This is a genomic window from Streptomyces sp. NPDC058401, assembly GCF_042722885.1.
In the GTDB taxonomy this organism is placed as follows: domain Bacteria; phylum Actinomycetota; class Actinomycetes; order Streptomycetales; family Streptomycetaceae; genus Streptomyces.
In genome coordinates this window covers 1-81156 of sequence record NZ_JBHXKA010000023.1, presented here as the reverse complement: position 1 = coordinate 81156, position 81156 = coordinate 1, and the positions used below count along the sequence as shown (strand labels likewise).

76 protein-coding genes, 1 tRNA gene and 1 pseudogene are annotated in these 81156 nt (G+C 71.5%); 33 read left to right on the top strand and 45 right to left on the bottom strand.

Annotated features, from left to right (window positions below):
* Positions 1–120: 120 nt before the first annotated feature.
* Positions 121–1716 carry a GAF domain-containing protein gene (locus tag ACFWNV_RS11770; RefSeq protein WP_383944253.1) on the bottom strand — a complete coding sequence of 532 codons (1596 nt, stop codon included), beginning with the start codon at positions 1714–1716 and terminating at the stop codon, positions 121–123.
* Positions 1713–2750 carry a rod shape-determining protein gene (locus tag ACFWNV_RS11765; RefSeq protein ID WP_383944250.1) on the bottom strand — a complete coding sequence of 346 codons (1038 nt, stop codon included), beginning with the start codon at positions 2748–2750 and terminating at the stop codon, positions 1713–1715. The genes ACFWNV_RS11770 and ACFWNV_RS11765 overlap by 4 nt, the downstream gene beginning before the upstream one ends.
* A gap of 242 nt (positions 2751–2992) precedes the next feature.
* Here ACFWNV_RS11765 and ACFWNV_RS11760 point away from each other — a divergent pair, with 242 nt between their 5' ends.
* Complete coding sequence (locus ACFWNV_RS11760; RefSeq protein ID WP_383944247.1) at positions 2993–3709, top strand: esterase/lipase family protein; 717 nt, start codon at positions 2993–2995, stop codon at positions 3707–3709.
* A 20-nt stretch (positions 3710–3729) separates the two neighbouring features.
* On the opposite strand, the gene ACFWNV_RS11755 is transcribed toward ACFWNV_RS11760, so the two are convergent.
* Positions 3730–4332, bottom strand: coding sequence for a hypothetical protein (locus ACFWNV_RS11755; protein WP_383944245.1), 603 nt, complete (start codon positions 4330–4332; stop codon positions 3730–3732).
* Positions 4333–4412: 80 nt separating this feature from the next.
* Between ACFWNV_RS11755 and ACFWNV_RS11750 the strand changes: the two genes are divergently transcribed.
* Entirely contained in the window at positions 4413–5192 is a 780-nt protein-coding gene (locus tag ACFWNV_RS11750; RefSeq protein ID WP_383944242.1) for a hypothetical protein, read from the top strand.
* Positions 5193–5222: 30 nt separating this feature from the next.
* On the opposite strand, the gene ACFWNV_RS11745 is transcribed toward ACFWNV_RS11750, so the two are convergent.
* Positions 5223–5645, bottom strand: a complete 423-nt coding sequence (locus tag ACFWNV_RS11745; protein ID WP_250745587.1) for a MarR family winged helix-turn-helix transcriptional regulator — start codon at positions 5643–5645, stop codon at positions 5223–5225.
* Positions 5646–5749: 104 nt separating this feature from the next.
* Between ACFWNV_RS11745 and ACFWNV_RS11740 the strand changes: the two genes are divergently transcribed.
* The 3 genes from ACFWNV_RS11740 (at position 5750) to ACFWNV_RS11730 (ending at position 8256) form a co-directional block, all read left to right on the top strand.
* Entirely contained in the window at positions 5750–6772 is a 1023-nt protein-coding gene (locus ACFWNV_RS11740) for an NADP-dependent oxidoreductase (protein ID WP_383944240.1), read from the top strand.
* Positions 6773–6837: 65 nt separating this feature from the next.
* Positions 6838–7260 (top strand): organic hydroperoxide resistance protein, encoded by a 423-nt coding sequence (locus ACFWNV_RS11735; RefSeq protein ID WP_383944237.1) that lies wholly within the window; start codon positions 6838–6840, stop codon positions 7258–7260.
* A gap of 135 nt (positions 7261–7395) precedes the next feature.
* Positions 7396–8256, top strand: coding sequence for an EI24 domain-containing protein (locus tag ACFWNV_RS11730; protein WP_383944234.1), 861 nt, complete (start codon positions 7396–7398; stop codon positions 8254–8256).
* Here ACFWNV_RS11730 and ACFWNV_RS11725 read toward each other — a convergent pair.
* A complete protein-coding gene (locus ACFWNV_RS11725) occupies positions 8243–9169 on the bottom strand; it encodes an NAD(P)-binding domain-containing protein (protein ID WP_383944231.1) in 927 nt (308 codons plus the stop codon). The two genes, ACFWNV_RS11730 and ACFWNV_RS11725, sit on opposite strands and share 14 nt — an antisense overlap.
* Before the next feature lie 97 nt (positions 9170–9266).
* On the opposite strand from ACFWNV_RS11725, the gene ACFWNV_RS11720 reads away from it, so the two are divergent.
* The gene (locus ACFWNV_RS11720) at positions 9267–9617 is read left to right on the top strand and encodes a winged helix-turn-helix transcriptional regulator (protein ID WP_383944228.1); all 351 of its coding nucleotides are present in this window, start codon (positions 9267–9269) and stop codon (positions 9615–9617) included.
* Between the two features lie 24 nt (positions 9618–9641).
* Here the strand turns inward: ACFWNV_RS11720 and ACFWNV_RS11715 are convergent, their stop codons facing one another.
* Complete coding sequence (locus ACFWNV_RS11715; RefSeq protein WP_383944225.1) at positions 9642–10376, bottom strand: class I SAM-dependent methyltransferase; 735 nt, start codon at positions 10374–10376, stop codon at positions 9642–9644.
* Positions 10377–10955: 579 nt separating this feature from the next.
* Between ACFWNV_RS11715 and ACFWNV_RS11710 the strand changes: the two genes are divergently transcribed.
* Together ACFWNV_RS11710 and ACFWNV_RS11705 are read left to right on the top strand one after the other, a co-directional pair.
* A complete protein-coding gene (locus ACFWNV_RS11710; RefSeq protein WP_383944222.1) occupies positions 10956–12533 on the top strand; it encodes a hypothetical protein in 1578 nt (525 codons plus the stop codon).
* A 13-nt stretch (positions 12534–12546) separates the two neighbouring features.
* On the top strand, positions 12547–14199 hold the full coding sequence (locus ACFWNV_RS11705) for a DUF2142 domain-containing protein (protein WP_383944220.1): 1653 nt from the start codon (positions 12547–12549) through the stop codon (positions 14197–14199).
* Between the two features lie 85 nt (positions 14200–14284).
* On the opposite strand, the gene ACFWNV_RS11700 is transcribed toward ACFWNV_RS11705, so the two are convergent.
* Positions 14285–15043, bottom strand: a complete 759-nt coding sequence (locus ACFWNV_RS11700) for a carbon-nitrogen hydrolase family protein (protein WP_383944217.1) — start codon at positions 15041–15043, stop codon at positions 14285–14287.
* A 69-nt stretch (positions 15044–15112) separates the two neighbouring features.
* Complete coding sequence (locus tag ACFWNV_RS11695; RefSeq protein WP_383944215.1) at positions 15113–15688, bottom strand: TetR/AcrR family transcriptional regulator; 576 nt, start codon at positions 15686–15688, stop codon at positions 15113–15115.
* A gap of 157 nt (positions 15689–15845) precedes the next feature.
* On the opposite strand from ACFWNV_RS11695, the gene ACFWNV_RS11690 reads away from it, so the two are divergent.
* Positions 15846–18305 (top strand): beta-glucosidase, encoded by a 2460-nt coding sequence (locus tag ACFWNV_RS11690; RefSeq protein ID WP_383944212.1) that lies wholly within the window; start codon positions 15846–15848, stop codon positions 18303–18305.
* A gap of 90 nt (positions 18306–18395) precedes the next feature.
* Here the strand turns inward: ACFWNV_RS11690 and ACFWNV_RS11685 are convergent, their stop codons facing one another.
* On the bottom strand, positions 18396–19301 hold the full coding sequence (locus ACFWNV_RS11685) for an SGNH/GDSL hydrolase family protein (RefSeq protein ID WP_383944209.1): 906 nt from the start codon (positions 19299–19301) through the stop codon (positions 18396–18398).
* A gap of 250 nt (positions 19302–19551) precedes the next feature.
* Here ACFWNV_RS11685 and ACFWNV_RS11680 point away from each other — a divergent pair, with 250 nt between their 5' ends.
* On the top strand, positions 19552–20046 hold the full coding sequence (locus tag ACFWNV_RS11680; RefSeq protein WP_382971455.1) for a DUF3145 domain-containing protein: 495 nt from the start codon (positions 19552–19554) through the stop codon (positions 20044–20046).
* 66 nt (positions 20047–20112) lie between these two features.
* Here ACFWNV_RS11680 and fabF read toward each other — a convergent pair whose 3' ends face one another.
* The 5 genes from fabF to ACFWNV_RS11655 all read right to left on the bottom strand — a co-directional run bounded on the left by fabF (position 20113) and on the right by ACFWNV_RS11655 (position 25023).
* Positions 20113–21378 (bottom strand): beta-ketoacyl-ACP synthase II, encoded by a 1266-nt coding sequence (gene fabF, locus ACFWNV_RS11675; RefSeq protein ID WP_383944206.1) that lies wholly within the window; start codon positions 21376–21378, stop codon positions 20113–20115.
* A gap of 76 nt (positions 21379–21454) precedes the next feature.
* On the bottom strand, positions 21455–21703 hold the full coding sequence (locus tag ACFWNV_RS11670) for an acyl carrier protein (RefSeq protein ID WP_243329395.1): 249 nt from the start codon (positions 21701–21703) through the stop codon (positions 21455–21457).
* A 62-nt stretch (positions 21704–21765) separates the two neighbouring features.
* Entirely contained in the window at positions 21766–22770 is a 1005-nt protein-coding gene (locus tag ACFWNV_RS11665) for a ketoacyl-ACP synthase III (protein WP_383944202.1), read from the bottom strand.
* Positions 22771–22789: 19 nt separating this feature from the next.
* Positions 22790–23716, bottom strand: a complete 927-nt coding sequence (locus ACFWNV_RS11660) for an ACP S-malonyltransferase (protein ID WP_383944200.1) — start codon at positions 23714–23716, stop codon at positions 22790–22792.
* A gap of 89 nt (positions 23717–23805) precedes the next feature.
* Positions 23806–25023: a PucR family transcriptional regulator gene (locus ACFWNV_RS11655; RefSeq protein WP_383944197.1), complete on the bottom strand. Its 1218-nt coding sequence runs from the start codon at positions 25021–25023 to the stop codon at positions 23806–23808.
* Positions 25024–25103: 80 nt separating this feature from the next.
* Here ACFWNV_RS11655 and ACFWNV_RS11650 point away from each other — a divergent pair, with 80 nt between their 5' ends.
* The gene (locus ACFWNV_RS11650) at positions 25104–25817 is read left to right on the top strand and encodes a pirin family protein (RefSeq protein ID WP_383944194.1); all 714 of its coding nucleotides are present in this window, start codon (positions 25104–25106) and stop codon (positions 25815–25817) included.
* A gap of 3 nt (positions 25818–25820) precedes the next feature.
* Here ACFWNV_RS11650 and ACFWNV_RS11645 read toward each other — a convergent pair whose 3' ends face one another.
* Positions 25821–26639 (bottom strand): serine hydrolase domain-containing protein, encoded by an 819-nt coding sequence (locus ACFWNV_RS11645; RefSeq protein WP_383944270.1) that lies wholly within the window; start codon positions 26637–26639, stop codon positions 25821–25823.
* 60 nt (positions 26640–26699) lie between these two features.
* On the opposite strand from ACFWNV_RS11645, the gene ACFWNV_RS11640 reads away from it, so the two are divergent.
* Both ACFWNV_RS11640 and ACFWNV_RS11635 read left to right on the top strand, forming a co-directional pair.
* Positions 26700–27116 carry a MerR family transcriptional regulator gene (locus ACFWNV_RS11640; protein WP_383944191.1) on the top strand — a complete coding sequence of 139 codons (417 nt, stop codon included), beginning with the start codon at positions 26700–26702 and terminating at the stop codon, positions 27114–27116.
* Entirely contained in the window at positions 27113–28171 is a 1059-nt protein-coding gene (locus tag ACFWNV_RS11635) for an aldo/keto reductase (RefSeq protein WP_383944188.1), read from the top strand. The genes ACFWNV_RS11640 and ACFWNV_RS11635 overlap by 4 nt, the downstream gene beginning before the upstream one ends.
* A 132-nt stretch (positions 28172–28303) precedes the next feature.
* Here ACFWNV_RS11635 and ACFWNV_RS11630 read toward each other — a convergent pair whose 3' ends face one another.
* From ACFWNV_RS11630 to ACFWNV_RS11620, 3 genes are all read right to left on the bottom strand, one after another.
* A complete protein-coding gene (locus ACFWNV_RS11630) occupies positions 28304–29149 on the bottom strand; it encodes a DUF4429 domain-containing protein (RefSeq protein WP_383944186.1) in 846 nt (281 codons plus the stop codon).
* Between the two features lie 97 nt (positions 29150–29246).
* A complete protein-coding gene (locus tag ACFWNV_RS11625; RefSeq protein ID WP_383944268.1) occupies positions 29247–30362 on the bottom strand; it encodes an alpha/beta hydrolase in 1116 nt (371 codons plus the stop codon).
* 281 nt (positions 30363–30643) lie between these two features.
* Complete coding sequence (locus ACFWNV_RS11620; protein ID WP_383944266.1) at positions 30644–31303, bottom strand: TetR/AcrR family transcriptional regulator; 660 nt, start codon at positions 31301–31303, stop codon at positions 30644–30646.
* 91 nt (positions 31304–31394) lie between these two features.
* Between ACFWNV_RS11620 and ACFWNV_RS11615 the strand changes: the two genes are divergently transcribed.
* The gene (locus ACFWNV_RS11615) at positions 31395–33011 is read left to right on the top strand and encodes an MFS transporter (RefSeq protein WP_383944183.1); all 1617 of its coding nucleotides are present in this window, start codon (positions 31395–31397) and stop codon (positions 33009–33011) included.
* Between the two features lie 326 nt (positions 33012–33337).
* Entirely contained in the window at positions 33338–33751 is a 414-nt protein-coding gene (locus ACFWNV_RS11610; protein ID WP_383944180.1) for a peptidase inhibitor family I36 protein, read from the top strand.
* On the opposite strand, the gene ACFWNV_RS11605 is transcribed toward ACFWNV_RS11610, so the two are convergent.
* The gene (locus tag ACFWNV_RS11605) at positions 33732–34571 is read right to left on the bottom strand and encodes a potassium channel family protein (RefSeq protein WP_383944177.1); all 840 of its coding nucleotides are present in this window, start codon (positions 34569–34571) and stop codon (positions 33732–33734) included. The two genes, ACFWNV_RS11610 and ACFWNV_RS11605, sit on opposite strands and share 20 nt — an antisense overlap.
* 72 nt (positions 34572–34643) lie before the next feature.
* Positions 34644–37376, bottom strand: a complete 2733-nt coding sequence (gene aceE, locus ACFWNV_RS11600; RefSeq protein WP_383944175.1) for a pyruvate dehydrogenase (acetyl-transferring), homodimeric type — start codon at positions 37374–37376, stop codon at positions 34644–34646.
* A 435-nt stretch (positions 37377–37811) separates the two neighbouring features.
* Between aceE and ACFWNV_RS11595 the strand changes: the two genes are divergently transcribed.
* From ACFWNV_RS11595 to ACFWNV_RS11570, 6 genes are all read left to right on the top strand, one after another.
* Positions 37812–38237 carry a DUF3052 domain-containing protein gene (locus ACFWNV_RS11595; RefSeq protein ID WP_383944172.1) on the top strand — a complete coding sequence of 142 codons (426 nt, stop codon included), beginning with the start codon at positions 37812–37814 and terminating at the stop codon, positions 38235–38237.
* A gap of 169 nt (positions 38238–38406) precedes the next feature.
* A complete protein-coding gene (locus ACFWNV_RS11590; protein ID WP_383944169.1) occupies positions 38407–38865 on the top strand; it encodes a peroxiredoxin in 459 nt (152 codons plus the stop codon).
* A gap of 160 nt (positions 38866–39025) precedes the next feature.
* The gene (locus tag ACFWNV_RS11585) at positions 39026–39601 is read left to right on the top strand and encodes a TerD family protein (RefSeq protein WP_112446263.1); all 576 of its coding nucleotides are present in this window, start codon (positions 39026–39028) and stop codon (positions 39599–39601) included.
* Between the two features lie 193 nt (positions 39602–39794).
* Positions 39795–40370, top strand: a complete 576-nt coding sequence (locus tag ACFWNV_RS11580) for a TerD family protein (RefSeq protein ID WP_383944165.1) — start codon at positions 39795–39797, stop codon at positions 40368–40370.
* A gap of 25 nt (positions 40371–40395) precedes the next feature.
* Positions 40396–41511: a DUF475 domain-containing protein gene (locus ACFWNV_RS11575; RefSeq protein ID WP_383944264.1), complete on the top strand. Its 1116-nt coding sequence runs from the start codon at positions 40396–40398 to the stop codon at positions 41509–41511.
* Positions 41512–41651: 140 nt separating this feature from the next.
* Positions 41652–42392 carry a Tellurium resistance gene (locus ACFWNV_RS11570; protein ID WP_250745558.1) on the top strand — a complete coding sequence of 247 codons (741 nt, stop codon included), beginning with the start codon at positions 41652–41654 and terminating at the stop codon, positions 42390–42392.
* 79 nt (positions 42393–42471) lie between these two features.
* Here the strand turns inward: ACFWNV_RS11570 and ACFWNV_RS11565 are convergent, their stop codons facing one another.
* The gene (locus tag ACFWNV_RS11565; RefSeq protein WP_383944261.1) at positions 42472–43245 is read right to left on the bottom strand and encodes a TerD family protein; all 774 of its coding nucleotides are present in this window, start codon (positions 43243–43245) and stop codon (positions 42472–42474) included.
* A 193-nt stretch (positions 43246–43438) separates the two neighbouring features.
* Here ACFWNV_RS11565 and ACFWNV_RS11560 point away from each other — a divergent pair, with 193 nt between their 5' ends.
* From ACFWNV_RS11560 to ACFWNV_RS11545, 4 genes are read left to right on the top strand one after another with little or no spacing between them, the layout of a single operon-like run.
* Positions 43439–44605 carry an HpcH/HpaI aldolase/citrate lyase family protein gene (locus tag ACFWNV_RS11560; RefSeq protein ID WP_383944162.1) on the top strand — a complete coding sequence of 389 codons (1167 nt, stop codon included), beginning with the start codon at positions 43439–43441 and terminating at the stop codon, positions 44603–44605.
* 32 nt (positions 44606–44637) lie between these two features.
* The gene (locus ACFWNV_RS11555; protein ID WP_383944258.1) at positions 44638–47157 is read left to right on the top strand and encodes a phosphoribosyltransferase; all 2520 of its coding nucleotides are present in this window, start codon (positions 44638–44640) and stop codon (positions 47155–47157) included.
* Positions 47154–47984, top strand: coding sequence for an HAD family hydrolase (locus ACFWNV_RS11550; protein ID WP_383944160.1), 831 nt, complete (start codon positions 47154–47156; stop codon positions 47982–47984). Before ACFWNV_RS11555 ends, ACFWNV_RS11550 begins: the two co-directional genes overlap by 4 nt.
* Positions 47985–48003: 19 nt before the next feature.
* Positions 48004–48663 (top strand): O-methyltransferase, encoded by a 660-nt coding sequence (locus ACFWNV_RS11545; protein ID WP_383944157.1) that lies wholly within the window; start codon positions 48004–48006, stop codon positions 48661–48663.
* Here the strand turns inward: ACFWNV_RS11545 and ACFWNV_RS11540 are convergent.
* The 5 genes from ACFWNV_RS11540 to ACFWNV_RS11520 all read right to left on the bottom strand — a co-directional run bounded on the left by ACFWNV_RS11540 (position 48660) and on the right by ACFWNV_RS11520 (position 52800).
* Positions 48660–48875 carry a zinc ribbon domain-containing protein gene (locus tag ACFWNV_RS11540; RefSeq protein WP_383944154.1) on the bottom strand — a complete coding sequence of 72 codons (216 nt, stop codon included), beginning with the start codon at positions 48873–48875 and terminating at the stop codon, positions 48660–48662. The genes ACFWNV_RS11545 and ACFWNV_RS11540 overlap by 4 nt on opposite strands.
* A gap of 237 nt (positions 48876–49112) precedes the next feature.
* Positions 49113–50090, bottom strand: coding sequence for a sugar kinase (locus ACFWNV_RS11535; RefSeq protein WP_383944151.1), 978 nt, complete (start codon positions 50088–50090; stop codon positions 49113–49115).
* The gene (locus tag ACFWNV_RS11530; protein WP_383944148.1) at positions 50087–50704 is read right to left on the bottom strand and encodes a bifunctional 4-hydroxy-2-oxoglutarate aldolase/2-dehydro-3-deoxy-phosphogluconate aldolase; all 618 of its coding nucleotides are present in this window, start codon (positions 50702–50704) and stop codon (positions 50087–50089) included. The genes ACFWNV_RS11535 and ACFWNV_RS11530 overlap by 4 nt, the downstream gene beginning before the upstream one ends.
* A gap of 77 nt (positions 50705–50781) precedes the next feature.
* Positions 50782–51927 carry a galactonate dehydratase gene (gene dgoD, locus ACFWNV_RS11525; RefSeq protein WP_383944145.1) on the bottom strand — a complete coding sequence of 382 codons (1146 nt, stop codon included), beginning with the start codon at positions 51925–51927 and terminating at the stop codon, positions 50782–50784.
* A 177-nt stretch (positions 51928–52104) separates the two neighbouring features.
* Positions 52105–52800 carry a FadR/GntR family transcriptional regulator gene (locus ACFWNV_RS11520; RefSeq protein ID WP_383944143.1) on the bottom strand — a complete coding sequence of 232 codons (696 nt, stop codon included), beginning with the start codon at positions 52798–52800 and terminating at the stop codon, positions 52105–52107.
* A gap of 253 nt (positions 52801–53053) precedes the next feature.
* Here ACFWNV_RS11520 and ACFWNV_RS11515 point away from each other — a divergent pair, with 253 nt between their 5' ends.
* Positions 53054–54406: an MFS transporter gene (locus ACFWNV_RS11515; protein ID WP_383944140.1), complete on the top strand. Its 1353-nt coding sequence runs from the start codon at positions 53054–53056 to the stop codon at positions 54404–54406.
* A gap of 78 nt (positions 54407–54484) precedes the next feature.
* Here the strand turns inward: ACFWNV_RS11515 and ACFWNV_RS11510 are convergent, their stop codons facing one another.
* Positions 54485–55033, bottom strand: coding sequence for a DUF4383 domain-containing protein (locus tag ACFWNV_RS11510; RefSeq protein WP_383944256.1), 549 nt, complete (start codon positions 55031–55033; stop codon positions 54485–54487).
* 281 nt (positions 55034–55314) lie between these two features.
* On the bottom strand, positions 55315–56562 hold the full coding sequence (locus ACFWNV_RS11505) for a hypothetical protein (protein ID WP_383944138.1): 1248 nt from the start codon (positions 56560–56562) through the stop codon (positions 55315–55317).
* A 112-nt stretch (positions 56563–56674) separates the two neighbouring features.
* On the opposite strand from ACFWNV_RS11505, the gene ACFWNV_RS11500 reads away from it, so the two are divergent.
* A tRNA-Val gene (locus tag ACFWNV_RS11500) sits at positions 56675–56749 on the top strand.
* Between the two features lie 55 nt (positions 56750–56804).
* Here the strand turns inward: ACFWNV_RS11500 and ACFWNV_RS11495 are convergent.
* From ACFWNV_RS11495 to ACFWNV_RS11470, 6 genes and pseudogenes are all read right to left on the bottom strand, one after another.
* A complete protein-coding gene (locus ACFWNV_RS11495; protein WP_383944135.1) occupies positions 56805–57971 on the bottom strand; it encodes a tyrosine-type recombinase/integrase in 1167 nt (388 codons plus the stop codon).
* On the bottom strand, positions 57971–58159 hold the full coding sequence (locus tag ACFWNV_RS11490) for a helix-turn-helix domain-containing protein (RefSeq protein ID WP_383944132.1): 189 nt from the start codon (positions 58157–58159) through the stop codon (positions 57971–57973). The genes ACFWNV_RS11495 and ACFWNV_RS11490 overlap by 1 nt, the downstream gene beginning before the upstream one ends.
* A pseudogene (locus ACFWNV_RS11485) lies at positions 58156–59035 on the bottom strand (replication initiator); the annotation flags it as partial. The pseudogene ACFWNV_RS11485 and the gene ACFWNV_RS11490, both read right to left, overlap by 4 nt.
* 799 nt (positions 59036–59834) lie before the next feature.
* A complete protein-coding gene (locus tag ACFWNV_RS11480; RefSeq protein ID WP_267090464.1) occupies positions 59835–60932 on the bottom strand; it encodes a DNA cytosine methyltransferase in 1098 nt (365 codons plus the stop codon).
* The gene (locus ACFWNV_RS11475; protein ID WP_383944128.1) at positions 60929–61681 is read right to left on the bottom strand and encodes an MAE_28990/MAE_18760 family HEPN-like nuclease; all 753 of its coding nucleotides are present in this window, start codon (positions 61679–61681) and stop codon (positions 60929–60931) included. Before ACFWNV_RS11475 ends, ACFWNV_RS11480 begins: the two co-directional genes overlap by 4 nt.
* Positions 61678–62796 (bottom strand): DUF262 domain-containing protein, encoded by a 1119-nt coding sequence (locus ACFWNV_RS11470; protein ID WP_383944125.1) that lies wholly within the window; start codon positions 62794–62796, stop codon positions 61678–61680. Before ACFWNV_RS11470 ends, ACFWNV_RS11475 begins: the two co-directional genes overlap by 4 nt.
* A 140-nt stretch (positions 62797–62936) precedes the next feature.
* Here ACFWNV_RS11470 and ACFWNV_RS11465 point away from each other — a divergent pair, with 140 nt between their 5' ends.
* On the top strand, positions 62937–63227 hold the full coding sequence (locus ACFWNV_RS11465; RefSeq protein WP_383944122.1) for a hypothetical protein: 291 nt from the start codon (positions 62937–62939) through the stop codon (positions 63225–63227).
* A 619-nt stretch (positions 63228–63846) separates the two neighbouring features.
* Entirely contained in the window at positions 63847–64077 is a 231-nt protein-coding gene (locus ACFWNV_RS11460) for a DUF2277 domain-containing protein (protein WP_383944119.1), read from the top strand.
* Between the two features lie 19 nt (positions 64078–64096).
* On the opposite strand, the gene ACFWNV_RS11455 is transcribed toward ACFWNV_RS11460, so the two are convergent.
* From ACFWNV_RS11455 to ACFWNV_RS11430, 6 genes are all read right to left on the bottom strand, one after another.
* On the bottom strand, positions 64097–64999 hold the full coding sequence (locus ACFWNV_RS11455) for a universal stress protein (RefSeq protein WP_383944116.1): 903 nt from the start codon (positions 64997–64999) through the stop codon (positions 64097–64099).
* Between the two features lie 152 nt (positions 65000–65151).
* Positions 65152–65667: a hypothetical protein gene (locus ACFWNV_RS11450; RefSeq protein WP_383944113.1), complete on the bottom strand. Its 516-nt coding sequence runs from the start codon at positions 65665–65667 to the stop codon at positions 65152–65154.
* 321 nt (positions 65668–65988) lie between these two features.
* Positions 65989–66612: a DedA family protein gene (locus tag ACFWNV_RS11445; protein ID WP_383944111.1), complete on the bottom strand. Its 624-nt coding sequence runs from the start codon at positions 66610–66612 to the stop codon at positions 65989–65991.
* A gap of 160 nt (positions 66613–66772) precedes the next feature.
* Positions 66773–68425, bottom strand: a complete 1653-nt coding sequence (locus ACFWNV_RS11440; RefSeq protein WP_383944108.1) for an alkaline phosphatase D family protein — start codon at positions 68423–68425, stop codon at positions 66773–66775.
* Between the two features lie 161 nt (positions 68426–68586).
* Complete coding sequence (locus tag ACFWNV_RS11435) at positions 68587–69258, bottom strand: HNH endonuclease family protein (RefSeq protein ID WP_383944105.1); 672 nt, start codon at positions 69256–69258, stop codon at positions 68587–68589.
* A 396-nt stretch (positions 69259–69654) separates the two neighbouring features.
* On the bottom strand, positions 69655–69861 hold the full coding sequence (locus tag ACFWNV_RS11430; protein ID WP_383944102.1) for a hypothetical protein: 207 nt from the start codon (positions 69859–69861) through the stop codon (positions 69655–69657).
* A gap of 105 nt (positions 69862–69966) precedes the next feature.
* Between ACFWNV_RS11430 and ACFWNV_RS11425 the strand changes: the two genes are divergently transcribed.
* Complete coding sequence (locus ACFWNV_RS11425; RefSeq protein WP_383944098.1) at positions 69967–70419, top strand: VOC family protein; 453 nt, start codon at positions 69967–69969, stop codon at positions 70417–70419.
* A 238-nt stretch (positions 70420–70657) separates the two neighbouring features.
* Here the strand turns inward: ACFWNV_RS11425 and ACFWNV_RS11420 are convergent, their stop codons facing one another.
* The 3 genes from ACFWNV_RS11420 to ACFWNV_RS11410 all read right to left on the bottom strand — a co-directional run bounded on the left by ACFWNV_RS11420 (position 70658) and on the right by ACFWNV_RS11410 (position 73580).
* Positions 70658–71206: a putative immunity protein gene (locus ACFWNV_RS11420; protein ID WP_383944095.1), complete on the bottom strand. Its 549-nt coding sequence runs from the start codon at positions 71204–71206 to the stop codon at positions 70658–70660.
* Positions 71207–72005: 799 nt separating this feature from the next.
* Positions 72006–72686: an HAD-IA family hydrolase gene (locus tag ACFWNV_RS11415; protein ID WP_383944092.1), complete on the bottom strand. Its 681-nt coding sequence runs from the start codon at positions 72684–72686 to the stop codon at positions 72006–72008.
* A 132-nt stretch (positions 72687–72818) separates the two neighbouring features.
* Positions 72819–73580, bottom strand: a complete 762-nt coding sequence (locus tag ACFWNV_RS11410; protein WP_383944089.1) for a peptidoglycan-binding protein — start codon at positions 73578–73580, stop codon at positions 72819–72821.
* 1769 nt (positions 73581–75349) lie between these two features.
* Here ACFWNV_RS11410 and ACFWNV_RS11405 point away from each other — a divergent pair.
* Entirely contained in the window at positions 75350–77410 is a 2061-nt protein-coding gene (locus tag ACFWNV_RS11405) for a DHA2 family efflux MFS transporter permease subunit (RefSeq protein ID WP_383944086.1), read from the top strand.
* A gap of 43 nt (positions 77411–77453) precedes the next feature.
* Here the strand turns inward: ACFWNV_RS11405 and ACFWNV_RS11400 are convergent, their stop codons facing one another.
* Positions 77454–77963: a GNAT family N-acetyltransferase gene (locus tag ACFWNV_RS11400; RefSeq protein ID WP_383944083.1), complete on the bottom strand. Its 510-nt coding sequence runs from the start codon at positions 77961–77963 to the stop codon at positions 77454–77456.
* Positions 77964–78080: 117 nt separating this feature from the next.
* On the opposite strand from ACFWNV_RS11400, the gene ACFWNV_RS11395 reads away from it, so the two are divergent.
* Positions 78081–78476, top strand: a complete 396-nt coding sequence (locus tag ACFWNV_RS11395; protein ID WP_383944080.1) for a nuclear transport factor 2 family protein — start codon at positions 78081–78083, stop codon at positions 78474–78476.
* A gap of 81 nt (positions 78477–78557) precedes the next feature.
* Here the strand turns inward: ACFWNV_RS11395 and ACFWNV_RS11390 are convergent, their stop codons facing one another.
* Complete coding sequence (locus ACFWNV_RS11390; RefSeq protein WP_383944077.1) at positions 78558–78932, bottom strand: antibiotic biosynthesis monooxygenase family protein; 375 nt, start codon at positions 78930–78932, stop codon at positions 78558–78560.
* A gap of 221 nt (positions 78933–79153) precedes the next feature.
* Here ACFWNV_RS11390 and ACFWNV_RS11385 point away from each other — a divergent pair, with 221 nt between their 5' ends.
* A complete protein-coding gene (locus tag ACFWNV_RS11385; RefSeq protein ID WP_383944074.1) occupies positions 79154–81103 on the top strand; it encodes a bifunctional glycosyltransferase 87/phosphatase PAP2 family protein in 1950 nt (649 codons plus the stop codon).
* The last annotated feature ends 53 nt before the right edge of the window (positions 81104–81156 follow it).

Genomic DNA, 81156 nt, shown 5'->3' with positions numbered 1-81156 from the left:
GGATTGCCCTGCGGGCAATCCAGCCCCGCCGGCGTTTGAGGCGCGGGGGTGCGGGGGCTGGCCCCCGGAACGGCGCCGCACACGGCAGCGGGTCCGGGCGGAGGCCGGGGCTGACCGGGGTCAGAGGGGGGCTTCCCAGGTCAGGGTGGTGCCCCGGGTGCCCGAGTCCGTGCGGCCGTCGTCGGAGACGGTGAGGCGGACCCGGGCGGGGACCGCGTCGACCTCGACGTCGATGCAGGTGACCTCCGCCCGGCGGTGCGCCGCAGCCAGGGCCCCGCGCAGCGCGGAGAGCAGATCTCCCGCCACCGCATCGGGAAGCAGCGCGTCCACCGTGCCCGCGAAGTGCACCGACGGCTGGAAGCCCAGCAGCACCGCCGCCCCGCCGGTCTCCCGCAGGACCCGCCCCCGGAAGGTGGTCGGGGCGTCCGTGGGGGGCTGTTGGAGGGCGAAGATGGCCGTGCGGACCTCCTGGATGGTGGAGTCGAGCTCGTCCACGGCCCGGCTGAGTTCCTCGCCGACGGTGTCTCCGGTGGGGGCTTTGGCGGAGCGCCGCCGGGTGCTCTCCAGCATCATCTCCGTGGCGAACAGCCGCTGGACCACCAGGTCGTGGAGGTCGCGGGCGATGCGGTCCCGGTCCTCGTAGACGGCCAGCTGCTCGCGGTCGTGCTGCGCGTCCGCCAGGACCAGGGCCAGTGCGGCCTGGGAGGCGAACTGCGAGGCCAGCAGCCGGTCGACCGCGTCGTAGGCGGGGCCGCCGCGTTCGCGGGGCAGGGCGAGCGTGCCGATGAGCTGCCCGCCGCTCTGGAGGGGCAGCATCATGCTGGGGCCGAAGCGCTCCCGTACGTGCGTGGTCATCCGGGGGTCCGTCGCCGAGTCGTCTATGAAGACCGGCTCCCCGCCCAGGAGCTGCTCCAGGACGGCGGAGCCCGGGGCGATGGCCGTGCCCACGAGGTCGCCGGGGTCCCCCTGCGTGGAGGCGGCCACGATCTCCATGCCGCCCTCGGGGGTGGGCTGGAGGACGACCCCGGCCGCGGCGTCGGCCAGCAGCCGGGCCCGTTCGGCCACGCACATCAGGGCGTCCGCCGCGGGCCGGCCCGCCAGCAGGGTGGTGGTCACGGCGGCGGCGCCCTCGATCCAGCGCTCCCGGCGGCGCGCGGTCTCGTACAGCCGGGCGTTGCCGATCGCTATCCCCGCCTGCGAGGCCAGGACGCGCAGCAGGGCGAGGTCCTCGTCCGTGAACGGGTCGCCGCCCTGCTTGTCGGTGAGGTAGAGGTTGCCGAAGACCTCGGTGTGGACCCGGATGGGGACCCCGAGGAAGCCCTTCATCGGCGGGTGTCCCGGCGGGAAGCCCGCCGCGCGGGGGTCCCGGCCCAGGTCCTCCAGCACGAGCGGGCGCGGATCGGTGATCAGGGCGCCGAGCAGGCCGGAGCGGCCGTCCGGCAGGTGGGGGATCGCGGCCTTCTCGGCCTCGGTCAGGCCGGTGGTGAACAGCTCGGTCAGCCGGACGCGCTCGGGGTCGACGACCCCGAGCGCTCCGTACCGTGCCGCGCACAGCTCGGTCGCCGAATCCACGATGTGCTGGAGGGTGGTCCGCAGTTCGAGTTCGGAACCGACGCTGAGGACCGCCTCCAGGAGGACGGGCAGGCTGGCGGCCTGACGGGCGGCGACGTCCCTCCCGTCCCCGGGGGCTGCCGGGGACGGCTCGGCGTCCGTCATTCGGCCAGGGGGTTCAGAACCATGGGGGCGATCTTCCCTTCGAGCATCATCCCGAGGCCCAGTACCGCGCAGATGTCCGGCCGTTCGGCGATGGCCACGGGCATCCCGGTGGCATCGCGGAGCATCTGGTCCAGGCCCGGCAGCAAGGCGCTGCCACCCACCATCATGATCCCTCGGTCGGTCAGGTCGGCCACCAGGTCCGGCGGGCACTCGCGCAGCACCTTGCCGATGCCGTCGAGCACGGCGGTCAGCGGGGTGTGGATGGCGTCCCGGACGGCCGCGGTGTCCACGTGGACGGAGCGGGCGAGGCCGGTGGCCACGTCGCGGCCGTGGATGAGGGTGGAGGTGGGTCCGCCGGCGGTGATGCCGTTGCCGTGCAGGGCCAGTTGGAGCGGTCGTACGGCCTGGCTGGGCAGCATCAGCTCGTGCGCGTGGCGCAGGTGCTGGACTACGGCGTGGTCGATGGCCTCGCCGCCGACCGGGATGCGTACGGCGGTGACGATCGAGCCGAGGGAGAGGACGGCGACCTGGGTGGCGGCGGCCCCGCACACCATGATCATCGTCGCGGTCGGCTGCTCCACGGGCAGGCCGCAGCCGACGGCCGCCGCGATCAGGGTGTCGACGAGTTCGACGCGCCGGGCTCCGAGCCCGACCATCGTCTCCACCGCCGCGCGCTGGGCGAGCGGGTCGGCGTCGTGCGGGGTGCAGGCGGCGGCCCGCAGCCGGGGCTTGCGGCGCAGGGCGCGCCGCAGCTTCTCGCCGAGGAGGTGGCGCAGCATGCGCTGGGCCATCTCGATGTCCACGACGGTGCCGCCGGAGACGGGGCGGACCACGCGGATGTAGTCGGGCGTGCGGCCGGTCATCCGTTCGGCGAAGGTGCCGACGGCGATGAGTGCACCGGTCCGCGTGTTGACGGCGGCGACGCTGGGCTCGTCCACGACCAGGCCGAGGCCCTTGACGTAGACGCGGGTCCTGGCCGCTCCGAGGTCGACGGCCACGTGGCAGCGGCGCAACTGCTCAAGACTGACGGTCACGGCAGATCCTCCCGAGAGCGCTGACGCAAGAAGACCGGCGGGTGCCGGTCACACTTCGTATCTTCTCGGGTGAATTACCCGTATTGCCCGATTTGATGCTCCGGGTGGGGGGTGTCTTGAGATACGGAAGGGCCACGAGGGGCGCCGGTGGGTGCTGCACGGGGGTGGAATTCTGCGACGCCAGGCGCGACCATGCCCGCACCGATCCTGCTACTCGTGCGTAACAAGGTAAAGGGGACTCGATGCTGACGGTCCGCCAGCGACTGCTCGCCCTCCTGACGCTCTGCCTGGTGCTGCTCGCGGCGCCCGCGCTCCCGGCCCAGGCCTCCGGCCGGGCTTCGGCCCCGGCCCCGGGCCAGGCCGCGGCGCGCAATCCGGTGGTCTTCGTACACGGCTACAACGCAGACCCCGGCGTCTGGGGCTCCCTGCGCGAGGACCTGCGCGCCGACGGGTACGCCGACTCCGAACTCTTCTCCTTCGGCTACGACACCCACCAGTCGGTCAACGAGGTCCTCTCCGGACGGCTCGCCGCCTACGTGGACGAGGTCCGCCGGCAGACCGGCGCCGCCCGGGTGGACCTGGTCGCCCACTCCTTCGGCTCGCTGGTCACCCGCTGGTACGTGAAGTTCGGCGGCGGCGCCCCGTACGTGGAGCGCTGGGTCTCCCTCGCCGGCCCCAACCGCGGCACCTCCACCGCCTGGGCCTGCGCCCTGTGGGACCAGGCGTGCCGGGACATGACCCCCGGCTCCTACGTGGTGAAGAACCTGAACTCCGGGGATGAGACCCCCGGCGCCGTGCGGTACGCCACCTTCTGGTCGAACTGCGACGAGGTCATCAACCCCGACGACAGCGTCCCCCTCACCGGGGCGGTGAACACCCCGGTCGGCTGCCTCAAGCACAACGACCTGCTCGGGGACGACCCCACCTCGGCGGGCGTACGGGCCTTCCTGCGCTCCTAGGAGGGAGCCGCCCGCCCCTCCTAGGGGAGAGCGGGCGGCTCCGCCACCACGACCTCCTGGAGCAGGCCGTACGTGAACTCCGCGACGCAGGCCCGCCCCGACGCGGTGAACGCCAGCCGCCACCGCGTCGGCGCGGTGCCCTCCATCGGACGGACGGGGGCGAAGGCCCGGGCCACCTCGTCGACCGTCGCCGACCAGGGCAGCAGGTCCTCCGGGGATTCCAGTACGGGACCGGGCGCGCCCGGGGCCCGGACCAGCCACTCGTTCCAGACGGCCCCGTCCGGCGCGGCGAGCACCTCGAAGCGCAGGTCCGGCCAGAGCGGCACCGGCCACAGCAGGGCCTCGCACGTCAGATCGCCGATCGCGCGGGCGGAGACCGCCTCGGGCGGGCCGAGCACGGAGCGGTAGCGGGCCAGGGCGCCCCGCGACCGCGGGGAGCGCACCATGGCCTGCCAGCGCTTGTTGGCCTCCCGCTGCTCGGCGAGGGAGGCGCCGAGCCGCCGGCGGGCCTCCTCCGCGAGACCCGGCTGGAAGTCCGTCATCCGGCGCAGCAGCACCAGTTGGAAGCCGGCGGGGCCGAAGGGGCCCGGGGTGAGGGGCGGTGTCCCCGGCGTCCTCGTCATGGAACCCCACCCTTCCACACAGGATCCTCACGATCCCGGTATACGGCCGTTGCGGGCGAACGCGTAGCCTGCGGGGCGCCATGGACTATTGCATCGCCTGCCGCAGGTACCTCAACGGTGCGCTGGCGTGCGCCGGATGCGGGACCCCGGCCGAACACCTGACATCGGCCGCACCCGCCGCACCCGCCGCGCCCGGCTCCGCCGCCGTGTTCGGGGACGACCCGGCCGCGCTCGCCGACGTGTACGCCGACTCGCTGGTCGTGCTGTCCGCGGAACGGGGACGGGACGGGGGCCGCGGGCGGGGCCGCGCCGCCGACCGCCGCCGCGCCGGGCACCGCCGACGCCGCCGGACCGCGCTCACCGTGGGCCTCGGGCTGATGCTCGCCGCCGGCGCCACCCTGGGCCTGGCCCGGCTGGCGGCCGACGGGGAGCGCACCGACCGGGCGGCGACGGTGATGCTGACCGACGACGCGGGTCCCGCGGAGCCGGCTCCGCTGCCGGGCCTGACGGGGGATCCGGCCGCGCCCTCGGGCACGGCTCCGGCGAAGGGACGGGCCACCGGCCCGGCCAAGACCGGGGGCACGAAGCAGGGCGCGACCGGCGCGGCCGCGGGAGCCTCCACCGCGGGGCCGTCCGCCTCCGCCTCCGTCTCCGGGCCGGCGGGGCCGTCGCGGAGCGCCTCCGGGGCGGGACCGGGCGTACGGCCCACGTCCGCGACGCCGACGGCATCGAACTCCGGGGGCTCGGCGACTCCGAGCGGGAGCGCGACGTCGAAGGGGCCGTCGAAGCCGAAGCCCCCGCCCTCCAAGAAGCCGACCCCGAAGCCCACCCCGCCGGACTGCTGGTGGTTCTTCTGCTGAGGGTTCCGCCGGCGGCCCGGCGGGACCTGCTCAGCCCAGCATCCGCCTGAGCAGGTCCCGCAGGACCGCGCGCTCGGCCGGGGAGAGCCCGGCCAGGGGCTCCCGGGCGAAGTCCAGGGACTCGCGGAGCCGGTCTGCGGTCTGCAGGCCCTCCTCGGTGGGCGCGGCCAGCTTGACCCGGCGGTCGGCCGGGTCGGGGCGGCGCTCGACGAGTCCGCGGGTCTCCAGGCGGTCCACGATGCCGGTGATGTTCGACGGCTCGCACCGCAGCTTCTGCGCGATCTTGCGCATCGGCATCGGTTCCAGGGAGAGCAGGTTCAGCACGCGGGCCTGGGCGCCGGTGAGCTGGTGGCTGGAGGCCGCGTGCTCGTACTCCTGGTGGTAGCGGGTCACGACGTCGCCGATGAGCTCGACGACTTCGAGGGTCAGGGGATCTGCGCGACGGCTGGGCATGCATCCAAGCGTACCCATTTACTTGACAACATGAAATATCCAGGCGCATGGTTGTTTCACGTCCTGAAGCATTTTGCACTCTTCCCCCATCCAGGAGTGACGCCATGTCCGAGATCCCCGCCGTCAGCCGTGAGTGGCACCTCGTCCGCCGCCCGCAGGGCTGGCCCGTCGCCGAGGACTTCGCCCTGCGCGAGGCGCCGGTGAACGCCGAGCCCGCCGCCGGCCGGATTCTGGTGCGCAACCTCCACATGTCCGTGGACCCGTACATGCGCGGCCGGATGAACGACGTGAAGTCGTACGTCCCGCCCTTCCAGCTCGACCGGCCCATGGACGGCGGTGCGGTCGGCGAGGTCGTGGCCTCCGCCGACGAGCGCTTCGCGGTCGGCGACCACGTGCTGCACGGCCTGGGCTGGCGCGAGTACGCGGAACTGGACGCCAAGCACGCCACCAAGGTCGACGCCTCGCTCGCCCCCCTCTCCGCCTACCTCGGCGTCCTCGGCATGCCGGGCCTGACGGCCTACGCCGGGCTCCTGGAGGTCGCCTCCTTCAAGGAGGGCGACTCCGTCTTCGTCTCCGGCGCCGCCGGAGCGGTCGGCAGCCTCGTCGGCCAGTTCGCGAAGATCAAGGGCGCCTCCCGGGTGATCGGCTCCGCCGGCTCCGACGAGAAGGTGACGCTCCTCACGGAGAAGTACGGTTTCGACGCCGCCTTCAACTACAAGAGCGGCCCCGTCGCCGAGCAGCTGAAGGAAGCCGCCCCCGAGGGCATCGACGTCTACTTCGACAACGTCGGCGGGGACCACCTGGAGGCCGCCATCTCCTCCCTGAAGGTCCACGGCCGGGCCACCCTGTGTGGGGCCATCGCCCAGTACAACGCCACCGAGCCCGTGCCCGGCCCCCGCAACCTCGCCCTCGTCATCGGCAAGCGGCTGCGCCTGCAGGGCATCCTCGTCGGGGACCACGCCGGACTGCAGCCGCAGTTCGTCCAGGACGTGGCCGGCTGGCTGCGTTCCGGGCAGCTCGTCGCCGACGAGACGGTCGTGCGGGGAGTGGAGAACGCCGCCGAGGCCTTCCTCGGAATGCTGCGCGGCGACAACACCGGAAAGATGATCGTTTCTTTCACCGGTTAGGCTCACTCCACACCGCCGTGACGCGTGGGCGCGAGTCCCGGCGATTACCAGGAGGATTTCCTTACATGTCCATCCAGCAGTCCGACGTCGCGTACACCGCTGTTGCCACCGCCGAGAACGGCCGTGACGGTCGCGTCGCCACCAACGACGGTCGCCTCGACGTCGTCGTGAACCCGCCGAAGGAGCTCGGTGGCAGCGGCGAGGGCACCAACCCCGAGCAGCTGTTCGCCGCCGGCTACAGCGCCTGCTTCCAGGGTGCGCTCGGCGTCGTCGCCCGCAACGAGAACGCCGACATCACCGGCTCCACGGTCACCGCCGAGGTCGGCATCGGCAAGAACGACGACGGCTTCGGCATCATCGTCAAGATCACGGCCGCCATCCCGAACGTGGACGCCGCCACCGCCAAGGACCTCATCGAGAAGGCCCACCAGGTCTGCCCGTACTCCAAGGCGACCCGCGGCAACATCACGGTCGAGCTCGCGGTCTGATCTCCGACCCGCTCGACCGGCTCGTACCGGTTCATCCGGTACGTCCGTACATCGAAGGCCGCACCCAGGCACCGGGGTGCGGCCTTCGGCATGCCCGGCGTCCCCCGCCCCGGGGCTCCGCCCTAAACTGGCACCATGCGTGATCTTGCGGGGGGATTCGGCTACCTGCTGGCCGGACAGCGATGGGTACTGCGGCACGGCCGGTGGCTGGGCTTCGGCCTGCTGCCCGGACTCGTCTCCCTCGTGCTGTACGCGGGCGCGCTCATCGGCCTCGGCTACGGCGCCGACGACCTGACCGCCTGGGCGACCCCCTTCGCCGACGGCTGGTCCTCCCCGTGGCTCGGGCTCTTCCGCGGCTTCCTGACCGCCCTGGTCTTCTCCCTCGGCCTCTTCCTCGCGGTGATCACCTTCACCGCCGTGACCCTGCTCGTGGGCCAGCCGTTCTACGAGTCCCTCTCGGAGCAGGTCGACCGCACCGAGGGCGGCGAGGTCCCGGAGTCGGGGCTCACGCTCGCGCAGGAGCTGTGGATCTCCGCCCGGGACAGCCTGCGGATCCTGGGCCGGGTGCTGCTCTTCGGCATCCTGCTCTTCGCGCTGGGCTTCGTCCCGGTGATCGGACAGACCGTGGTCCCGGTCCTCGGCTTCTGCGTCTCCGGCTTCTTCCTCGCCCAGGAGCTCACCTCCGTCGCCCTGATGCGCCGGCGGGTCCAGCTCACCGAGCAGCTCGCGCTGCTGCGCGGGCGGCGGATGCTGGCGCTCGGCTTCGGGGTGCCGCTCGTGCTGTCCTTCCTGGTACCGCTCGTCGCCGTGTTCCTGATGCCCGGCGCGGTGGCCGGGGCGACCCTCATGGTCCGGGACCTGGTGGGCGAGGACGCGGACGAGGGCGGCGGCGCGGGGGAGGCCGACGGCGCGGCGCAGGACTCCGCGCAGGGCCAGGCCCAGGGCCAGACGCAGGCCCCGACCCAGGTGCAGGGCAAGCGGCTCAGCGCCTCCTGAGCAGGGTGATCGCCCCGGCGGTGTCCTCGCCGGCGTGGGCCGCCGGATCGGCGGCCAGGCGCTCCTGCATCAGGTCCAGGTACGGGCTGATCAGCTCGGTGCTGACCCCCTGCTCCGCGGCGGTCCGCAGGTAGGTGGTGCTCGCGGCGACCTGCATGGCCAGGTTCGATTCGACGCCCGTGGTGAAGTCCCCGGAGACCAGCCGCTCGGCGGCGGCGCCCGCGAAGAAGCCCATCGCCCCCAGCCACTCGGCCAGCAGCGGAGCCAGGTCCTTCGGGGAGACGTCCTCGCCCTCGATCAGCGCGTAGGCGTGCGAGATCCCGGCGAAGAGCCCGGTCATCGCGCTCAGCAGGGCCACGTCGTGCAGGGCCGCGTGGCCGGGGTCGGAGCCGACGAAGCGGGCGCCGGCCGGGACCTCCAGCGTGCTCCGGTGCTCCTCGAACAGGGCGGTGGAGCCACTGTAGAAGACGTACCCGCCCGCCGCGGGGGCGCCGATCATCGACGGGGTACCCATGATCCCGCCGTCGAGGAACCGGGCCCCGCGCTCCCGGGCCCACGCGGCCCGGGCGCGGCCGTCGGCGGGCGTGCCGGTGGTCAGGTCGACCAGGTCCTTGCCGGTGAGGTCCAGGCCCTCCAGGGCCGAGCCCACGCTGGCGTGGTCCAGCAGGCAGACCACGATCAGGCCGCTCGCGGCCACCGCCTCGGCGGGGCTCGCCGCGACGGCGGCGCCTTCGGCCGCGAGGGCGGCGGCCTTGGCGGGGGTGCGGTTCCAGACGGTGAGGGGGTGCCCGGCGGCGAGCCAGGTGCGGGCGAGGGCGGTGCCCATCGCACCGAGCCCCAGGAGGGTGAGCGGGGTCTTCGTACCGGCCTTCGTGCTGGTCTTCGTAGCGGTCTTCGTGCTGGTGTCGGTCATGCCGTTTAGCCTGGTGGAGGGCCGTCAGGTGCTCAAGTACGCACTTCGGAGTGGGTGGTTACCCCGAGGTGAGCGAACAGGTGGGGAGGGGTGCGCGATGGTGACGAACCAGCGGCCGGGGGCGGATCACTGCGGGATCGCCGCGGCGATGTCCGTGATCGACGGCAAGTGGAAGGTGTCGGTCCTGTGGGAGCTGGAGCAGTGCCCGCGCCGCTTCGGCGAACTGCGCCGCCTGGTCCCGGGGGTCTCGGAGAAGGTGCTCGCGGCCCAGCTGCGCGAGCTGGAGGCGGACGGCATCGTCCACCGCGAGGTCTACGAGGAGGTCCCGCCGCGCGTGGAGTACTCGCTGACCCCGCTCGGCCACGAGCTGAACGGGGCCCTGGAGGCCCTCGGGGCCTGGGGCGCGAAGCACCTGCTCCCCGGGGCCGTCCAGCCGGTCACCGTGTGAGCCCGGGCCGGCCCGGGCCGGTCCTCACTCCGGGCGGCGGAACAGCGCCGTCCAGAGGAAGGCCTCCCCGAAGGAAGAGGAGGATTCCGGCTCGTCGTTCATCCGGCGCAGCTCCACCTCGGTGAGGTCCTCGAAGATCCAGCGCAGCGTCTGCGGCGTGTAGGCGAGCCCGCCTTCGAGCCGGGCCCGGCCGTAGAACTCCGCGTCGGACAGCTCGGAGCCCATGGCGCCGGAGGCGAAGCAGGTCAGGGCGAAGCGGCCGCCCGGGGCCAGCAGCCGGTCCAGCAGGGCCAGGTAGCTGACCCGGCGGTGCGGCGGCAGGTGGTGGAAGCAGCCCGAGTCGTAGATCAGGTCGTACGGGCCCACGAGCCCGGCGCCGGCCGCGCCGAAGGCGTCCCCGTGGTGGAAGCGGACCCGGGCCCTCGCGGCCCGGGCGCGCTCCCCGGCCCAGGCCAGGGCCGTCGGGGAGAGGTCGACGGCGTCCACCTCGAAGCCCCGGGCGGCCAGGTGCAGGGCGTTGCGGCCGGGGCCGCAGCCGAGGTCCAGGGCGCGGCCGCCCGCGGGGACCAGACCGCGGTCGAGGAAGGAGACGAGGTTCTCGTCGGGCTTCGCCGCGAAGAACGGCACCGGCCGCTCGCGGTCCGCGTAGAAGCCGTCCCACCAGGCGGAGCCGCCGGCCGTCCAGCGGTCGGCCTCCGGTGCGAAGAGCCCGTCCATGAGGGCGAGCACGTCGTCGACACTGCGTATGTTCCGGTCCATCAGAACCCCTTTCAGCTGTCTCCGATTTTATCGGCTGACAGGGTAAAAGCCCAGGTCAGGTGGGGTGTTGAGGATGCCTGGCGGGCTGTGTGGCGCCCTGCTGCGGCCGGGCCCGTCCCGGCCCCCCGGGGGTGGGGCGGCGCAGCGTTCCAAGGCCCGCCCAGGGCCCCCACGGGCCCTTTTCCGGGCGGCCCGGGCCCTGTTTCCGTACGGGTTCCGCAGCGGTGTCCTTGATTACACCGGGGCGGTGCCCACCCGTACGCGGCCCTGCCCGGGGGCGTGCGGCTTGACCCGGGACCCCGCAGTGCTCCTGCGCCACCCGATAGGATGACCGGCGGCAAGATTCAAAGCTGTCCCCCACCGTCCTAGAGTCCGCGTCCTTGTCCGGAGCATCGGCTGCTCGGGGTCCGAGCCGGACAGTGCCTTGCTGAGAGACGACGGCCATGGCGCTGTGCACCGACCAGCAGTAGGGACATCTTTCACGTGAGAGTCAGTACCGAGGGGCTGGAGCCTGTGCGCTCGGGTCCTGCGAGCGGGCCTGCCACGCGCGCCCGGCCCGTTTCGGGTTCCGCACGTGGAGTGCTGCGCTCCAAGGGCGCCCTGTTGCTCATAGAGGCCGCGGTGGCCTTCGGCTGCGCGCTCGTGCTCCCGGTGATGGCCGTGGGCTTCAAGCTCGACCCGCTGGACCGCATCGCACAGGTCAGCGGCCTCGCCGCGATCCAGTTCCGGTTCGCCCTGCTCGGCCTGGTCGTCATCGCCGCCGTCGTCCTCGCGATGCGGCTGCGCGGCGGCCGCCACTTCGACCTGACCACCCGGATCTCCGCGGCCGCCTTCGCCGGCCTGGCCAGCGGGTTCGTCGCGGCGGGGGCGGTGGTCGCGCTCCACGGCACCCCGTGGCCGATGTTCGGCCTCAACGGCGACAGCGGCCGGATCGTCGAGTGGGCCCAGGCGGTCGCCAACGGGAAGCCCTCGGGTTCCCCGGTCTACCCGCCCGCACCGCTCTACACCCTCGGGTACTACGCGGAGTGGTTCCACGGCGGCAACACCGCCTACGCCTTCAAGGACCTCCAGATCCTCGGGGCCGCCTTCTTCGGGCCGTTCGTCTACCTCGCCTGGCGGCTGCTGCTGAGCCCGCTCCGGGCGCTGGCCTTCGGCGTCGTACCGGCCTTCGCGCTGATCGACGCGTACAAGCCGTACGCCCAGACGGTCCTCGTGGTGCTGGTCCCGGTCCTGGTGGCCCTGGTGGTGGCGCTGCGCCGAAGCGGCACCGAGAACTGGCGGCCCCTGCTGCTCAAGGCCGCCGGTTTCGGCGCGCTGATCGGTGTGCTCTTCCTCACCTACTCCGGCTGGTTCCTGTGGAGCGCGGCCGGCGTCTTCTTCGCCGCGGCCCTGTACTTCCCCTGGAAGACCGGCCGGGCCAAGGGCGCCGCGTTCCTGGGCGTCACCCTGGCGGCCTTCATGGCCGTGGCCGGGCAGTACCTCGTGGTCATGCTGACCGAGGGCCAGGAGACCAAGGACTTCAACTTCCGGTTCGACACCTTCACCGACCCGGCCTACTACCTGATGTGGCGCACGGACATGCCGGGCAAGGTCGGCGACTGGCCGCCGCCCGGGGAGTTCGGCGGGGTCGGCCTGTTCGCCCTCGTCACCTTCATCTGTCTCGGCCTCGCGGTCTGGCTGGGACTGCGCAAGCCGATGGTGGTCACCATCACGGCGATGTTCGTCTCCGCCTGGCTGATGCGGATGTACATCGCCTCGCACATGTACGAGACGCAGACCGTCCAGCTCTACACCCGCACCAACAACCAGCTGTTGTACTGCGGCCTGATCCTGGCCGCGCTCGTCGCCCACCTGGTGTCGCAGCGGCTGGCCGAACGGCGCACATTGGACAATGGTGACGCCACGGCCGTACGGGGTCGGGGCCTGCCGGGCCGGGAGGGGGCCGTCATCGGGACCCTTTGCGCCCTGCTGCTCCTGCTCGGAACGGTGTCGTCCTCGATGGCCGACCGGTACATGCCGGCCCAGGACGGGACCTACCGGATCCTGCCCTACGTGTCACACACGATTCGGCAGATGAACGGAAAGTGCCCCCAATTCGCCCCCGAGCACAAGTGCTCCAAGGACGGCGATCAGACTTGGCTGACATACATCAGATGATCACGAGGACGACATGATCTCCGCATTGACGCGGCTGGCCGACTGGTCGGCCCGGACCCCCAAGAGGCTCTGGGCCGTCAGCTTCGTCCTCTTCTTCACCATCGCGGCGAGCTGGTCGGCCGCGACGCCGCTCGGCGCCTCGCCCGACGAGCACGCCCACTTCATCCGGGCGGCGGCGGTTGCCCGGGGGCAGATCAACGGCTCCGAGGTGATGGTTGCGCACAAGGTCGCGGGCATCAAGGGCGACTTCGCCGAGACCGGCGTGCAGCTCCCGGAGTGGTACTCCGAACTCCCCAAGCACCACGAGTGCTACTCCTGGCACGCGGGCACCCCGGCCTCCTGCGCGCCCGACATCGGGACCTCGGACGAGGTCGTCGAGGTCCCCACCGCCGCCGGCCGCTACCACCCGGCGTACTACCTGCTGACCGGCTGGCCGAGCCTGCTCGTGGAGGGCACCAAGGGCCTCTACCTGATGCGCCTGATGTCGGCGCTGTTCTGTTCGCTGCTGCTGGCCAGTGCCGTGGTGACGGCCTCCGAATGGCGGCGCGGACGCTCGCTCGCCCTGCTCGGCGTCTTCACGGCGGCGACGCCCATGGCCCTGTTCATGGCTGGCATGGTCAACCCCAGCGGCGGTGAGATCGCCGCCGGGATCCTGGTCTGGACGGGCCTGCTGTCGATCCTCATGTCGCCCGATGGAAGCCTGCTCAACCGCAGGCTCGCCCGGGTCGGCGTCGGCGGTCTGGTACTGATCAACATCCGGCCGCTCGGACTGATCTGGTTCGCCGGCGCGGTCTGCTTCGGCCTCCTGCTGGCCGAGCGCGGCGTGCTGCGCTCGGTGCTCCGCCGCAAGGCGATGTGGCTCTGGACGGGGCTGCTCGGCCTCGCCACGGTCGGGGCGCTCGCGTGGGCGGCCGCGCACCCCGACAACTCGGTCATAAAGATCCCCAAGTACCTCACCACGACGGAAGCGGCCCGCCGCACCCTCGGGGCCTCCGAGATGTACGTCGAGCAGATGCTCGGCTACTTCGGCTGGCTGGACACCCCGGCGCCGGTCGTCACCTGGTACGTCTGGCTCGGCGTGATCGCGGTGGTCACCGTGCTGGGGCTGATGTACGCCCGCAAGCGCGAAGCGCTGGCGCTCGTCGCCATGCTGATCGCCATCGTGATCGTGCCGGTGGTCGGACAGACCTCGCAGGCGTCGAAGATCGGCCTGGTCTGGCAGGGCCGCTACCTGCTGCCCTTCGCCGTCGGCCTGCCGCTGATGGCGGTCCTGATCATCGCCCGCCGGATGCCCGAGAAGGGCTTCCCCCTGCGCAGGCTGCTCGGCTACTTCCTGCCCCTGCTCGCCCTGGGCAACGCGGCGGCCTTCTTCTGGACCCTGCGGCGCTTCACCGTAGGGATCAGCGGCCCCGTCATCCCGTACGCCGCGCACTGGGCCCCGCCCGGCGGCTGGGTGCTCTGGACCGGCGTGTACACGGTGGCGGCGTTCGCCCTCGTGGTGCCCGGCCTGATGCGGGACCGCGCGCCCGACGCCCCGCCCGTGCTCCCGCCGGCCGGCCTCCTGCCCGGCGCCGACGGCTCGCAGGGGCCGGCGGTCCTCTCCGGAGCCCTGCCGGAACCCGACGCCGGAAGCCACCGCCAGCCACGGGTGACCCAGGTCCGCTGATCCACTGACCGCTGATCCGCCGAACTACGGGCCCCGGCCCGGCAGGTGCGTCCCAGGACGCCCGCCGGGCCGGGGCCCGCTTTCGTCAGCGGCCCGCGGGGCGGCCGTCCGCCGGGACCCCCGCCGGGACCTCGTCCGGTACCCCCGCCACGGCCACCGACGGCGTGTGTGCGTCCGCCTCGGCCAGCAGGGTCCCGTCCGGCGCCCATACGGCCGCGCCCCCGCAGCCCGTCCACGGCCCGGCGGGCCCGACGTGGTTGGCGAGGGCCACGAACATGCCGTGGTCCCGGGCGATCCCCGGGTGGATCGCCGCCCGCTCGGCGACGCCGTCGCCCGTGCCGTAGAGCGAGCTCGCCAGGTGGACCCGGCAGCCGGCCGCGGCGCCCGCCGCGGGCACGTCCGCGAAGTGGTTGTCGAAGCAGATCCCCAGCGAGAAACGGATCCCGCCCAGCTCGAAGCGCCCCGGGACCGTCCCCGCGGCGAAGACCTCCTGCTCGTGGCGGAACAGGTGCTGCTTGGCGTACGTGGTCACGTGCGCGCCGTCCGCGTCGTGCACCAGGGTCGCGATGACGGGCCGGGGGCCGTCCGTGCGCAGCGCGACGTTGACGGCGGTGGCGATCCCGGTGGAGCGGACGGGGTCGAGCCGGGGATCCTCCGCGTCGGCCAGCCACAGACCGGGATCGGCGCCGAGCGCGGCCAGTTCGTAGCCGGTCAGGGTGAGCTCGGGGAACACCACCAGCCCGGCGCCCTCCTCCCGGGCCCGCACGGCGAGCGCGGCCGCCCGTACGGCGTTGGCGGACACGTCGGCGGGGACGCAGCTCAGCTGCGCGGCGGCGATCTTCACCCGGCCCAGCATGCCAGCCCCGCCGCAGGCTCCCCGGCCGGGCCCGGGGTCAGGCCCGGGGCCCCTGGATCAGGCCCGGGGCCCCTGGATCAGGTCCAGGAAGGCCCGGAAGGTGCCGGGCATGTCCACCGATTCCGGGGCCAGCAGCCACTGGTACTGGAGGCCGTCCATCACGGCGGCCAGCAGCGGGGCCGCCTGCTCGGGGGTGAGGCCCGAGGGCAGCCGGTCGCCGTACTCGCCGCGGAGCACGCCCGCCAGCGCGGAGCGCACCTGCGCGTACCGCTCGGCGAAGAACTCCCGCGCCGGGTGGCCGTCGGTGACGCTCTCGCCGAGCAGCGCCGAGAAGGTCTGCACGATGCCGGGGCGCATGGCGTTGTACTCCACCAGGGAGGCCAGCAGGTCCGGGCGCCATGCGTCGGCCAGCGCACGGGCGCCGCCGCCGGTGTCCCAGCGGTCGCGCTCCTCCAGGACCGCGACCAGCAGCGCCTCCTTGGTCGGGAAGTAGTGCAGCAGCCCCTGCTGGGTCAGGCCCACGCGCTCGGCGACCGTGCCGAGGGCCGCGCCGCGGTAGCCGCGCTCGGCGATCACTTCGAGGGCCGCGCGGAGGATGTCCGCGCGCCGTTCCTCGCTCCTGGCCCTGACCATCGCCCGCCACCCCTTCCGTTCCACGTTCCACAGCCGTCAGCAGGACCGTACGACATCGATCGATTACGAACAGGTTACGAACCCTACCGCTCTACAGGTAACGGGTCCACCATGGGGTCACCGCACCGCACAGCGCACCCGCACTCAATGAGGAGGCATGGCCGTGACCGATGCCGATCAGGTCCGCAACGACGCCGTAGAGACGGCCCTGGGCAAACTGGACCTCGACACCAAGACCCGGCTGCTGGCCGGCCAGGACATGTGGTCCCTGCCCGCCGTACCCGAGATCGGGCTGAAGTCCCTGGTCATGTCCGACGGCCCCATCGGGGTGCGCGGCGTCCGCTGGACCGCCGACGACCCGTCGATCGCGCTGCCCTCCCCGACCGCGCTCGCCGCCGCCTGGGACCCCGAGCTCGCCCGCCGGGCCGGCCGCCTCCTCGCCCAGGAGGCCCGCCGCAAGGGCGTCCACGTCCTGCTCGCGCCCACCGTCAACCTGCACCGCTCCCCGCTCGGCGGCCGGCACTTCGAGTGCTACTCCGAGGACCCGTACCTCACCGGCGCGGTCGGCAGCGGCTACGTGAACGGCGTCCAGGACGGCGGCGTCGGCACCACCGTCAAGCACTTCGTCGGCAACGACGCCGAGACCGAGCGGTTCACCGTCGACAGCGTCATCGCCCCGCGCCCGCTGCGCGAGCTGTACCTGGCCCCCTTCGAGGCCATCGTCGCCAACGCCCACCCGTGGGGCATCATGACCGCCTACAACCGGGTCAACGGCACGACCATGACCGAGCACCGCTACCTCGTCAACGAGGTCCTGCGCGGCGAATGGGGCTTCGACGGCTACAACGTCTCCGACTGGATGGCCGCCCGCTCCACCACCGGCGACATCCTCGGCGGCCTGGACGTGGCCATGCCCGGCCCCGTCACCGTCTACGGGGCTCCGCTCGCCGAGGCCGTCCGCGCCGGCGAGGTCCCCGAATCCGCCGTCGACGAAGCCGTGCGCAACGTGCTGCGCCTCGCCGCCCGCGTCGGCATCCTGGAAGGCGCCCCCGCCGCCGTCGGCGAGCTCCCGGCCGCCATCGACGGCCAGGCGCTGGCCCGTGAACTGGCCGCCCGCGGCTTCGTCCTCGTACGCAACGAGGCCGTCGACGGCGAACGCCCGGCCCTCCCGCTCGACTCCGCCCCCGGCCGCACCGTCGCCCTCATCGGCGCCGCCGCCCGCGACGCCCGCGTCCTCGGCGGCGGCAGCGCCACCGTCTTCCCGGAGCGGATCGTCTCCCCGCTGGACGGACTGGCCGCCGCCCTGCCCGAAGGCGCCCTGAGCTTCACCGTCGGCGCCGACCCCAGCGACGAACTGACCCCCGCCGACAAGGGCTTCCAGCTCCGCGCGATCTGCCGGGACGCCTCCGGCGGGATCATCGGCACCGGCTCGCTCCCCACCGGCCAGGTCCAGTGGATCGGCGACGACCTGCCCGAGGGCGTCAGCTACGAGACGATGGCGAGCATCGAGGTCACCGGCACCTTCGTGCCGCGCGAGAGCGGCGAGCACGCCTTCGGCACCCGCGGACTCGGCGCCTTCACCCTCGCCGTCGGCGGAGAGGTCCGCTTCGACGGGGTCCAGCCGATGGGCGACGAGGCCGACCCCTTCGAGGCGTTCTTCGGCGCCCCCCAGGTGCGCACCCGCCTCGCCCTCACCGAGGGCGAAGCCGTCGAGGTCTCGCTGACCTACCAGGTCCCCGACATGACCACCCTGCCGCTCAAGGCGATCATGTTCTCCTTCCTCCACCTCGGCCCGCAGCGCTCCGCGGACGAGCTCATCGCGGAGGCCGTGGAGGCGGCGCGCGCCGCGGACACCGCCGTCGTGGTCGTCGCCACCACCGAGCGGGTGGAGTCCGAGGGCTTCGACCGCAAGGACCTCACCCTCCCGGGCCGCCAGAACGACCTGGTGCGCGCCGTCGCCGCGGTCAACCCGAACACCGTGGTCGTCGTCAACGCGGGCTCCCCGGTGGAGCTCCCGTGGCGCGAGGAGGTGGCCGCCGTCCTGCTGACCTGGTTCCCCGGGCAGGAGGGCGGGGCCGCGCTGGCCGACGTACTGCTCGGCGAGGCCGAGCCGGGCGGGCGGCTGCCCACCACCTGGCCCGCCGAGTTCGCCGACGCACCGGTCACCGAAGTCACCCCCACCGAGGGGCGCCTGGAGTACACCGAGGGGCTCTTCATCGGCTACCGGGCCTACGAGAAGCACGGGATCGCCCCGGCCTTCCCCTTCGGGCACGGCCTCGGCTACACGGACTGGGCCTACGAGTCCCTGGAGGTCACCGCCGAGCGGGCGACGGTCCGCGTCACCAACACCGGCACCCGGCCGGGCCGCGAGACCGTACAGGTCTACCTGGCGCCCGTGGCGGACACCGTCGAGCGGCCGGCGAGCTGGCTCGCGGGCTTCGCGAGCGTGACCGCGGGCCCCGGCGAGAGCGTCGACGTGCAGATCGCCCTGCCGGAGCGCGCCTTCGAGATCTGGGACCAGCCCTCCGGCTCCTGGCAGCGGATCGGCGGCGGCTACGAGGTCCGCGCGAGCCGCTCGCACGGCGACACGCGGCTTACGGCGGCCCTCGACCTGTAATGGCCGGAAATCACCCCCTGCGGGGGTGATCCACAAGCCGGACCGGGGGCGGGCCCTGACACCCGCCCCCGGTCCGATCCGCCTACGGCGTCAACGCGGGGGCTCGGCGGAGGTCACCTGTCGGTGCGCCAGTTCCGCGAGCCGCGCCTGCCCGTCCTTGCCCGGATGGAACCAGTCCCAGCGGCTCAACTGTTCCGCCGAGAAGGGGTACTGGAACACCGCGCCGCCGTCGTAGCGGCACAGCTCGTCCTTCGCGCAGACCTCGCGCAGCACCTCGTTGTACTCGACCACGCGCGCCCGCACCTGCTCGCGCCGGGCCGTCGCACCGGCCGCCGCCGAGGTCGGATCGGCGAGCATCGACTGACAGATGCCCAGCTTCCACACCTGGCGCACCATCGGATCGTCCTTGCCCTGCTCCCACAGCCGCTGGAGGTCCGGGACGCTGGAGACGTACACCTGCGAGGCCGGCGAGGACGCCCGCAGACCGGCCAGCGCCTTCTCGAAGCCGGAGCGGAAGGCGGCCACCGAGGTCATCGACGAAGCCGAGGGCCGGCAGGCGTCGTTCGAGCCCACCATCACCGTGACCAGGCCCGGCTTGTGCTCGGCGGCCGAGGCGAGCTGACCCGGCAGGTCCGCCATGCGCGAGCCGGTGACCGCGTAGTTCCAGCTGCGCGCGGGCGCCTCGGCCTCGCCGAGCAGCCGGGCGGCCAGCGACCGCACCTCGGGGTCGTCACCGGTGGCCCAGGAGGCCTCCGGACAGTCGGCCAGTACCGAACAGGCGTCGAAACCGCGCGTGATGGAGTCGCCCACGGCGGCGACCGAGGCCGGCGCCGTGTTCCACCGCGGGGCCGCCTGCGCACCGCGCTCGCCCCCGGTCTTCTCCCCGTCCGCCGAACACCCGGTCAGCGCACCCGCCGCCAGGAGCAGCAGCGCGACCGCCGCGCCCGCACCCGCGGAAGTCCGACGCGCGCGGCGGCGTGGGGCGGTGGTGCGCATGCGGAAGGTCCCTCCTCGTCGTCCCCGCATCGTTCGGGGGCGTCCTGCTGAGTGAATGCTCTGTGTTTACGGGCCTCGGAGCGACCGTACGTCACACCATGACCCCCGGCGCACGGTAGCTTTTTCCCGTGGTGTTTCGGCCGCAAGTCCCGTAACGCAATGTCAAATAATTTCCGTTACATTACATCACGTCACATACTGTCCGTTTTCTGGAGTTTATTCCCGACCTCGTCCCACACTGGAGGTCCCGGTGACGACACGTGGAGTCCTGTACGTGCACTCCGCACCGCGCGCGCTCTGCCCGCACGTGGAATGGGCTGTTGCGGGGGTGCTCGGGGTGCGGGTGAACCTCGACTGGATCCGTCAGCCCGCCTCCCCGGGCACCTGGAGAGCCGAGTTCTCCTGGCAGGCCGAGGCGGGCACCGCATCGAAACTCGCCTCCGCGCTGCGCGGCTGGCACCTGCTCCGCTTCGAAGTGACCGCGGAACCCTGTCCGACCGCCGAGGGCGAGCGCTACAGCTCCACCCCGCACCTGGGCATCTTCCACGCCGTCACCGGCATGCACGGGGACATCCTGATCCCCGAGGACCGGCTGCGCGCCGCCCTGGCCCGGTCCGCGCGCGGGGAGACGGACCTGGAGGCGGAGATCGCCAAACTCCTCGGCAAACCCTGGGACGACGAACTCGAACCCTTCCGCTACGCCGGCGAGGGCGCCCCGGTGCGCTGGCTCCACCAGGTGGTCTAGCCGCCGACACGCAGAAGGCCCGCCCGGGAAGCCCGGGCGGGCCTTCTGCGTGTGTCAGTGCCTGGATCAGACGGTCCGGAACGCCAGCGAGACGTTGTGGCCGCCGAAACCGAAGGAGTTGTTGATCGCCGAGCTCGGGCCGTCCGCGGGGAGCTTGCGGGGCTCGTCGCGCACGATGTCCGCGTCGATGTCGTCGTCGATGTCGTCGAGGTTGATCGTCGGCGGGGCCAGGCGGTGGTACAGCGCCAGCACCGTCGCGACGGTCTCGATGCCGCCCGCGCCACCCAGGAGGTGACCGGTCATCGACTTCGTGGCCGAGATCGCGATGTGGTCGAGGTCCTCGCCCAGCACCTTGCGCAGGGCCTTCAGCTCGGCCGTGTCACCCTGCGGGGTGGACGTGGCGTGCGCGTTCACGTGGACCAGCTCGGCCGGGTCGAGACCCGTGTTGTCGAGCAGGTTCTGCAGCGCGGCGGAGACACCGCGGCCGGTGGGCTCCGGCTGCGCGATGTGGTGGCTGTCCGCGGACAGGCCCTGGCCCAGCACCTCGCAGTAGACGCGGGCGCCGCGCGCGGCGGCGTGCTCGGCGGACTCCAGGACGATGACGCCCGCACCCTCGCCGAGGACGAAGCCGTCGCGGGCCTTGTCGTACGGACGGGAGGCCGTGGTCGGGTTCTCGTTGTTCTTGGACATCGCCATCATGTTGGCGAAGGCCGCGATCGGCAGCGGGTGGATCGCCGCCTCGGTGCCGCCGGCGACGACCACGTCGGCGCGGCCGGTGCGGATCATCTCGACGGCGTAGCCGATGGCCTCGGCGCCGGAGGCGCAGGCGCTGACCGGAGTGTGCACACCCGCGCGGGCGTTGACCTCCAGGCCGACGTTGGCCGACGGGCCGTTGGGCATGAGCATGGGGACGGTGTGCGGGGAGACCCGGCGCACACCCTTTTCCTTCAGTACGTCGTACTGGTCGAGCAGGGTGGTCACGCCGCCGATGCCGGAGGCGATGACCGTGCCGAGGCGCTCGGGCGCGATGGACGCGTCCTCGCCCGCCGGGCCGGTGTAACCGGCGTCGGCCCACGCCTCGCGGGCCGCGATGATCGCGAACTGGGCCGAGCGGTCCAGCTTGCGGGCCAGCGGCCGGGGGAGGACCTCACTGGGGTCCACGGCGGCGGTGGCGGCGATGCGGACCGGGAGTTCGGCGAAGCGCTCACCTTCGAGGGGCCTTACGCCGGAACGGCCGGCAAGCAGACCTTCCCAGGTCGAAGCGCTGTCGCCACCCAGCGGAGTGGTTGCGCCGATACCGGTGACGACCACGGTGCGATTGGTCGGGCTCACAGGAATTCTTTCTCCACGTTTCAGGGGGTGAATTGTCACGGCGCCACCGCCAGGTGGCGACAAACGCTCGTCAGGCTCAGGCCTGGTGCTTGAGGATGTAGCTCGCGGCGTCGCCGACGGTCTTCAGACCCTTGACGTCCTCGTCCGGGATCTTCACCTCGAAGCGCTCTTCGGCGGCGACGACGACCTCGACCATGGACAGCGAGTCGACGTCCAGGTCGTCGGTGAAGGACTTCTCGAGCTGGACGTCCTCGGTGGGGATGCCGGCGATCTCGTTGACGATCTCCGCGAGACCTTCGACGATTTCTTCCTGGGTGAAGGCCATGTTGGCGCTCCTTCTATAGCTAGCTGGGGGTCAAACGGAACCCGGGATGTGGATCCCGGGCCCTAGGGGAGGGTAACGACCGTGGCGGCGTAGACGAGCCCCGCCCCGAAGCCGATGACGAGCGCGGTGTCGCCGCTCTTCGCCGCTCCGGTCGCCAGGAGCCGCTCCATTGCGAGCGGGATCGAGGCGGCCGAGGTGTTGCCGGTGGTTTCGATGTCACGGGCGACCGTGACGTGCTCCGGCAGCTTCAGAGTCTTCACCATCGAATCGATGATCCGCATGTTCGCCTGGTGCGGAATGAAGACGTCCAGGTCATCGGCGGTGATCCCGGCTGCGTCGAGCGCCTGCTGGGCCACCTTGGCCATCTCGAAGACGGCCCAGCGGAACACCGCCTGGCCCTCCTGCGTGATGGCCGGAAACTTCTCGCCGCCGTCCTTGCCGAGGTACTCGTCCCACGGCACGGTCTGCTTGATGGTCTCCGACTTGTCGCCCTCGGAACCCCACACCGTGGGGCCGATGGCCGGCTCGTCCGAAGGACCGACGACCACGGCGCCCGCACCGTCACCGAACAGGAAGGCCGTCGCGCGGTCCTCCAGGTCGGTCAGGTCCGAGAGCCGCTCCACGCCGATGACGAGGACGTACTCGGCGGAACCTTCCACCACGAGGCCCTTGGCCAGGGTCAGGCCGTAGCCGAACCCGGCGCAGCCCGCGGAGATGTCGAAGGCGGCGGGCTTGCCCGCGCCGATGCGGTGCGCGATCTCGGTCGCCACGGCCGGTGTCTGCTTGAAGTGCGACACCGTCGAGACGATCACGGCGCCGATCTTCTCCGGGGCGATCCCGGCGTCGGCCAGGGCCTTGCCCGAGGCCTCCACCGACATCACGGCGACGGTCTCCTGCGGGGAGGCCCAGTGCCGCGTCGCGATACCGGAACGGGAGCGGATCCACTCGTCGGAGGAGTCGATGGTTTCGAGGATGACCTCGTTCGGCACCACACGGGTCGGACGGTAGCCGCCCACACCGAGGATGCGGGCGTACGGGGAGCCCTTGGCAGGCTTGATCTTCGACATGCTGAGTGGGCTCCTTCTCTCAGACCGCGTGCTCGGAAACGAGCGTCGCGGCCTTGTCGAGATCGTCCGGGGTCTTCAGCGCCACGCTCGGTACGCCCTTCAGCGCGCGCTTGGCCAGACCCGTCAGGGTGCCACCGGGGGACAGTTCCACGATCCCGGTGACGCCCAGTGCGGCGAACGTCTCCATGCACAGGTCCCAGCGGACCGGGTTGGCCACCTGGCCCACCAGCCGGGCGACGACATCGGCGCCCGTGGTCACGACCTGACCATCCTTGTTCGATACGTACGTCAGCGCCGGGTCGGCCGGGGAGAGGGCCGCTGCGGCCTTCTCCAGGCCGGCGACCGCCGGAGCCATGTGGTGCGTGTGGAAGGCGCCCGCGACCTTGAGGGCGACGACCTTCATGGAACCCTCGGGCTTCTCGGCCTCAAGGGCCGCGATCTGCTCCATGGTCCCCGCGGCCACGATCTGGCCCGCGCCGTTCACGTTCGCCGGGGTCAGACCCAGCTTCTCCAGGTGCGCGACGACCACGTCCGGGTCCCCGCCGAGGACGGCGGCCATACCCGTCGCGGTGATCGCCGCGGCCTCGGCCATGGCCAGTCCGCGGGTGCGTACGAAGGACAGTGCGTCCGTGTCCGACAGGACCCCGGCGTAGGCGGCGGCGGTGATCTCGCCGACGCTGTGGCCCGCCACGGCGCCGAAGGCGGACGGGCCGGCCTTGGAGGTCAGCTCGGCCGCGGCGAGCAGGCCCGCGGCCACCAGCAGGGGCTGTGCGACGGCCGTGTCGCGGATCTCGTCCGCGTCGGCCTTCGTGCCGTAGTGGGCAAGGTCGAGCCCGATGGCGTCCGACCAGCCGGCGACGCGGTCAGCGGCGCCGGGCAGTTCGAGCCAGGGAGTCAGGAAGCCGGGCGTCTGTGCGCCTTGGCCGGGAGCGACGAGTACGAGCACCCTCACACTCTCTCTTGTGTTCGGTCCGCGCCGCCCGTGGGGACAGGGACGAAGAACCATCGGGGTAATTGTTGATGTCCGACAAAAGCTTAGGACTGCGGATCGCCGTCGGCCAGACGCCCGAGGATCAGGGCGATTCGCAGCGTGAACGCAGAACGGACATCCGAGGGCGACCAGCCGGTGACGTCTGTCACACGTCGGAGCCGGTAGCGCACGGTGTTCGGGTGTACGAACAGCATCCGGGCCGCACCTTCGAGGCTGCTCGCCTGCTCCAGATAGACACTCAGCGTTTCCAACAGGGCCGAGCCCGCTTCTTCGAGCGGTCTGTAGATCTCCTCCACCAGCTGCTCGCGGGCCGCAGGGTCGGAGGCGATCGCACGTTCGGGCAGGAGATCGTCCGCGAGAACCGGACGCGGAGCGTCCTGCCACGCCGTGCACGCCTTCAGCCCGGCGGCCGCCGCCTGTGCCGACTTCGTGGCGTTCAGCAGGTCCGGGACCACCGGTCCGGCAACCACCGCACCCGCCGCGAACGGCCCGATCAGCGACTTCGCCACCTGCATCGGATTGTCGCTGCCACCCGCGATGACCACGAGCCGGTCGCCCAGCACACCCGTGAGGACCTGCAGCTTGTGGTGGCGGGCCGCCCGCCGGATGGCCTCGACCGTCAGCTCGCTGTCGCCCTCCGGAGCGGTGCCCAGCACCACGCACACGTGCTCGGGGGAGTTCCAGCCGAGGGCCGCGGCCCGGGACAGCGCGCCCTCGTCGGCCTCCCCGGACAGCACCGCGTTGACCACCAGGGACTCCAGGCGGGCGTCCCACGCGCCGCGGGCCTCGGCGGCCTGGGCGTACACCTGGGCGGTCGCGAAGGCGATCTCCCGGGCGTACACGAGCAGGGCCTCGCGCAGGATCGACTCGTCGCCGGGCGCCGCGACCTCGTCGATCGCGGTCTCCATGACCTCGATCGTGGTGCGCACCATCTCGACGGTCTGGCGCAGGGTGATCGCCCGGGTCAGCTCGCGCGGAGCCGTCCCGAAGACGTCGGTGGAGATCGCCTGGGGGGTTTCCGGATGCCGGAACCACTCGGTGAACGCGGCGATGCCGGCCTGGGCGACCAGGCCGATCCAGGACCGGTTCTCCGGCGGCATCGCCCGGTACCACGACAGCGTCTCGTCCATGCGCGCGATGGCGTTGGCGGCGAGCCGGCCGGAGGACTTCTCCAGTCGGCGCAGCGTCGCCGCGTGCGGATGGGCCGGAGCCGGATGCGCGGGGTGGACCACGGGTGAATGCTCACGTTCGGGTTGGGGCACGTGACAAGACTGCCTTATCGGGGCCGCTGCGTGGCGTCCGGTCCCGTCCCGGGCCGCGCCCCGGGGCTACGGTGGCCCTCATGATTGATGTACGCCGAGGCGCGGACCGGTACGAGGGCGGGGAACCGGTGGAGGGGATCACCACCCGGCACGCCTTCTCCTTCGGCCCGCACTACGACCCCGACAACCTGCGGTTCGGCCCGGTCCTGGCGTGCAACGAGGAGAGCCTCGCCCCCGGCGCCGGTTTCGACGAGCACCCCCACAGCCACACCGAGATCGTGACCTGGGTGGCCGAGGGCGAGCTCACCCACCGGGACGCCACGGGCGCCGCGACCCTGGTGCGGCCCGGGGACGTGCAGCACCTGCGCGCGGCGTCCGGGACCCGGCACGTGGAACGCAACGACGGCCCCGGGCCGCTGCGCTTCGTCCAGATGTGGCTGGCCCCGGCCGAGCCGGCCGCGGAGGCCTCGTACACGCTGGTCCGGGGGATCGCCGACAGCACGCCCTACGCCGTGCCCGCCGCCGGGGCCGTCCTGCACGTACGGCGTCCGGGCGCGGGCGAGCGGATCGCCGTACCGGCCGCCGGGCGGGTGTACCTGCACGTCGTACGGGGAGACCTGCGGCTGGACGGCGTGGCCGCCGGCGATGCCGGGCCCGCCACGGATGCCGGGGCCGCCGCCGACGAGGACGGCGCGGAGCTCGGGCCCGGGGACTCGGCGCGGATCACCGGCGAGCCGGAGCTCGAACTGATCGCCGGATCGCCCGCCGAGGTGCTGATCTGGGAGTTCTCGTAGGCCTCAGCGGGTTTTGAGCTCGGCCAGTACCGCGTCGGTGAACGGGGGCCAGGCCTCGACCGCCCACGGCCCGAAGGCGCGGTCCGTCAGCGCCACGCAGGCGGCGCGGGCGTCCGGGTCCACCCACAGGAAGGTCCCGGACTGCCCGAAGTGCCCGAAGGTGCGCGGCGAGGAACCGGCGCCCGTCCAGTGCGGGGCCTTCCCGTCGCGGATCTCCAGGCCGAGGCCCCAGTCGTTGGGGGACTGGTGCCCGTAGCCGGGCAGGACGCCCTTCAGCCCGGGGTGGACCACCGAGGTGGCCTCCGCGACGGTGCGGACGTCCAGCAGCCGGGGCTGCTGGAGCTCGGCGGCGAAGCGCACCAGGTCGGAGACGGTGGAGACGCCGTCCTTGGCGGGAGAGCCCTCCAGGCTGCTCGACGCCATGCCCAGCGGCTCGAAGACGGCCTCGGCCAGGTACGCGGCGAAGGGGATCCCGGTGGCCTTCGCGATGTGGTCGCCGAGCACCTCGAAACCGGCGTTCGAGTACAGCCGGCGCTCCCCGGCGGGGGCCGTCACCCGGTGCTCGTCGAAGGCCAGGCCGCTGGTGTGGGCGAGCAGGTGGCGCACGGTGGAACCCTCGGGCCCTGCCTGCTCGTCCAGCTCGATCGCGCCTTCCTCGTAGGCGACGAGGGCGGCGTAGGCGGTGAGCGGCTTGGTGACGGAGGCCAGCGGGAAGCGGTGGTCCACCGGGCCGTGGGAGCCGAGCACGGTCCCGTCGGAGTCGACCACGGCCGCGGCGGCGGTCGGAACCGGCCAGTTCTCGATGATGCGCAGACTCTGCAAGCTCTCCATGCGGCCGAGGGTACTTGCTTGGAGTGCACTCCAAGGATTTAGCGTGGAGTCATGAGCCTGACCCAGACCCCCCTGCAGACGCAGACGCGGTACACGATCAGCGAGGTCGAGGCACGGACCGGTCTGACCCAGCACACCTTGCGCTGGTACGAGCGGATCGGCCTCATGCCGCACGTGGACCGCTCGCACTCGGGGCAGCGGCGGTTCACCGACAAGGACCTCGACTGGCTGGGCTTCGTCGGCAAGCTGCGCACCACCGGAATGTCGGTGGCGGACATGGTCCGGTACGCGGAACTCGTCCGTGAGGGCCCGCACACCGCCGACGCCCGGCGCGAACTGCTGGAGCGCACGCGCGACGAGGTGCGGACGCGGATCGCGGAACTGACGGACGCGCTCGCGGTGCTGGACTACAAGATCGATACGTATGCGATGTGCACCACCGTCGCGGGAGAGGCAGACCGGACATGACCGGGAACACGGCAGGCAGCACGGCAGGAAACACGGCAGGCAACACGGCGGCGATCGAGCAGGTCGAACTGGGCGCGGGCGGCCCGCTGGTGGGCGTCCAGGGGCTCGGCTGCATGGGCATGAGCGAGTTCTACGGGGACACCGACGAGGCGGCCGCCCGGCAGACCCTGGAAGCGGCGCTGGAGGCCGGGGTCACCCTCTTCGACACCGCCGACGTCTACGGGCGGGGCGCCAACGAGGAGTTCCTCGCCCCGTTCGTGGCCGCGCACCGCGACCGGATCACCCTCGCCACGAAGTTCGCCATAGAGCGGACGGACGACCCGCAGTACCGGGGGATCCGCAACGACCGCGCGTACATCCGCGGCGCGGTGGAGGACAGCCTGCGCAGGCTGGGCACCGAGGTGATCGACCTCTACTACATGCACCGGCGGGATCCGGCCGTCCCGTTCGCCGAGTCGGTGGGCGCGATGGCGGAGCTGGTGAAGGAGGGCAAGGTGCGCCACCTTGGACTCAGCGAGGTGACCGGCGCCGAACTGCGCGAGGCGCACGCGGTGCACCCGATCACGGCGCTCCAGTCGGAGTGGTCGCTGTTCAGCCGGGACGTGGAGCGCAGCGCGGTGGGCGCGGCGGCTGAGCTGGACGTGGCCATCGCGGCGTACTCCCCGCTCGGGCGCGGCTTCCTGACCGGGGCGTTCGCGGACGCGGCGACGGAGCTGACGGCCGGTGACTTCCGGCAGTACCAGCCCCGGTTCACCGGTGACAACGCGAAGGCGAACGCGGCGCTCCTGACCCCCGTACGGGAGATCGCGGCGGCCCGCGGGGCCACGCCGGCCCAGATCGCCCTGGCGTGGGTGCAGCAGCGGGCGGCGGTACACGGCCTCACGGTCGTCCCGATCCCGGGCACCCGCAAGCCCTCCCGCCTCGCGGAGAACACGGCGGCGACCCGCATCACCCTGACGCCCGCGGAACTCTCCCTCCTGGACCCGATCGCCTCCCGGGTCGCGGGCGACCGCTACCCGGACATGAGCTCGACCTCGGCGGCGCGGGAGGGGTAGTCCCTTTCAGCCGTCCGGCGTTTGAGGACCGGGGTCTGGGGCGGAGCCCCAGGGGGTCCGGGCGGAGCCCGGGGAACGGTGGAAGGGCGGGTAGGGGACAGCCCCGCAGGGCCGGGCGGGCACCCCGCAGGGTCAGGCTTCGGCCGTGAAGCGGTCCCGCAGGGCCCGGTACTCGGCGTCCGTGAGGAGCCCCGCACTGTGCAGCTCGGCGAGGTGCTGGATCCGCTCCCAGGTCCGGGGCCCGGACACACCCGCGCCGGAGGCGACCGGCGTCCGCGCCCGCAGAGCTGCAAGCACCGCCGCCGCGAACGGCAGGGACTCGTGCACGGCCCCGTACCCCACCCCGAAGACCGCGGAGGCGAGATCGTGGTCCGGCCGTGGATCACCCGCGCCCTCGCGGGGCAACAGCCGCAGGTGCCCGCCGGGGCGTTCCGGGGACTGCCAGACCAGCCCGGCCAGGGCGGTCAGCGGATACCGCTGGTCGCCCGCCTTCCACTTGGCGCTGGTGGCCCCGGTCCGTGACCAGTGGAAGGTGACGGCGCCGCCGTCGAGGGCGAGCCGGGCGTCGTAGGCCTTCAGCGCGGCCGGCGGCTCCGGGGCGGAGACGAGGAACCGATCGGCCGGTTCGGCCGGCCCCAGCCGCTCGCGCAGGGCCTCGGTGAACTCCGCCGCGCCGACGGAACCGGCGGCTCCGCCCGGCAGCACCAGCCGGTACGGATCGCAGACCTCCCGCAGCTGCCCGGCCGCGGCCTCCATGAGCGGATCGGCTCCCACCCGTACGCGGGCGTGCAGAACCAGGGTGTCCCGCCGCCCCGCGGTCAGGCTCACCCCGGACACCGCCTCCAGGGGGATCCGCCGTTCCCCCAGGGCGTGCCAGAGTCTGGGCGTTCGCATCCCCCGTGCGAAGCGGATGATGAGCGAGTTCGTGGTGCGGTCGAACTCCCAGACGGCATGGTTTCCGGCCAGTACGTCACCCATGCGGCACATCGTAAAGGGACGCACCCCCGTGCGTCCCCCCGCTGTGAGGTCCGATTTCGGGTCGGCCGACCGGGTCAGGGCCGTTCGTCCCGGATGTTCAGCGCCGGCAGGTGTCGTCCCCGGCCGCGCACACCGTGGAACCGAACGCCCCGGTTCCGATTTTGGCGAAGTTGTCCAGGGATTCGGTCCCTGGCTCGAAGTAGCCGGTGTGGCTCTTGGCTCCGGCCGCCGACAGGACCCGCGCGCCGAACTCCCCGGAGACCGGGTCCGCGCCGTGGCCCAGGCCTCCGAACTCCAGGTGGGGCACGTCGGCGATCCAGTCACCGGCGTCCCGCATCGCCCACACCCGCGCCGCGGTGCCCAGCTCGGCGGCGTTCGCGACGCGCATCCCGGGGCTGCCCGCCACCACGATGTCCGTGACCTGCGGCGGCAGTTCGTGCGCCGCCACCCCGCACACCACCGAACCGTAGCTGTGGCAGAACAGCGCCACGCTCGCCCGCCCCGGCAGCGCCGCGGTCAGCGAGCGCAGCCGGGCCGCGCCGTCCACCGCGAGGCGCCCGGTCGCCGCGTCCATGCCGACGCCGGTCGGGGCGGTGTAGCCGGCCCAGGCGATGACCGCGGTCCGGCTGCCCGGGGCCGCCGTGCGCTCGGCCGCGTACAGGGACTCGGCCATGCCGACGGGCGCCGTCAGGCGGCGCACGGTCCGCTCGAAGGTGAGGGCGTCGGTGTCGACGCCGGGGACGACCACCGAGACCCGGCGGGCCTCGCCGAGGTCGCCGAAGACCTCGGCGACGAGGCCGCTGCCGGTGGGGTCGAAGACGAGGATCTGCCGGCCGGACTCGGCGAGGGACTCGAAGCGGTGGGCGCGCCGGGCGGCGGTGGCCCGGTCGGAGGGGGCCAGCGTGATGTCGTGCGAGCGGGTGTCCTCTACCCGCACGGCCTGCTTCAGGGCCATCCGGTTGGCCCGGTAGCGGACGCCTGGCGGTACGCCGTCGAGATTGCCGACCACCAGCGGGTGGCCCTCGGTGAGCCGGGCGCGCTGGGCGCCGTCGAGGCTCGCGAAGAAACGTGCCACCACGGGGGCCGGGGCGTCCGCGGCGGGCAGCGCCCGGCCTTCGAAGCGCGCCGCGGCCCAGGAGGCGAGCGCGGCCTCGCGCGGGGAGGGATCGCTCGCGGGACGGTAGACGGCCGTCCAGCCCGTGGTCGCGAGCATCAGGAAGACCACCGTCAGCGCGAGCAGGGCGCGCAGGGCGGCCGGGCGCGCGGGGGCGTCGGCGGAGTGGGTGTGGGCGGGGCCGGGCAGGTTCACTGCGCCCAGCCTAGGAGACCGTTGCGGGTGCCTGCGCGCCGGGTGACGGGAGTCACCGCCGACCGTGGGACGCGCCGCCGCCGGGTGCTCCCGTACGGGACCCCGCGCGCGGGCGCCGTGACCCGTACGCGGCTTTCGCCCGGACTTGGGCCCGGCTCCGCCCCGTCGGACGGCAACCGCGCCGGTCAGACGGGGCGCCGCCAGTCCGCGCCCAGCGCCGGACCGATCTGGTCGAGGTAGGCCTCGGTCATCCGCCGGATGGCGGCCACGCTGGTGTCCTCGCCCTGTCCCCAGAGCCGGCCGGTGACGCGCATCACGCCCGTGAACGCGGCCACCGCCACCCGCGGGCGCGGGTCGGCGTCCACGTCGAGGCCCTCGCGCTCGGCTATCAGCCGGGCGATCCGCTCCTCCAGCTCGGTGGAGCGGCGCAGGTGCACGGCGAGCAGCGCCGGGGTGGACTCGATCAGCCGGTAGCTGCGCATGTACAGGTCGAGCGGGACCAGGTCCGAAATGGCTTCTTCGACGGTGTCCCAGGCGGCGAGCACGGCCGAGCGCATCGCCTCGAAGGGGCCCTCGGCGGGCGGGCGGGCGTGCAGCGCCGCGACGAAGTGCGATTCGACCAGGTCTTGGACGGCGAAGGCGACCTCTTCCTTGTTGGCGAAGTACCGGAAGAAGGTGCGCTGGGAGACGTCGACGGCGTCGGCGATCTCGTCGACGGTCGTCTCCTCGTACCCCTGGGCGATGAAGAGGAGGAGGGCCGCGCGCAGGAGGGCGTCGCGCGTGCGCTGTTTCTTGCGTTCGCGCAGTCCGGCCGGCGGTGCGGGCGCGGGCCGCTGATCGGTCATCACGGCGGTCAGGGTACCTGTGACCGACCTGACAGTGACTGTCTGACGAAGCGGTCTGTGAAGTGTCAGTCGCTGTCACTAACCTGTCCGCATGACTAGTCAGATCACCGTCGACGGCGGGGACGCACTCTCGCTGACCAAGGAACCGGACCCCTCGCCGGTCCGCACGGGCCTCCGGGGCCACCCGTGGCTCACGCTGTTCGCCGTCGCGATCGGCGTCATGATGGTCACCCTCGACGGCACGATCGTCGCCGTCGCCAACCCGGCCATCCAGAAGGACCTCGGCGCCTCGCTCGCCGACGTCCAGTGGATCACCAACGGCTACCTGCTCGCCCTCGCCGTCTCCCTCATCACCGCGGGCAAGCTCGGCGACCGCTTCGGCCACCGCCAGACCTTCCTCATCGGCATCGCCGGCTTCGCCGTCTCCTCGGCGGCCATCGGCCTCTCCGGCGGCGTCGAGCTCGTCATCGGCTTCCGCGTCGCCCAGGGCGTCTTCGGCGCGCTGCTGATGCCCGCCGCACTGGGCCTGCTGCGGGCGACCTTCCCGGCCGAGAAGCTCAACATGGCCATCGGCATCTGGGGCATGGTCATCGGCGCCTCGACCGCCGCCGGGCCGATCGTCGGCGGCCTGCTCGTCGAGAACGTGAGCTGGCAGTCCGTCTTCTTCATCAACGTGCCCGTCGGCATCGTCGCGCTCGCCTTCGGCCTGTTCATCCTGGTCGACCACCGGGCCGAGAACGCCCCGCGCTCCTTCGACGTCCTGGGCATCCTGCTGCTGTCGGCCGGGATGTTCTCGCTGATCTGGGCGCTGATCAAGGCCTCCGAATGGGGCTGGGGCGACACGAAGACCCTCGCCTTCCTCGGCGGGTCCGTCGTGTGCTTCGTGGCCTTCGCCCTCTGGGAGAACTTCGTCTCCGAGCCGCTGATCCCGCTCGGGATGTTCCGCTCGCTGCCGCTGTCCGCGGGCACCGTGCTGATGGTGCTGATGGCCTTCGCCTTCATGGGCGGGCTGTTCTTCGTCACCTTCTACCTGCAGAACGTCCACGGCATGAGCCCCGTCGACAGCGGCCTGCACCTGCTTCCGCTGACCGGCATGATGATCGTCGGATCGCCGCTGGCGGGCCTCGCCATCACCAAGGTCGGCCCGCGGCTGCCGCTCGTCGCCGGCATGGTCGCCACCGCCGCCGCCTGCTTCGGGATGTCCCAGCTGACCCCGGGCACCTCCACCCTCACCATGTCGCTCTGGTTCGCCCTGATGGGCCTCGGACTCGCGCCCGTCATGGTCGGCGCCACCGAGGTCATCGTCGGCAACGCCCCGCTGGAGCTCTCGGGCGTGGCCGGCGGGCTCCAGCAGGCCGCCATGCAGGTCGGCGGCAGCCTGGGCACCGCCGTGCTCGGCGCGGTCATGGCGAGCAAGGTCGGCAGCGTCTTCGAGGACAACTGGGCCGGGGCCGGGCTGCCCCCGCTCACCCCGGAGCAGGCGGACCTCGCGGAGAAGGGCATCCAGGTCGGCATAGCCCCGGTCCCGCCGGAGGCTCCGGAGCAGCTCGCGGCGACCATCACGGGCGTCGCGCACGACACGTTCGTGTCGGGGATGAGCACGGCCTTCACCGTCGCGGGCGTGGTCGCGGTGCTCGCCGCGGTCGTGGCCGGCTTCACGAAGCGCGGCGAGAACGCCGCGGCGGGCGCGGGCGCGGCCCACATCTAGCCCCGCCCGGGCGGCATCGAGCCCCGCCCAGGCGGCATCCAGCTCCGCGCAAGCGGCATCCAGCCCCGCCCAGGCGGCCCGCCCGGGCACGGTGTCCCGCTGACTCCGTGTCCCGGCCGGGCGGCCGCGGCGGTTCCACGGCGGTCCCGGAGGCGTCAACTCCGGGGCCGCCACAGCCCCGTCGGGAGGTTCCGGCGGGGCTGTCGCCTATCCGGGTGGACCCGCTCGCGGCCTCTTCCGCCGGGACGTCCGCGCAGGTCAGCGTGGTGTCGACGGAGCTCCGGAAACGGTCCGGGGCCCGTACGTCCACCAGGAGTTGACCCGTCATGCGTACGTGGAGCACGACTTTCGTATCGGCCGCCGTCCTTGCCGCCACCCTGCTGATCCCGGGCACCGCCGGCTCCGCGCACGCCGCGGGCAACGGACCGGGGAAGGGCCGGGCCGCCGGACCGCCGACGCTCGGGGCCTGTGCCACCGGGCAGCTGTGCTTCTGGGCGAAGCCGGAGTTCAAGGGCGCCCGCAGGACCCACGAGCTCAGCACCCTCGACATCAACAGCTGTACCGCCCTGCCCGCCGGGACCACCGCCCAGTCCCTCACCAACCGGACCGGCCGCCCGGTCACCACCTACCAGTCGGCCGAGTGCGCCGAGACGGGCGAGTTCCAGACCTACCCGGGCGACGGGGTGTGGCTGCCCCAGTCCCCCTACCAGGTCAGGGCGTTCAAGGTGTGGGAGCGCTGACGGCGCCGCCACCCGCCTGGACCGGCCCGCCCTGGACGCCGACCCCGGCGCCCGGGGCGGGGTCCCCGACCGCCCCGACGCCTCCGGCGGCCCTGCCCGCCCCGCCGAGGCGGGCGACCTCGGCGCGCAGCGCCCGTACCTCCGCCGTCAGTTCGGTGATCGCCGCCGTCTGGGCGCGCTCCACCAGGTCGTCGCGCTCGAAGCGGGAGATGAACCAGGCCGCGATGTTGGCGGTCACCACACCCAGCAGCGCGATCCCGGACAGCATCAGCCCCACCGCCAGCAGCCGTCCGAGTCCGGTGGTGGGGGAGTGGTCCCCGTAGCCGACCGTCGTCATCGTGGTCACCGACCACCACAGCGCGTCCCCGAGGTTCTTGATGTTGCCGTTGGGGGCGTCCCGCTCCACGCTCAGCACCGCCAGCGAGCCGAACATCAGCAGCCCGACCACCGAGCCCGCCACGTACGTGGTGAGCCGGATCTGCGGGGCCATCCGGGCCCGCCGGCCCACCAGCATCAGGGTGGACACCACCCGCAGCAGCCGCAGCGGCTGGATCATCGGCAGCACCACCGCCGCCAGGTCCAGCCAGTGGGTCCGTACGAAGGCCCGCTTCGAGTGCGCCAGGCCCAGCCGCATCAGGTAATCGGCGGCGAAGGCGGCCCACACCACCCATTCGGCGTGCTTGCAGGCGCCGTGCACCGCGGCGCTCGCGTCGGGCAGCACGATGGGCACGGCGTAGGCCACGGCGAACCCCAGCGCGAGCACCAGCAGCGGCGTCTGCGTCCGGTGCTCCCACCGGGCCTGGGGAGAAGGTTGCTTCATGCGGAGCATCGTAGGGAACGCGTAAGGGGCGCCGGGACAGGTGTCCCGGCGCCCCTTACGCAAGAGTGACGGCTACGCGTCGCCCCCGGCCGCGCCCGGGTCGGCCGCCCGGACGTCCAGCAGCTGGTACCGGTCGATCGCCTGCTTCAGCGCCGAGCGGTCGATCTTGCCCTCCTTGGCCAGCTCGGTCAGCACCGAGAGGACCACCGACTGCGCGTCGATGTGGAAGAAGCGCCGGGCCGCGCCCCGCGTGTCCGCGAAGCCGAAGCCGTCCGCGCCCAGCGAGGTGTACGTGCCCGGGACCCAGCGCGAGATCTGGTCCGGGACCGCCCGCATCCAGTCGGAGACGGCCACGAACGGACCCTCCGCGCCGGACAGCTTGCTCGTCACGTACGGGACGCGCTGCTCCTCCTCCGGGTGGAGCAGGTTGTGCTCCTCCACGGCGACGGCCTCGCGGCGCAGCTCGTTCCAGGAGGTCGCCGACCAGACGTCCGCCTTGACGTTCCACTCCTCGGCCAGGATCCGCTGCGCCTCCAGCGCCCACGGCACCGCCACGCCCGAGGCCATGATCTGCGCCCCGACGGCTCCCGAGGTGCCCTGGGAGATCCGGTGGATGCCCTTGAGGATCCCGTCCACGTCCACGCCGGCCGGCTCGGCCGGGTGCTGGATGGGCTCGTTGTAGACCGTCAGGTAGTAGAAGACGTCCTCGGCGTCGGGGCCGTACATGCGCCGCAGACCGTCCCGGACGATGTGCGCGATCTCGTACCCGTACGCCGGGTCGTACGCCACACAGCCCGGGTTCGTCGACGCCAGCAGCTGGGAGTGGCCGTCGGCGTGCTGCAGGCCCTCACCCGTCAGGGTGGTCCGGCCGGCGGTCGCGCCGAGGACGAAACCGCGGGCCAGCTGGTCCGCCATCTGCCAGAACTGGTCACCCGTGCGCTGGAATCCGAACATCGAGTAGAAGACGTAGACCGGGATCAGCGGCTCGCCGTGCGTGGCGTACGCCGAACCCGCGGCGATCAGCGAGGCCGTGCAGCCCGCCTCCGAGATGCCGTCGTGCAGCATCTGGCCGGTCGGGGACTCCTTGTACGCGAGCAGCAGGTCGCGGTCGACCGCCTCGTACTGCTGGCCCAGCGGGTTGTAGATCTTGGCGCTCGGGAAGAACGCGTCCATGCCGAAGGTGCGGTACTCGTCGGGGGCGATCAGCACGAAGCGCTTGCCGATCTCCTTGTCCCGCATGAGGTCCTTCAGGATGCGGACGAAGGCCATGGTGGTGGCGATCGACTGCTGGCCCGAGCCCTTCTTGGCCGCCGCGTACGTGGCGTCGCCCGGCAGCTGGAGCGGCTTCGCGCGCACCACGCGCGTCGGCACGTAGCCGCCGAGCGCGCTGCGGCGGTCGTGCATGTACTGGATCTCGGGGGAATTGCGGCCCGGGTGGTAGTACGGCGGCGCGCCGTCCTCCAGCTGGGCGTCCGTGATCGGGATGTGCAGCCGGTCGCGGAAGCGCTTGAGGTCGTCGGCCGTCAGCTTCTTCATCTGGTGGGTCGCGTTGCGGCCCTCGAAGTTCGGGCCGAGGGTCCAGCCCTTGACCGTCTGCGCCAGGATCACCGTCGGCTGGCCCTTGTGGGCCTTGGCCGCCGCGTACGCCGCGTAGACCTTCTTGTGGTCGTGACCGCCGCGGCCCAGGTGCTGGATCTGCTGGTCGGTCATGTTCTCGACCATCGCCCGCAGCCGGTGGTCGCCGCCGAAGAAGTGGTCGCGGATGTACGCGCCCGTCTCGGTGGCGTACGTCTGGAACTGGCCGTCAGGGGTGGTGTTCAGCTTGTTGACCAGGATGCCGTCGCGGTCCTGGGCCAGCAGCGGGTCCCAGGAGCGGTCCCAGATCAGCTTGATGACGTTCCACCCGGCGCCGCGGAACTGCGACTCCAGCTCCTGCATGATCTTGCCGTTGCCGCGGACCGGGCCGTCGAGGCGCTGCAGGTTGCAGTTGACGACGAAGGTCAGGTTGTCCAGGTGCTCGCGGGCCGCGATGGAGAGCTGGCCGAGCGACTCGGGCTCGTCCATCTCGCCGTCGCCCAGGTACGCCCAAACGTGTGACTTGGAGGTGTCCGCGATCCCGCGGGCCTCCATGTACCGGTTCATCCGGGCCTGGTAGATCGCACCGAGCGGGCCGAGGCCCATCGAGACGGTCGGGAACTCCCAGAAGTCCGGCATGAGCCGCGGGTGCGGATAGCTGGAGAGGCCGTACGGGGCCTTCGACTTCTCCTGGCGGAACGCGTCGAGCTGCTGCTCGGAAAGCCGGTCCAGCAGGTAGGCGCGGGCGTAGATGCCGGGCGAGGCGTGGCCCTGGAAGAAGATCTGGTCGCCGCCGTCGCCCTCGTCCTTGCCCCGGAAGAAGTGGTTGAAGCCCACGTCGTAGAGCGAGGCGGAGGAGGCGAAGGTGGCGATGTGCCCGCCGACGCCGATGCCCGGGCGCTGGGCGCGCGAGACCATGACGGCCGCGTTCCACCGGGTGGCGTTGAGGACCTTGCGCTCGATCTCCTCGTTGCCGGGGAAGAAGGGCTCGTCCTTGGTGGCGATCGTGTTGACGTAGTCCGTGGAGCGCATCTCGGGCACGGCCACGCGCTTCTCGCGGGCCCGCTCCATGAGCCGCAGCATCAGGTAGCGGGCGCGCTCACGGCCGCGCTCGTCGACGGCCGCGTCCAGGGAGTCGAGCCACTCCTGCGTCTCTTCCGGATCGAAGTCCGGTACCTGACTCGGCAGGCCACCAATGATGATCGGATTGCGATCGGATGCGGAAGCCACGCTGTTCCTTCGCTGTCGGGGGAGTCGTGCCTTGAGTCTCGCCGCCTCCCATGGTCTTACGCTCGGCTGAAATCGTCATCTTTACCGTTGGGTAATCCCTTGAGGTGGCGGGATTGTGCTGGCTGCGGCGACGACAACGCCCAAACCGCAACCTTACGCCCATGTCGATCACCCTCTTCGCAAGGCCGTTCGTCCCTCAAACAGGTGCGAAAGTCCCGAGGCCGTGCCGAATGAGGTGGAATGGTGTGGGATGAATCACCGGGGGTACATGCGGAAGGGCTGAAAGTTGCGGCGAGACGGCCGCAATCGTCACCGTTTCGACGGTCTCGGCGGCCGGGTACTTGCGCGATCCGCCGCGCCCGTGTGGACTACGCCCATGCTGCGCGTACGCGCGCCGCCGAAGAACATTCACCGAACATGAGCAGGAGGCACCCCGTGAGCGCGACCGCGGACCACGCGGAGAACCTGGCCGCCAGGCTGGGTTTCCAGTCCGAACAGGTGGTCCAGGAAATCGGCTTCGACGACGACGTCGATCAGGACTTCCGTGATGCCCTAGAGGATCACGTCACCGAACTCGTCGATGAGGACTACGACGATGTCGCAGACGCGGTTCTGCTGTGGTTCCGGGAGGACGACGGCGACCTGACGGACGCCCTGGTCGACGCGACCGAGCTGGTCGAGGACGGCGCACTGATCCTTCTGGTGACCCCCAAGACCGGCAAGGACGGTTTTGTCGAGGCCAGTGACATCAGCGAGGCCGCCGAGACCGCCGGCCTCTCGCTGGCGAAGGGTCTCCCCGTCGGCAAGGAGTGGACCGCCACCAAGCTGGCGACTCCGAAGACGGCCAAGTCCAAGCGCTGAGCCGCGCCCCGCAGTCATGCGGACACACGCACCCCGCCCGCCGGAAGCTTTCCGGTGGGCGGGGTGCGTGCGTTTCGCGGGCGGGCCGGAGCAGACGCGCGGGGGGACCCATAAGGTGAGATCACCCGAACAGCCCAACGCAGGGATGCGGGACGAAGGGATGCGACAGATGGCGATCGAGGTCGGCAGCAAGGCCCCGGACTTCGAGCTCAAGGACAACCACGGCAGGGTGGTGCGGCTCTCCGACTTCCGGGGGGAGAAGGCCGTCGTGCTGCTCTTCTACCCCTTCGCCTTCACCGGCGTCTGCACCGGCGAGCTCTGCGAGCTGCGCGACCAGCTGCCGCGCTTCCAGAACGACGACGTGCAGCTCCTCGCCGTCTCCAACGACTCCGTACCGACCCTGCGCGTCTTCGGCGAGCAGGAGGGGCTGGAGTACCCGCTGCTGTCGGACTTCTGGCCGCACGGGGAGGCCTCCCGGGCCTACGGGGTCTTCGACGAGGAGAAGGGCTGCGCGGTGCGCGGCACCTTCGTCATCGACCGCGAGGGCGTCGTGCGCTGGACCGTCGTCAACGGGCTGCCCGACGCGCGTGACCTGAACGAGTACATCAAGGCCCTCGACAGCCTCTAGTCCGTGCCGCAGGCTCATGGGCACGGTGCCGGCAGGCACGCGGGCCCGTTCGCCTGGAATAAGCCCGTACAGGCGGGAACCCGTCACTAGGATCGAAACGTTGATCCGGTAGCAACCGCACGACGGGGCACCGCCCCACACAAAACCTTATGGAGGACCCGTGGGAGTCAGCCTCAGCAAGGGCGGCAACGTCTCGCTGACCAAGGCCGCGCCGAACCTGACGGCGGTCATCGTCGGACTGGGCTGGGACGCTCGCACCACCACCGGTGTCGACTTCGACCTCGACGCCAGCGCGATCCTGACCAACGACCAGGGCAAGGTCGCCAGCGACGCGAACTTCGTCTTCTTCAACAACCTGAAGAGCCCCGACGGCTCGGTCGAGCACACCGGTGACAACACCACCGGTGAGGGCGAGGGCGACGACGAGGCGATCAAGGTCAACCTCGCCGGCGTCCCCGCCGACGTGGCCAAGATCGTCTTCCCGGTCTCGATCTACGAGGCCGAGAGCCGTCAGCAGAGCTTCGGCCAGGTCCGCAACGCGTACATCCGCGTCGTGAACCAGGCCGACAACGCCGAGCTCGCCCGCTACGACCTGTCGGAGGACGCCTCGACCGAGACCGCCATGGTCTTCGGCGAGCTCTACCGCAACGGTGCGGAGTGGAAGTTCCGCGCCATCGGCCAGGGCTACGCCTCGGGCCTGCGCGGCATCGCGCAGGACTTCGGCGTCAACGTCTGATCCTGCTCCGCCCGAGCAGTCGTTCCATCCGTCCGGCGCCGTGCACTCGTGTGTACGGCGCCGGACCGGCTTTACGGCCCCACCGCCGTACCGCGTACCGTCACACCGCCGTACCCCGTCACACCGCCGTACGGCCGCTTCGTCGTATCACCACACCGCCACATCGCCACCGTCGTCCGGGGAGGACCACAACATGGGCGTCACACTCGCCAAGGGGGGCAATGTCTCCCTCTCCAAAGCCGCACCGAACCTCACCCGGGTTCTCGTAGGCCTCGGATGGGACGCGCGCTCGACCACGGGCGCCGACTTCGACCTCGATGCCAGCGCACTGCTGTGCAACAACGGCAGGGTGCTCGGGGACGAGTACTTCGTCTTCTACAACAACCTGAAGAGCCCCGAGGGCTCCGTCGAACACACGGGGGACAACCTCACCGGCGAGGGTGAAGGGGACGACGAGTCGATCATCATCGACCTCACCAAGGTCCCGGCCGGCGTGGACAAGATCGTCTTCCCGGTCTCGATCCACGAGGCCGAAGCCCGCCGGCAGAGCTTCGGCCAGGTCAGCAATGCGTTCATCCGGGTGGTGAACGAGGCGGACGGCCAGGAGCTGGCCCGCTACGACCTCTCCGAGGACGCCTCCAGCGAGACCGCGATGATCTTCGGCGAGGTCTACCGGTACGGGGGCGAATGGAAGTTCCGTGCGGTGGGGCAGGGGTACGCGTCGGGGCTCCGCGGCATCGCTCTAGACTTCGGGGTCAACGTTTCGTAAAGCCGTACAACACGATGGGATGCCAGTGGTTCTGAAAACCTTCGGCTGGTCGTTCGCAGTCACTGCGCTCGGACTGGTCGCAGCGGTGCTCTACGGGGGGTGGGAGGCCTTCGGGGTCGTTGCGATCCTGACCATCCTTGAGATCTCGCTGTCCTTCGACAATGCGGTGGTCAACGCCGGAATCCTGAAGAAGATGAATGCCTTCTGGCAGAAGATCTTCCTCACCGTCGGTGTTCTCATCGCCGTGTTCGGCATGCGCCTGGTCTTCCCGATCGTGATCGTGGCGATCAGCGCCAAGATCGGGCCGATCGACGCCGTCGACCTCGCGGTGTCCGAGCCCGAGCACTACAAGCAGCTCGTCACGGACGCCCACCCGTCCATCGCCGCCTTCGGTGGCATGTTCCTGCTGATGATCTTCCTCGACTTCATCTTCGAGGACCGGGACATCAAGTGGCTCGCGTGGCTGGAGCGTCCGCTCGCCAAGCTCGGCAAGATCGACATGCTGTCGGCGTGCATCGCGCTGATCGTCCTGGTCGTCACCGCGATGACCTTCGCCGTCAACGCCCACCAGCACGGCGGCGTGCACGTGGACAAGGCGCAGACCGTCCTGATCTCCGGCATCCTCGGCCTGATCACCTACATGATCGTCGGCGGCCTCTCCGGCTACTTCGAGAACAAGCTGGAGGAAGAGGAGGAGCACGAACACGAGTTGGAGGAAGAGGCGAAGAAGAGCGGCAAACCCGTCTCGGTCGTCGCCATGGCCGGCAAGGCCGCGTTCTTCATGTTCCTCTACCTCGAAGTCCTCGACGCCTCCTTCTCCTTCGACGGGGTCATCGGCGCCTTCGCCATCACCAGCGACATCGTGATCATGGCGCTCGGCCTCGGCATCGGTGCCATGTACGTCCGTTCGCTGACGGTCTACCTGGTCCGCCAGGGCACCCTCGACGACTACGTCTACCTGGAGCACGGCGCCCACTACGCCATCGGCGCGCTCGCCGTCATCCTGCTCGTCACCATCCAGTACGAGATCAACGAGGTCATCACCGGCCTGGTCGGCGTCGTCCTGATCGGATGGTCCTTCTGGTCCTCGGTGCGCCGCAACAAGCGCCTGGAACTGGAGGGTTCCACCGCCGAGGCATGATCGCGGCGGTAATGCGGAACGCTCAAGTGCGGGGCGGTCCGGAGGGTCCACGGACCCACCGGACCGCCCCGTCCGCATGTCGGGACAACGGCGTGCCGGCAGGGGACCGAGCGCGCCAAGGGACAAGGGGGTTGTGGGGAATGGGATTCTTCGACGGCATCAGGGGCAGTCGCGGCACGCAGTTCCAGTCGGGCAGTGCCTCGTCGAACGCGATCGAGCTGACCAAACGCCATCCGACGGTATCGCTCACCAAACAGGGGGCGGTGCACGGCAATCTGCGCGTGAACCTCTCCTGGCGGATGCGCACCTCGGACATAGGCGGCCGCAGCGCCGGCCAGAGCGGGCAGCTGTTCCGGCATCCGTTCAAGCTGTTCAAACCGGACATGGTGCAGGCGCACACCCAGGGCATGGTCAACGTCGACCTCGACATCGGCTGCCTCTACGAGCTGACCGACGGAACCAGGGGCGTCGTCCAGCCGCTGGGGAACCTGCACGGGGACATCAACAGCCCGCCGTACGTGAAGCTCAGCGGGGACGACCGGTTCGGGGCGCCCTCCGGGGAGACGATCTTCGTCAATCTCGACCACGCCGAGGAGATCAAACGGCTCCTGGTCTTCGTCTACATCTACGACCAGACCCCGGCCTTCGACCGGACGCACGCCCTGGTCACCCTCTACCCGATCACCGGGCCGCGCATCGAGATCCCCCTGGAGGAGCGCCACCCGCACGCCCGCTCCTGCGCGGTCGTCTCCCTGGAGAACGTCAAGGGAGAACTGATCGTGCGGCGCGAGGTCACCTTCGTGTACGGGTTCCAGGCCGAGCTGGACCGGCTGTACGGGTGGGGCCTCCAGTGGGGGCGGGGCTACAAGACCAAGACCTGACGGGGCCGGCCGGGACGCCCGGGCAGCCCAGGGGACCCGGGCCGGCCGTACGGACCGGGCAGCCCCGTACCGCCGCCGGTCACCGGCGGATGAACTGCGGGCCCTGCGCGGGCAGCCGGAAGGACGGGTCCCCGCCCGGAGCCGGCACCGGCACCGGGGCCTGCGCCACCGGCTGCGGATAGCCGTAGGCGGGCTGCGCGACCGGCGGGGCCTGGGTGGGCGGCGCCGGGGTCGCGGGGGAGGCCTGTCCCGGTCCCTGGGGCTGTCCCTGACCCGGTCCCTGGCCCTGTTCGTGGGCCTCGGGGGCGTTCTCGTCCACGGAGATCCCGTGGTCGGTGGCCAGCCCGACGAGCCCGTTGGAGTAGCCCTCGCCGAGCGCGCGGAACTTCCACGCGTCCGCCCGCCGGTACAGCTCGCCGCAGATCAGCGCCGTCTCGGCGCCCGTCTCCGGCCGCACGTCGAAGTAGGCCAGCGGTTCGGAGCCGCCGGTCGCGGTGGCGTCGTAGAGCAGGATCCGCAGGTCGTGGACCCGCTCGAAGGGGACGTCCTCGGCGGAGGCGACGACGAGGATCCGGTCCACGGCCGGGGTGACGGCCCGCAGGTCCGCCTGGACGGCGTCGGTGATCCCGTCGCCGAGCTGCTTCTTCCCGAGCCGCCAGACGGCCCCGGAGGGGTGGCGGGGCTGGTTGTAGAAGACGAAGTCCTCGTCCGAGCGCACGCGCCCGTCCGCCCCCACGAGCAGCGCGGAGGCGTCCACGTCGGGCACGTCGGGCCCCGCGGTCCAGCGCAGCACCGCGCGGACCGCCAAGGCGGCCACGGGGATGTTGGAGCCCTTCTGCATCGCGTGCGTCATGGCGGTCATCCTGCCCTCCCGGGCGGGACCGGGACAATGCGGCCCCCCGTAGACCTTGTCCGGATCGCGAGACCTGGGCATGGTGCAAGAGGGTTACCTGGATTTCATGTGCTTGAGGAATTTTTGACTCACGTTCGTACGTACTATTACCGGCCACGCTAGAACGGCCGCCGAGCCAGTACGGGGGAAGCACATGCGTCACTTCGGGCATATTTCGCCCACCGTCCGCAAGGACCTCTTCCACCAGGAGCCGGCGGAGTTCACCGCCGCCTCCCCCTCCGCCACGCTCGCGGCCGCCCTGGGCGCCACGCTCTACAGCCCGGCCACCCGGCCCCAGCTCGCGCGCGACATCCGCAAGCAGGCCGGCCTCGGAGTCGTCTCCATGGTCCTCTGCCTGGAGGATTCCATCAGCGACGCCGACGTGGCCGGGGGCGAGGAGAACCTCGTACGCCAGTTCGCCGCCCTCCACGAGGACCCGGCGGAGCTCCCGCTGCTCTTCATCCGCGTCCGGGAACCCGAGCAGATCCCCGACCTGGTGCACCGGCTCGGCGGCTCCGCGGCGCGGCTGGCCGGATTCGTGCTTCCCAAGTTCAGCGAGAGCCGGGGCATCGCCTTCCTCGACGCCGTCGCGCAGGCGGAGGCCGCGAGCGGACAGCCGCGGCTGTACGCCATGCCCGTCCTGGAGACCCCCGAGCTGCTCCACCTGGAAACCCGGGTCGAGGCCCTCGCCGGGATCTCCCGCACGGTCAACAAGTACCGCGAGCGGGTCCTGGCGCTCCGCCTCGGCGTGACGGACTTCTGCTCCGCCTACGGGCTGCGCCGCACCCCCGACATGACCGCCTACGACGTGCAGATCGTCGCCGGGGTGATCGCCGACGTGGTCAACGTGCTCAGCCGCGCCGACGGCACCGGCTTCACCGTGACCGGGCCCGTCTGGGAGTACTTCCGCAGCCAGCAGCGGCTCTTCAAGCCGCAGCTGCGCCGCAGCCCCTTCCTGGAGGAGGGCGTCGAGGAGCTGCGCACCGCGCTGATCGAGCACGACCTGGACGGACTGCTGCGCGAGATCGAGCTCGACCGGGCCAACGGGCTGCTGGGCAAGACCTGCATCCACCCCGCCCACGTCACCCCGGTCCACGCGCTCTCGGTGGTGTCGCACGAGGAGTTCAGCGATGCTCAAGACATCCTGCGCCCCGAGAGCGGGGGCGGCGGAGTGATGCGTTCCGTCTACACGAACAAGATGAACGAGGTGAAGCCCCACCGGGCCTGGGCCGAGCGCACCATGCTGCGCGCCGAGGTCTTCGGTGTGGCGAAGGAGGAGGTCGGCTTCGTCGATCTCCTCACGGCCGGACTCCAGGTCTGAGTGGGCCGTTGACTGCGAAGAAGGGCAAGAAGATCGAAGCGGTGTGGTCGGGAACGTGGGTCGCGGACCGGCTGGGCGTGAGCCTGGAGGACGGTACGGGTGACGGCCCGCGGCTGGACGAGCTGCTCGGGCTCGCGCTGCGGCGCAACCCCAAGCGGGCCCACCTGCTCGTCTCGCAGGTGCTGGGCAAGCACGTCCCGCAGTCCCCGGCCACCGTGTACGCCGCCGGGTACGGGCTCGGCGAGCGGGTCCGGGAGCTGCTGGGCGAGGCGGAGGCGGCCTCCGCCGTGGTCCTGGGCTACGCGGAGACCGCGACCGGGCTGGGCCACTGCGTGGCCGACGGCCTGGGCAGCGCCCCGTACCTGCACTCCACCCGCCGCCCGGTGCCCGGCGTGGAGGCCGCCGGCGGCTTCGAGGAGGCGCATTCGCACGCCACCTCGCACCTGCTGCTGCCCGAGGACCCGAAGCTGCTGGCGGGCGTGGGCCCGCTGGTCCTCGTCGACGACGAGTTCTCCACCGGCAACACCGTCCTGAACACCATCGCCGACCTCCACGCCCGCCACCCGCGCGCCCACTACGTGGTCGTCGCCCTGGTCGACATGCGCTCCGCGGCCGACCGCGACCGCCTCGACGCGTTCGCCGAGCAGCTGGGCGCCCGCGTGGACCTCATAGCCCTGGCCTCGGGCACGGTCTCCCTCCCGGAGGGGGTCCTGGCGAAGGGCCAGGCGCTGGTGGAGCAGTACGAGGAAATCCAGCCCCTGCGGCGTTTGAGCAGCGGGGTCCGGGGCGGCGCCCCGGCAGACGGCCCGCACCCGATCACCCGCGTGGAACTGGACTGGCCGGCCCGAATACCCGACGGCGGACGCCACGGCTTCACCCCCGCGCACCGCGCGGCCTTGGAGGCGGCGCTGCCCGCCATGGCGGACCGGCTCAAGTCCGCGCTCGGCGAGGACCCCGCCCCCGCCAGGGTCCTCGTACTCGGCAACGAGGAGCTGATGTACGCCCCGCTGCGCCTCGCGCAGGCCCTGGAGGCGTCCGGCGCGGCGGCCGAGGTCCGCTTCTCCACCACCACCCGCTCGCCGGTGCTCGCCGTGGACGACCCCGGCTACGCCATCCGCACCCGGCTGGTCTTCCCCGCCCACGACGACCCGGCCGACGGCCCCGGAGACCGGTACGCGTACAACGTCGCCCGTACGACCGGCACCGGCACCGGCACCGGCACCGGCGCCGACGTGGACGCCGGCTTCGACGCCGTGGTCGCCGTCGTGGACTCCGCCGGGGACACCGCGGAGCTCCGTACCGGCCTGCTCGCGGCCCTCGCACCGCACACCGGCCGGGTCCTGCTGGCGGTCATACCTTCGTACGTACCCGACCGGCAGGAGCCGATCATGACCGAGCCCCTCCCCGAGCTTCTCCCCGAGCCACTGCGAGGGCCCGCCTTCTCCTCCTACGCCGCCGAGGACGTCGGCTGGCTGCTCCAGGACCTCTCCGACGTGGAGCTGGAGGCCCCGACCGAGGAGCGCGAGGAGGCCATCCAGGCGGGCGGCGCGCACTACGCGGAATCGCTGCCGGTGGAGTTCCAGCCGTCCCCGGAGTACCAGCAGCTCTACCAGAGCGCGCTGACCGCCTCCGCCGCCCGCATGGCCCGCGCCGTCGGCACCGTCACCGAGACCGTCCTCGCGGAGCGCTCCCCGTCTCCCGTCCTGGTCTCCCTGGCCCGCGCCGGCACCCCCGTGGGCGTGCTGATGCGGCGCTGGGCGCAGGCCCGGCACGGCCTGGACCTGCCGCACTACGCCGTCTCCATCGTGCGCGGCCGCGGCATCGACGCCAACGCGCTGCGCTGGCTGGCCGCCCACCACGATCCGGCCGACGTGGTCTTCGTCGACGGCTGGACCGGCAAGGGGGCCATCACCCGCGAACTGAGCGAGGCCCTGGCCGAGTTCGAGGGCTTCAACCCGGAGATCGTGGTCCTCGCCGACCCGGGCTCGTGCGTGGAGACGTACGGCACGCGCGAGGACTTCCTGATCCCCTCCGCCTGTCTCAATTCCACCGTTTCCGGGCTGGTCTCGCGTACGGTTCTCAGGTCCGACCTGGTCGGACCCGCCGATTTCCACGGCGCGAAGTTCTACCGCGAGCTCGCCGGCGCCGATGTCTCCGTCGCGTTCGTCGACACCGTCTCCGCGCACTTCGAGGAGGTGGCCGAGGCCGTGGACGCCGAGGTCAAGGAGCTCCTCGCCGCCGACCGCACGCCGACCTGGGTGGGCTGGCAGGCGGTGGAGCGGATCAGCGAGGAGTACGGGATCCACGATGTGAACCTGGTGAAGCCCGGCGTCGGCGAGACGACGCGGGTGCTGCTGCGCCGGGTGCCGTGGAAGATCCTCGCGCAGCGCGGCGCGGGGGCCGACCTGGACCACGTACGACTCCTCGCGGAGCAGCGGGGGGTGCCGGTGGAAGAAGTCGACGGCCTGCCGTACAGCTGCGTAGGACTCATCCATCCCCGCTTCACGCGCGGCGCCACGGGCGCCGACGGAAAGGCTGTGGCCACCAAGTGACCGTTCTCGTAGCCAGTGACCTCGACCGTACGCTCATCTACTCGACGGCCGCGCTCGGCCTGACCATGCCCGACCCGGTGGCCCCGCGGCTGCTGTGCGTGGAGGTGCACGAGAGCAAGCCGCTGTCGTACATGACCGAGACGGCGGCGGGGCTGCTGGCGGAGCTGTCCGCCGACCCGGGCGCGGTGTTCGTGCCGACCACCACCCGGACCCGCAAGCAGTACCAGCGCATCCGCTTCCCCGGACGGCCGGCGAAGTACGCGATCTGCGCCAACGGCGGCCAGCTGCTGGTGGACGGGGTCCCGGACCGCGACTGGCGCCGCCAGGTCGCGGCGCGGCTCGCCGCGGAGTCCGTCCCGCTGGAGGAGATGCAGGCGCACCTGACGTCCGTGACCGACCCGGCGTGGCTGCGCAAGGCGCGGGTGGCGGAGGACCTGTTCGCGTACCTGGTCGTGGAGCGGGCGCTGGTCCCCGCGGAGTGGATCAAGACGCTGACCGAATGGTCCGAGGCGCGCGGCTGGACGGTCTCGCTCCAGGGCCGGAAGATCTACGCCGTCCCGCGGCCGCTGACCAAGAGCGCGGCGATGCACGAGGTGGCCCGGCGCACGGGCGCCACGAGCACGCTGGCCGCCGGAGACTCGCTGCTCGACGCGGACCTGCTGCTCGCGGCGGACACGTCCTGGCGGCCGGGCCACGGCGAGCTGGCCGACGCGGGCTGGACGGCGCCGCACGTGACGGCACTGACCCAGGCGGGCGTGCTGGCCGGTGAGGAGATCGTGCGCGCGTTCACCCGCGAAGTCGCGCGACTGGGCACCCCCGACGCCTGATCGTGGGCACACTGGCCCCATGACCAAGGGCAACAGCACGAAGATCACAGACGAGCTCTACCAGTACGTGCTCGCGCACAACCCTCCGCTGGACGAGGTCCAGCGGGGGCTGGTGGAGACCACGTACAAGGTGTTCCCGGACTCGGCCGGAATGCAGTCGGCGCAGGAGCAGGGGCCGCTGCTGGCCTTCCTGGTCCGGCTGACCGGCGCCCGGCACATCGTGGAGCTCGGCACCTTCACCGGCTTCTCCTCCCTGTCGATGGCCCAGGCCATGCCGGCGGACGGACGCCTCATCGCCTGCGACGTCTCCGAGGAGTGGACGGCGTACGCGCGCGAGGCCTGGGCGAAGGCCGGGGTCGCGGACCGCATCGACCTGCGCATCGCACCCGCGCTGGAGACGCTCCGCGCGATGCCGGCGGAGCCGCACATCGACCTGGCGTACATGGACGCGGACAAGCAGAGCCAGATCGCCTACTGGGAGGAGCTCGTGCCCCGGCTGCGCCAGGGCGCGCTGCTCGTCACGGACAACACCCTGTTCCACGGCTCGGTCCTGGACCCGGCGGCGACCGGCGGGGCTGCGGGGGTCCAGGCCTACAACGACCACGTCGTGGCGGACCCCCGCATGGAGTCGGTGCTGCTGGCGATCTCCGACGGCATCACCCTGTCCCGCAAGCGCTAGCCGCAGCCGCCCCCGCCACAGCAGCCTCCGCCACCGCCACCCATGGGGGCGGCGGGGGCCGCACTGGTCCCGCCGACGGCGACGGCGGACAGCAGCTTGACGGTGTCGGCGTGCCCCGCGGGGCAGTCGGCGGGCGCGGAGGACTCGGCCATGGGCCGGCTGACCTCGAAGATGTCTTCACAGGTCCGGCAGCGGTATTCGTAACGGGGCATGCGGACAGGCTACGCAGTCGGCACCGGCCCCGGGAATCCCGCTCCTCAAACGCCGGAGGGGCTGGAAAATTCAGCCTCGCCGGCGTTTGAGGCGCGGGGTCTGGGGCGGAGCCCCAGGGGGGTCCGGGCGGAGCCCGGGGAACGGTGGAAGGGCGGGTAGGGGACGGCCCCGCGCAGCGGCGCCCCGGAACCGGCGGAGCCGGGACAGCCCCCTGTGCCGCCCCGGCCCCGCCGGGGTCAGCGGACCACCGTGCCGGGCGGGGCCCCGAGGAGCCCCAGCTCCGCGCGGGTCGGCGCACCCTCCCAGTCCCCCCGGGAGGCCACCGCGAAGGCCCCCGTGGTGACCGCACGGTCCAGCCGCCCCTCCGCAGTCGCCCCGTCGAGGAACGCCGAGAGGTACCCCGCCACGAAGGCGTCCCCCGCACCGACGGTGTCGACCGCCCGGACGGCCCGCGCCGGTGCGTGGACCTCCGAGCCGTCGTCGCCGTAGGCCGTCGCCCCGGCCGCGCCGAGCTTGACCACCACCTCGCCGACCCCGAGCGCGAGCAGCGACTTCGCCTGGAGGGCCGCATCGGCCGGGCCACCGGAGGGCAGACACAGCGGGAGCTCGTCGTCGGACGCGATGAGCACGTCCACCGAAGGAGCCCACGCACGCAGCACCTCCGCCGCCTCCCCGTCGGACCACAGCCGGGACCGGAAGTTCACGTCCAGGCAGACCAGCGCCGAGTGCTCGGCCGCGAGGCGCAGCGCGAGGGTGCAGGCCGAGCGGGCCGAGCGGGAGAGCGCGGGGGTGATCCCGGTCAGGTGCAGGATCTTCGGCGGGGCCTCGGTGAAGGCCCGCTCCAACGAGCAGGCCTTGAGCCGCGAACCCGCCGAGCCCGCGCGGTAGTAGTGCACCCGCGTGACCTCCGGCAGCCTGGGCTCCGCGAGCATCAGCCCGGTCGGGGCGCCGCCGTCGTCGCGGGAGGCTCCGCGGACGTCGACGCCTTCGGCGCGCAGGGTCCGTAGGACCAGCTCACCGGCTTCGTCGGCGCCGACCGCGCCCGCCCAGCGGACCGTGTGCCCGAGCCGGGCCAGGCCGATCGCGACGTTCGACTCGGCGCCCGCGACGGAGACCTCCATGGTCCCGCCGAGGCGCAGCGGGCCGCCGCCCCGCAGGGCGAGCATCGTCTCCCCGAAGGTGAGGACCTCCGGGGCGGTGTCGGGCCCGGTCACGCGCAGACCGCCTTGAACTCCGCCGCCCGGCGCCGCAGCGCGAGCAGGTCGCCGCCGTCGGCCGCGTCCCCGATCAGCGGGGAGCCCACGCCGACGGCCACGGCGCCGGAGGACAGGTACTCGGCCGCGGCGGCCGCGTCCACCCCGCCGACCGGTACGAACGGCAGGTCGGGGAAGGGGGCGCGCAGGGCCCGCAGGTAGGCCGGTCCGCCGATCGAGCCGGGGAACAGCTTGAGCGCGGCAGCCCCCGCCGCGTCGGCCGCGATGACCTCGGTCGGGGTGATGACCCCGGCCAGTACCGGCAGCCCCTGCCGGACGGATTCGTCCACGCCGGCGCCGAGGCCCGGGGTGACCATCAGGTTGGCTCCGGCCTCGGCGGCCCGCTGGGCGTCCTCGGCGGTGAGGACCGTGCCCGCCCCGAGCCATGCCTCGTCGCCGAGCTCCTTGCGGGCCCGGCCGATGACGTCCAGCGCGTCGGTCCCGCTGAGGGAGACCTCGATGAGGGGGACGCCCTCCTCGACGAGGGCCATGACGGTACGGAAGGACGCCTCCGCGTTCCGTCCGCGGACGATGGCGACGAGCCGCTCCTGTCGCAGCGCTGCGCCGAACTCCATGGGAATGCCTGCCTTCTGAGGTGTGGGGGTGGGTGTGCTGGTGGGGGGTGGGGATGCCGCCGGGCGGTGGTGGGGGCTCACCACTCGGCGAAGGAGCCGTCTTCGTGGCGCCACACCGGGTTGCGCCAGGTGTGGCCCTTCTTGTCGGCGGCGCGGACGGCCGCCTCGTCGACCTCGACGCCGAGTCCGGGCCGCTCCGTGCGGACCAGGGAGCCCGCGTGGAAGCGGAACGGCTCGGGGTCGGTGACGTAGTCGAGGAGCTCGGCGCCCTGGTTGTAGTGGATGCCGATCGACTGTTCCTGGATGAGGAAGTTCGGGGTGGTGAAGGCGACTTGGAGGCTGGCCGCCAGGGCGACCGGCCCCAGCGGGCAGTGCGGCGCGATCTGGGCCCCGTAGACCTCGGCGAGGGAGGCGATGCGGCGCAGTTCCGAGATGCCGCCGGCGTGCGAGATGTCGGGCTGCAAGATGGCCACACCGGCCTGCAGGGGGGCGAGGAACTCCCGCCGGGAGAAGAGCCGTTCGCCGAGCGCGATGGGGATGTTGGAGGCGTTGACCAGATCGGGGACGGCCTGCATGTACTCGGAGAGGACCGGTTCCTCGACGAACATCGGGTCGTACGGGGCCAGCAGGGGCAGGATCCGGCGGGCATTGGCGGGGGAGACCCGGCCGTGGAAGTCGAGCCCGAAGTCCCTCTCGTCGCCGAGCACTTCGCGGGCCGTCTCGGCGCGCCGGAGGCAGTCGCGGACCTCGGAGCGGGTCGCGAGGGGGCTCATGCGGCCGCAGCCGTTCATCTTGACGGCCGTGAAGCCCGCCTCGATCTGCCGGACCAGCGCGTCCTTGATCTCGTGCGGCTCGTCGCCGCCGACCCAGGCGTAGGCGCGGATCCGGTCGCGGACCGGCCCGCCGAGGAGCTGGTGCACGGGCTTCCCGTACGCCTTGCCCTTGATGTCCCACAGTGCCTGGTCGAGCCCGGCGACGGCGGAGGACAGCACGGGGCCGCCGCGGTAGAAGCCGCCCTTGGTCATGACCTGCCAGTGGTCCTCGATCCGCATCGGGTCCTGGCCGATCAGGTACTCGGACAGCACCTCCACGGCCGCGCGCACCGGCTCGGCGCGCCCTTCGACCACGGGCTCGCCCCAGCCGACGACGCCCTCGTCGGTCTCTACGCGCACGAACATCCAGCGCGGTGGGGCCATGAACGTTTCGATGCGGGTGATCTTCACGGCTGACGGTGTCCTTTCCTGGTGAGGGCGGCAGGACGGGGTCTGCGGGTACTACGGGGTCTAGGGGGTCTAAGGGTTCCAGGGGCTGCGGGCCGGTCTGCGGGGCGGCCTGCGGGTCCTGGGGGTGTACGGGGTCTGGGGGGCTGCGGGGCTACGGGTCCTAAGGGTCTACGGGTTCTACGGGTGGTCGCGCTGCGCCATGTCGAGGAGGTCGAGCACGGCGCGGTGCGCCCCGTCCGGGTTCCCGGCCCGGACCTGGTCGACCACGGCCCGGTGGATCGCGTGCGGATGCTCGAAGTCCCCCTTGTGCACCGCGCGGTCGCGCTCCACCAGGGCCGGGATGATCACCCGGTACATCTGCTCGAAGAACAGGTTGTGCGAGGCGGTCAGCAGCGCCAGGTGGAACGAGGCGTCCGCCCGGACGTGCAGCACCGGGTCGGAATCGCTCGCCGCCATCGCGGTCAGGGCCGCGTCCAGCGCCGCCAGGTCCTGCTCGGTGGCCCGTACGGCGGCCAGCGCGGCGGCGGCCGGCTCGATCGAGCGGCGCAGTTCGAGGAGGTCCGAGAAGAAGCAGTCGGGCGCGCCGGCGGCGAGCTTCCAGCGCAGCACGTCGGCGTCGAAGAGGTTCCAGGCGATGCGCGGGCGCACGAAGGTGCCGCGCTTCTGCCGGGCGTCGACCAGCCCCTTGGCCATGAGCACCTTGATGGCTTCGCGGAGCACCGTCTGGCTGACGTCGAGCTCCTCCATCAGGAGGGGGAGGTCGAGGGTGGCGCCTTCGTCGTACGTGCCGTCGAAGATCCGGCGGGCCAGCTCTTCGACCGCCGCCTTGTGGACCCCGCGGCCGGCGTACGCGGCCTCGCTGCTGCTGTTCATTCCGTTTCCCCTCTCCTCGTCGGGGCTTTGGTCCCTAATCGCTCCCCTAGGTGCCCCCTGGCAAGGCAAAGACTTGCACAAGTAATCGTTAATTAGCAATTATTAAGTCGTGCCACCGGAACGACTGGTTCCGACCACTTCGCGCCGTTTCTGCGCGCTGCCGGTCCGCGCCATGACCGCACCGCACCACCACACCTCCGCACCGCATCTCCGCGCTGCCCAGCGCTCCTCACCCGTCCCCCGGGAGACACCGATGTCCCTCAGCCACGACCCGGCCGCCGCGACCACGCGGCCGGGCACCGGCACCGGCCCGTCCGGCCTGCCGAAGCGCAGGATCGGCAAGTACCGTTTCGCGATCCTCGCCGTGCTCTTCGTCAGTACCGCCATCAACTACCTGGACCGCAGCGTCCTGTCGATCGTGGCGCCGGACGTCTCCAAGGACCTCGGGATCTCGCCCGAGATGATGGGCTGGCTCTTCTCCGGCTTCGCCTGGACCTACGCCCTCGCCCAGATCCCCGGCGGCCGCCTCGTCGACAAGTTCGGCCCGCGCATCGTCTACGCCTGGGCGCTGATCGGCTGGTCGGTCATGACCGCCCTCGGCTCGCTCGCCAAGGGATTCGGCTTCCTCTTCGCCAGCCGCATGGGCCTCGGCCTCTTCGAAGCCCCCGCCTTCCCCTGCAACGGGCGCGTCGCGGCCTCCTGGTTCCCGCGCGCAGAACGCGGCCGGGCGGTCGCCGTCTACACCTCGGGGCAGTTCATCGGCCTCGGCGTGGCCTTCCCGCTGATCGCCTGGATGGCCGCCGCCCTCGGCTGGCGCCACGTCTTCTGGATCCTCGGCGGCATCGGCATCGCCTGGGCGCTGGTGTGGATGAAGGTCATCCGCAACCGCCCCGAACAGCACCCCAAGGTCGGCGAGTACGAGCTCGTCCACATCACCGAGGACGAGGCCACCGCCGACAGCTCCGCCCGGGCCCGGGAGAAGGGCGCCTTCCGCCGGGACATGGGCTTCCTGCTGCGCCAGCGCCGCATCTGGGGCGTCTTCCTCGGCCAGTTCGCCATCGCCTCGACGCTGTACTTCTTCCTGACCTGGTTCCCGACCTACCTCACCAACGAGCGCGGACTGAGCCTCGACAAGGGCGGCCTCACCGGAGCCCTGCCCTTCGTCGCCGCCCTCGTGGGCGTGCTGTGCGGCGGCAGTTGGTCCGACTGGATGGTCAAGCGCGGCATGTCGGCGTCCTTCGCCCGCAAGACCCCGATCGTGACGGGCCTGGCCCTGGCGGGCGTCATCGTCGGCGCCGACTACGTCACCTCGAACGCCGCGATGATCGCCATCATGTGCGTGGCCTTCTTCGCCAACGGCCTCGCGTCGTTCTCCTGGGTCCTGGTCACCGAGATCGCCCCGGAGCGGATGCTCGGCGTGGCCGGCGGGGTCTTCAACGTCTTCGGCAACCTCGCCGGCATCGTCGTCCCGATCGTCATCGGCTACATGATCGGCGGCGGCGACGGCTCCTTCGCCCTCCCGCTGATGCTGATCGGCGGCATCACGATCGGCGGCGCCCTGTCCTTCCTCTTCCTCGTGGACAAGGTCGAACGCATCGAGGCGTAGCGCGGCGCCTCCGTACTACGCCGGTCTGCTGACGGACTACGCCGGTCTGCCGACGGACTACGCCGGTCTGCCGACGGACTACGCCGGTCTGCCGACGGGCCCCACGCCCGTCCGTGCACTCGCCCGTGCCCGCTGCTCCCGAGCCGCCTGCTCGGGGTGGCGGGCACGCCAGTACGGGTTGTCGTGCGGCAGGGCGCTGCCCACGCGTCCGTACATCCCGAACCACATCAGCATCACGCCCACCACGAAGCTGAACAGCACGTTGGGCATGTGGAAGGCCAGGAAGTTCGCCTTCGTGTCGAGCAGCGCGAGGTTCACGAACCCGCTCGCGATGAACAGCACACCCAGCACGATGTTCAGGGTCGAGGCGAAACTGCCGCCGATGACCATCCCGGCGAACAGCAGCAGCCCGATGCAGATCGACAGCACGCTCAGCGCGCCGTTGGTGTTCAGCGCGAGCACGGTGTCCCCGCCGGTGTCGAAGAATCCGATCCGGTCGATGAGCCCGAGGATCCCGAACACCACCAGCAGCAGTCCGGTCAGCCCGGCGCCGATCCGGTAGACCTTGCTGAGCCGATGATCGTTGGGCAGGTGCTCGTCGAGCCGGGCGTTCACGGGACGCATCATGCGGTGCAGGATCCCCGGGGAGTCCGGGGCCGGCGCCGCCGTGGCGTACGGCTCGTGCGCCACGTAGGGCGCGTAGTTCTCGTGCTGCTCGTGGCACCCGTAGAGCGCGTGGGGTGCGTACGAGTCCTGCGGCGCGGGGGACTCGTCGGTCCCGCGGCGCGCGGGGGAAGCGTGGGCGGCCATGGCGCCCTCCTCTGCTCCGGTCCTGGCCCCTCCAGCATCCGCCGCTGCCCCCGTCCGGACAAGTCCGGCCCCCCCTCGGACCCGGCTGCGGCTGCAGCTCAGCCGTGCCCGCGCTCGGTCCGGATGTCCGTCACGACCCCGTGCACGGACGCCCGTACCGCCTCCATCTCCTGGAGGAAGGCCCAGTAGTCGGGGTGGCGGTCCTCCAGGGCGGACAGCGCCCGGGCCACCCGGGCCACCGCCTCGTCCAGCGGGCCCGCGTGCCGCGCCTCGGGGACCGTGCGGCCCTCCATCGCGAGGCGCTGCGCGTCCCGCACCGCGAACCGGGTCCGCTGCACCTCCGCCTGCGGATCCCGCGCCACCGCCTCCAGCCGGGTCAGCCGGTCCTGCGCCGCCGACACCGCCTCGTCGGTGGCGTCCAGCGAACCCCGCACCGCCTCGACCAGGGCCGCCACGACCGCCCACTGCTGCTGGTCGCGCGCCCGACCGGCCTCCGCGAGCCGCTCCTCCGCCTGCGCGACGTCCCGTACCGCCTGCTCCGGAACCTGCTGGAGGTCCTGCCAGCAGGCCGCGCTGAAACGCCGGCGCAGCTCGCTGAGCACCGGATCCACCCGGTCCGCCCGGTTGCGCAGCGCCTGCGCCCGGGTCCGCAGGCTCACCAGCCGCCGGTCGATCTCCGCCGCCCGCTCCGGGAGCCGCGCCGCCTCGGCCCGTATCGCCTCGGCATCCCGCAGGATCCGGTCGGCCCGCTGCACGGTCTCCTGCACCCCGTGCTGCGCGGCGCCCTGGTTCAGCTTGGTCAGCTCCGGCCCGAGCGCGGCCAGCCGCGCGGCCAGGTCGTCGGCCCGGATCCCCTTGCCGCGCACCTCCTCCAGCGCCGTGCTCGCCGCCAACAGCGCGGCCCTGGCCCGCTCCCGTGCGGGAGCCACCCGGGCCAGCTGGGTCTCGGCCCGGTCCAGCAGCGGCTGCAGCCCCTGCGCGAACCGGTCGAGCTCGCCCTTGACCCGTACCAGCTCCTCCTTGGCCCGCGTCAACTCCTCCCGGGCGCGCGTCGCGGCCGACGCCTCCAGCTCCACCCGATCGAGATCGTGCGCGTCGACGGCATCGATGTAGACATGACTCACCTGGTCGATGCGCTGCCCGAGCGCGGCGAACCCCTCACCGACCCGGCGCGCCTCCGGCGAGCCGTCCGCGGCCGCGATGGTCTCGATCGAGATCCGCAGATCCCGCTGCGCACTGTCCAGCTCGTAGAACGCCGCCGCGGCAGCATCCTTCGCCGCCTGCGCATCCGCCCGCCGACTCTCGTCCCGCCCGCCGCCGAACCACCGCCGGGGTGCCGTCGTCACAGTCGCCTCTCCCGTACCCGGTCCGCATTTCCCCTGCCCCGGCCCATTCTCCCCCACAGGAACGGGTTTGCGTGGGGGGTGTGCCCTGCATGTAGGCTGTCCACTCATCCACGGGTGCGTAGCTCAGGGGTAGAGCGCTGCTCTTACAAAGCAGATGTCGGCGGTTCGAAACCGTCCGCGCCCACCAGTGGAAAGACCCCCCGCCGATCATGGCGGGGGGTCTTTTGCATCCAGATCTGACATCAATGGGAGCGGACTGGGAGCGTCGCCCGCCCCCTGAGCAGCCGGTCCATGTGCCCGATGGCCTCGCGCTGGGTGTCCTGCACGACGTGCGCGTAGACGTTCATGGTCACGGCGATCTGCGAGTGCCCGAGGATCTCCATGACGACCCGGGGCGGAACGCCGGCGGCGGTCAACAGCGTGGCTGTCCCGTGCCGCGCATCATGCAGCCGGATGACCCTGAGGCCCGCGTCCTTGGCCACGCGGGTGAAGGACCGGTAGACGTTCCGGGGCTCAATGGGCCGCCCGGTCCGGGTGGTGAAGACGTACCCGGTCTCCTCCCACTTCTCCCCGGCCTTGGCCCGCGCCTCAGCCTGCTTCATCCGCTGCCACCGCAGGGGAGCGACGCAGATCCCGGGCAGGGGGAGGGTCTGCCGGCGCCGCTTGCCTTTGGGACCGTCCTCATAGGCTTCGCCCCCAACGCGCTGCCGTTGGGTCCGCACCCGGATCTCCCGCTTGTCCAGGTCCACGTTCTCCCACGGCAGGCCGACGATCTCACCCCGCCGGAAGCCGAGCGCGATGGCCAGCACGAAGGCGGCGAACAGCGGGTCGTTCCGGCCGGCGGCGAGGAAATCCAACGTCTCCTGGAGGCTCCACGGCGACAGCTCCCGCTCGTCAACCTTCGGAGGCTCCACCAGCGTCACGGCGTTCCGAGTGACCAGCTCTTCCCGAACGGCCGCGGCGAGAGCGGTCCGCGGCACGCGGTGCGACTCCTTGGCGGTCGCGGCGCTGGTCTTCTTCTGGAGCTGCACGAGGACCCGCCGCACGTCGCCCACGCTCAGTGATTCGAGCCGCTTCGAGCCGAGGAGGGGCACGAGGTAGAGCCGGACGTGCACCTCGTACTTGGCGTAGGTCGTGCGCTTGCGGTGGGGCTTGACGATGTTGTCGAGCCAGTACGGCAGCCACTCGGAGAGCTTTGCGGACTTCGTTGGCACGGGCACGCCCTGGTCGACCTTGGCAAGCAGGTCCCGTCGCTTCACGTCGCACTCGGCCCAGGTCTTGCCGTAGGCGAACTTCCGGGCCCGGGTGCCGTCCGGCTGGAGGACGTACACGGCGGCCTGGAAGCGGCCGTCCTTGCGCTGGGTGATGGTGCCCGCGCCGTTCGGGTTGCGCTTGCGCTGGGTGGCCATCAGGCGGCCTCTCCGATCTCGTGGTCGATGAACTCGCGGACGGCGTCGGCGGGGATGCGGCGGGCCCGGCCGATGGTGAAGGAGATGAGCCGCCGGGACCGGATGAGGTCGTAGACGGTCGAGCGCCCGAGCTTGAGCCGCTCCATGACCTCAGGCACGGTCAGCAGTTCGGTGGTGGCGATGGTCATGACGGAGCTCCTTCCAGGGCGAGTTGGTCGCGTAGTGCTTCGCGGGCGGTCTGGCGGTTGAGCTGGATGTCGCGGGCGATGGTGGCGGCGAGGACGGACTCGCCGGGGCTGTGGCCGTGGCCGGCGTACTGCCAGGAGGTGAGGGTGAGCACGGTGTCCGGCTCGGTGTCGGTGAGGCCGCGGGCTTCGCGTTCTTGGGCGGCGCGGTAGTCGGCACGGGTCTGGCGGAGGGCGCCGAGGGTGGTGGAGTACTGCCTCGACTTGGTGGAGAAGTGGCCGCGGAAGCCGAGCATGTGCGACCAGGCGGCGAGGCGGCGGTCCGGGTAGAGGGGGTCGAGGTCGAGGCAGGCCTCGATCAGGCGGGCGGTGTGGTCGGGGACGTCGAGGAGGACGAGGGCCTCGCGGTTGCCGATGCGGCGGTCGAGGGTGCCTGTGTTCTCGGCGGCCTTGGTGGCGTATTTGGCCACGTACGAGGCGACCGCCTGTTCGGTGATGTCGGAGCCGTCTCCGAAAGCCTTGATAGGGCGTACGTCGAGCTGGGTTCCCCAGCGGAAGGCGCGTGCAGGCTGGTCTGCAACGGCCGAGACCGTGATCGAGGTGTACGAGTGGGCGACCGCGGCCTGGATTGCTTCCGCCAGCAGGTGAGTGCTGGCCCAGGAGGGCGGAGGGGAGTCCGGCCCGTCGGGTCCGTCGAGGCGGATCACGGCATGGAAGTGGATCGCTCCGCGTTTCTGGAATTCGGCGACCTTGCCGAAGGACACCCGGCAGGCATCGGCGAGTTCGCGCCGCGTTTAGCCCTGCCCGGATAGCGATCTCGCGCCGGAGCCGGTTGGCGAAGCGTGCCCACAGGCCGCTGGCGTGGTTGTTGAAGACCGGTTGACCACGCGCTGCACGGGCTTGGGACCCTGAGCCGCTAGTAGGTCGCGCACTTCCGACCCGGGCCGATTCCGGGCTAGATCGTTCTCCTTGGTCAGCGCAGGAAGCTCTGCCACAACCCGCGGACGCGACTGCAACTTGGGCGACTTGACCGGATCCTCTGGTGCCTTGGGCTGGCCGGCGAAGTGAGCCCTAAGCACGGCCACGGCCTCAGCCCGGCGCTCCTCCACCAATATGGTCACCTTGCCGGTACGAACGTCCGCCCACGCGACGGCGGTTCCATCCGGGAGGTTCACGTACCACCGGTCATGACCAGGCTTCCGCCACCGGGAAACCTTCAGCTCGCCCATGCCACCCCCTGACACATCACGCCCCGAGGCCAATGGGAACAGCCGAACCGCGCCACGACAAGATGACCTGCCCTCGTCCCGCCCTCAGACAGCTCCCAGCTCATCCCAGTGCGGTGAGAGTTTCCCTACTTCATCAAGGGCGCTTCCGCCGCCAAGGCGGCGTCGCGCGCCCGTCGCCCCGTGCCTGCGCTCCTGTCTGCGCCCCGCTCCAGCCCGGGGCGCCGGCCGCGCGCCAATGGCTCAGGACTTGATGGGCTGGATGAGCGAGGCCTGATCGGTGAGCTGCCCGTCAAGGCGATGCCTCCGGCGGGGGCGCTCTGACTCTGGGATGCGGGGGCCAGTCGTGCGACTGAGGCTCCGTTGTGGTTCGGGATGACAGCCGGGGCGCAGTCTGCCGCAGCCAGTCACTGTCCACCCACCCCAGGCCGATCCGCCAGCTTGAGCCAAACTTAGAAGAGACGTCCGGAGGTAGCCTCGCTCAGAGGCTTCAGCTCTCCGGCAGCGGCCTTACGGACATGCGCGATAAGGGCATCTCCGATCACCTCGCCAAGGCGGACTGGTACGGCATTCCCAATCAGCCTGCCCAGGCGGTTAAAGCGGACCGGCTCGTCTGCTTCTAGGAATTTGTAATCCCGAGGGAAAGTCTGGATCATGGCAGCTTCACGCAGCGAGATAGCGCGATCTTGAGTGGGGTGACCAAAACGGCCATTACCGTACCCGAAACACTGCGTGGTGATGGTGGGAGCCGGCGCATCCCATTCCATCCGTCCGTACACGCTGGGGTACGTGGCTCCTGTTGCCTTCCTATGGCAAGCGGCAAGCAGTTCAGGATCCCAGTCTCGCCAGGTACCTCCTGGCTTCGAAGCCTTTATGCGACGCATGTTCATTTCACTCAGGCCTGAAGCTGCGTGAAGTGGGTCGCTGGGGTGCTGTTCCCCTGCACGGATCGGAGGAAGTTTCCCAATTTCCTGCCGAACCGTTCTTGGCTTGATGCCGCCGGTGGTGGGGTCGAAATCGATAATTCCCAACTTGGAAGCGACGACTACGAGTCGCTTTCGTGACTGGGGAATCCCGATCTTCGTGCATTCCACAACGGATACCTGGACGTCGTACCCTTTGAGGTTCCCGAGGAACTGCTCAAAAACGTCATGGTCGGCAAGCTGGGCAACATTTTCCATGGTGACGAGGTCTGGTTGCACATCAGCAACTAGCTCGCCAAATTTGGAAACAAGCTGCCAGTCGAGGCCGCGCTTCTTGCTCCGGCCGCTCTGGCTGTACGTGGAAAATGGCTGACACGGCGCGCACCCGGCAAGGAGCGAATAGTCCCCCCCGGTTCCGATGTACGACGCGAGTTCATCCGAAGTGAGGCTGTTCACGTCGCGCTCGACGAAACGCGACGGATTATTCGCCTCATAGGGGTACTTGCTTGACGGATCCAAGTCGACGCCGACTCGGACGTCAATACCGCTCCGAACCAGGCCATGAGTGAGCCCACCCACGCCGCAGAAGAGATCGACCGCGGAGACGGTTGGAGTCGTACTTGTCACGGTGCACCGCCATTTGGCCTGCAATCTGGCCGCAAGAAATTATGGGATTCAATATAGCGAATGAAGCAGTCTATCACTTCTCGCAGGTAGCTCTCGACGCTGGACGCCATCCGGCGGAGCTCTTCCACGTCAACGCCATCGGCACAGTCGACGAACGAGATGGACCCATGCGCCAGGCCGTTCCTGCGATCCTTGACCAGCTTCAGGGGGCCTAGGTCGTCGCGCATGCTGGCCTTGACGCCTCTGCGCGTGGAATCGGTGACGGAGATCACACAGCCCAGGCGCTTACCCATGGCGAAGATCGCCTCGTCGTCCCAATTCCCCCCACCGCCAGATTCGACAGAGAAGCTTGCGACGGGAAGTTGTTGGACGATGTGCTCACTGAGCTGCATCGCATGCTTCAAGCGATTCTCTGGGCTCATATTCGTATGGGTGCGCGCTATAGACCTGACCCATTCGCGCTGCAGATCGGCGTTAAGCTGGTGGGGTTTCCACTGGCCGGCCAAAGCTGCCGCTTGGGTTATCGCATCCACGCAGCGGGAGACGGTAGCTTCCACGAGGTTGTAGAGCTGGAGATAGAGGCTTGAGTACAGAATCTTCTGCTGCGAAGTGGAGATCTTGTAGTCGGACCCGCTGAAGCGAGGGGCGCCTTTTCGGGTCGCCCTCTGGAGTTCGTCGAGTAAATCCAAATATGCTTCGACTTCTCCGAATCTCTCTTCGAAGAATGAGGGAAGGCCCGTGGTGCTCATTCTTGAACCAGCTGATCGCGGACGAAGTTAATTCGCCCTTCAAGGCGAGCCCGGGCGTTAGCGCCATCAGAGCCTGTGACCTTGACGAAGCTGGGGCTTTCGAGCCACATTCGAACGTCCAGCTGGGATCGATCTAGATCCTTGATTTCCGGCTTCGCTTGAACTGCGAGGTAGGATCCAATTGCGATGGCCTCAAATCGTGCCCGCGGTGTAGCTTTGCCCGTGGCGGTCTTCCTGAATCCATTAGGGAAGATTCGCTCGACGAAGTCAAGCGTCTCCTGGAAGCGCCGCTTGTATTCTTCCGAAAGTGTGGGCCTATCCCTGAAAAGGGTGTTCTTGTTTTTGACGTAGTCGAAGATGAAGTCAGAGGGGCGGTCCCTGTATTTATTTAGACCATCGCCATAAGCGAAAAATCGTGTTACGAGTTCTTCGTAACCCCGCTCATCCTTGCTCTTGACGCTCATCGGGGCGAGCCGTGCGAAGCGCTCGTCCGCTGCGAGCTCTATGACCAGGTTCATAAACGGGCCGGCTAGTGCGCCTCGTCGGATTTCTGCGGTGTTCGCATTCTTGCTGCCCGTGTTGATTCTCTCGAACATGTCGAGCCGAGCCGCTTCGTCGGCATGTTCATTCAAGACGATGCCGCGAATCGATCTGTTGCGAATTTTGCGCTGACGGGATTCGGGGAGATCGTCAAAAGTGAAATATGAGACGTTGGATAGCTGATCCAGCTCACCCAGTCGGTATCCCTTGAGGAGGAACTCTTCAAGGGTTCGCAATCGCTGGGAGCCATCTACGATCTCAAGCTTCCCGTCCTCCATCTCCCAGAAGAAGATGAATGGGATTGGGAGTCCCATGATGAGAGATTCGATGAACTTTGACTTGCGTTCGTGTTCCCACGTGAACTCGCGCTGATAAGTGGGGACGATGTATTCGCCACTCTTCATCTTGTTAGCCAAGATCTCAACCGAGTATTCGGTGATGTAGAAGTCGATGCGCTTCGTTTGATCTGAGATCTGTTTTTCGGCAGCGTCCCGTTCGTCGGGCGTGATCATGATGGCGTCACTCGACATGGCTTGCTGCCTCCCCAGTTGTGTCTTCTCGCGCTGGCTGGCCACGGTTCCAACGCGAGGTCGATGATGTCACATGAGCGTGCTCACCAGCCGGTATAGTGCGTCGGCTCCGCCTAGTTGGGGTACCCGTTGCAGCCAGCAACCAGACGCCAAAGGCGTGAGGGCCGCGCGGCATGATGGCCTGCATGACCTCCGAATCCAGCAGGGCCCCTGTCGAGAGCACCCGGGTTACGGCCGTGACCGATGGTGTCGCGCAAGTCTTCACTTGGGAGGCGGACGCGCGGATCGAGGTGCGGGGCATGGGGGGAGAGGTCGTGATCGAGGCGAACGCCGCAGGTCTCAGGACGCTTGCTGGGCATCTGCTGGTGCTTGCCGCGGAGGGTGTTCCCGATGGGAGTCATCTGCACCTCGAAGACAGCAACGGGCTGGAGGACGGGTCCCTCGGCTTGGTTTTGGAGCGGTGCGACGAGGGGTGAGGGCGGCCGGCGGTCGTAGTGCAGCTGGGGGCGGAGCTGACATCCACGGCTGACATCAACGATGGCGGATAGCAGTAGTCGTCTGCGTCTCCCCAGGGGGCGGCTGGCCGTGGGAACTCAGGGCAGGACGAGTGTCCGGGCGAGCTTACAAAGCAGATGTCGGCGGTTCGAAACCGTCCGCGCCCACCAGTACAAAGGCCCCTCGCCGATCATGGCGGGGGGTCTTTTGCGTTCTCGGGTTGGGCTCCCGGTGTGTTGCTGTGCGCCCTTCCTGCTCCTCGGAATTTCCGGCACGGTGCAAGGCGTGGCTCACGTCGGGTGGGCGGGAGGGGGCGGGGTGACGCAACCGAAGTGTGGCGCGGTGACCAAGCGCGGGGGCCGGTGCCGGAACAAGGCGATCGTCGGGAGCGGTCAGTGCGCCAAGCATCAGGGGCGCTGGACTCGACGGGGGAACGCGCAGGCAGAGGTCAAGCAGGCCAGAGCCGAGAGGCAGGAGCTGCGGAAGAAGAAGTGGGGCTGGTGGTGAGCTGCCTCTGACATCCCCTTCGTCGTTCATGGCGGGGGAGGTGGTGTGACGGGGGGCCGTGACGGGGGGTTCGTGGGGCGGGATAGTGGGGGTATGTGCCGATCGATCAAGACGTTGCGTCCGCCCGCCATTCCGGAGAAGGCGACCGAGGAGGAGATCCGGGCCGCCGCCCTGCAGTACGTGCGGAAGGTGTCCGGCTTCAGGGCGCCGGCCGCGCACAACCAGGAGGTGTTCGACGCCGCCGTCGACGCGGTCGCGGAGGCGACGAGAGACCTGCTGGAAGGGATTCACGTCAGGGGGGCGGGGGCGGCCGTGGCCGGGTGATGAGTGGGCGGGCGGGCGGTTAGGCGGCTGCCGGGACGGCGGTCTCCTCCAGGGGGACCACCGCGACCGGGCAGCCGGTGTGGAGCAGTACCGCGTTGGTGACGGAGCCCAGGCGCGGGGAGAGCGGGCGCTTGCGGTGGCGGCCGATGACGATCAGGTCCGCGGCCTGGGAGGCGGCGACCAGATGGCCGGCCGCGTCGCCGGGCGCCGACAGCTGCTCGATCTCCACCTCCGGGAACTGCTCGGCGTACGGGCGCAGGTGCGCCGCGGCCAGGGCCGCGACCTCGTGGGCGTTGGCGGTCTCCGTGTGCGCGGCCGTGGAGAGGGCGCCGACGGCGGTGAAGGCCCGGCCGGGCCAGGCGTGCGCGACGACGACCTGGAGCCGGGCGCCGCGCCGGGCCGCCTCGCCGAAGGCGAAGGAGGTGGTGCTCGGGTCGGGGGCCGCGCTGTTGAGGCCGAGTACGACCTGCCCGTACGGGTCGTGCAGCGGCGGCTCGGCGCGCGGGACCACCACCACGGGGCAGGCGGCCTGGCTCGCGCAGGCGATGCCGTTCGAGCCGAGGAGCAGGCTGGCGAAGCCGCCGCGGCCGCGGGAGCCGAGGACCATCACCTGGGCGTCCTCACCCAGCTGGGGCAGTACCTGGTCGGGCGCGCCGGGGTACGAGGCGTACTCGATCGGGGGGAGTCCGGCGCGGCCGTCGAGTGCCTCGCGGACCCGGATCAGTACGGGATCGTCGTCGAGGCCGGGCTCGGTGAAGGCCCCGGACAGGGCTGCGCCGATGGTGTCCATGGAGAGGCGCGCGTGCACGATGCGCAGCGGGGCTCCGGTCATCAGGGCCTGGGAGACGGCCCATTCCAGGGCCCGGTTGCCGTTCGCGGAACCGTCGACGGCGGCGATCACGGGGCGCGGGCTCTGGTCCATGGCGGGCTCCTTGAAGGGCAGCGGTGCGTGGACTCAGCCTTGCGGGAGGGGGCTCCGGGCGGGAGTGGGGAAAGTCCCGGATGGGCGGGACCATCGGCCACTCCCGTTGCGGGGAGGGAGGGAGGTTTCGGCGTGGGGGGCGGTAGGTCGGCTCAGGAGGCGTGGCCCGTGCGGCGGCGCAGGATCCAGGCACCGGCACCCAGTGCGGCGGCCACGAGGGAGCCGCCGATGGCGATCTGGCCCGGGCTCATCGAGCCGACGCTGCCGCCGAGTCCACCACGGGCGGCGCCCGGGGTGATGTTCAGCGCCACGGTGACGCGCTCGCCGCCCGGGCCGCCGCACTCGAAGGTGACGGGATGCGAGCCGGCGCTGATGTTCCGCGAGGTGGTGGCGGCGCCGAAGAGGTTGGTGGCCTCGGCGTTGCCGGGGGTCAGCCAGACGTCGCCGAAGGCGCGCGAGGTGGCCTTGCCGGTACGGGTGCCGCAGCCGGTGACGTTGAGGCTCACCCGGCCCCCGGGGGCGACGTTGGTCGGGGAGACGCTGCCGGAGGGCTGGGCCTGGGCGAGGGTCGGCGGCGCGGCCGCGGCGAAGGCGACGGTCGCTGCGGCGATGGCCAGCAGGCGGGGGAGGGGGCGGTACCGGCGGGGGCTGTGGGGGGTGGCGGACATGGAGAGGACTCCTCGGGCTCCGGGAACGGCGCGGCGCGGATTCGGGTGCGCACCGTTCTCTGGACGCTAGGAGCCCGGCGCGGCCCCGGCGATCGCTGCCGGGTGAACGGGTGAGCCACTGCTCCGCCCGGGGGAGGGGGGGAGGGGTGGTGCGGGGAGTGGTGGGGGTGGGCTGGGTCGTCGCTTTCGGATCTTGTTGGGCCCGCGGCCTCTGGTGTCGCACTTGGCCGCACTGCCGAGGTGACCACGTACGTCCAGTACGCGAGCACCCCCACAGCACGCCCGGGCATGGCATCAGACGCCGCGGGCGAAAGAGACCACCTAGGTGGTCGTGGGGGTGGGGCGGCGGACTACGAAGGCTGCGAGGGAGCCGGCGGCGAAGAGGGCGAGTAGGGAGATCGCGGTGCCGAGCCAGGTGGTGCCCAGCCACTGGGTGCCGAAGTAGCCGAGGGCGATGCTGTAGCCGGCCCAGGCGATGGCGGCCAGGACCGACCAGGGCAGGAACTCCCTGACCTTGCGCTGTGTCTTGCCCGCGCCGAGGGAGACCACCGAGCGGCCGGCCGGGGCGAAGCGGGCGATCACGACCAGGGCGCCGCCGCCGCGGGCGAGGGCGGTGCCGAGGCGTTCGTGGGCCCGGGTGAGCCGGCGGGAGCGGGCGATGGCGCGGTCGAGGCGGGCCCCGCCCCGGCGGGCCAGCCGGTACGCGGCCATGTCGCCCAGTACCGAGGCGGTCACGGCCGTCACCAGCAGCGCCAGGATGTCCGGTACCTGGGACTGCACGGGCGCGGGCCCGGCCGCCCCGGCTGCCGCCGCCGCGGCTGCCGCGGCGGTGATCACCAGCACCCCGCTCGGCAGCACCGGCAGGAACACGTCGAGCAGGATGGACAGCGCCACGAGGGCGTAGATCCACGGGCTCGAAGTCAGCGAGCCCAGAGTCTCAAGCAAAACGGGACTCCCCAGTCCGGTTGACGTGCCTCGGCGTGAGGCGCCGCGACGTCGCGGGGGAGCGGCATGGGCGGCTGACAGCGGAACAGCGTACGCCCGGTGTCCACGGACCGGACGCCCGGGGCGGCCCTCCGGCGCGACGGGTCGCCCCCGGTGTCCGTCAGCGCGGCGGCGTGAGGTCGCGGTCCAGGACCGTCACCAGGCGGGGACCCTTGCGGGCCTGGTCCAGGCGCAGCCGTGCGGTGCGCCCCGACAGCGCGAGCGTCATGAGCTGGTTGCCGAACCACGGCCCGCCCGTACGCCGCCAGCTCAGCGGGGGCCGGCCCGTCCGCCCGTGCCGGGAGAAGCCCCGGCCCAGCCACCGGCCCAGCCGCGACCAGCCCAGCCGGAAGCCCCATTTCACGGCGGTGTGGATGGAGTTGTGGACCGGGGAGCACGTCAGCTGGAAGACCTGCGCCGTGCTGGGTATTCGGGGCTCGGCCACATACGCGTGGTGCACGTCTCCCGAGAGCACGCACACCGTCGCCGGTGCCCGGGGCCCCGTGCCCACCTCCTCGATCAGGTCGCTCAGCGCCGCGAACGAGGCCGGGAACGCCGCCCAGTGCTCCAGATCGCTCCGCCGGCGCAGGTCCTCGCCGATCCGGGCCCACCTCGGCCCCCGCTCCCCACGGCACAGGGCTGCATTCCACACCTCCGCGTCGTGCACGAGCGGCGGCATCAGCCAGGGCAGTGAGGAGCCGATGAGGAGGTGGTCGTAACCCCCGTGTCCGGCCAGGGCGTTCTCGCGGAGCCACTGCTTCTCCGCCGGGTCGAGCATGGCCCGCCCGTCCTCGGCGAGCACCCGGGCGGCCCGGGTGTCCACCATCAGCAGCCGGGACCGGCCGAAGTCGCGGCGGTAGCTCCAGCGCACCGTGGCCGGGTCGGCGTCCGCCGCGGTGGCGAAGGCCCGTAGGACGTCGGTGCCGTCGGGGGTCGCGCGGACCGCCTCGAACACGGGGTCGGCCGCCAGCTCGGCCGGGGAGAGGTTGCCGAGGTGCTGGTACACCCAGTACGACATGAGGCCGCTGACGACCCGCTCCTGCCACCACGGGGTGGCGCGCATCTCCGCCAGCCACGCGGCGCTGGTGTTCCAGTCGTCGATGACGTCGTGGTCGTCGAACATGTGCAGGCTCGGGACGGTGGAGAGCAGCCAGCGGATCTCCGGATCGAGCCAGGACTCGTAGTAGAGCCGGGTGTACTCCTCGAAGTCCGCGACCTGGGCGCCGGGGGCCTCGCGGAGGTCCCGCCGGGCCGCCAGCCAACGACGGGTGGAGCGGGAGAGCTGGTCCGCGTACACCTGGTCGCCGAGGAGGAGCAGGACGTCGGGGCGTATCGCCTCCGGGTCGGCGGCCAGATCGGCGGCGAGGGTGTCGAGGGCGTCGGGGCCGTGCGGTCCGCGCCGGTCGGCCGGCGGGGCCGCCTGGCGGCAGGAGCCGAAGGTCAGGCGCAGGTCGGGAGCGGTCGCGGAGCCGGGCCGTCCCGCGGGCGGGGTGGTGATGGTGCTCGCGGGGAACGGGCTGTCGGGCACTGGCCAGACCCGGAGGCCGTCGAGGAGGACCTCGTAGGCCGTGGTGGTGTCCGGGGTGAGGCCGGTGACGGTGATCAGGGCGTAGTGGTGGCCGGCTATCTGGAAGGTGTGGACGCTCCCGCCGGAACCGTCGGCGCAGCGCACCTCGGCGGTACACGGGCGGTCCGCCTCGATCCACACCGTGGCGGAGTCGCCCGCGTCCCAGTCGACGTGGCGCAGCAGCGGTCCCAGGCGCAATGCCCCCATGTAACTCCCCCTCCTTCGTCCGGCGTTGCCGTTCGATCACCGTACGACGGGGAGGGGGTGGTCCACCTCCCCCTGGCGGGGGAAAGATCCTTGGCCAGGGGTGGGGTGGGCAGGGGGGTGGGCAGGGGGTCGGGGGTGCGGCGCGGACCTGTGGGGGAGCGTCAGCAGGCGTTGAGGATGTTGACCAGGGCCGTCTTCTCCGTCGAGTCCATGCTCAGGGCCCAGTACTGCTTGACCTCGACCCACATGCGCGCGTAGGTGCAGCGGTAGGCGGTGCGCGACGGCAGCCACTTGCCGGGGTCGAGGTCGCCCTTCGCCTGGTTCACGTTGTCCGTGACCGCGATGAGCTGGGGGCGGGTCAGGTCGTTGGCGAACTGCTGGCGCTTGGCGGTGGTCCAGGAGCTGGCTCCGGAACGCCAGGCCTCGGCGAGCGGGACCATGTGGTCGATGTCGACGTCGGAGGCGGCCGTCCAGGTGGCGCCGTCGTACTCGGAGTACCAGCTGCCGCTGACGGCCGCACAAGCGGAGTCCTGGACCACGCCGGAACCATCGCGCTTGAGGACGACCTCGCGGGTGTTACAGGTGCCGGAGACGGTGCTCCAGTGGGGGAAGAGGTCGCGGCTGTAACCGCTGGTGGAGCCCTCGGTCTTCGGGGTGACGGTGGCGAGGTAGGAGCGGGCGGCCGCGGCGCTGATCGGGGTGGGAGGGGAGGCGGCGGCGGTGGGGGCGGTGAGCAGGGCGGTCAGGGAGGCCGCCGCGAGTATGGAGGCGAGCGTGCCGAGTCGACGCGCGTAGACGGAGGGCGTGGAAGTACCGGAGGGTGTGGTGGACATGAGGGCTCCTGGGTGGGGGCAGGGGTGGTGGCCTGCGGGGGTGGGTGGGGGTGGGCGGGAGCTGGGTGCGCGTGGTGGGTGCACGGTGCGTACATGGTGCGTACGTGGTGGGGCGTGGCCATGCTGGTCGCGCCGGGTTTCTTGGGGATGGGCGCGAGGTGACAGTTTGAAGGCATGGGCATGTCATGGCGAGGTCGGTGACGGGCTTGGGGGTGGGGGGAGTTGGGGTTCCGGGGTGGGTTGGGTGGGGGTGGGGCTAATGTCCCGGGCCCGGTTCGGACCTTGGGTCCGTTCCTGTGCCCGCCTCGGTGGTGGGGGTGGTGGTACGAGCAGCGGCAGCGGGCATGGAAACGGCGCCGCACCCGGTCGTTCCGGGGGCGGCGCCGTGATCCGTGATCAGAGTCCGGTGGTGAAGGGATTGTTGTGGACCGCGTTCGAGTGGTACGTGGTCCTGTCCTTGCGCAGCTGCTCCGTGCGGCCCAGCTCGATCAGGAGACCCTCCGCCGCCACGGAGCGGCGGCGCCTTTCCCGGCACATCACCTTGACGATGAGGTACAGCCCCGCGAGCCCCATCACGCTGAAGAGGACGATCAGTTCGGTCATGGCAATTCCCCCGTTGTCGCGCCCCCGCCCCGCGCATTCCGCTGATTCGGAGCGTCGCTGTCGACCGTACCTGCCGTTGTCAGACCTGGCTGCGAGGCTGGGGACATGGACACCACGTTGCAACTGACCATCGACTGCGCCGATCCTCGGGTGATGGTGACGTTCTGGATCGAAGCGCTGGGTTACGTGCCGGAGCCGGCGCCGGACGGGCATGTGACCTGGCGCGCGTACTGGGAGGGCATGGGGGTGCCCGCGGAGGAGCTGCCCGAAGGCGCGGGGGAGCTGCCGGAATCGATCGTGGACCCGTCCGGGCAGGGGCCCCGGGTGTGGTTCCAGCAGGTCCCGGAGCCCAAGGCGGGCAAGAACCGGGTGCACCTGGATCTGAAGGTCAGCGGGGGGCGCGGCGTTCCGATGGAACTCCGGACGCGGCGCGTCGACGAGACGGTGGAGCGGCTCACCGGGGCGGGGGCGACGGTGCTGCGCGTGCTGGACGAGTTGGACACGCACTACGCGGTGGTGATGCAGGACCCCGAGGGGAACGAGTTCTGCGTCGCCTGAGCGTGAGGTGCCGGGGGGAGTCGTACGGGGGAGCTGTGCGGGGTGGGGCGTACGGGGGAGCCGTACGGGGTGGGTTTCGGGGTGCTCTCGCTGGTCGTCGGTGGCAGCCGGCGGAGCCGGACGGTTCGCCGGTTCCTGCTCGTTGGGGCCGGGCGGGCATCTGCGATCCGGTGCAAGGTCCTGGGCTGCTGACCGCTGACCGCTGACGGAGGGGGGCCGCACCGGCTGAACGCTTGCGTCAGTCGGCGAGGGTGAGCGAGCGAAGGTCGGCATCCAGCGTGCGGATCAACTCGCCCACCCGTCCGCCGCCACTCGGCGCCGGCGGGAAGCGTTTGAGCACGTCAACGACGCCTGGCGTGGCGCGATGCGCCGTCTGCTCGATGTGTTCGGCACCGACGCTCCGATCGTCGTCGGCGCGGAGTTCGGCTGCTCTGGCCGCGTGGGCGGCGGCTCCGAGAATGTGCTTGACCTGGGTGGCCTTGGCCAGTGGATGCAGGTAGGCGGCGCCTGCCGCGGACATCGCTGCCCGAGCCGCCTCGCGCGCGGCCTCGGTGTCGGCACTTTTGGCCGCCTTGAGTGCCGCCCACGCTCGGTCGCGCAAGGCTTTCCCTCGCTCACCGCCCCGCGCGAACTCCCATGCGGTGTCGATGGCGTCTCGAGGTCGCGAGTCCTCCGGCTGGTCGCCCTCGAACACCTCGAGCACAGTTTCCGCGCACGCTGCGGCGAAGGCGGTGACCGCGCGCAGATCTTGCTTGCTCAGAGCGATCTCGCTCGCTTCCCCTGTCATGACTCCATCCTCGTCCCTTGCGCCGGACGGCCGGGTGGCCGGGTGGCCGGGGCAGCTCCGGGGCGGCCCCATGCCGACTGGCTCATGAGAGGGCTCGGCCGGGGTGAGTGCCTCGGGGGACGGTCGCGGCAGTAGTTCGTCGACCTGCGATTTCACGTGGGTGGAAGCTCGGTGCGGTGCGGTGCGGTGCGGTGCGGACTCGGCTCGTTCGGCCTGTCGGGTCGACGGGCCCGGTGCGTCGGCTGGGGCGGGCCCGGTTGGGCCGGCGTGCGTCCCGCCGTCGAGGTCTGGCCGCCTCGGTCGGGCAGGTGGGTCCGGCCGCTTCAGCCCGGGGGCTCCGGCCTGCCTTCTGGTGTGGGCCCGCGGGGTGCGGCGGACTTGGGCCGGGCGGGATGTGGCCGGGTGGGTAGTCCTGGAGGGGTGGCCTGGCCTGGCCCGCCCTGGTGCATCGCCTGGTGCGCGTCCGGCCGCCGGCGTCCGGTCCGCCTGGGCGGGCGCGCTGAGTTCGGCGGCAGGGGCCCGCCTGCTCGGGGTGAGCTGCTGGGATCGGCGTACAGGGTTGGTCGCCGGGATCGGTTGCCGAGTTCCGGCTGCCAGGGCCCTGGCCAGCGGGGCCTGGCCACCAGGTTGGCTCACCCCGGTCGGGCCGCTGCGTGGCCGTCGGTTCGCTGCCGAGGGCCTGCCGCCTGGCAGCTCCGGGGCGCGGTTGCCTGGCAGTACGGGATAGGTCCCGCGGCGGGGCCGAGGCGGGCCGCCGGCTGGGTTGCCCGGGGTGGGCCGACCCGCCGGGTCGCCTTGGTCAGGCCGCTTGGACGGTGAGGGTGATCGAGCCGTCGGGGGAGGTGGTGACGGTGACGGCGGTCAGGTCGAGGACGTGGGCGGTCGGGCCGTGGGCGGCGGCGCGGGGGCCGACGCCGATGACGCGCATGCCCGCGGCCTGGCCCGCGGCGATGCCGGCGGCGGAGTCCTCGAAGACGATGCAGTCGGCCGGGTCCACTCCGAGGGCGGCGGCGCCCATCAGGAAGCCCTCCGGGTCGGGCTTGCTGGCCTGCACGGACTCGGCGGTGACCCGGACCTCGGGCATCGGCAGGTCGGCGGCCGTCATCCGGGCCGTGGCCAGGGCCACGTCGGCGGAGGTGACCAGGGCGTGCGGGAGGGTGCTGAGGGAGGCCATGAAGGCGGCGGCGCCGCCGATCGGGACTACGCCCTCGGTGTCGGCGGTCTCGCGGGCGAGCATCACCGCGTTCTCGGCGAGGTTCTCCTCCATCGGGCGGTCCGGGAGGAGGATCGCCATCGTGGCGTAGCCCTGGCGGCCGTGGACCACCTTGAGGGCTTCCTTCGGGTCCAGCCCGTGGGTGACGGCCCAGTCGTACCAGCAGCGCTCGACCACCGCGTCCGAGTTGACGATGGTGCCGTCCATGTCCAGGAGCAGGGCCTTGGCGGTCAGGACGGCGGGGGCGGTGGTGGTGCTGGCCGGCATCGGAGGGGCTCCAGACGGGACGGGAAAGAGAACAAGTGGTTCCGTCCACCGGTCAGGGAGTGAGGACGGAACCACTTTGTTCCTGAACAATACAAAACGGGGAGGGGTGCTCGCCACCGGATCCGGTGTGTTCTATCCCTCCAAAGCGCGGCGGGTCGCCGGACCGTAGACGCCCCAAGGGTCCTCGTCGATGCCGTTGTACGCCTGGAACGTGGAGACCGCCGATTCCGTACGGGCGCCGTACCGCCCGTCGTACTTGCCGCGGTAGATGCCCTGCGCCGCCAGCAGGCGCTGGAGCTTCTCCACCTCGGCGCCCGAATCCCCGTACCGGAGGGTCGGCGCCTGCGTCGGCGGCCGCGAGGTCGGCGGGGAAGAGCGGCTCGGGGTGGGGGACGGGGCGGCCGACGGGGTCGACGAACGGCTCGGAGTGGGGGAGGGCGAGGGGGACGGCGAAGCGGACGCGGACGCGGAGCGGGAGGGGCTGGGGGAGGCGGAGGCGGAGGGGGGCGGGGTCGGGCCGGTGCTCTCGGCGGGCTGCGACGGGGTGGCCTGGGTGAGGCCGGCCACGGGGGAGGAGGGCTTCGCGTCGACGAGGGCGGCCTCCGGCGTGGCGGGCCCCGAGGCGGCCCACGCGACGAGGACGGCCGCGCCGACCACCACGACGGCGGCTGCCGCGATGGCGGTGAGCGTGCGTGTGCGGCGCCGCGGGGGTCGCGGGGGCCGGCTGGACGGGTCCGCGCCGTTCGGGCCGGCCATCCCGTGTGTCCCGTAGGCCGGGCCTGTCCTGCTGTCGGGGCCGGGGTGGGGGCCGGGGTGGGTCTCGGGTGACCCGTACGAGGCGTAGGCGCCGGGTGCCGCGTACGCCTCGTACGGCGGGACCGGGCGCAGCTGCATCGTTTCTTCGGACGGGGTCGGGGACGCTACGGGTATCCCGTACGCGGGAGTCTCAGCCCCGGGTGGCTGCGCCGCGGGATGGGCCGGGCCGACGGGGGACGAGTGCGGCGACGCGGCATCCGCCGGGCCGGGGTAGGAGGGGAAGACGGCCGTCGGGCCGGGGAGCTGAGGCGGGGCGCCCTCCGGGGAGCCCTGCGCGGCGGTGCCCATGGTGCCCGCGTGGGGCGGGCTGGAAGGCGAAGCCGTGCCTGCCGGGCCGCCGGGGCGGTGCGGCGAGCCGGGGGCCCGGGCCGGGTCGGCGGTCGTATCGGCCGGCGGGGCCTCGGCAACCGGCCCGGGGTGCGCGGAGGTGGCGCTCCTCGGGTTGGTGGAGGGCGCAGCGGCGTTCGGCTGGCCGGGGCGCGGCGGCAGACCGGGTGCGCGGCCCGGGTCCGGAGCGGAACCTGCGGAGCCCGGCTGCGCGGCAGCCCCGATCGGGCCGGGGTAGGGCGGCGGGGTGGTCGCCGGGCCGGGGTAGGGCTGCGCGAGGTCGGGCGGGCCCGGGTATGGCGGCAGGCCGGCTGCTTGGCCTGGGTGCGGTGCGGGATGCGGGCCGGCAGGACGCGCTGTGGCGCTGGTCGGGGCGGTGGTGGGTGTCGCGGTGCCTACGGGGTGAGGGCTCGCATGGCTGCTCGTCGGGCCGGAGTGGGGCGGCGTGCCGGCGGGGGCGGGGTAGGACGGGAGGGCAGCCGTCGTTTGGTTCGGGTGGGCCGTCGGATGCGGGGTGGCAGGGCGGGCTGTGGCGCCGGCCCGGTCGGTGGGGTGCATGGCGGGGCCCGCCGGGTGGGGGCTCGCAGCGGCGTCCGCCGGGGCAGGGCAGGCAGGCAGGACGGCCGTTTGGTCCGGTTGCGGTGCGGGATGCGGGGAGGCGGGGCGGGTAGTGGCGCCGCCCGGCGCGGTGGGGGATGACGGGGTGTCCGCCGGGTGGGCGTGCGGTGGCAGGCCGGCCGTCCGGACGGTGTCCGCAGCGGTGCCAGTCGGGCTGGCGTGGGGCGGCGGGGTGTCGGTTGGGCCGGGGTGCGGGGACGTAACGCCAGGCCAAGCGGCATGCGCCGGAGGGGTGCCCGGGTCGGAACGTAGAGCGGTGTTCGTCGGGCCAGGGGGCGGAGGGGCGGAATCCGGCCGGCCTGCGGGGGGCAGTGTCGTGCCTTGCGGGCGGGGGCGCGGCGGGGCGGCTGCCGGGACCGGGGGTGTTGTGGGGCCTGCCGGACGGGGCTGGTGCGCCGTGGTGGCGGCGAGGCCGGGATGCGCGGGGGCCCCTGGCCGGGCCGTGGTCCCTGCCGGGTCACGGTGGGGCGCAGGGGTGGCTGCGCCGGGGCTGTGGTGCTGTGCCGGGGTGCCCGTCGGGCCGCCGGGCCGTGCCGTCGTGGCTGCGGGCGGGGCCGGGTAGGCGGGGGGCGCCGACGTGCCCGGGTGGGCTGGGGGTGTCGGGGTGGGGGCTGGGGCGGTCGGCCCGGATGGGGGTGGCGGGGTGGGGGTCGGGGGGTCCGGGGTGGGGTTCGGGAGGGATATGTACGGGCGGATGCGCAAGGGTTGGAAGGCTGGGGGGCAGGCGCAGGGGCCTTTTGGCGTGTCGCAATCCGGACAGTGTTCGGTGTTCACTCGGATACCTCCCCTGGGCGCTGCCTGCGATTATGCAGACCCCCGGTAACCCGCCCAACCCGCCCGACAGGCCATAACGGGACACACCGCTCAGGATGGAGGAGTCGATCAGCCCTGAGGAGGAGCCGATGGTGCAGGACGTGACCACGGAGCCCGACCCGCGCAAGCGGACATCCGGACCCAGCGCCGAGCACGCCTCGCGTGAGGTGCTCGTTTCCATCGGTGCGCTGCTGCTGGGGCTGCTCATCTCTTCGCTCGACCAGACGATCGTGTCGACGGCGCTGCCGACGATCGTCAGCGATCTCGGCGGGATGTCGCACCTGTCGTGGGTGGTCACGGCCTACATGCTGGCGTCGACGGCCGCCACACCGCTGTGGGGCAAGCTCGGGGACCAGTACGGGCGCAAGAAGCTCTTCCAGTCCGCCATCGTGCTGTTCCTGATCGGGTCGGCCCTGTGCGGCCTGGCGCAGAACATGCCGCAGCTCATCGGCTTCCGCGCGCTCCAGGGACTGGGCGGCGGCGGGCTGATGGTGCTGTCGATGGCGATCGTCGGAGACATCGTGCCGCCGCGCGAACGCGGCAAGTACCAGGGGCTCTTCGGCGCGGTCTTCGGAGCCACCAGCGTGCTGGGTCCGCTGCTGGGCGGACTGTTCGTGGACCACCTGTCGTGGCGCTGGGTTTTCTACATCAACCTCCCCATCGGTCTCGTCGCCCTCGTCGTCATCGCCGCGAGCCTGAAGATCCCGGCGCGGAGCGAGAAGCACACCATCGACTACCTCGGCACCTTCCTCATCGCCTCCGTCGCGACCTGCCTGGTGCTCGTGGCCTCGCTCGGCGGTACGTGGGGCTGGAGCTCCCCGCAGATCATCGGGCTCGCGGTGCTCGGCCTCGTCCTGCTGGTCTGCTTCGTCCTCGTCGAGCGGCGGGCCGTGGAGCCGGTGCTCCCGCTCAAGCTCTTCCGGATCCGCACCTTCACCCTCTGCTCGCTGATCAGCTTCATCGTCGGCTTCGCGATGTTCGGCGCGATGGTCTACCTGCCGACCTTCCTCCAGGTGGTCCAGGGCGTCTCCCCGACCATGTCGGGCGTCCACATGTTGCCGATGGTGCTCGGACTGCTGATCACCTCCACCGTGTCCGGCCAGATCGTCAGCCGCACCGGGCGCTGGAAGGTCTTTCCGATCGCGGGCACGGCCCTGACCGCGGTCGGGCTGCTGCTCCTGCACCAGCTGGAGCGCACCAGCTCCACCTGGGAGATGAGCGTCTACTTCTTCGTCTTCGGCGCCGGCCTCGGACTGGTCATGCAGGTGCTCGTCCTCGTCGTGCAGAACTCGGTCAGCTACGCCGACCTCGGCGTCGCCACCTCGGGCGCCACCTTCTTCCGCTCCATCGGCGCCTCCTTCGGCGTCGCCATCTTCGGCACGATCTTCACCAACCGGCTCGACGACAAGCTGGCCGGTGCGCTCAAGGGGGTCCCGCTGCCGCCGGGGCTGGACACGAGCAAGCTGGAAGCCGACCCGCGCGCCATCGGCACCCTCCCCGCCGCGCTGCGCCCGCGCATCCTCGACGCCTACTCCACCTCCATCACCGACGTCTTCCTCTACGCCGCCCCCGTGGTGCTGGTCGCCTTCGTCGTGGCCTGGTTCCTCAAGGAGGACAAGCTGCGCGCCTCGGTGACGGCGCCCGACGTCACCGAGACCCTGGCCTCCAACCCCGTCCAGCGCTCATCACGGGAGGAGGTCGCCCGCGCCCTGACGACGCTCGGGACCCTCCAGGGCCGCAAGCACGTCTACGAGAAGATCACCGCGAAGGCCGGCTACGACCTGCTGCCCGCCGCCAGCTGGCTGCTGCTGCGGATCAACCGGTACGGCAGCGCCGACCCGGCCGTGCTGGCGGAGAAGACCATGGTGCCGCTGCGGGCCATCACGGACGCGGGCCGCCAGATCGAGGAGCGGGGGCTGGCCGTCCGCGACGGGCTGCCGCTGATCCTGACGGACAAGGGCCGCGAGAGCGCACTGAAGCTGTCCGCCGCGCGGGAGGAGTCGCTTGCCGAACTGCTCGGCGACTGGTGGACCGCGGACCGCCCGACCGACCTGTCCGAACTGGTCGCGGAGATCAACTCGGAGCTCTGCGGATCCGTCGACGAGGAGCCTTACGAGGCCTTGCCCCGCCGGGACCATTCCGCCAGGTGACCGCAGCGTCGGCACGGCGGGGCGGGTCAGGGCCACCGCCCCGTCAGGCCAGGTGCTTCTCGAACCAGTGCTCGGCGTAGGGGCCGGAGCTGTACGCGGGTATTTCCGCGTACCCGTGGCGCGCGTACAAGGCGCGGGCCTCCACCAGGTCGGAGCGGGTGTCCAGCCGGACCCGCTCGGCGCCCAGGGCGCGGCCGGCGTCCTCCAGGGCACGGAGCAGGGCCGCCCCGCCGCCCGTACCGCGGGCGCGCGGGTCCACGTACACCCGGGTGAGCTCGGCGGTGACGGGGTCCAGGACGCGTATCCCCCCGCAGGCGAGGGGCTGTCCGTCGAGCCGGCCGACCACGAACCGGCCCGTCGGCGCCGTCAGTTCGTCGTCCGGGAAGTCCAGGAGGCCCTGGTCGATCTCCGCCTCGGTGACCGGCCGCCGCCAGTACCGGCCCGCGACCTCCGCGTAGTACGCGCGGCGCAGCAGCGTGGCGTCCGGGGTGGTGAACGGCTCGGCGGCGACCTGCCAGGTCGACGTCGCGCGGAGCTTCTCTGTGCTCGTCATGGCGTCAGTCATAGCGTCATTGTGGAGCCGTGCCCCGCCGCCCGCGCTGGAATATCCACAGGGCCGGGCCGATGATAGGAAAAGGGTCAAACCGTACGCACGAAGGGCGTGACCGTCATGTCGGAGCATCCTGACTGTGCCCTGATCCGCCGCGGCTACGAGGCTTTCGGCCAGGGTGACATGGAGAAGCTGAGCGCGATGATGACGGCCGACGTCATCCAGCACGTCCCCGGCAGCAGCCCCATCTCCGGACACCACAAGGGGCGCGAGGCCGTCCTCGACCTCTACCGCCGGATGGGAGCGGAGACGCACGGCACAATGCGGCTCCACCTGGACAAACTGCTCGCGGACGGCCGCGGCCACGTCATGAGTTTCCACACAACCCGCGCCGATCGCGGCGACCGCGGGATCGAGATCCACGAGGGCATCTTCTTCACCATCGTCGGCGGGAAGATCAGCGACCTCGACGTCTGCATCGAGGACATCGACGAGATGAACGCCTTCTGGAGCTGAGCCGAGCCGAGCCGAGCTGAGCCGAGCCGAGCTGAATTGCGGAAGGGCCCGGAGCCGCGGCTCCGGGCCCTTCCCACGCGCTCAGACCTGCTTCGGCGCCGCCTGCTGCACGACCTCGAAGGACCACACCGTAGAGCCCGTGGCAGCGGGCTTCGGCCGCTCCGCGCCGCCTTCCGGCCCCGCCTGACCGCCACCGGGACCGCCCTGACCGCCCGCCGCGCCGCCACCCTGGTGGGCCGCCTTCATGGGCCCCTCCATCCACGCCTGGAAGTCCTCCTCGGAACGCCAGCGCGTGTACACGAGATACTGGTCCGTGCCCTCGACGGGCCGGAGCAGCTCGAACCATTCGAAGCCGTCCGAGCTCTCCACGGAGCCCGCACGGGAGGCGAACCGCTGCTCCAGAACCTCTCGCTGTTCGTCCGGGACGGTGAGGGCGTTGATCTTCACGATGCTCATGCCCGCCATCCTAGGTATCGCGCGGGGGATATCGTCGTCCGGGTAAATGAAGCGCGCGGTATGAAACGCAGTACGAAACGCGGCAGCCAGGCGAAGTCAGGGTTGCAGTCAACAGGGCGGGAGGCCGGCGAGGCGTGGCTAACGCGGCGGAGCACAGTGGTGCGAACGGACATGCCGGGGTCATAGGCGGTAGCGGCGGAAGACTCGGGGCGGCACGCCTCATGCTGTGGGCACTGGCCCTGCTGCTCGCCGTCAGACAGGCCGCGGTCGTGCTGCGCGTGCCACCGGGCGAGTGGCTCAGCGGGTTCCACCTCCCGGGCAGCCTGCCGGGCTCGCTCTACACGAACGGCCAGTTCACCGGGACCCCCTTCGCGGGGCTGGTCCTCAAGCCGCTCCTGGGGCTCGCCGCGCCCTCCCTGGAGGTGACCTGGACCTGCGTGACCCTGCTGCTCGTCGCCGCCGTCGGGCTGGTCGCCGCGCGCGCCCTGCCCGACCCCGTGCCGCGGCGCACCGCGCTGCTCGCCGCGCCCGTGCTGGTCGCGCTGATGATGGTCTCGCTGCCCGTCCGCGAAGCCGCGCTGCCCGGGCAGACCGCCGTACTGCCGGTCCTGCTGGTGCTCCTCGCCGTGTTCCGGGTCCCGAGCGAACGCCCCTCCGGGTTCCTGATCGGCCTGGCCGCAGCCCTCCAGCCCGCGCTGCTGCTCTTCGCCCCGCTGCTGTGGCTGTCCGGACGCCGGACCACCGCGCGCTCCGCCGCCGTGACCTTCGCCGGAGCCACCGCCCTGTCCTGGGCGGCCCTGCCCAGCGACTCGTGGACGTACTGGGTCCAGCACCTGGCCGGCACCGGGCTCGGCGGCGCACCCGACGGGCTCGCCAACCAGTCCGTGCACGGCGCCCTGCTGCGCCTGGGTCTGACCGGCCCCGGCGAGATCCTCCTCTACGCCGCCCTCGCGGCCCCGATCATCTGGATCGGCCTGCGCCGCGCCGCCCGCTACGCCCGCGACGGCCAGCTGCTGCTCGCCGTCGCGATCACCGGCTGCGTGGCCGTCGCCGTGTCCCCGACCGGCTGGCGCCACCAGCTGCTGTGGGTGCTGCTCGCGGTCGCGGGCAAGGTCGGCAAGCGGGCCGCGGACCGGCCGGTGTGGCCGGTCGCCGTGGTCCTCGCCATGACCCTGCCGAGCGACGTGCTGCTGCCCAACCTGGTCGCGCTGGGCCCCGTACGCGACAACGTGCTGCTCCTCGCGGCCCTCGCGGCGGCCTGCGCCGTGCCGTTCCTGCCGCGCTCCTCCCCGTACTGGCGCGAGCCGGTCCCCACCGCCTACGGGCGGCCCGCGCCCGCGCGGTGGGCGCGGGTCCCGCTGCTGCCGTTCTGGCGGCGCGTGCTGTCGCGTCCGAACCTGTTGCTGGAACTGCTCCTGATACGGGTCGGCTACTCGCTCTACTCGCACATCCGGGCCGCCGCCCCCACCAGCCGCACCCTCGCGGAGGGCAACGGCAGCCAGATCCACGGGATCGAGAAGGCGCTCGGCATCGACATCGAGCACGCCGTGAACCACGCCGTCGTCGGGGCGCCCTGGCTGGAGGCGTTCTTCAACTTCTACTACACCTCCTTCCACTTCGTGGTCCCGCTGACGATCCTGGCCGTCCTGTACTGGCGCCGCCCCAAGGACTACCGCTGGGCGCGGGCCTCGCTGGGCCTGGCCACCGTGCTCGCCCTCATAGGTTTCTGGCTGTACCCGCTGGCACCGCCGCGGCTGATGCCCGGGCTGGGTTTCGTGGATACCGTGCACGGGGTCCAGGACCTGGCGAACCCGAGCTACGGGGCCATGACGGCGATCTCCAACCAGTACGCGGCGATGCCCTCGCTGCACTTCGGCTGGTCGCTGTGGTGCGGGATCGTCATCGTCACGATCGCGCCGAAGCGCTGGCAGAAGCTGCTCGGTGCGCTGCACCCGACGATCACCGTCTGCGCGATCGTCGCGACCGCCAACCACTGGGTGCTCGACGCGGTCGGCGGCGCGGTCGTCGTCGTGGCCGGGTTCGGGCTCGTCTACGTGCTCTCAGGGCCTCGGGGCGATGCCGTGCCGGCCGGGGTGGCCGTGCCTCGGCCGCGGCGGCCCGAGCGGGTGGGGGCGGGGTCCGCGGGGTCCGCTGAGCGGACTCGGGCCTAGCCGCCTGTGCGGTGACGACGAAGGGGTGCCGGGGCGGTGTAGCAGCCCGCCCC

What these genes read in the sequence shown, in the direction of transcription:
- ACFWNV_RS11580 (WP_383944165.1), top strand. Translation starts at nt 39,795, where the DNA reads ATGGGCGTCACACTCGCCAAGGGGGGCAATGTCTCCCTCTCCAAAGCC.
- ACFWNV_RS11750 (WP_383944242.1), top strand. Translation starts at nt 4,413, where the DNA reads ATGGACTATTGCATCGCCTGCCGCAGGTACCTCAACGGTGCGCTGGCG.
- ACFWNV_RS11420 (WP_383944095.1), bottom strand. Translation starts at nt 71,206, where the DNA reads ATGACAGGGGAAGCGAGCGAGATCGCTCTGAGCAAGCAAGATCTGCGC.
- ACFWNV_RS11460 (WP_383944119.1), top strand. Translation starts at nt 63,847, where the DNA reads ATGTGCCGATCGATCAAGACGTTGCGTCCGCCCGCCATTCCGGAGAAG.
- ACFWNV_RS11605 (WP_383944177.1), bottom strand. Translation starts at nt 34,571, where the DNA reads ATGAAGCAACCTTCTCCCCAGGCCCGGTGGGAGCACCGGACGCAGACG.
- ACFWNV_RS11720 (WP_383944228.1), top strand. Translation starts at nt 9,267, where the DNA reads ATGGTGACGAACCAGCGGCCGGGGGCGGATCACTGCGGGATCGCCGCG.
- ACFWNV_RS11565 (WP_383944261.1), bottom strand. Translation starts at nt 43,245, where the DNA reads ATGACGCACGCGATGCAGAAGGGCTCCAACATCCCCGTGGCCGCCTTG.
- ACFWNV_RS11640 (WP_383944191.1), top strand. Translation starts at nt 26,700, where the DNA reads ATGAGCCTGACCCAGACCCCCCTGCAGACGCAGACGCGGTACACGATC.
- ACFWNV_RS11615 (WP_383944183.1), top strand. Translation starts at nt 31,395, where the DNA reads ATGACTAGTCAGATCACCGTCGACGGCGGGGACGCACTCTCGCTGACC.
- ACFWNV_RS11410 (WP_383944089.1), bottom strand. Translation starts at nt 73,580, where the DNA reads ATGCAGCTGCGCCCGGTCCCGCCGTACGAGGCGTACGCGGCACCCGGC.
- ACFWNV_RS11740 (WP_383944240.1), top strand. Translation starts at nt 5,750, where the DNA reads ATGTCCGAGATCCCCGCCGTCAGCCGTGAGTGGCACCTCGTCCGCCGC.
- ACFWNV_RS11665 (WP_383944202.1), bottom strand. Translation starts at nt 22,770, where the DNA reads ATGTCGAAGATCAAGCCTGCCAAGGGCTCCCCGTACGCCCGCATCCTC.
- ACFWNV_RS11430 (WP_383944102.1), bottom strand. Translation starts at nt 69,861, where the DNA reads ATGACCGAACTGATCGTCCTCTTCAGCGTGATGGGGCTCGCGGGGCTG.
- ACFWNV_RS11770 (WP_383944253.1), bottom strand. Translation starts at nt 1,716, where the DNA reads ATGACGGACGCCGAGCCGTCCCCGGCAGCCCCCGGGGACGGGAGGGAC.
- ACFWNV_RS11515 (WP_383944140.1), top strand. Translation starts at nt 53,054, where the DNA reads ATGTCCCTCAGCCACGACCCGGCCGCCGCGACCACGCGGCCGGGCACC.
- ACFWNV_RS11530 (WP_383944148.1), bottom strand. Translation starts at nt 50,704, where the DNA reads ATGGAGTTCGGCGCAGCGCTGCGACAGGAGCGGCTCGTCGCCATCGTC.
- ACFWNV_RS11735 (WP_383944237.1), top strand. Translation starts at nt 6,838, where the DNA reads ATGTCCATCCAGCAGTCCGACGTCGCGTACACCGCTGTTGCCACCGCC.
- ACFWNV_RS11510 (WP_383944256.1), bottom strand. Translation starts at nt 55,033, where the DNA reads ATGATGCGTCCCGTGAACGCCCGGCTCGACGAGCACCTGCCCAACGAT.
- ACFWNV_RS11545 (WP_383944157.1), top strand. Translation starts at nt 48,004, where the DNA reads ATGACCAAGGGCAACAGCACGAAGATCACAGACGAGCTCTACCAGTAC.
- ACFWNV_RS11385 (WP_383944074.1), top strand. Translation starts at nt 79,154, where the DNA reads ATGCTGTGGGCACTGGCCCTGCTGCTCGCCGTCAGACAGGCCGCGGTC.
- ACFWNV_RS11715 (WP_383944225.1), bottom strand. Translation starts at nt 10,376, where the DNA reads ATGGACCGGAACATACGCAGTGTCGACGACGTGCTCGCCCTCATGGAC.
- ACFWNV_RS11690 (WP_383944212.1), top strand. Translation starts at nt 15,846, where the DNA reads ATGGCCGTGACCGATGCCGATCAGGTCCGCAACGACGCCGTAGAGACG.
- ACFWNV_RS11730 (WP_383944234.1), top strand. Translation starts at nt 7,396, where the DNA reads ATGCGTGATCTTGCGGGGGGATTCGGCTACCTGCTGGCCGGACAGCGA.
- ACFWNV_RS11760 (WP_383944247.1), top strand. Translation starts at nt 2,993, where the DNA reads ATGCTGACGGTCCGCCAGCGACTGCTCGCCCTCCTGACGCTCTGCCTG.
- ACFWNV_RS11495 (WP_383944135.1), bottom strand. Translation starts at nt 57,971, where the DNA reads ATGGCCACCCAGCGCAAGCGCAACCCGAACGGCGCGGGCACCATCACC.
- ACFWNV_RS11745 (WP_250745587.1), bottom strand. Translation starts at nt 5,645, where the DNA reads ATGCCCAGCCGTCGCGCAGATCCCCTGACCCTCGAAGTCGTCGAGCTC.
- ACFWNV_RS11635 (WP_383944188.1), top strand. Translation starts at nt 27,113, where the DNA reads ATGACCGGGAACACGGCAGGCAGCACGGCAGGAAACACGGCAGGCAAC.
- ACFWNV_RS11625 (WP_383944268.1), bottom strand. Translation starts at nt 30,362, where the DNA reads ATGCTCGCGACCACGGGCTGGACGGCCGTCTACCGTCCCGCGAGCGAT.
- ACFWNV_RS11405 (WP_383944086.1), top strand. Translation starts at nt 75,350, where the DNA reads ATGGTGCAGGACGTGACCACGGAGCCCGACCCGCGCAAGCGGACATCC.
- ACFWNV_RS11435 (WP_383944105.1), bottom strand. Translation starts at nt 69,258, where the DNA reads ATGTCCACCACACCCTCCGGTACTTCCACGCCCTCCGTCTACGCGCGT.
- ACFWNV_RS11440 (WP_383944108.1), bottom strand. Translation starts at nt 68,425, where the DNA reads ATGGGGGCATTGCGCCTGGGACCGCTGCTGCGCCACGTCGACTGGGAC.
- ACFWNV_RS11590 (WP_383944169.1), top strand. Translation starts at nt 38,407, where the DNA reads ATGGCGATCGAGGTCGGCAGCAAGGCCCCGGACTTCGAGCTCAAGGAC.
- ACFWNV_RS11400 (WP_383944083.1), bottom strand. Translation starts at nt 77,963, where the DNA reads ATGACGAGCACAGAGAAGCTCCGCGCGACGTCGACCTGGCAGGTCGCC.
- ACFWNV_RS11755 (WP_383944245.1), bottom strand. Translation starts at nt 4,332, where the DNA reads ATGACGAGGACGCCGGGGACACCGCCCCTCACCCCGGGCCCCTTCGGC.
- ACFWNV_RS11425 (WP_383944098.1), top strand. Translation starts at nt 69,967, where the DNA reads ATGGACACCACGTTGCAACTGACCATCGACTGCGCCGATCCTCGGGTG.
- ACFWNV_RS11415 (WP_383944092.1), bottom strand. Translation starts at nt 72,686, where the DNA reads ATGCCGGCCAGCACCACCACCGCCCCCGCCGTCCTGACCGCCAAGGCC.
- ACFWNV_RS11520 (WP_383944143.1), bottom strand. Translation starts at nt 52,800, where the DNA reads ATGAACAGCAGCAGCGAGGCCGCGTACGCCGGCCGCGGGGTCCACAAG.
- ACFWNV_RS11610 (WP_383944180.1), top strand. Translation starts at nt 33,338, where the DNA reads ATGCGTACGTGGAGCACGACTTTCGTATCGGCCGCCGTCCTTGCCGCC.
- ACFWNV_RS11490 (WP_383944132.1), bottom strand. Translation starts at nt 58,159, where the DNA reads ATGACCATCGCCACCACCGAACTGCTGACCGTGCCTGAGGTCATGGAG.
- ACFWNV_RS11670 (WP_243329395.1), bottom strand. Translation starts at nt 21,703, where the DNA reads ATGGCCTTCACCCAGGAAGAAATCGTCGAAGGTCTCGCGGAGATCGTC.
- ACFWNV_RS11650 (WP_383944194.1), top strand. Translation starts at nt 25,104, where the DNA reads ATGATTGATGTACGCCGAGGCGCGGACCGGTACGAGGGCGGGGAACCG.
- ACFWNV_RS11455 (WP_383944116.1), bottom strand. Translation starts at nt 64,999, where the DNA reads ATGGACCAGAGCCCGCGCCCCGTGATCGCCGCCGTCGACGGTTCCGCG.
- ACFWNV_RS11450 (WP_383944113.1), bottom strand. Translation starts at nt 65,667, where the DNA reads ATGTCCGCCACCCCCCACAGCCCCCGCCGGTACCGCCCCCTCCCCCGC.
- ACFWNV_RS11395 (WP_383944080.1), top strand. Translation starts at nt 78,081, where the DNA reads ATGTCGGAGCATCCTGACTGTGCCCTGATCCGCCGCGGCTACGAGGCT.
- ACFWNV_RS11560 (WP_383944162.1), top strand. Translation starts at nt 43,439, where the DNA reads ATGCGTCACTTCGGGCATATTTCGCCCACCGTCCGCAAGGACCTCTTC.
- ACFWNV_RS11390 (WP_383944077.1), bottom strand. Translation starts at nt 78,932, where the DNA reads ATGAGCATCGTGAAGATCAACGCCCTCACCGTCCCGGACGAACAGCGA.
- ACFWNV_RS11475 (WP_383944128.1), bottom strand. Translation starts at nt 61,681, where the DNA reads ATGAGCACCACGGGCCTTCCCTCATTCTTCGAAGAGAGATTCGGAGAA.
- ACFWNV_RS11540 (WP_383944154.1), bottom strand. Translation starts at nt 48,875, where the DNA reads ATGCCCCGTTACGAATACCGCTGCCGGACCTGTGAAGACATCTTCGAG.
- ACFWNV_RS11620 (WP_383944266.1), bottom strand. Translation starts at nt 31,303, where the DNA reads ATGACCGATCAGCGGCCCGCGCCCGCACCGCCGGCCGGACTGCGCGAA.
- ACFWNV_RS11570 (WP_250745558.1), top strand. Translation starts at nt 41,652, where the DNA reads ATGGGATTCTTCGACGGCATCAGGGGCAGTCGCGGCACGCAGTTCCAG.
- ACFWNV_RS11630 (WP_383944186.1), bottom strand. Translation starts at nt 29,149, where the DNA reads ATGGGTGACGTACTGGCCGGAAACCATGCCGTCTGGGAGTTCGACCGC.
- ACFWNV_RS11695 (WP_383944215.1), bottom strand. Translation starts at nt 15,688, where the DNA reads ATGGTCAGGGCCAGGAGCGAGGAACGGCGCGCGGACATCCTCCGCGCG.
- ACFWNV_RS11685 (WP_383944209.1), bottom strand. Translation starts at nt 19,301, where the DNA reads ATGCGCACCACCGCCCCACGCCGCCGCGCGCGTCGGACTTCCGCGGGT.
- ACFWNV_RS11725 (WP_383944231.1), bottom strand. Translation starts at nt 9,169, where the DNA reads ATGACCGACACCAGCACGAAGACCGCTACGAAGACCAGCACGAAGGCC.
- ACFWNV_RS11465 (WP_383944122.1), top strand. Translation starts at nt 62,937, where the DNA reads ATGACCTCCGAATCCAGCAGGGCCCCTGTCGAGAGCACCCGGGTTACG.
- ACFWNV_RS11705 (WP_383944220.1), top strand. Translation starts at nt 12,547, where the DNA reads ATGATCTCCGCATTGACGCGGCTGGCCGACTGGTCGGCCCGGACCCCC.